The sequence below is a fragment of the Brachybacterium huguangmaarense genome, from assembly GCF_025725725.1.
Lineage (GTDB): Bacteria > Actinomycetota > Actinomycetes > Actinomycetales > Dermabacteraceae > Brachybacterium > Brachybacterium huguangmaarense.
Map to the genome: position 1 here is coordinate 1,486,004 of NZ_CP107020.1, position 110,047 is coordinate 1,596,050.

General features: G+C 71.0%; 108 protein-coding genes, 7 tRNA genes and 5 pseudogenes (1 of these 120 only partly in view). 67 read left to right on the top strand and 53 right to left on the bottom strand.

Annotation, left to right across the window (positions count from 1 at the left end):
• Positions 1 to 428 carry the 3' portion of a monovalent cation/H(+) antiporter subunit G gene (mnhG, locus tag BRM3_RS06515; protein WP_263595264.1) on the top strand. The gene continues 268 nt to the left of window position 1, outside the view, so only the last 428 of its 696 coding nucleotides appear in the window; its start codon lies off the left edge, out of view; it ends in the stop codon at positions 426 to 428.
• 39 nt (positions 429 to 467) lie between these two features.
• Here mnhG and BRM3_RS06520 read toward each other — a convergent pair whose 3' ends face one another.
• Both BRM3_RS06520 and BRM3_RS06525 read right to left on the bottom strand, forming a co-directional pair.
• Entirely contained in the window at positions 468 to 2,156 is a 1,689-nt protein-coding gene (locus BRM3_RS06520; protein WP_263595265.1) for a formate--tetrahydrofolate ligase, read from the bottom strand.
• Positions 2,157 to 2,293: 137 nt separating this feature from the next.
• On the bottom strand, positions 2,294 to 2,701 hold the full coding sequence (locus tag BRM3_RS06525; RefSeq protein ID WP_263595266.1) for a hypothetical protein: 408 nt from the start codon (positions 2,699 to 2,701) through the stop codon (positions 2,294 to 2,296).
• A 489-nt stretch (positions 2,702 to 3,190) separates the two neighbouring features.
• Between BRM3_RS06525 and BRM3_RS06530 the strand changes: the two genes are divergently transcribed.
• Together BRM3_RS06530 and BRM3_RS06535 are read left to right on the top strand one after the other, a co-directional pair.
• On the top strand, positions 3,191 to 3,484 hold the full coding sequence (locus tag BRM3_RS06530) for an Abi family protein (RefSeq protein WP_263595267.1): 294 nt from the start codon (positions 3,191 to 3,193) through the stop codon (positions 3,482 to 3,484).
• A 73-nt stretch (positions 3,485 to 3,557) separates the two neighbouring features.
• Positions 3,558 to 3,956 (top strand): hypothetical protein, encoded by a 399-nt coding sequence (locus BRM3_RS06535; protein WP_263595268.1) that lies wholly within the window; start codon positions 3,558 to 3,560, stop codon positions 3,954 to 3,956.
• 100 nt (positions 3,957 to 4,056) lie between these two features.
• Here BRM3_RS06535 and BRM3_RS06540 read toward each other — a convergent pair.
• Together BRM3_RS06540 and BRM3_RS06545 are read right to left on the bottom strand one after the other, a co-directional pair.
• Positions 4,057 to 4,129, bottom strand: a tRNA-Phe gene (locus tag BRM3_RS06540).
• 192 nt (positions 4,130 to 4,321) lie between these two features.
• Positions 4,322 to 4,395: transfer RNA gene (locus tag BRM3_RS06545), tRNA-Asp, on the bottom strand.
• Between the two features lie 128 nt (positions 4,396 to 4,523).
• Between BRM3_RS06545 and BRM3_RS06550 the strand changes: the two genes are divergently transcribed.
• Positions 4,524 to 4,910 (top strand): hypothetical protein, encoded by a 387-nt coding sequence (locus tag BRM3_RS06550; RefSeq protein ID WP_263595269.1) that lies wholly within the window; start codon positions 4,524 to 4,526, stop codon positions 4,908 to 4,910.
• Positions 4,911 to 4,964: 54 nt separating this feature from the next.
• Here BRM3_RS06550 and BRM3_RS06555 read toward each other — a convergent pair.
• Positions 4,965 to 5,040 (bottom strand) — tRNA-Glu (locus BRM3_RS06555).
• A gap of 194 nt (positions 5,041 to 5,234) precedes the next feature.
• Here BRM3_RS06555 and BRM3_RS06560 point away from each other — a divergent pair.
• The gene (locus BRM3_RS06560) at positions 5,235 to 5,588 is read left to right on the top strand and encodes a metallopeptidase family protein (RefSeq protein WP_263595270.1); all 354 of its coding nucleotides are present in this window, start codon (positions 5,235 to 5,237) and stop codon (positions 5,586 to 5,588) included.
• Between the two features lie 55 nt (positions 5,589 to 5,643).
• Here BRM3_RS06560 and BRM3_RS06565 read toward each other — a convergent pair whose 3' ends face one another.
• Together BRM3_RS06565 and BRM3_RS06570 are read right to left on the bottom strand one after the other, a co-directional pair.
• Positions 5,644 to 6,330 carry a response regulator transcription factor gene (locus BRM3_RS06565; protein WP_318152446.1) on the bottom strand — a complete coding sequence of 229 codons (687 nt, stop codon included), beginning with the start codon at positions 6,328 to 6,330 and terminating at the stop codon, positions 5,644 to 5,646.
• Positions 6,309 to 7,436 (bottom strand): sensor histidine kinase, encoded by a 1,128-nt coding sequence (locus BRM3_RS06570; protein ID WP_263595271.1) that lies wholly within the window; start codon positions 7,434 to 7,436, stop codon positions 6,309 to 6,311. The genes BRM3_RS06565 and BRM3_RS06570 overlap by 22 nt, the downstream gene beginning before the upstream one ends.
• Before the next feature lie 154 nt (positions 7,437 to 7,590).
• Between BRM3_RS06570 and BRM3_RS06575 the strand changes: the two genes are divergently transcribed.
• The 5 genes from BRM3_RS06575 (at position 7,591) to BRM3_RS06595 (ending at position 12,924) form a co-directional block, all read left to right on the top strand.
• A complete protein-coding gene (locus BRM3_RS06575; RefSeq protein ID WP_263595272.1) occupies positions 7,591 to 9,225 on the top strand; it encodes an alpha/beta hydrolase in 1,635 nt (544 codons plus the stop codon).
• 129 nt (positions 9,226 to 9,354) lie between these two features.
• Positions 9,355 to 9,427 (top strand) — tRNA-Thr (locus tag BRM3_RS06580).
• Between the two features lie 341 nt (positions 9,428 to 9,768).
• Entirely contained in the window at positions 9,769 to 10,659 is an 891-nt protein-coding gene (locus BRM3_RS06585; protein ID WP_263595273.1) for an aminoglycoside phosphotransferase/kinase family protein, read from the top strand.
• A 97-nt stretch (positions 10,660 to 10,756) separates the two neighbouring features.
• Entirely contained in the window at positions 10,757 to 11,239 is a 483-nt protein-coding gene (locus tag BRM3_RS06590; protein ID WP_318152447.1) for a Fur family transcriptional regulator, read from the top strand.
• 119 nt (positions 11,240 to 11,358) lie between these two features.
• Entirely contained in the window at positions 11,359 to 12,924 is a 1,566-nt protein-coding gene (locus tag BRM3_RS06595) for a catalase (RefSeq protein WP_263595274.1), read from the top strand.
• A 304-nt stretch (positions 12,925 to 13,228) separates the two neighbouring features.
• Here BRM3_RS06595 and BRM3_RS06600 read toward each other — a convergent pair whose 3' ends face one another.
• The 3 genes from BRM3_RS06600 to BRM3_RS06610 all read right to left on the bottom strand — a co-directional run bounded on the left by BRM3_RS06600 (position 13,229) and on the right by BRM3_RS06610 (position 15,520).
• Positions 13,229 to 14,350 (bottom strand): ROK family glucokinase, encoded by a 1,122-nt coding sequence (locus BRM3_RS06600; protein ID WP_318152448.1) that lies wholly within the window; start codon positions 14,348 to 14,350, stop codon positions 13,229 to 13,231.
• A 14-nt stretch (positions 14,351 to 14,364) separates the two neighbouring features.
• Positions 14,365 to 14,748: a universal stress protein gene (locus BRM3_RS06605; RefSeq protein ID WP_263595275.1), complete on the bottom strand. Its 384-nt coding sequence runs from the start codon at positions 14,746 to 14,748 to the stop codon at positions 14,365 to 14,367.
• A gap of 91 nt (positions 14,749 to 14,839) precedes the next feature.
• Positions 14,840 to 15,520, bottom strand: coding sequence for a lysophospholipid acyltransferase family protein (locus BRM3_RS06610; RefSeq protein WP_263595276.1), 681 nt, complete (start codon positions 15,518 to 15,520; stop codon positions 14,840 to 14,842).
• A 129-nt stretch (positions 15,521 to 15,649) separates the two neighbouring features.
• Here BRM3_RS06610 and BRM3_RS06615 point away from each other — a divergent pair, with 129 nt between their 5' ends.
• From BRM3_RS06615 to nrdE, 5 genes are all read left to right on the top strand, one after another.
• On the top strand, positions 15,650 to 17,743 hold the full coding sequence (locus tag BRM3_RS06615) for a thioesterase domain-containing protein (RefSeq protein ID WP_263595277.1): 2,094 nt from the start codon (positions 15,650 to 15,652) through the stop codon (positions 17,741 to 17,743).
• Between the two features lie 49 nt (positions 17,744 to 17,792).
• Positions 17,793 to 19,466, top strand: coding sequence for a Gfo/Idh/MocA family oxidoreductase (locus BRM3_RS06620; RefSeq protein ID WP_263595278.1), 1,674 nt, complete (start codon positions 17,793 to 17,795; stop codon positions 19,464 to 19,466).
• A gap of 905 nt (positions 19,467 to 20,371) precedes the next feature.
• On the top strand, positions 20,372 to 20,629 hold the full coding sequence (nrdH, locus tag BRM3_RS06625) for a glutaredoxin-like protein NrdH (RefSeq protein ID WP_263595279.1): 258 nt from the start codon (positions 20,372 to 20,374) through the stop codon (positions 20,627 to 20,629).
• Between the two features lie 104 nt (positions 20,630 to 20,733).
• A complete protein-coding gene (nrdI, locus tag BRM3_RS06630) occupies positions 20,734 to 21,132 on the top strand; it encodes a class Ib ribonucleoside-diphosphate reductase assembly flavoprotein NrdI (RefSeq protein ID WP_263595280.1) in 399 nt (132 codons plus the stop codon).
• Between the two features lie 5 nt (positions 21,133 to 21,137).
• On the top strand, positions 21,138 to 23,270 hold the full coding sequence (gene nrdE, locus BRM3_RS06635) for a class 1b ribonucleoside-diphosphate reductase subunit alpha (protein WP_263595281.1): 2,133 nt from the start codon (positions 21,138 to 21,140) through the stop codon (positions 23,268 to 23,270).
• 85 nt (positions 23,271 to 23,355) lie between these two features.
• Here the strand turns inward: nrdE and BRM3_RS06640 are convergent, their stop codons facing one another.
• Positions 23,356 to 24,270, bottom strand: coding sequence for an NAD(P)-dependent oxidoreductase (locus tag BRM3_RS06640; RefSeq protein ID WP_263595282.1), 915 nt, complete (start codon positions 24,268 to 24,270; stop codon positions 23,356 to 23,358).
• A 119-nt stretch (positions 24,271 to 24,389) separates the two neighbouring features.
• On the opposite strand from BRM3_RS06640, the gene BRM3_RS06645 reads away from it, so the two are divergent.
• From BRM3_RS06645 to BRM3_RS06665, 5 genes are all read left to right on the top strand, one after another.
• Positions 24,390 to 25,448 (top strand): D-2-hydroxyacid dehydrogenase, encoded by a 1,059-nt coding sequence (locus BRM3_RS06645; protein ID WP_263595283.1) that lies wholly within the window; start codon positions 24,390 to 24,392, stop codon positions 25,446 to 25,448.
• A gap of 55 nt (positions 25,449 to 25,503) precedes the next feature.
• Positions 25,504 to 26,313: an IclR family transcriptional regulator gene (locus tag BRM3_RS06650; RefSeq protein ID WP_263595284.1), complete on the top strand. Its 810-nt coding sequence runs from the start codon at positions 25,504 to 25,506 to the stop codon at positions 26,311 to 26,313.
• A 131-nt stretch (positions 26,314 to 26,444) separates the two neighbouring features.
• The gene (locus tag BRM3_RS06655; RefSeq protein ID WP_263595285.1) at positions 26,445 to 27,875 is read left to right on the top strand and encodes an MFS transporter; all 1,431 of its coding nucleotides are present in this window, start codon (positions 26,445 to 26,447) and stop codon (positions 27,873 to 27,875) included.
• Positions 27,876 to 27,878: 3 nt separating this feature from the next.
• A complete protein-coding gene (locus BRM3_RS06660) occupies positions 27,879 to 28,649 on the top strand; it encodes an SDR family NAD(P)-dependent oxidoreductase (RefSeq protein WP_263595286.1) in 771 nt (256 codons plus the stop codon).
• 52 nt (positions 28,650 to 28,701) lie between these two features.
• Positions 28,702 to 29,748, top strand: a complete 1,047-nt coding sequence (locus tag BRM3_RS06665; RefSeq protein ID WP_263595287.1) for a zinc-binding dehydrogenase — start codon at positions 28,702 to 28,704, stop codon at positions 29,746 to 29,748.
• A gap of 7 nt (positions 29,749 to 29,755) precedes the next feature.
• Here the strand turns inward: BRM3_RS06665 and BRM3_RS06670 are convergent, their stop codons facing one another.
• Both BRM3_RS06670 and BRM3_RS06675 read right to left on the bottom strand, forming a co-directional pair.
• On the bottom strand, positions 29,756 to 30,802 hold the full coding sequence (locus BRM3_RS06670) for a permease prefix domain 1-containing protein (protein WP_263595288.1): 1,047 nt from the start codon (positions 30,800 to 30,802) through the stop codon (positions 29,756 to 29,758).
• The gene (locus tag BRM3_RS06675; protein WP_263595289.1) at positions 30,799 to 31,134 is read right to left on the bottom strand and encodes a PadR family transcriptional regulator; all 336 of its coding nucleotides are present in this window, start codon (positions 31,132 to 31,134) and stop codon (positions 30,799 to 30,801) included. The genes BRM3_RS06670 and BRM3_RS06675 overlap by 4 nt, the downstream gene beginning before the upstream one ends.
• Before the next feature lie 271 nt (positions 31,135 to 31,405).
• Between BRM3_RS06675 and BRM3_RS06680 the strand changes: the two genes are divergently transcribed.
• The 8 genes from BRM3_RS06680 to BRM3_RS06715 all read left to right on the top strand — a co-directional run bounded on the left by BRM3_RS06680 (position 31,406) and on the right by BRM3_RS06715 (position 40,132).
• Positions 31,406 to 33,310 (top strand): ribonucleoside triphosphate reductase, encoded by a 1,905-nt coding sequence (locus BRM3_RS06680; RefSeq protein WP_263595290.1) that lies wholly within the window; start codon positions 31,406 to 31,408, stop codon positions 33,308 to 33,310.
• Positions 33,307 to 34,089 (top strand): anaerobic ribonucleoside-triphosphate reductase activating protein, encoded by a 783-nt coding sequence (locus tag BRM3_RS06685; protein WP_263595291.1) that lies wholly within the window; start codon positions 33,307 to 33,309, stop codon positions 34,087 to 34,089. The genes BRM3_RS06680 and BRM3_RS06685 overlap by 4 nt, the downstream gene beginning before the upstream one ends.
• 120 nt (positions 34,090 to 34,209) lie before the next feature.
• The gene (locus tag BRM3_RS06690) at positions 34,210 to 35,619 is read left to right on the top strand and encodes a GntP family permease (protein WP_263595292.1); all 1,410 of its coding nucleotides are present in this window, start codon (positions 34,210 to 34,212) and stop codon (positions 35,617 to 35,619) included.
• Positions 35,620 to 35,866: 247 nt separating this feature from the next.
• A complete protein-coding gene (nrdF, locus tag BRM3_RS06695) occupies positions 35,867 to 36,838 on the top strand; it encodes a class 1b ribonucleoside-diphosphate reductase subunit beta (RefSeq protein ID WP_263595293.1) in 972 nt (323 codons plus the stop codon).
• Positions 36,839 to 36,929: 91 nt separating this feature from the next.
• The gene (locus tag BRM3_RS06700) at positions 36,930 to 37,904 is read left to right on the top strand and encodes an aldo/keto reductase (protein WP_263595294.1); all 975 of its coding nucleotides are present in this window, start codon (positions 36,930 to 36,932) and stop codon (positions 37,902 to 37,904) included.
• 88 nt (positions 37,905 to 37,992) lie between these two features.
• A complete protein-coding gene (locus BRM3_RS06705) occupies positions 37,993 to 38,160 on the top strand; it encodes a hypothetical protein (protein WP_263595295.1) in 168 nt (55 codons plus the stop codon).
• Positions 38,161 to 38,369: 209 nt separating this feature from the next.
• A complete protein-coding gene (locus tag BRM3_RS06710; protein ID WP_263595296.1) occupies positions 38,370 to 38,660 on the top strand; it encodes a GlsB/YeaQ/YmgE family stress response membrane protein in 291 nt (96 codons plus the stop codon).
• 167 nt (positions 38,661 to 38,827) lie between these two features.
• Positions 38,828 to 40,132 (top strand): serine/threonine-protein kinase, encoded by a 1,305-nt coding sequence (locus tag BRM3_RS06715; protein ID WP_263595297.1) that lies wholly within the window; start codon positions 38,828 to 38,830, stop codon positions 40,130 to 40,132.
• A 13-nt stretch (positions 40,133 to 40,145) separates the two neighbouring features.
• Here BRM3_RS06715 and BRM3_RS06720 read toward each other — a convergent pair whose 3' ends face one another.
• Positions 40,146 to 40,793, bottom strand: coding sequence for an IMPACT family protein (locus BRM3_RS06720; RefSeq protein WP_263595298.1), 648 nt, complete (start codon positions 40,791 to 40,793; stop codon positions 40,146 to 40,148).
• On the opposite strand from BRM3_RS06720, the gene BRM3_RS06725 reads away from it, so the two are divergent.
• From BRM3_RS06725 to BRM3_RS15185, 4 genes and pseudogenes are all read left to right on the top strand, one after another.
• Positions 40,792 to 41,427, top strand: coding sequence for a hypothetical protein (locus tag BRM3_RS06725; RefSeq protein ID WP_263595299.1), 636 nt, complete (start codon positions 40,792 to 40,794; stop codon positions 41,425 to 41,427). The genes BRM3_RS06720 and BRM3_RS06725 overlap by 2 nt on opposite strands.
• 78 nt (positions 41,428 to 41,505) lie before the next feature.
• Positions 41,506 to 41,578 (top strand) — tRNA-Lys (locus BRM3_RS06730).
• Positions 41,579 to 41,821: 243 nt separating this feature from the next.
• A complete protein-coding gene (locus BRM3_RS06735; RefSeq protein WP_263595414.1) occupies positions 41,822 to 42,886 on the top strand; it encodes a DUF6308 family protein in 1,065 nt (354 codons plus the stop codon).
• A 433-nt stretch (positions 42,887 to 43,319) separates the two neighbouring features.
• Positions 43,320 to 44,649: pseudogene (locus BRM3_RS15185) on the top strand (ISL3 family transposase).
• 496 nt (positions 44,650 to 45,145) lie between these two features.
• On the opposite strand, the gene BRM3_RS06745 reads toward BRM3_RS15185, so the two are convergent.
• Positions 45,146 to 45,520: an arsenate reductase ArsC gene (locus tag BRM3_RS06745; RefSeq protein WP_263595300.1), complete on the bottom strand. Its 375-nt coding sequence runs from the start codon at positions 45,518 to 45,520 to the stop codon at positions 45,146 to 45,148.
• A 90-nt stretch (positions 45,521 to 45,610) separates the two neighbouring features.
• A complete protein-coding gene (locus BRM3_RS06750) occupies positions 45,611 to 45,976 on the bottom strand; it encodes an ArsR/SmtB family transcription factor (protein ID WP_137770053.1) in 366 nt (121 codons plus the stop codon).
• A gap of 81 nt (positions 45,977 to 46,057) precedes the next feature.
• Here BRM3_RS06750 and arsB point away from each other — a divergent pair, with 81 nt between their 5' ends.
• Genes arsB through BRM3_RS06765 form a run of 3 tightly spaced genes read left to right on the top strand, consistent with a single transcriptional unit; the run spans position 46,058 to position 48,947 of the window.
• Positions 46,058 to 47,149 carry an ACR3 family arsenite efflux transporter gene (gene arsB / locus BRM3_RS06755; protein WP_318152457.1) on the top strand — a complete coding sequence of 364 codons (1,092 nt, stop codon included), beginning with the start codon at positions 46,058 to 46,060 and terminating at the stop codon, positions 47,147 to 47,149.
• A 23-nt stretch (positions 47,150 to 47,172) separates the two neighbouring features.
• The gene (locus tag BRM3_RS06760) at positions 47,173 to 47,601 is read left to right on the top strand and encodes an arsenate-mycothiol transferase ArsC (protein WP_263595416.1); all 429 of its coding nucleotides are present in this window, start codon (positions 47,173 to 47,175) and stop codon (positions 47,599 to 47,601) included.
• A gap of 26 nt (positions 47,602 to 47,627) precedes the next feature.
• The gene (locus BRM3_RS06765; protein WP_263595301.1) at positions 47,628 to 48,947 is read left to right on the top strand and encodes an NAD(P)-binding domain-containing protein; all 1,320 of its coding nucleotides are present in this window, start codon (positions 47,628 to 47,630) and stop codon (positions 48,945 to 48,947) included.
• Positions 48,948 to 49,283: 336 nt separating this feature from the next.
• On the opposite strand, the gene BRM3_RS06770 is transcribed toward BRM3_RS06765, so the two are convergent.
• Positions 49,284 to 49,344, bottom strand: a tRNA-OTHER gene (locus BRM3_RS06770).
• Here BRM3_RS06770 and BRM3_RS06775 point away from each other — a divergent pair.
• Together BRM3_RS06775 and BRM3_RS06780 are read left to right on the top strand one after the other, a co-directional pair.
• A tRNA-OTHER gene (locus BRM3_RS06775) sits at positions 49,285 to 49,345 on the top strand. The genes BRM3_RS06770 and BRM3_RS06775 overlap by 60 nt on opposite strands.
• Before the next feature lie 240 nt (positions 49,346 to 49,585).
• Positions 49,586 to 49,900, top strand: a complete 315-nt coding sequence (locus tag BRM3_RS06780; protein ID WP_122943351.1) for a hypothetical protein — start codon at positions 49,586 to 49,588, stop codon at positions 49,898 to 49,900.
• A gap of 152 nt (positions 49,901 to 50,052) precedes the next feature.
• On the opposite strand, the gene BRM3_RS06785 is transcribed toward BRM3_RS06780, so the two are convergent.
• From BRM3_RS06785 to BRM3_RS06795, 3 genes are all read right to left on the bottom strand, one after another.
• The gene (locus BRM3_RS06785; RefSeq protein ID WP_122943349.1) at positions 50,053 to 51,954 is read right to left on the bottom strand and encodes a heavy metal translocating P-type ATPase; all 1,902 of its coding nucleotides are present in this window, start codon (positions 51,952 to 51,954) and stop codon (positions 50,053 to 50,055) included.
• A 501-nt stretch (positions 51,955 to 52,455) separates the two neighbouring features.
• Positions 52,456 to 53,958 carry a multicopper oxidase family protein gene (locus tag BRM3_RS06790; protein WP_263595302.1) on the bottom strand — a complete coding sequence of 501 codons (1,503 nt, stop codon included), beginning with the start codon at positions 53,956 to 53,958 and terminating at the stop codon, positions 52,456 to 52,458.
• 32 nt (positions 53,959 to 53,990) lie between these two features.
• Complete coding sequence (locus tag BRM3_RS06795) at positions 53,991 to 54,227, bottom strand: SHOCT domain-containing protein (RefSeq protein ID WP_152352135.1); 237 nt, start codon at positions 54,225 to 54,227, stop codon at positions 53,991 to 53,993.
• Positions 54,228 to 54,388: 161 nt separating this feature from the next.
• Between BRM3_RS06795 and BRM3_RS06800 the strand changes: the two genes are divergently transcribed.
• Both BRM3_RS06800 and BRM3_RS06805 read left to right on the top strand, forming a co-directional pair.
• Entirely contained in the window at positions 54,389 to 55,102 is a 714-nt protein-coding gene (locus BRM3_RS06800; RefSeq protein ID WP_228359030.1) for a response regulator transcription factor, read from the top strand.
• A gap of 67 nt (positions 55,103 to 55,169) precedes the next feature.
• Entirely contained in the window at positions 55,170 to 56,246 is a 1,077-nt protein-coding gene (locus BRM3_RS06805; protein ID WP_122942837.1) for a sensor histidine kinase, read from the top strand.
• Positions 56,247 to 56,273: 27 nt separating this feature from the next.
• Here the strand turns inward: BRM3_RS06805 and BRM3_RS06810 are convergent, their stop codons facing one another.
• From BRM3_RS06810 to BRM3_RS06825, 5 genes are all read right to left on the bottom strand, one after another.
• A complete protein-coding gene (locus tag BRM3_RS06810; protein WP_152352134.1) occupies positions 56,274 to 57,041 on the bottom strand; it encodes a cytochrome c biogenesis CcdA family protein in 768 nt (255 codons plus the stop codon).
• Positions 57,041 to 57,292, bottom strand: coding sequence for a TlpA family protein disulfide reductase (locus tag BRM3_RS15050; protein ID WP_318152451.1), 252 nt, complete (start codon positions 57,290 to 57,292; stop codon positions 57,041 to 57,043). The genes BRM3_RS06810 and BRM3_RS15050 overlap by 1 nt, the downstream gene beginning before the upstream one ends.
• Positions 57,283 to 57,540 (bottom strand): TlpA family protein disulfide reductase, encoded by a 258-nt coding sequence (locus BRM3_RS15055; RefSeq protein ID WP_318152452.1) that lies wholly within the window; start codon positions 57,538 to 57,540, stop codon positions 57,283 to 57,285. Before BRM3_RS15055 ends, BRM3_RS15050 begins: the two co-directional genes overlap by 10 nt.
• Before the next feature lie 155 nt (positions 57,541 to 57,695).
• Positions 57,696 to 58,244, bottom strand: a complete 549-nt coding sequence (locus BRM3_RS06820) for a CueP family metal-binding protein (protein WP_227488028.1) — start codon at positions 58,242 to 58,244, stop codon at positions 57,696 to 57,698.
• Between the two features lie 104 nt (positions 58,245 to 58,348).
• On the bottom strand, positions 58,349 to 58,933 hold the full coding sequence (locus BRM3_RS06825) for a YdhK family protein (RefSeq protein ID WP_122942833.1): 585 nt from the start codon (positions 58,931 to 58,933) through the stop codon (positions 58,349 to 58,351).
• Positions 58,934 to 59,153: 220 nt separating this feature from the next.
• Between BRM3_RS06825 and BRM3_RS06830 the strand changes: the two genes are divergently transcribed.
• Positions 59,154 to 59,561: a four-helix bundle copper-binding protein gene (locus tag BRM3_RS06830; protein ID WP_263595303.1), complete on the top strand. Its 408-nt coding sequence runs from the start codon at positions 59,154 to 59,156 to the stop codon at positions 59,559 to 59,561.
• A gap of 76 nt (positions 59,562 to 59,637) precedes the next feature.
• Here the strand turns inward: BRM3_RS06830 and BRM3_RS06835 are convergent, their stop codons facing one another.
• The 4 genes and pseudogenes from BRM3_RS06835 to BRM3_RS06850 all read right to left on the bottom strand — a co-directional run.
• Positions 59,638 to 60,087 (bottom strand): C40 family peptidase, encoded by a 450-nt coding sequence (locus BRM3_RS06835; RefSeq protein WP_263595304.1) that lies wholly within the window; start codon positions 60,085 to 60,087, stop codon positions 59,638 to 59,640.
• A pseudogene (locus BRM3_RS06840) lies at positions 59,969 to 60,898 on the bottom strand (ISL3 family transposase); the annotation flags it as partial. The gene BRM3_RS06835 and the pseudogene BRM3_RS06840, both read right to left, overlap by 119 nt.
• 35 nt (positions 60,899 to 60,933) lie before the next feature.
• Positions 60,934 to 62,277, bottom strand: coding sequence for an IS256 family transposase (locus BRM3_RS06845; RefSeq protein ID WP_263595305.1), 1,344 nt, complete (start codon positions 62,275 to 62,277; stop codon positions 60,934 to 60,936).
• A 57-nt stretch (positions 62,278 to 62,334) separates the two neighbouring features.
• Positions 62,335 to 62,718, bottom strand: a pseudogene (locus tag BRM3_RS06850) (transposase family protein); the annotation flags it as partial.
• Positions 62,719 to 64,179: 1,461 nt separating this feature from the next.
• Between BRM3_RS06850 and BRM3_RS06855 the strand changes: the two are divergent.
• Positions 64,180 to 65,556, top strand: coding sequence for a hypothetical protein (locus BRM3_RS06855; RefSeq protein ID WP_263595306.1), 1,377 nt, complete (start codon positions 64,180 to 64,182; stop codon positions 65,554 to 65,556).
• A gap of 256 nt (positions 65,557 to 65,812) precedes the next feature.
• On the top strand, positions 65,813 to 67,120 hold the full coding sequence (locus BRM3_RS06860) for an ISL3 family transposase (protein WP_263595307.1): 1,308 nt from the start codon (positions 65,813 to 65,815) through the stop codon (positions 67,118 to 67,120).
• 166 nt (positions 67,121 to 67,286) lie between these two features.
• On the opposite strand, the gene BRM3_RS06865 is transcribed toward BRM3_RS06860, so the two are convergent.
• Together BRM3_RS06865 and cmtR are read right to left on the bottom strand one after the other, a co-directional pair.
• Complete coding sequence (locus BRM3_RS06865) at positions 67,287 to 67,889, bottom strand: cadmium resistance transporter (protein WP_263595308.1); 603 nt, start codon at positions 67,887 to 67,889, stop codon at positions 67,287 to 67,289.
• Positions 67,886 to 68,245 (bottom strand): Cd(II)/Pb(II)-sensing metalloregulatory transcriptional regulator CmtR, encoded by a 360-nt coding sequence (cmtR, locus tag BRM3_RS06870; RefSeq protein WP_006590980.1) that lies wholly within the window; start codon positions 68,243 to 68,245, stop codon positions 67,886 to 67,888. Before cmtR ends, BRM3_RS06865 begins: the two co-directional genes overlap by 4 nt.
• A 192-nt stretch (positions 68,246 to 68,437) precedes the next feature.
• Between cmtR and BRM3_RS06875 the strand changes: the two genes are divergently transcribed.
• From BRM3_RS06875 to BRM3_RS06890, 4 genes are all read left to right on the top strand, one after another.
• A complete protein-coding gene (locus BRM3_RS06875) occupies positions 68,438 to 69,010 on the top strand; it encodes a recombinase family protein (RefSeq protein ID WP_263595309.1) in 573 nt (190 codons plus the stop codon).
• A gap of 434 nt (positions 69,011 to 69,444) precedes the next feature.
• Positions 69,445 to 69,954, top strand: a complete 510-nt coding sequence (locus BRM3_RS06880; RefSeq protein ID WP_263595310.1) for a 2TM domain-containing protein — start codon at positions 69,445 to 69,447, stop codon at positions 69,952 to 69,954.
• Positions 69,951 to 70,340: a PadR family transcriptional regulator gene (locus BRM3_RS06885; RefSeq protein ID WP_263595311.1), complete on the top strand. Its 390-nt coding sequence runs from the start codon at positions 69,951 to 69,953 to the stop codon at positions 70,338 to 70,340. Before BRM3_RS06880 ends, BRM3_RS06885 begins: the two co-directional genes overlap by 4 nt.
• 298 nt (positions 70,341 to 70,638) lie before the next feature.
• On the top strand, positions 70,639 to 71,946 hold the full coding sequence (locus tag BRM3_RS06890; protein ID WP_034375564.1) for an ISL3 family transposase: 1,308 nt from the start codon (positions 70,639 to 70,641) through the stop codon (positions 71,944 to 71,946).
• Between the two features lie 6 nt (positions 71,947 to 71,952).
• Here BRM3_RS06890 and BRM3_RS06895 read toward each other — a convergent pair.
• Positions 71,953 to 72,282 (bottom strand): annotated as a pseudogene (locus BRM3_RS06895) (transposase); the annotation flags it as partial.
• A 53-nt stretch (positions 72,283 to 72,335) separates the two neighbouring features.
• Here BRM3_RS06895 and BRM3_RS06900 point away from each other — a divergent pair.
• The 4 genes from BRM3_RS06900 to BRM3_RS06915 all read left to right on the top strand — a co-directional run bounded on the left by BRM3_RS06900 (position 72,336) and on the right by BRM3_RS06915 (position 74,637).
• Positions 72,336 to 72,614 (top strand): hypothetical protein, encoded by a 279-nt coding sequence (locus BRM3_RS06900; RefSeq protein ID WP_263595313.1) that lies wholly within the window; start codon positions 72,336 to 72,338, stop codon positions 72,612 to 72,614.
• A 151-nt stretch (positions 72,615 to 72,765) separates the two neighbouring features.
• On the top strand, positions 72,766 to 73,254 hold the full coding sequence (locus tag BRM3_RS06905) for a GNAT family N-acetyltransferase (protein WP_263595314.1): 489 nt from the start codon (positions 72,766 to 72,768) through the stop codon (positions 73,252 to 73,254).
• 202 nt (positions 73,255 to 73,456) lie between these two features.
• A complete protein-coding gene (locus BRM3_RS06910; RefSeq protein WP_263595315.1) occupies positions 73,457 to 73,858 on the top strand; it encodes a hypothetical protein in 402 nt (133 codons plus the stop codon).
• A gap of 350 nt (positions 73,859 to 74,208) precedes the next feature.
• A complete protein-coding gene (locus BRM3_RS06915) occupies positions 74,209 to 74,637 on the top strand; it encodes an organic hydroperoxide resistance protein (protein ID WP_263595316.1) in 429 nt (142 codons plus the stop codon).
• Between the two features lie 31 nt (positions 74,638 to 74,668).
• Here the strand turns inward: BRM3_RS06915 and BRM3_RS06920 are convergent, their stop codons facing one another.
• Positions 74,669 to 75,121 carry a MarR family winged helix-turn-helix transcriptional regulator gene (locus BRM3_RS06920; RefSeq protein ID WP_263595317.1) on the bottom strand — a complete coding sequence of 151 codons (453 nt, stop codon included), beginning with the start codon at positions 75,119 to 75,121 and terminating at the stop codon, positions 74,669 to 74,671.
• Positions 75,118 to 75,776 (bottom strand): annotated as a pseudogene (locus BRM3_RS06925) (NAD(P)-dependent oxidoreductase). Before BRM3_RS06925 ends, BRM3_RS06920 begins: the two are co-directional and overlap by 4 nt.
• A 371-nt stretch (positions 75,777 to 76,147) precedes the next feature.
• On the opposite strand from BRM3_RS06925, the gene BRM3_RS06930 reads away from it, so the two are divergent.
• From BRM3_RS06930 to BRM3_RS06965, 8 genes are all read left to right on the top strand, one after another.
• Positions 76,148 to 76,444, top strand: a complete 297-nt coding sequence (locus BRM3_RS06930) for a TetR-like C-terminal domain-containing protein (RefSeq protein WP_263595319.1) — start codon at positions 76,148 to 76,150, stop codon at positions 76,442 to 76,444.
• Positions 76,445 to 76,557: 113 nt separating this feature from the next.
• The gene (locus BRM3_RS06935) at positions 76,558 to 77,988 is read left to right on the top strand and encodes an ATP-binding cassette domain-containing protein (protein ID WP_263595320.1); all 1,431 of its coding nucleotides are present in this window, start codon (positions 76,558 to 76,560) and stop codon (positions 77,986 to 77,988) included.
• Between the two features lie 80 nt (positions 77,989 to 78,068).
• Positions 78,069 to 78,242 (top strand): P-loop NTPase family protein, encoded by a 174-nt coding sequence (locus BRM3_RS06940; protein ID WP_263595321.1) that lies wholly within the window; start codon positions 78,069 to 78,071, stop codon positions 78,240 to 78,242.
• 55 nt (positions 78,243 to 78,297) lie between these two features.
• On the top strand, positions 78,298 to 79,065 hold the full coding sequence (locus BRM3_RS06945) for a LamB/YcsF family protein (RefSeq protein WP_263595322.1): 768 nt from the start codon (positions 78,298 to 78,300) through the stop codon (positions 79,063 to 79,065).
• Positions 79,062 to 80,702 carry a 5-oxoprolinase subunit B/C family protein gene (locus BRM3_RS06950; protein WP_263595323.1) on the top strand — a complete coding sequence of 547 codons (1,641 nt, stop codon included), beginning with the start codon at positions 79,062 to 79,064 and terminating at the stop codon, positions 80,700 to 80,702. Before BRM3_RS06945 ends, BRM3_RS06950 begins: the two co-directional genes overlap by 4 nt.
• Before the next feature lie 73 nt (positions 80,703 to 80,775).
• Positions 80,776 to 81,798 (top strand): cation diffusion facilitator family transporter, encoded by a 1,023-nt coding sequence (locus BRM3_RS06955; protein ID WP_263595324.1) that lies wholly within the window; start codon positions 80,776 to 80,778, stop codon positions 81,796 to 81,798.
• A gap of 95 nt (positions 81,799 to 81,893) precedes the next feature.
• Positions 81,894 to 82,496: a universal stress protein gene (locus BRM3_RS06960; protein WP_263595325.1), complete on the top strand. Its 603-nt coding sequence runs from the start codon at positions 81,894 to 81,896 to the stop codon at positions 82,494 to 82,496.
• A gap of 19 nt (positions 82,497 to 82,515) precedes the next feature.
• Positions 82,516 to 83,937, top strand: coding sequence for a mycothione reductase (locus BRM3_RS06965; RefSeq protein ID WP_263595326.1), 1,422 nt, complete (start codon positions 82,516 to 82,518; stop codon positions 83,935 to 83,937).
• 15 nt (positions 83,938 to 83,952) lie between these two features.
• On the opposite strand, the gene BRM3_RS06970 is transcribed toward BRM3_RS06965, so the two are convergent.
• The gene (locus tag BRM3_RS06970; protein ID WP_263595327.1) at positions 83,953 to 85,749 is read right to left on the bottom strand and encodes an LCP family protein; all 1,797 of its coding nucleotides are present in this window, start codon (positions 85,747 to 85,749) and stop codon (positions 83,953 to 83,955) included.
• 139 nt (positions 85,750 to 85,888) lie between these two features.
• On the opposite strand from BRM3_RS06970, the gene BRM3_RS06975 reads away from it, so the two are divergent.
• Positions 85,889 to 87,349: a GuaB1 family IMP dehydrogenase-related protein gene (locus BRM3_RS06975; protein WP_263595328.1), complete on the top strand. Its 1,461-nt coding sequence runs from the start codon at positions 85,889 to 85,891 to the stop codon at positions 87,347 to 87,349.
• A 47-nt stretch (positions 87,350 to 87,396) separates the two neighbouring features.
• Positions 87,397 to 88,374 (top strand): UDP-glucose 4-epimerase GalE, encoded by a 978-nt coding sequence (gene galE / locus BRM3_RS06980; RefSeq protein WP_263595329.1) that lies wholly within the window; start codon positions 87,397 to 87,399, stop codon positions 88,372 to 88,374.
• A gap of 9 nt (positions 88,375 to 88,383) precedes the next feature.
• Here the strand turns inward: galE and ilvA are convergent, their stop codons facing one another.
• The 3 genes from ilvA to BRM3_RS06995 form a co-directional block, all read right to left on the bottom strand.
• Positions 88,384 to 89,790, bottom strand: coding sequence for a threonine ammonia-lyase IlvA (gene ilvA / locus BRM3_RS06985; protein WP_263595330.1), 1,407 nt, complete (start codon positions 89,788 to 89,790; stop codon positions 88,384 to 88,386).
• The gene (ispF, locus tag BRM3_RS06990; protein WP_263595331.1) at positions 89,787 to 90,296 is read right to left on the bottom strand and encodes a 2-C-methyl-D-erythritol 2,4-cyclodiphosphate synthase; all 510 of its coding nucleotides are present in this window, start codon (positions 90,294 to 90,296) and stop codon (positions 89,787 to 89,789) included. Before ispF ends, ilvA begins: the two co-directional genes overlap by 4 nt.
• A 67-nt stretch (positions 90,297 to 90,363) precedes the next feature.
• On the bottom strand, positions 90,364 to 90,657 hold the full coding sequence (locus BRM3_RS06995; RefSeq protein WP_263595332.1) for a PTS sugar transporter subunit IIB: 294 nt from the start codon (positions 90,655 to 90,657) through the stop codon (positions 90,364 to 90,366).
• A gap of 154 nt (positions 90,658 to 90,811) precedes the next feature.
• Between BRM3_RS06995 and BRM3_RS07000 the strand changes: the two genes are divergently transcribed.
• Both BRM3_RS07000 and BRM3_RS07005 read left to right on the top strand, forming a co-directional pair.
• Positions 90,812 to 91,573, top strand: a complete 762-nt coding sequence (locus BRM3_RS07000) for an IspD/TarI family cytidylyltransferase (RefSeq protein ID WP_263595333.1) — start codon at positions 90,812 to 90,814, stop codon at positions 91,571 to 91,573.
• A gap of 52 nt (positions 91,574 to 91,625) precedes the next feature.
• On the top strand, positions 91,626 to 91,934 hold the full coding sequence (locus BRM3_RS07005) for a hypothetical protein (RefSeq protein WP_263595334.1): 309 nt from the start codon (positions 91,626 to 91,628) through the stop codon (positions 91,932 to 91,934).
• A 3-nt stretch (positions 91,935 to 91,937) separates the two neighbouring features.
• Here BRM3_RS07005 and BRM3_RS07010 read toward each other — a convergent pair whose 3' ends face one another.
• On the bottom strand, positions 91,938 to 92,633 hold the full coding sequence (locus tag BRM3_RS07010) for a 2-C-methyl-D-erythritol 4-phosphate cytidylyltransferase (protein ID WP_263595335.1): 696 nt from the start codon (positions 92,631 to 92,633) through the stop codon (positions 91,938 to 91,940).
• A 25-nt stretch (positions 92,634 to 92,658) separates the two neighbouring features.
• A complete protein-coding gene (locus BRM3_RS07015; RefSeq protein WP_263595336.1) occupies positions 92,659 to 93,141 on the bottom strand; it encodes a CarD family transcriptional regulator in 483 nt (160 codons plus the stop codon).
• A 180-nt stretch (positions 93,142 to 93,321) separates the two neighbouring features.
• On the opposite strand from BRM3_RS07015, the gene BRM3_RS07020 reads away from it, so the two are divergent.
• Positions 93,322 to 93,885 carry a hypothetical protein gene (locus BRM3_RS07020; protein ID WP_263595337.1) on the top strand — a complete coding sequence of 188 codons (564 nt, stop codon included), beginning with the start codon at positions 93,322 to 93,324 and terminating at the stop codon, positions 93,883 to 93,885.
• 12 nt (positions 93,886 to 93,897) lie between these two features.
• On the opposite strand, the gene BRM3_RS07025 is transcribed toward BRM3_RS07020, so the two are convergent.
• On the bottom strand, positions 93,898 to 94,593 hold the full coding sequence (locus BRM3_RS07025) for a response regulator transcription factor (protein WP_263595338.1): 696 nt from the start codon (positions 94,591 to 94,593) through the stop codon (positions 93,898 to 93,900).
• A gap of 5 nt (positions 94,594 to 94,598) precedes the next feature.
• A complete protein-coding gene (locus tag BRM3_RS07030; RefSeq protein ID WP_263595339.1) occupies positions 94,599 to 95,795 on the bottom strand; it encodes a sensor histidine kinase in 1,197 nt (398 codons plus the stop codon).
• 154 nt (positions 95,796 to 95,949) lie between these two features.
• Between BRM3_RS07030 and phoU the strand changes: the two genes are divergently transcribed.
• Complete coding sequence (phoU, locus tag BRM3_RS07035) at positions 95,950 to 96,627, top strand: phosphate signaling complex protein PhoU (protein ID WP_263595340.1); 678 nt, start codon at positions 95,950 to 95,952, stop codon at positions 96,625 to 96,627.
• A 62-nt stretch (positions 96,628 to 96,689) separates the two neighbouring features.
• On the opposite strand, the gene BRM3_RS07040 is transcribed toward phoU, so the two are convergent.
• From BRM3_RS07040 to BRM3_RS07065, 6 genes are all read right to left on the bottom strand, one after another.
• Entirely contained in the window at positions 96,690 to 97,073 is a 384-nt protein-coding gene (locus BRM3_RS07040; protein WP_263595341.1) for a DUF4235 domain-containing protein, read from the bottom strand.
• Positions 97,074 to 97,143: 70 nt separating this feature from the next.
• Entirely contained in the window at positions 97,144 to 98,229 is a 1,086-nt protein-coding gene (locus BRM3_RS07045) for an LCP family protein (RefSeq protein WP_263595342.1), read from the bottom strand.
• A complete protein-coding gene (gene trmB / locus BRM3_RS07050; RefSeq protein ID WP_263595343.1) occupies positions 98,229 to 99,035 on the bottom strand; it encodes a tRNA (guanine(46)-N(7))-methyltransferase TrmB in 807 nt (268 codons plus the stop codon). The genes BRM3_RS07045 and trmB overlap by 1 nt, the downstream gene beginning before the upstream one ends.
• Positions 99,028 to 99,462 carry a QcrA and Rieske domain-containing protein gene (locus BRM3_RS07055; protein WP_263595344.1) on the bottom strand — a complete coding sequence of 145 codons (435 nt, stop codon included), beginning with the start codon at positions 99,460 to 99,462 and terminating at the stop codon, positions 99,028 to 99,030. Before BRM3_RS07055 ends, trmB begins: the two co-directional genes overlap by 8 nt.
• A 91-nt stretch (positions 99,463 to 99,553) precedes the next feature.
• Positions 99,554 to 100,996: a family 20 glycosylhydrolase gene (locus BRM3_RS07060; RefSeq protein ID WP_263595345.1), complete on the bottom strand. Its 1,443-nt coding sequence runs from the start codon at positions 100,994 to 100,996 to the stop codon at positions 99,554 to 99,556.
• 89 nt (positions 100,997 to 101,085) lie between these two features.
• Complete coding sequence (locus BRM3_RS07065; RefSeq protein ID WP_318152453.1) at positions 101,086 to 101,463, bottom strand: carbohydrate ABC transporter permease; 378 nt, start codon at positions 101,461 to 101,463, stop codon at positions 101,086 to 101,088.
• 59 nt (positions 101,464 to 101,522) lie between these two features.
• Here BRM3_RS07065 and BRM3_RS07070 point away from each other — a divergent pair, with 59 nt between their 5' ends.
• Positions 101,523 to 102,161, top strand: a complete 639-nt coding sequence (locus BRM3_RS07070) for a sensor histidine kinase (protein WP_263595346.1) — start codon at positions 101,523 to 101,525, stop codon at positions 102,159 to 102,161.
• 66 nt (positions 102,162 to 102,227) lie between these two features.
• On the opposite strand, the gene def is transcribed toward BRM3_RS07070, so the two are convergent.
• Genes def through BRM3_RS07095 form a run of 5 tightly spaced genes read right to left on the bottom strand, consistent with a single transcriptional unit; the run spans position 102,228 to position 107,780 of the window.
• Entirely contained in the window at positions 102,228 to 102,794 is a 567-nt protein-coding gene (gene def / locus BRM3_RS07075) for a peptide deformylase (RefSeq protein WP_263595347.1), read from the bottom strand.
• Complete coding sequence (locus tag BRM3_RS07080) at positions 102,791 to 103,933, bottom strand: YihY/virulence factor BrkB family protein (RefSeq protein ID WP_263595348.1); 1,143 nt, start codon at positions 103,931 to 103,933, stop codon at positions 102,791 to 102,793. Before BRM3_RS07080 ends, def begins: the two co-directional genes overlap by 4 nt.
• A gap of 31 nt (positions 103,934 to 103,964) precedes the next feature.
• Positions 103,965 to 104,576: a biotin transporter BioY gene (locus BRM3_RS07085; RefSeq protein ID WP_263595349.1), complete on the bottom strand. Its 612-nt coding sequence runs from the start codon at positions 104,574 to 104,576 to the stop codon at positions 103,965 to 103,967.
• A 46-nt stretch (positions 104,577 to 104,622) separates the two neighbouring features.
• Positions 104,623 to 107,148, bottom strand: coding sequence for a glycoside hydrolase family 65 protein (locus BRM3_RS07090; protein ID WP_263595350.1), 2,526 nt, complete (start codon positions 107,146 to 107,148; stop codon positions 104,623 to 104,625).
• Entirely contained in the window at positions 107,145 to 107,780 is a 636-nt protein-coding gene (locus BRM3_RS07095) for an HAD family hydrolase (RefSeq protein ID WP_263595417.1), read from the bottom strand. The genes BRM3_RS07090 and BRM3_RS07095 overlap by 4 nt, the downstream gene beginning before the upstream one ends.
• A 277-nt stretch (positions 107,781 to 108,057) precedes the next feature.
• Between BRM3_RS07095 and BRM3_RS07100 the strand changes: the two genes are divergently transcribed.
• Complete coding sequence (locus BRM3_RS07100) at positions 108,058 to 108,711, top strand: SRPBCC domain-containing protein (RefSeq protein WP_263595351.1); 654 nt, start codon at positions 108,058 to 108,060, stop codon at positions 108,709 to 108,711.
• 16 nt (positions 108,712 to 108,727) lie between these two features.
• Positions 108,728 to 110,044, top strand: a complete 1,317-nt coding sequence (locus tag BRM3_RS07105; protein ID WP_263595352.1) for an MFS transporter — start codon at positions 108,728 to 108,730, stop codon at positions 110,042 to 110,044.
• The last annotated feature ends 3 nt before the right edge of the window (positions 110,045 to 110,047 follow it).

Here is a 110,047-nt window from a genome sequence, read left to right on the forward strand (position 1 = left end):
TCCGCCGCGGCTTCGCGCGCGGCGGCCGCTACGTGACCGATGAGCTCACGCCGCGCCTGGCCCGCTCGCTCGACGAGGACGACGACGAGGACGGCTTCATCGACGAGGACGCCCTCGCGAAGGTCGACGAGAACTTCCACGGCGACACCGAGCGCTTCCCGACCAACGTCGTCGCCGCGCACGACCGCAGCGACCTCTCCCGGATCTCCAACTGGGACGAGGAGGAGTCCGAGCCGCTCTCCCGAGGCGACGAGATGGACATCGACGCCGACGACCTGCTCGACCCCGAGGACGCGCGGGCGGCCGAGGAGGAGGCCGAGCGGGCCGCGGCGGAGGACGACCTGTCCGAGGACCTCACGGGCCAGGAGGTGCCCAGCGGGGACGACGACGCGCACGAGCCCGACCCGGACGAGATGCCCCAGCGCTGAACCGGGCCGACCGCCCAGGGGACGGGCGGCCCGCGGGCCTCAGAAGAGCCCGACGGCGTTGCCCTCCGCGTCCACGCCCATGCGCAGGGCGGCCGGCTCCCGGGGCAGACCGGGCATCGTCATGATGTCGCCCGTGAGCGCGACGACGAAGCCCGCCCCGATCTTCGGCACGAGGTCCCGCACGTGCAGCACGTGCCCGCTCGGCGCCCCGAGCAGGGTCGGGTCGTCCGAGAACGAGTACTGGGTCTTGGCCACGCACACGGGCAGCCGGTCCCAGCCGTGGCGGGCGAGCATGCGCAGCTGAGCGGGCGCGCGCCCCTCGAGCTCGACGCGATCGGCGCCGTAGATCCGGGTCGCGATCGTGGTCAGCGACGCCTCGATCCCGTCGCACGGGTCGTAGAGATGACGGAAGGCGCCCCCGTCCTCGAAGGCGGCCGCGACCTGGTCGGCGAGATCGAGGGCGCCCTCGCCGCCGCGGGCCCACACCTCCGAGCGCGCCGCCCGGAAGCCCCGCTCGCCGGCCCACGCGAGCACCGCCTCGAGCTCCGCGTCGGTGTCGTTGGGGAAGCGGTTGAGGGCGATCACCGGCTCGAGCCCGAAGCCGCGGATGTTCTCGACGTGCCGGTGCAGGTTGGCCGTGCCCGCGAGCGCGGCCTCGACGTCCTCCCGGTCGAGCTCGGTCCGGGCGACGCCGCCGTGCATCTTCAGGGCGCGCACGGTCGCGACCACGACCACCGCGTCCGGGGTGAGGCGACCGAAGCGGGCCGTGATGTCGAGGAACTTCTCGGCGCCCAGGTCGGAGCCGAAGCCCGCCTCGGTGACCGTGACCTCCGAGAGCGACTGGGCCAGGGCGGTCGCGGTGAGCGAGTTGCAGCCGTGGGCGATGTTCGCGAACGGGCCCCCGTGCACGAGCGCCGGGGTGCCGCCGAGGGTCTGCACCAGGTTCGGGTTGATCGCGTCCTTGAGCAGCAGAGTGATCGCGCCCTCGACGCGCAGGTCGGCGACCGTCACCGCCTCGCGGTCGTACGTGAAGCCGACGACCATGGCCGCGATGCGCCGCTGCAGGTCGTGGATGTCGCGCGCCAGGCACAGGATCGCCATGATCTCGGAGGCGACGACGATGTCGAAGCCGTCCTCGCGCGGCACGCCCTGGAGCGGACCGCCGAGACCGATCACGACGTGGCGCAGGGCCCGATCGTTGACGTCGACGACTCGCTTGATCTGCAGGCGTCGCGGGTCGATGCCGAGCGCGTTGCCCTGCTGGATGTGGTTGTCGACGAGCGCGGCGAGCGTGTTGTTCGCGATCTGGATCGCGTGGAAGTCGCCTGTGAAGTGCAGGTTGATGTCCTCCATCGGGACCACCTGCGCGTAGCCGCCGCCCGTGGCCCCGCCCTTGATGCCCATGATCGGGCCGAGCGCCGGCTCGCGCAGCGCGACCATCGTGCGCCGCCCTCGCAGCGTGAACGCGTCGGCCAGGCCCACCGTGGTGGTGGACTTGCCCTCGCCCGCCGGGGTGGGGGACATCGCGGTCACGAGCACGAGGCGGTGCTCGCCGTCGCCGCTGCGCGTGGGCGTCGAGGCGGCCAGGGCGCGCAGATCGACCTTGGCCTTGGTGCGGCCGTAGGGGATGAGCGCCTCGGCGGGGATGCCCGCCCGCGCGGCGATGGTCTCGATGGGCTCGAGCGTCGCGGCCTGCGCGATCGCGAGGTCCGGGTTCTCCGATGACATCCTCGTCATGCTCCTGGGGTTCGCGGTGGGGGAGGGCGACCGCGGATCGCGCGGCACGCCGGGGTCCAGCCTAGGCGCGCCGGATGCGACGAGGGAGCGGATCGGCGCCGGTCGGCCGGCCGATCACGCCCGCCTGCTCATCCGAGGCCGAGCGTGCCCGGCGTGCACGGCTCGGCGTCCACGTGCGCGTGCAGGACGGCGATGCCGCTCTGGTCGTCGATGCGCAGCGTCGCGCCGTGCGCGTCCGTGGCCTCGACGTAGGCGCGCGCGCCCGAGCGCTCGGGGGGTCCGAACTCCCCGCAGCCGGCGTCGTCCGCGGCGGGCTGGGCGGCCTCGGTCACCCGGCCCCAGCCCTCCTCGCCGCGCACGCCGTCGAGCGGGCTCGCGGCATCCCAGGTGCCGGCCGAATAGGTGCAGCCGTCGTCCTCGGCGCGCACCGCGCGCGAGCTCTCCTGATGCTCCCACGGGCCGCCCAGGTCTCCGAGCGACGCCGCCACCGCCGCGCCGACCTCGTCGTAGTGGGCCACGGCCCGGTCCGCAGGCATCGGCTCCACGCCTCCGCACGCGACGAGCGCGAGGGGTGCGATCGCGAGCGCCAGCAGAGGGTGCGGGCGAGCGTGCCGGGGCGCACGCACCAGGAGCCTCCTCGGTCGTCGATGGGCAGTCCTCCCCATCGTAGGCGCGCTGGTTCCGGCATACCCTGGCCGGACGCACCCGCGGACGCGGCGGGGCCCGGACCGCGGAGGAGGTCGGGATCATGGCGTTCCTGGGAGCCGACGTCCAGGCGCTCCTCGCGTGCGCACGACGGATGGACCAGCACGGGTCCCGCCTCCGCGAGATCGCCGACGAGCTCGCGGCGCGCGTGGGCGCCGCCACCTGGATCGGCGCCGACGCCGAGAGCTTCCGCGAGCGCGTCGACGCGCAGGCCCGTACCGGTCTCGACGACGCCGCGGTGCGCCTGTCGGGCCGCGGTGCGCCTGTCGGGAGGGGCCCACGATCTGGCCCGCCACGCGCGAACAGGGTTCGCCTACCGAGTGAGGGCACTGGTCTACCTCCGCAACCGCTGCGCTCACCACAGCCGCCTGTGGCACCACTCGGTGATCGATGCGGGACCGACGCCGAACAATGTGCGGGCGAAGGCGAAGCGTCTCGCAGGCCAGTTCGAACCGCGCTCGGTTCTCGACGTCGTCGCCTCCCTCAGCGATGTCCTGGTGCGCGGCAACGCGACGCCACCGATCCTGCAAGCCTTCGCGGACCAGTACCGAGGGCACGAAGAATTCTGGAACGGCCTCGTCCGACCGGTCTCTCCCCGCGATCATCACGAATGACACGGTCCCGGCCGGGTGAGTCGCGCGGGTCGGAGCAAAGGTGAACCGCCGGGGGCGCTCGAACCTCAGCGGCATGTTCGCGCTGGCCGTGGGCGGCGGCGCGTCCCCTCGCAGTCCGGTTCGCGACGTCGAGTGCACCGCCACACCGAAGGGCAGGAAGGGGGCGTCGGCGTTCTCTCCGTCCGAGCTGCCGGATCTCATGAAGAAGCTCCGTGCCGCGCCCTCACTCATCGACCAGGACACGGTCGAGCTGTTCGAATTCATGCTCGCCTCGGCCAGAAAGGCCGGCGAGGCGTGTGCACTCGGCGTGCCCCCGGTGGGCTTCGATGCCGGCATGGCCGACGCCGAGGCGACCGATGTGCGGGTGAAAGGGCGTGGAGTCGTCCGCACGCCGATGCCTAGACCCATGCGCCCGGGCGGAACACTCCGCTGCCCGCCGCTACTCTCGAGATGCTCCGCTGACGGCACGTGAGGAGTGGACGACCACACCGCATGGAAGTGCCCGCCAGCGCGAGAACCCGATCTCGGGCATGAAAGAACCCCCGCGATGTAGAAGCTACGCGGGGGTTCAGTGGCTCCGACCGGCGTCGATCCGGTGACCTTTCGATTTTCAGTCGAACGCTCTACCAACTGAGCTACAGAGCCGAGGTCGCACGCGGGCGACCGGGGTTCAGCGTAGCAGGGCGATCGTGCACGTACCAATCGGGATCGGCCACTGAGAGCGAGGCCACGCCGAGGTTCGGGGCCGCGTCGCCCGGTCCGAACGGCGGGATCGGATCATCGCTCGGCGGCATGCGAGAGGCCCCGGAGCGTGTGCTCCGGGGCCTCTCGTGGCGGCGACCCTGACCGGGCTTGAACCGGCGACCTCCGCCGTGACAGGGCGGCACTCTAACCAACTGAGCTACAGGGCCTCATGCGTGTCATCTGCGCTCCCGCGCTTCCGACCTCGACAACTCTACCGGACGTTCGACGGCGTCAGGACCAGTTCGGCTGTGAGTCACCTCGCAGCGATCGGGTACCCGGGGGCATACTGGCCGGCGTGGTTGCCAGCGCCCCCATGAACCCGTCCGCACCCTCGGCTCCGCCGGCCGGGCCGACACGGTCCGCGTCCAACCCGGCGGGGATCGTCTCGCTCATCGGCGGGATCCTCGTCGTCCTGCTCTCGATCCTGTCCCAGGGCGTGAACCTGCTGGTTCCGCTCGTCTCCTACCGCTACGACATGAACCCGGCCCACCTGGTGCTGCTGACGGCGGTCCCCATCGTCCTCGTCGCCCTCGTGACGGTGGTCGTGGGCATCATCGGGATCGTCCAACGGGATCGCCCCCGCGGCGCTGCGATCGCGGGCACGGCCATCGGCGCCGCGCATCTGGCGGTCATCGTCGGCGGCTGGACCCTGAACCTGATCCTCAGCGCCATCCTGCGCTGATGCGCTCGACGCCTTCGATTCCGCCGGACATGGCGACCTCGGCGCGGATGCTGCTGGTACCCCCAACGGGATTCGAACCCGTGTCGCCGGCGTGAAAGGCCGGTGTCCTGGGCCACTAGACGATGGGGGCCCGATCGGCCGGTGACCACGGTCCGCGGAATCCGCGGCGTGCACCTCGTGCCGAGCGCACCGAGCATAGCGGCCGCGCGCCCCAGCGGGCCACCGAATCAGGGACGATGCGGCACAGGCGACACCCTGACGGCCTCGGGCCGCCCCCGCGTGCCGCCGCCCCGTTCATTCAGGGGCGCCTGTCACGATGGCCCCATGATCTCGATGAGCCCCGACGACTTCGGCGAGGCGGTCGACGACGCCCTGGACTCGCTGCCCGACGAGGTCGCCCGCGCGATCGCCGAGGCCAACGTCGTGATCCTGGTCGAGGAGGAGCCGCCGCCGGGGCCCGAGCTGCTGGGCCTGTACGTCGGGATCCCGCTCGATCGCCGCAGCGTGTTCGACGGCTACGCCGAACCTGACCGCATCCTCATCTTCCGCGGGCCGCTGCAGCGACACTCGGTCTCCCGCGGCCACCTCGTCGAGCAGATCCGGGTCACGGTGCTGCACGAGCTCGGTCACCTGTTCGGCATGAGCGAGGCCCGCCTGCACGAGCTCGGCTGGGGCTGAGACCCGGCCTGCTCGGCGGGCCGGTCCGAGTCGGCCGTCGGCGTCGGGACACCGCTCAGGCGGGCGGCTGGTCGATCGCGGTGAGCCCCGCCTCGTGGGCGATGATCGCGATCTGCACCCGGTTGGTGCAGTCGAGCTTGGAGAAGATCTTCGAGACGTGCGCCTTGACGGTCGCCTCCGACATGAACAGCCGCGCCCCGATCTGCGCGTTGGACAGGCCCGCGCCCACCGCCCCGAGCACCTCGGTCTCGCGCTCGGTGAGGGTGTCGAGGCCCGCGTGCGGCTCGGGAGCCGAGCCCGGGTTGGCCTGCGAGAAGTGCGAGAGCATGCGCCGGGTGACGGTGGGGGCGAGCATCGCGTCGCCGCGCGCCACGACGTGCACCGCCTGGATCAGCTCGGTGGGCGGCGTGTCCTTGAGCAGGAAGCCGCTCGCGCCGGCCTCGAGGGCCGTGAACACGTACTCGTCCATGTCGAACGTCGTGAGCATGATGATCGCCGGATGGTCAGCGAGCGCCGTCACGGCCTTCGTCGCCGCGATCCCGTCCATCGTCGGCATCCGCACGTCCATGAGCAGCACGTCGGGCCGATGGCGGTGCACGAGCTCGACGGCGCCGCTGCCGTCGCCGGCCTCGCCGACCACCTCGATCCCGGGGTCGGCCCCCAGGATCATCGAGAGCCCCGCCCGCACGAGCGCGTCGTCGTCGACCAGACCCACCCGGGTCAGACCTGTGCGGTCGGCCACGGGATCACCGCCTTCACTGCGAATCGTCCGTCCTCGGTGGGACCCGATGTGATCGACCCGCCCGCGTGCAGGACGCGGGTCTCGATCCCCGACAGTCCCATCCGGGCTCCCGGCAGATCCGTCTCGAATCCCTGAGGAAGCACGTTACTCACCTCGACCACCAGGTCGCCGCCCGGCTCGCCGATGAGGGCCACGCGAGCTCGCGTGTGCCGGGCGTGCTTGTGGATGTTGGTGAGCGACTCCTGCACGACCCGGTACATGGTGCGCGCGAGCGCGTCGGGCACCGGGTCGTCGACGAAGTCGAAGAGGTCCACGGCCACGCCCGCGTCCTTCGAGGACTCCACGAGGCGCCGCACGTCCTCCCACGTCGGCTGGGGCGCGAGCGGCGCGCCGTCATCGGCCCCGCGCAGCACCCCGAGCACCTGACGCAGCTCCGAGAGCGCCTCGGTCGCCGTGGTCCGGATCAGGCCGGCCGACTCGGCGACCTTGTCGCGGTCGAGGTTGGGGTTGACCTCGAGAGCCCCGGCCTGCAGAGCCACGAGCGAGATCTTGTGGGCCACGATGTCGTGCATCTCCCGGGCGATACGGGTGCGCTCCGCACGCCGCGCCTGCTCCTCGGCGATCGCCTGGCGGCGCTCGGCCTCGTCGGCCCGCTCCTGCAGGCCGATCAGCAGCAGGCGGCGCGCCCGGTCGTACATGCCCAGCACCATCGTCACGCCGACGACCAGGGCGCTCACGAGGGCCCACAGCAGCATCGGCGCGGGCCGGGTCTGGAAGATCGGCACCATCGCGGACATCGTCGCGAGCAGCCCCACCAGGAACGTCGGTGCCCGGCGCGGGGAGCGCACCGCGTAGCTGAACGTCGCGCCCAGCAGCACCACGAGCGACCACGCGAAGCCGTTGACCACCAGGAGGAGAGGCAGCAGCCAGCGCCACCAGCGGTGACGCCCCAGCAGCGCGAGGCCGGCGACCAGGGCCACGACGGCCCGCACGAGCCCGGCCGCGTCGGTCGCCACGATCAGCGCGGGCACCATCTCGGCGAGCACGAGGACGACCACCAGGGCGTCGCGCCATCTGGCGCTCCGGTTCCCCCGCGGCGCTTCCACGCGCTCACTGTAACGACTCCGGACCCGGCGTCCGCAGGACCCGGGGAACAGCGAAGGGGCCAGAGGGCCGCGCCGCTCCTGAGCACTCGCGTGACGCACCCCGCCCCTAGGATGGGCGCGTCCGACCCCGGGACATCCCCACGAAGGAGCTGCCATGGACACGCGACGCCCCGCCCGACTGGTGACGGCCCTGGCCGCGCTCACCCTGGCCCTGACGGGCTGCAGCATCCTCCCCTTCGGCGGGACCGCGACCTCCCCGAGCTCCGACTCCTCGGCCTCCGACGGCGGCTCGGGCTCGGGCGGCGATGCCGGCGACGGCAAGCTGCCCGAGATCGGCACCTCGGCGGCGGCCGACCTCGACGGCGACCCCGCGACCGACGAGAAGTACAGCTCGTACTACTCCCAGCAGATCGACTGGCAGCCGTGCGAGGACTACACCGGCGCCCGCTGCGGCTCGATCACCGTGCCCAAGGCCTGGAACGACCCGTCGAAGGGCGACATCACCCTGCAGATGATCGACGTGCCCGCGACGGGGCAGAAGAAGGGGTCGCTGCTGATGAACCCGGGCGGACCCGGCGGCGGCGGCGTCGAGTTCGTGGGCGACTCGGGCACCTCCATCGTGAGCGAGTCCGTGCGCGAGAACTACGACCTGATCGGCTTCGACCCGCGCGGCGTGGGCACCTCCGACCCGATCAGGTGCCTCGACGACGCCGACACCGACGAGTACCTCGCCGACACCTACGACATGCTCACGCCCGACGGCCTGTCCCGCGGCAAGGAGTGGATGCAGCGCATCGCCGACGCGTGCGAGCAGAACTCCGGGGACCTGCTGGGCTACATGGACACCGAGTCCGCCGCGCGCGACATGGACGTGATGCGCTCGGCCGTCGGCTCCGAGAAGCTCGACTACCTCGGCTTCAGCTACGGCACGTACCTGGGCGCCACCTACGCCGACCTCTACCCGAGCCGCACCGGCAAGTTCATCCTCGACGGCGCGATCGACCCGACCCTCACGGGTGACGAGATGGTCGCCGGCCAGGCCAAGGGCTTCGAGGACGCCGTGCACGCCTTCGCCCAGTGGTGCATCGACCAGGGCTCGGACACGTGTCCCCTCAAGGGGACCGTCGACGAGGGCGTCCAGCAGATCCGCGACTTCTTCGCCGCGACCGACGAGACGCCCGTCGCGACCAACGACTCCGCCCGCCCGCTGACCGGCGCCCTCGCCCGCTCGGGCGTGCTCGTGGGCATGTACAACGACCAGAACTGGAGCTACGTCGCCCAGGGCCTGCAGGGCGCGATGAACGGCAACGGCTCGCTGCTGCTGTACCTCGCCGACCTGTCGAGCGAGCGCGGCGACGACGGCCACTACACCGGCAACGGGACCTACTCGATCACCGCCGTGAACTGCCTGGACCACCCGGCCGTCGAGGACGAGACCTGGATGCAGGAGCAGGCGGAGTCGCTCGCCGAGACCTCCCCGACGTTCGGCGGCTCGATGGGCTTCACCGGCATGGCCTGCGGGCTGTGGCCCGAGGGCCCCGTGCGCAAGCCGGCCGAGATCCACGCCAAGGGCAGCGACCTGATCGTCGTCATCGGCACCACCGGCGACCCCGCCACCCCGTACCCGTGGGCGCAGGCGCTCGCCAAGCAGCTCGACAACTCCACGCTCATCACGTGGGAGGGCGAGGGCCACACCGCCTACGGCCGTTCCGGCGGCTGCGTCGAGGACGCCGTCGACCAGTACATCCTGGACGGCACCGCGCCCGAGAAGGATCTCGTCTGCTCGTGAGAGCGGGCGAGGTCCGGGGGGAGCGAGTTCATGGTGGAGCCAGGGGTGACGAGCCCCTCACGCCCCCGCTTTGCGCCGCAGCCTCGGGTTCTCGTAGAGTGATCCGGTCCGCGCCACGTGCGAGGGCGTGCCGCCTTAGCTCAGTCGGCAGAGCGATTCACTCGTAATGAATAGGTCTGGGGTTCGATTCCCCAAGGCGGCTCCGACTCCACGAAGCCCCGCCGGTCCGATGACCGGCGGGGCTTCGTGCATGCGGGAAGCACGGCGGGGACGATGGGGCCCGCGTGTGGGGAGCCTGCGCGCCGGTGGCCCGTGCGTTGGTGGTCTCCCTGTCGGTGGCCGGCCCCGTCGCGGATCGAGATCGCCTTTTCGGGCGGAATTCTCGCCGAATTCCACCCGAAAAGGCGATCTCGATGGCGCGGTGCCGGACCGACAGACAGGGAGCGCCGGAGAGCGCACGGACGCCGCCCGGATCGGCGGTCCCGAGCGGCGGGCATCCCCAGTCCGGTGGCGACGTCCGGGCGGCGCGTTAGCGTGAGGGCCGTGAACGCCACGCCGCCTTCGGGCTCGGGAGGACTCCTCGCCGAGCACTGCCTCGCCCTCCTGCGGGCACGTGAGGGAGCCGCGTACGTCCTGGAGCGGCGGCTCGCGGGAGGTCGACAGGGTGGTGCCTGGCTCGTCCGCGACGCGGAGAAGCGTCCCGCCGTCCTGAAGGCCACGGTGGACCCCGGCCTGCTCGCACGCCGACGAGAGACGTCCGCGCTCGTCCGCGCACTCGTCGCCCGCGGCTATCCGACGCCCGCCTGGATCCACGACGGCGTCTCCGAGGACGGGGTGGCCTATGTCGTCTCGGAGTACGTCGAGGGCAGCACCCCTGCCTGGGCCGAAGTCGACGTGCGGCAGCTCCTCGATGCGATCGAGCTGCAGAAGAGGGTCGCCGCTCCGTCCGCCCAGACCTGGAGCGACTATGCCCAGCACGTCGCCTCGGACCACTCGCCGACGATGCGCGGCCTCGAGGGGAGAGGGGCCGCCGTCGAGCGGCTGCTCGACAGGGCGAGTTGCGGGCTGCGGTCTCTCGGCGAGATCGACCTGCCGCGATCCGACGCCGTGCACGGGGATCTCGAACTCGGGAACACGATCAGCGTCGCTGACCGCGTCGTCGTCGTGGACATCGACGCGTGCGGACCCGGCACCCGTGCCCTCGACCATGCATGGCTCTACCGGGACGCGGCCCGGCACGGTGCCGCGGACTCCGTCTGCTCCCAGATCCGCGCGGCCGGGTCGGCTGTCGCCGGGGAGGCCGTCTTCCGCTTCTGCCTCGTCGTCGCGTGCCTCGAGCTCGTCGCCTTCGTGGCCGCACACGGCACGGCCGCATCCCTGTCCGTCGAGGCCGACCACGCCCGGCGATGCCTGGAGCGCGCGGCTCGGCGGTGAGCGTCCCGAGCGCGCCGGTCCCGCAGGGCGTGCGACCGCACGGTCGGACCCGGTCGTTTTCTTGACCCAGTCCAGAATGCGCCGTACGGTGGAGGGCATGATGACACCACGTCAGGACACGGCATCGGCGGAGACCACTCCGTTCGAGGCCGACCTGCGTGCCGCGGGTCTGCGGGTGACCGCCCCGCGACTGGCCACGCTCGCCGTCATCGCCGAGCGCCAGCACTCCGACGCCGACGCGATCGCGACCGCCGTGCGCGACCGGCTGGGCACCGTGTCCAAGCAGGCCGTGTACGACGTGCTCAACGCGCTCACCGCCGCGGGCCTGGTGCGGCGGATCTCCCTCGACGAACGGCGCGCCCGCTTCGAGGTGCACCGCCACGACAACCACCACCACCTGATCTGCCGCTCGTGCGGCCGGATCGAGGACGTGCCGTGCGTGGTCGGCGTGGCCCCGTGCCTGAGCCTGCCGGACGACCGCGGCTTCACCGTCGAGGAGGCCGACGTCGTCTACCGCGGCCTGTGCGCCGAGTGCAGCGCCGCGGCCGCCGCGCGAGCAGGAGACCCCGCGGCGTCCTGACAGCGCCTCGCGCGGATCGTTCCGCCGCTCGGGTGCCGGGCTCCCGGCCCGCCGCCCGCCCCATGACCGTCCACCCGTCCACCCACGAGTTCCGCTCATCGCCCCGAGGAGGAATCAGCATGACCCAGAAGCAGGACCACGAGTACCCGGGCTTCGACCCGGCCAAGCCCTCGACCACCGAGTCCGGCGCCCGCCGCGAGTCCGACGCCAACTCCCTGTCCGTCGGCCCCGACGGACCGCTGATGCTGCACGACGTCGCCCTCGTCGAGAAGCTCGCCCGCTTCGACCGCGAGCGCGTCCCGGAGCGCAGCCCCCACGCCAAGGGCTCGGGCGCGTTCGGCGAGTTCGAGGTCACCCACGACGTCAGCCAGTACACCAGGGCGAAGTTCCTGCAGCCCGGCGCCACCACGCCGATGCTCGCGCGCTTCTCCACGGTCGCCGGCGAGCTCGGCTCGCCCGACACCTGGCGCGACGTCCGCGGCTTCGCGCTGAAGTTCTACACCGAGGACGGGAACTTCGACATGGTCGGCAACAATACGCCGGTCTTCTTCGTCCGCGACCCCATGAAGTTCCCCGACTTCATCCACTCCCAGAAGCGCATGCCCGACTCCGGCCTGCGCAGCAACAACATGCAGTGGGACTTCTGGAGCCTCTCCCCGGAGAGTGCCCACCAGGTGGCCTACCTCATGGGCGACCGCGGCCTGCCCAAGTCCTGGCGCCACATGAACGGCTACTCCTCCCACACCTACCTGTGGGTCAACGAGGCGGGGGAGAGGTTCTGGGTCCAGTACCACTTCCACACCGACCAGGGCGTCGAGAACCTCACCAACGAGGAGGCCGGCAAGCTCGCGGGCGAGGACGCCGACTACCACCGCCGCGACCTGTTCGACGCGATCGAGCGGGGCGACTTCCCGTCCTGGACCCTGAGCGTGCAGATCATGCCGTACGAGGACGCCAAGACCTACCGGTTCAACCCCTTCGACCTCACCAAGACGTGGTCGCACAAGGACTACCCGCTGCACGAGGTCGGGCGCTTCACCCTCAACCAGAACCCGTCCAACCACTTCGCGCAGATCGAGCAGGCCGCCTTCAGCCCGTCCAACACGGTGCCGGGCACGGGCGTCTCGCCCGACAAGATGCTGCTGGGCCGCGTGTTCTCCTACCCGGACGCGCACCGCAACCGCATCGGCGTGAACTTCAACCAGCTGCCGGTCAACGCGCCGCTGACGCCCACCAACTCCTACGACAAGGAGGGGCAGATGCAGTTCCACCACACGGGCAACGCGCCCGTGTACGCCCCCAACTCGTACGGGCGCGCCTACCAGGACGCCCAGGGGCCGGTGGACAACGGCTGGGAGGCCGACGGCGCGCTCGTCCGCGCCGCGTACACCCTGCACGCCGAGGACGACGACTTCGGCCAGGCGCACACGCTCGTGCGCGACGTGTACTCCGACGAGGAGCGCGAGCGGCTCGTCGAGACCGTCGCCGGGACGCTGATCCCCGACGTCGAGGAGCCGGTCCTCTCGAACGTCTTCGCCTACTGGCGTCACATCGACCAGGAGGTCGGCGACCGCATCGAGGCCGCGTACCACGCCGCGAAGGGCGATCAGGTGCCCGGCGGCGACCCCAAGGACGGCCAGCCCGACGCCGTGCTCGGCGAGGCCCGCACGAACGCCGGCAGCTGACGAGCCGCCGACCGGTCGCCCGCGGCGGCCGGATCCGGACGTGACCGCGGCGGTGCCCCGGGAGCCTGTGCTCCCGGGGCACCGCCGTGTCCAGCCGGGCGCGGGCGACGGGCCGACGGGGGCGAGAGCCTGCTGGCAGACCGCCATCGCGCCCGCACGGTCCGCAGCGGGACACGAACCCGAGTCGACGCCCTGTCGGGCGGAGCATCCCGTCGCGCAAGGGACTCCAGCGGAGTCAGGCGCCTGCCGTCTCTGCCGGGTCGGGCGTCCTGCCCTGTCTCAGCGGGCGCGCAGCCCGCGACGCTCAGCGGGCGCGCAGCGCGCGACGGCGTTCGCGCGCGGCCTGCACCCGGCGGCGCGCGGGGGCGTCCGCGGAGCGCCGCGGCGCCGTGCGGGCGAGGTCCGCGGCGCCGATGAACCCCGCGTCGTTGCCGAGGGCGGCCACCTCGATGCGCGGCGAGGGCCGGTAGCCGCGCCCCGTCAGCGAATGCGCGAAGGTGCGGCGGGCGGGCTCCATGAGCAGCTCCCCGGCCGCGCTCACACCGCCGCCGACCACGAGCATGCCGGGGTCCAGGGCGGCCGCGAGGTTCGCGAGCCCCATCCCGAGCCACTCGCCGGTCTCCCGCAGGAGCCCCTCGGCGGCCGGGTCGCCCTCGTCCGCGCAGCGCGAGACGACACGGCCGCTGAGCTGGTCGGCCCGGCCGTCGACCGCGTCGAGCAGCCCGCCGGCCAGGGGAGTGCCGCTCGAGGCGAGCTCCCGCGCGCTGCGGGCGAGCGCCGAGCCGCCCGCGTACTGCTCCCAGCAGCCGCGGTCGCCGCACTCGCAGCGGCGCCCTTCGGGCACGAGGGTCATGTGCCCGAACTCGCCGGCCACGCCGTGCCGACCGCGCTCGAGCAGGCCGTGGGTGACGATGCCGCCGCCGATGCCGGTGCCGAGGGTCACGAGGACCACCGAGTCCTCGCCCTGGGCGGCGCCGAAGCGGTACTCCGCCCAGGCCGCCGCGTTCGCGTCGTTCTCGACCACGACCCGCATCCGCAGGCGCTCGACGAGACGGGCGCGCAGCGGCTCGCGGCGCCACGCGAGGTGCGGGGCGAACAGCACGGTCGAGCGGTTCTCGTCGATGAAGCCGGCGGCGCCGATGCCGACGGCCCGCACGTGGTGGCGTCCGCGCAGCTCGCCGACGATGTCGGCGATCGCGTCCTCCGTGGCCTCGGGGGAGTGGGTCGGGGTGGCGCGGTCGAGCCGCTCGACCACCTGGCCGTACACGTCGACCACGCCCGCCTTGACGCGCGTGCCGCCGATGTCGATGCCGATCGCGAGACCTCGCATGAAGGTCGGACGGCGGTCGGAGCGGGGGCGCAGGAGCTCCCCGCGCACGGGGACGGCGGCGGCACGAGGGCCGCGGGCAGGGTACTCGTAGGTCATCGGGACGCAGGACCTCAGACCACGAGCACGTCGCACGCGGCGTCGACGAGCAGCTTCTGGGCCGTGAAGCCGAGGAACTGCCGGGTGTGCTCGCGCTCGCGGCGGATGCCGATGACGAGGAGGTCGGCACGCTCGGTCTCGGCGATGTCGAGCAGGACACCGGCGATGCCGAGCTCGGCGCGCACCTGGCGCACGTCGACCCGCACGGGCGCGCTGCGCAGGCGCTCCTGGGCCATCTCGAGCTGCTCGGGGCTCGCGTGCCGCGGGTCGTCCTCGTCGCCGTCACGGACCACGTTGACCACGATCAGCGGCCCTCCGCGACGACGGGCCTCGTCGAGCGACGCGTCGAGCGCGGCGAAGCCGACGGGGGTGGGGATGAAGCCGACCACCACGGTCATGCGGGACCTCCTGACATAGGCGCCGCCATCGTACGCGCGCGCCCCGGGGAGCGCAGGACCGCCGGGACCAGCGTCACGGGCACCCGGCGGCTCAGTCGCGTGCCGAGGCCGGCGGGGTGTTGAGGGAGTCGGCCCGCTCCTGCCCGCTGAGCGCCGCGATCGCGTCCATGATCCGGCGGGTCATCTCGCGACGGCGCACGCCGTCGGACAGCGACGGGTCGATGTCGGAGAAGTCGACGGGCGCGCCGAAGGCGATCGACACCGGGACCCGCCGGGGAAGGCGCCTGCCGGGCGCGAAGATCTTCTCGGTCCCGCGCAGCCCGACCGGGATCACAGGGGCCCCGGACTGCTGGGCGAGCCACGCCGCACCGGTCCGTCCCTTGTACAGGCGCCCGTCGCGCGAGCGCGTGCCCTCGGGATAGATGCCGAAGCCGTCGCCGTCGCGCAGCACCTGGAGGGCCACGTCGAGGGAGCCCTTGGCGCTGCGCAGCGTGCCGCGCTCGACCGGGACCGTGCCGATGACCGTGAAGAACCGGCGCATGACCCAGCCGACCGGCCCCTTCTTCTGCCACAGGTCGGCGCGCGCGATGAACCGCACCTGACGGGGCGCGACGACGGGGATCGCGAAGGAGTCGACGAGGGCGAGGTGGTTGGAGGCCACGAGGAACGGGCCCGTCTCCGGCAGGTTCTCGAGCCCCGAGACGCGGGGCCTCCAGAGGGCCATGACCAGGGGGGCGACCGCGCGGCGGGCGGTCGTGTAGAACGTGGGCAACGCGGGGCTCCTTCGGGGTGAGCTCGGGCGAACGGGGCACGGACCCGGCGTTCCCGAGGGCCGTTCGTCGGCCCGCTCACGATAGCCTGCCGACTGCGAGAACCCGCAGACGACGGAGGTGATGGCCGGGTGGACGCGATCGACGCCCTGGGGATGCAGGCCTCCTGGATCTCCGCGACCGACGACGCCCGGCCGGGCGCCTGGCTGCTGCGCCGCGACGTGGACCTGGGCACCGCCCTGACCGATCGCGACAGCGGCGCCGACCTCGAGCTGCTCTCGGCCAGCATGGTCGCCGCCTCGACGGGGGACGTCGAGGTCTACGTCGACGGCCACCGCGTCGGCGCGGTCCGGTTCCTCGGCCCCGCGAGCGCCGGGACCGTCGTCGCCGACGTGACCGACCGCGTGCTCGGATCGGGGCGTCGGACCGAGAACCTCGCCCTCGGGCTGCGCCACGTCGAGGACCGCCCGGTCGGTGCGGGCAGGGCCCCGGGCTCGGTGCTCGCCGGGCTCGTGCTCACCGCCCGCCCCGTCGGCGCCCGGGCGGGATCCGAGCGCACGATCGTGGTCGGCACGGACACCTCGTGGCTCGCGACCCCCGCCGGCATCACGTTCGAGGCACGTGCGGACCCGGCCCGCCGCCTGCGCGAGGTCCACGAGGGCGCCGACGCGGAGACCGCGGCGGACGACGCCGACCCCCTGGGCTGGACCCGCTTCGGCGTCATGCACACCGACGCCCGCCGTCGGTGGCGGCCCGCCGTGGACCGTGGGCGGCATCCCTCGCTCGTCCACCCGCCGCTCGTGCAGGCCCCCGAGCTGGTCGAGGAGGAGGTCGTGCCCGTGCTGGGCCGCGTGCTCGCCCCGGGCGGCGTGCAGTGCCTGGACCTCGGCCAGACCGCGCGCTGCCGTCCCGTGCTCGCCCTGCCCGAGGGCGCCCGCCGCCCCATCACGGTGTGGAGCGGCCCGGTGCCCGGCACGCCGCCCCGCGGCGGCGACATCAGCCTCGAGACCTTCGGGCGCGCCGCCGTGCTCGACGCCCATGGGACGACCTCGGGCCGCTGGCTGCACGTGCACGGCGCCCCCGACCTCGAGATCGAGGGCATCGCCCTGCCCGTGCGCGCGGGCATCCTGCCCCGGCCGTTCGGGATCGACCTGTCCGACGAGCGCGTGGCCCAGTTCCTCGGCGACGGGATCGCCTCCCTGCGCGCGCGCAGCCAGGAGCGGTACCTCGGCGAGGACGGCGTGCCCGTGCTCGCCGAGATCGTGCGCACCGCGCGCTGCGCCCTCTGGCTCGGCGGGGACACGTGGCGCTCCGCCCGCGCCCTCGAGGCGTACCTGGGCACCGCCCACGAGACCGACGACGGCACGGTCGTGGACGTGATCGCCCCCGACGGGCCGCGCGCCGACCTCGACGAGCACACCTACGCCCTGCCCGGCTGGGTCGCCGACCACGCCGCCCTGGCGCCGGCCCCGCGGCGCGCGGGCGCCGTCATCGGCGGGATCGCCGCCCGGCTGCTGCGCCGCATCGAGCACGGCCCCTCGCCCGCCGCGCGCATGAGCACGCTCGCCGCGGCCCTCGACGCCCTCGACGCCTTCACGCGCCTCGCGCGGCGCGCCGGTGCGCCCGACCAGGAGCTGCGGCGCTACGTGCGGGCCGCCGAGGACCTGCGCCGCAGCGGCCGCGCCGCCCTGCGCGCCACCCGCCAGACCGGCGGCAGCGCGACCTATCTCGCGGCGCGGGGCGATGCCGCCTCGACCCCGACGGCGACCGCGCTCGCCGTCCTGAGCGGCCTCGTCGAGGCGAGCGAGCTCGCGGTCACGTGCGCGGCCCTGCGGCCCGTCCTCGACGACGTCCAGGCGCTCGACGCGACCGGCTCCGTGCGCGGCGCCCTCCTGCGGTCGGGCAGCGGGCGCCAGGTCCTCGACGCCCACCGCGACGGCGACGACGTGCCGCCGCTCGTGCTGTCCGAGCTCGTGTCCGCCGTCAGCGGCCTCACGATCGACGGCGACCGGCTGCACGTGCGCACCCCGGCGCTGCCCCTCGTCGGGCTCGATCTCGACGTGCCGCACGCCCGCGGCACCGTGCGCATCCGCTGGGACGGCGCCGCCGGCACGATCGACGCGCCGCCCGGCACCCACGTGCTCGTCCACCCGGACGGGGCCTCAAGCCCCGTGTGGTACAACAGCGGCAGCACGGCGGTTCAGCGCCCGGACCCGACCCGCTGAGGTCCCGCGAACCCGCCGCACCCCCACCGATCCTCGAGGAGCACCCCGTATGCCCAGCCCGCTGAACATCGCCGTCGTGGGCGTCGGCACCATGGCCCAGGCCGTGCACCTGCCCCTGATCCGGCGACGCTGGGACCGCTTCGCGCTCACGGGCATCGTGGAGATCTCGCCGCGCCGCCGCAAGGAGGCCTCCGAGGTGTGGGGCGTGCCCGAGGAGCGCCGCTACGAGTCCGTGGCCGATCTGGTCACCGCCATCCGCGCCAAGGAGATCGAGGTGGACGCGGTCGTCGTCGCGAGCGACGGCCTGCACGTCGACGACGTCCTGGCCGTGATCCGCCGAGGCGTCCCCGTGCTCGTCGAGCCGCCGCTCGGCTTCTCCGCCGAGGAGATCGCCCAGGTCGCCGACTTCGAGCGCATGACCGGGCGCCACCTCGTGATGATGGCCTACCCGCAGCAGTACGACGAGGCGATCGCGACGCTCGCCGAGCGCCTGCCGCGCCGCGACATCCGCCTGCTCGAGCACGAGGTGCGCATGCCCTCGGCCCAGCCCCTGTTCGGGCGCGCGCACGTGACCGTCTCGGCGTACGACCTGCCGAGCGACGCCCGCACCCAGCGCCGCGAGGCCCTCCAGGGCGCCGTCGAGACCGGCACCGGGACCGGTGCGACCCAGCGCGACCGCGACCTGTACGTCAAGGGTCTGCTCACGGGCGTGGCCCACCAGCTCGCCGCGCTCGAGCGCGCGTACGGGCCCCTCGAGACCATCGAGGCGGTCCGCCAGTGGCCCCACGGCGTGATCCCGGGCTCCGTCGAGCTCCTGGGCCGGTTCGAGGGCTCGGTGCCCGTCCGGATCGTGTGGCACTACCTGCCGTTCTTCCCCGAGTACCACGAGGAGCTCACGATCCTCTCCGCGCGCCGTCGCCTGCGGATCAGCCTTCCGGCGCCCTCGTACGCCGACGGGCGCTCGACGCTGTCCGTGCGCGAGCGCGACTCCGGCGCCGTGCAGGAGAAGACGGTCGAGGCCGCCGTCGGCGCGGCCGAGTCGATGTGGGAGGCGTTCCACGCCTTCGTGGTCTCCGGAGAGGCTCCCGCGGCGGGCTCGGCCGACGAGCTGCGCCGCGTGACGCAGCTGCGCGACGTGCTCGAGCAGATCGTCCAGGGCGACGGCCGCACGCTCGAGCCGGAGGCTGAGCCGGAGCCGGAGCCGGAGGCTGAGCCGGAGGCTGAGGTCAAGGTCGACGGGGCGACGGACGAGTCTGCTGGTGATGCCGATCTGACGGATGACGGCGGGCCCGCGATCGTGCTCGTGCCCGAGGACGGCTCCGCGACGCCCTCCGGGACGTCCGCCGCCGACGGCGAGACCGAGACGGTGAGCGCGTCCGGCGCCGGCACTGTGACCGAGGGCGAGGGCGATCCCGTCGCGGCATCGCCCGCTCCGGCCGCCGTCGACGAGACCGCTGCCGCCCCCGCGTCGCCCGATGCGCCGAATCCGGTCGCTGAGCCTGCGGCTGCCCTCGTGTCGCCCGACGCCCCGGAACCGGTCGCTGAGCCAGCTGCTGTCTCCACGCGGACGGACGCGCCGGATCCGGTCGCTGAGCGTGCGCCCGTGGAGTCGCCCGATCCCGCGGACGCGATCGCCGAGACCGATGCCTGGGAGGCCTCGGCCGTGCGCAGCGAGGATGCCGAGCCCGGCGCCGGGCGCGCGGAGCACGACCCCCGCTCCTGAGGCCAGCGTGCCGGGGCCGTCCCGGCATCTCGCGGCGCACCTGCCCCGGTGGGGACCGTGCGCTCGCCGTCACGGTCCGTCAGCGGACTCTGACGGAGGCTCGCGCCCGGTCGCCCGCGATCGCCGACGCCCGACGCAGATCTCCGCGGCCTCCGGCACCCCGCGACCGGCGACACTCCGCGATCCCCTGCGCCCCACGACCGGCGACACCCCCGTGGACCACAACACCCCGCGACCTCCGGTACCCCGCGGCCCACGACACCCCGCGACCGGCGGCACCCCCGCGATCTCCGACACAGACCTGTCTGAGAGAGCCGCAGCCCTTCGATTCTCGAGGGCTGCGGCTCTCTGAGACAGGTTTGTGCAGGCACCACCCCCGCCACCCCGACACCCATTCCGCCACCCCGCGACACGCCGAGCGACACCCTCGTCCCGCCCTCTCTCGAAGCCCGATCCGAGCCCTCTCGACCACCCGTCATCCACCGCGCCGTGCGTCGCCGAGGGCCCTGTCCACACGGTTGTCCACCCGTCCCTCGCGCAACCACGCGGATCTTCGCCCGCCGTCCTCAGCCGTCCACACCCCGCCCACAAGCGTTGTGGACAACACTCGTGTAATTCAGTACATCTAGTGGTGCGCCCGAGGGTCTGCCACTAGGTGTAGTGTTGATCAGGTCGAGGCGCACGGAACTCCTACGGGGTCGCTGTGGTGTCACTCTGGGTCGCTGCGGTGTCGTCGACGGTGTTCCTGATGGCGCACCGACGGAGCTCCGGACGGCCCGCCGGCCCCGATCCCACCTGGGAGAGGACCGGCTCGCCGCCCCTTCCGGCCCTCGTCCCCCTGACCAGCAAGAGCAGATCCGGCGCGCAGCCCGCCCCGGTTCCCCGCGTGAAAGGCAGTCCCCTCCATGGACATCACCGTGTACTCGAAGCCCCTGTGCGTCCAGTGCGACGCCACCAAGCGCGCCCTGAACAAGGCCGGTCTCGCGTACTCCGTCGTCGATGTCACCGAGGACGCCGCGGCCCTCGCCACGATCAAGGGCATGGGCTACCTGCAGGCCCCCGTCGTCATCACGGGCGACGACCACTGGTCGGGCTTCCGTCCCGACAAGATCAAGGCGCTCGCGGGTGCCGGTGCGGCCGTGCGCCGCAGCGCCGCCGTCTGAGACGCCCCGCCGCGGGCCTCCCGCCCCGTGCCCCGTCGTGGGCCGGAGCCGGGGGCCCGTCGTCCTCATGCGGAACCGACACGACGATCCAGGAGGAATCGGCAGTGGGCACGCTCGTCTACTTCTCCTCCGTGTCGGGCAACACGCAGCGGTTCATCGAGAAGGTGGGCGTCCCGGCCCACCGGATCCCGCTGCTGCCCAAGGAGGAGCCCCTCGTCATGGACGAGGACTTCGTCCTCGTGGTCCCCACCTACGGCGGCGGGAACGGCCGCGGGGCGGTCCCCAAGCAGGTCATCAGGTTCCTCAACGACGAACGCAACCGCGCACACATCCGCGGCGTGATCAGCGGGGGGAACACCAATTTCGGGGCGGCGTACTGCATCGCGGGGGAGATCATCTCCTCCAAGTGCCACGTCCCCCACATGTACAGGTTCGAACTGCTCGGCACGCCGCGAGACGTGCAGACGGTCAGAGAAGGATTGGAAGAGTTTTGGCGACACTGACGGAGATGCCCTCGCACGAGCACGCCAAGGCGATGGACTACCACGCCCTGAACGCGATGCTGAACCTGTACGGGTCGGACGGCAGGATCCAGTTCGACAAGGACCATCTCGCCGCCCGCGAGTACTTCCTCCAGCACGTCAACCCCAACACGGTCTTCTTCCACTCGCTCGCCGAGAAGCTCGAGTACCTGGTCGAGAACGGCTACTACGAGGCCGAGGTGCTCGAGCAGTACTCGCACGAGTTCGTGAAGTCGCTCTCGGAGCAGGCCTACGCCAAGAAGTTCCGCTTCCCCACCTTCCTGGGCGCCTTCAAGTACTACACGTCGTACACGCTCAAGACGTTCGACGGGAAGCGCTACCTCGAGCGCTTCGAGGACCGTGTCGTGATGGTGGCCCTGACCCTCGGCCGCGGCGACGAGCAGATGGCCCGCGCCCTCGTCGACGAGATCCTCGACGGCCGCTTCCAGCCGGCGACGCCGACGTTCCTCAACGCGGGCAAGGCCCAGCGCGGCGAGCTCGTCTCGTGCTTCCTGCTGCGCATCGAGGACAACATGGAGTCCATCGGGCGCTCCATCAACTCCGCGCTGCAGCTGTCCAAGCGAGGCGGCGGCGTCGCCCTGCTGCTGAGCAACCTGCGCGAGTACGGCGCCCCGATCAAGCAGATCGAGAACCAGTCCAGCGGCGTCATCCCCGTCATGAAGCTGCTCGAGGACTCCTTCAGCTACGCCAACCAGCTCGGCGCGCGCCAGGGTGCCGGCGCCGTGTACCTGCACGCGCACCACCCGGACATCCTGCGCTTCCTCGACACCAAGCGCGAGAACGCCGACGAGAAGATCCGCATCAAGACCCTCTCGCTCGGCGTCGTGATCCCGGACATCACCTTCGAGCTCGCGCGGAACAACGAGCCGATGTACCTGTTCTCCCCGTACGACGTGGAGCGCGTGTACGGCAAGCCGTTCGCCGACATCGACGTGACCGAGAAGTACCGCGAGATGGTCGACGACCCGCGGATCGCCAAGAAGAAGATCAAGGCGCGCGAGTTCTTCCAGGTGCTCGCCGAGATCCAGTTCGAGTCGGGCTACCCGTACATCATGTTCGAGGACACGGTGAACCGGGCCAACCCGATCCCCGGCAAGGTCACCCACTCCAACCTGTGCTCGGAGATCCTGCAGATCGCGACGCCGTCGGAGATGAACGTCGACCTCTCCTACGAGGAGATGGGCCGGGACATCTCGTGCAACCTGGGCTCGCTCAACATCGCGCTCGCGATGGACAGCCCGGACTTCTCGCGCACCATCGAGACGGCGATCCGCGCGCTGACCAGCGTCTCGGACACCTCCGACATCGAGTCGGTGCCCACGATCGCCAACGGCAACGCCAAGTCCCATGCGATCGGCCTGGGGCAGATGAACCTGCACGGCTACCTCGCCCGCGAGCGGATCTTCTATGGCTCGGACGAGGGCCTGGACTTCACGAACATGTACTTCTACGCGGTCGTGTACCAGTGCATCCGGGCGTCCATGCAGATCGCCAAGGAGCGCGGCGAGACGTTCGCGGACTTCGAGAACTCGGCCTACGGCACGGGCGAGTACTTCGACAAGTACGTCGACCAGGTGTGGGAGCCGCGCACGGAGCGCGTGCGCGAGCTGTTCGCGAACTCCTCGGTGCACCTTCCCACCCAGGAGGACTGGCGCGTGCTGCGCGACCAGGTCGCGCAGCACGGCATGTACAACGCCTACCTCCAGGCCGTGCCGCCGACGGGCTCGATCTCCTACATCAACAATTCGACGAGCTCGATCCACCCGATCGTCTCCAAGATCGAGATCCGCAAGGAGGGCAAGATCGGGCGCGTCTACTACCCGGCGCCCTTCATGGACAACGACAACCTGGAGTACTACCAGGACGCGTACGAGATCGGGTACGAGAAGATCATCGACACCTACGCCGAGGCCACCAAGCACGTGGACCAGGGCCTGTCGCTGACGCTGTTCTTCCCGGACACGGCCACTACGCGCGACGTCAACAAGGCGCAGATCTACGCGTGGCGCAAGGGCATCAAGACGCTCTACTACATCCGCCTGCGTCAGATGGCGATCGAGGGCACCGAGGTCGAGGGCTGCGTCAGCTGCATGCTGTGAGTCCTCGCTGAACCGCCGACGGGCGGGCACCCGGCCAGGGTGCCCGCCCGTCGGCGTACGGCAGGGGCGTGGTCGTGAACGCCGCTCAGCGTCCCTCGACGAACCGCTTGGCGACGGCGAGGTCGTCGTCGCCCAGGCCGGCGGCGACGAGCTCGTCGTACATCGCGTGCAGGCGGGGGAGCAGGGCCGCTGCGGTGTGTGTGGCGTCGGCGACCTCGCGTGCGAAGCCGAGGTCCTTGAGCATGTAGGCCGCGATGCCGCCCGGGGCGACGTCGTCGGTCTCGAGGCGCCCGCGCTTGTCGCTGAGCAGCGTCGAGCCGGCGTAGCCGCCCTCGATCGCGTCGAACAGGTCCGCGGGGGCGATCCCGGAGCGCTCGGCCAGCACCGTGGCGTCGGCGATCGCCATCATCGTGGCGCCGACGATCATCTGGTTGCACGCCTTGGTCACCTCGCCGGCGCCGAGCGGCCCGAGGTGGCGCACCCGTCCGCACGGGGCGAGCAGCGCGGCGGCGAGCGCGACGTCGTCGGCCTCGCCCCCGGCCATGATCGACAGCGTCCCGGCCCGTGCGCCCGTGTCGCCCCCGGAGACGGGGCAGTCGACCACGCGGACGCGTCCCGCACTCGCGGCGTCGAGGCGCTCGGCCAGGGCGCGCACGGCGACGGGGGACGAGGTCGAGCCGATCATGAGCAGCAGGCGCTCGGCGCCCGCGAGCAGTCCGTCGGGTCCCTCGGGCAGCGGCTCGAGCTGGGGCAGGTCCGGCAGCATGACGAGCACGGCGTCGCACGCCGCGGCGAGCTCGCGCGGGGTCTCGGCCCAGCGGGCGCCCGCGTCGACGATCTCCTGCTTGCGCGTGCGCGAATGGACCGTGAGCCCGCCCCGGGCGCGCAGCAGATGCTCGGCCATGGGCAGGCCCATCGAGCCGAGCCCGATCACGCCCACGCGCGCGGTCGTGGCGTCGGACGGGGGAGCGGCGGGCGAAGAAGCGTCGTCGGTTCTCATGGCGCGACCCTATCGCCGGGCAATGGGTCGAACAATGTTCAACAGAGTGAATGTCGCGTAGCATGGGTGCTCCCGTTGCCGATCGCCGCCGCGCCGCGGCCACGAGCGAAGGAGCTTCCATGGCCCATCCCGCCGTCCGCCCCCGCGTCGTCATCGCCGTCGACCTCCCCGAGCACCTCTGCCGCCGGATCGCCGAGGCCGAGCCGCGCGCCGAGGTCGTCCGGGACTCCGCCCTCGTGCACCCGCGCCGCTTCCCGGCCGACTGGCCCGGGGACCCCGCCCATGAGCGCTCGTCCGACGAGCAGCGTGCCTACGACGAACTCGTCGACTCCGCCGACGTCCTGTTCTCGCTGCCCGACGTCGACCCCGCGGCCCTGGCCCGCACGGTGCGCGCCAACCCGCGTCTGCGCTGGGTGATGACGATGGCCGCCGGCGGGGGCGCCCAGCTGCGCAGCGCCGGCCTGTCGCCCGAGGAGCTCGAGCGCGTGGTCGTCACCACGAGCGCGGGCGCGCACGGCTCGCCGCTCGCGGAATTCGCCCTCTTCGGCGTGCTCGCGGGCGCCAAGGACCTCCCGCGGCTCGAGCGCCAGAAGCGCGACCACGACTGGACCGAGCGCTGGCAGATGCGTCACCTCGACGCGATGACCGTGCTCGTCGTCGGCCTCGGCGGCATCGGTGCCGCGTGCGCGAGCCGCTTCCACGCCCTCGGGGCGCACGTGCTCGGCACCACGCGCTCGGGCCGGCCCGTCGAGGGCGTCGACGAGCTGGTCCCGATCGACGACCTCGCCGCGGCGGCGGCGCGCGCCGACGCCCTCGTGGTCACCCTGCCCGGCACCGACGCCACGACCGGCCTGATCGGCGCCGACGTGCTCGAGCGCGTGCGCCCCGGCACGATCCTCGTCAACGTCGGCCGCGGCAGCGTGGTCGACGAGGACGCCCTGCTCGCCGCCCTCGACGACGGCCGCATCGGCTTCGCCGCCCTCGACGTGTTCGCGACCGAGCCGCTGCCCGCCTCGAGCCCCCTGTGGGACCACCCCGCCGTGCTCATCAGCCCCCACACCGCGGCGCTCGACGACCGCGAGGAGACACGGATCGTCGACCAGTTCATCGAGAACCTGCACCGCTTCTGCGACGGGCTCGAGCTGCGCAACGTCGTCGACACCGTCGAGTTCTACTGACCGGGCGCGGCGTCGCCCCGTCCGTCCTCGGGCGACGATCCCCGATACTGGGCGCATGAGCACCGGCCCCACCCGACCTGGCGTCGAGACCCCATCGGCCAAGGATCCCGCCCCCGCCGTCACCCGCGCCCTGCGCATCCTGGGCCTGCTCGAGGAGGCTGCTGGACAGCCCCTGTCGCTCTCGGACCTCGCCCGCGCGCTCGGGGCGGCCAAGTCCTCGACGTCCAACATCTGCGCGGTGCTCGAGGACGGCGGCATGATCCGCCGCACCGAGGGCGGATACCGCCTGGGCGTGCGCACCGCGGAGCTCGGCGGCTCCTTCACCGCCGGCTTCAACCAGGTGCGCGAGTTCTTCACGGTCGTCGAGGCGATCCCGTCCCTGCGCCGCGAGGTCGTGCAGGTCGCGATGAGGGACGGCGCCGACGCCCTGTACCTCGCGCGTCACGAGGGGCGCCAGCACCGTCTGGGCACCCCGCTCGGCTCCCGCCTGCCGCTCGTGTACTCCGCGACGGGGGTCGCGATGCTCACCGTGCTCGCGCCGGAGGAGCTCGACGCGCTGCTCGCCGCGGAGCGCTTCGTCCCGAGCACCGAGCGCAGCGCGCGCGACGCCGCGAGCGTGCGGGCCAAGGTCGCCGAGGCGCATGCGCGCGGCTACGCGATCGACCGGGGCGAGTCCTTCCCGGGCATCGTCGGGGTGGCGGCGCCGCTCGCGCCGTGGCGCCCCTCGGACCCGCAGCTCGCGATCGGGGTGGCCCTCCCCGAGGACGAGGCGGACGAGGAGGCCGTCGCAGCGCTCGGCGAGGCCGTGCTCGAGGCCGTCCGCCGCCTCACCAACCCCTTCGAACGGGCCCTGCGCCGGAGCTGACGCCGCAGGTCGGAGGATCGTGCTCCGATGAGTCTGTTCAATGGGTTGCACTCTGTTCAGCGGACGGTACATACTCAGGAGCCGGACCAGTCCTGCGGGACGCCCCTCCGAGATGCATCAAGGGAGATGCCATGAGCGAGCAGAGCCACCCGACGCCCCCATCGCCCGTCGCCGCCGATCACGATCCTGACTACGCGGCCAACCTGCGCCGCGCGACGCTGTCCTCGAGCGTGGGCAGCGCGCTCGAGTACTTCGACTTCGCGATGTACGGGCTCATGACGGCCCTCGTCTTCAACAAGCTGTTCTTCGACCAGTCCAACCCCGGCATCGCGCTCATCGCGGCCTTCGGGATCTACGGGGTGGGCTTCGCGGCACGCCCCTTCGGCGGCCTCTTCTTCGGCACCATCGGCGACCGCATCGGGCGCCGCTGGGTGCTGATCGCGACCATCATCCTGATGGGCGGCTCCTCGACCCTGATCGGCGTGCTGCCCACCTACGAGAGCGTCGGCGCGCTGGCTCCCGTCCTGCTCGTGCTCCTGCGGCTCCTGCAGGGGTTCGGCGCGGGCGCCGAGCAGGCCGGGGCGACCGTGCTCATGGCCGAGTACGCGCCCGTCCGCCGTCGCGGCTTCTTCTCCGCGCTGCCCTTCATCGGCATCCAGGCCGGCACCCTGCTCGCCGCCTTCGCGTTCTTCCTGCTCAACCTCCTGCCCGAGGAGCAGTTCATGGCCTGGGGCTGGCGCCTGCCCTTCCTCAGCTCGATCCTGCTGATCCTGATCGCCCTGTGGATCCGGGCCCGGCTGCGCGAGACCCCGACCTTCGTGGTCCTCGAGAAGCACGAGCAGGTGGCCCACCATCCGATCCGCGAGATCTTCACGACGGGCCGCGCGGGCGTCGTCGTCGGCATCGGCCTGCGCATGGCTGAGAACGGCGGCTCCTACCTCTTCCAGTCGGTCGCCCTTGCCTTCGTGACCTCGACCGCGATCGGCCTCGACCGCGGCATCGTGACCTGGGGCGTGAGCCTCGGCAGCCTCATCGGCATCTTCTCCGTGCCGTTCACGGGCGCCCTGTCCGACCGCTTCGGCCGCGTGCCCGTCTACCGCGCGGGCGCGGTGTTCATGCTCGTGTTCAGCTTCCCCGCCTGGTACCTGCTGACGGTCGGCAGCCACGCCGTCGCGATCGCCGTCATCGCGATCGGCATCGGCGTGGCCGTCAACACCATGCTCGGCCCCCAGTGCGCGCTGCTGCCGGAGATGTTCGGCAACCGCCACCGGTACCTCGGGGTCGCGATGTCCCGCGAGATCTCCGCGGTGCTCGCCGGCGGGCTCGCCGGCGTCATCGGCGCCTCGCTCCTGGACTGGACCGACTACAACTGGGTGGTGATGGGCCTGTACATGGCCACCCTCGCCGCGATCACCACGAGCGCGACCTTCCTGGTCCCCGAGACGCGTGCTCGCGACCTGCTGCGGCGGGAGGATGCTGTTCGTCTGTCCACCACCGAGAAGGACACGGCGTACGCCGACGCCGAGCCCTCGCCGACCCTCGCCGCACAGAAAGAGGCCTGATCCATGACCGACCTGTTCGACCTCACCGGGCGCACCGCCCTCGTCACCGGCTCCAGCCGCGGCATCGGTCGTGCGCTCGTGACCGGGCTCGCCGAGGCCGGAGCCACCGTCGTCGTGCACGGTCGCGACGCGAGCCGCGCCGAGGCGGTCGCCCGTGAGCTCGGCGAGCGCACGGGCCGCACCGCCCACGCCGCGACCTTCGACGTCGCCGACGCGACCGCCGTCGACGCGGGCTTCACCGAGATCGAGGAGCGCCTCGGCGGCACGGTCGACATCCTCGTCAACAACGCCGGGATCCAGCGCCGCGCCCCCATCGCCGACTTCTCCGACGCCGACTGGCAGGACCTGCTCACGACCAACCTGACGGGGCCCTTCCACTGCGCCCGCCGTGCCGCGCGCGGCATGATCGCGCGCGGCAGCGGCAAGATCATCCAGATCGGCTCCGTCCAGTCCCAGCTCGCGCGCCCCTCGATCGCGCCGTACAGCGCCACCAAGGGCGGCATCGCGATGTTCACCAAGGGGCTCGCGGCCGACTTGTCCGGCCACGGGATCCAGGTCAACACCCTGGCCCCCGGCTACTTCGCGACCGAGCTCACGGCCGCCCTCGTCGAGGACGAGGAGTTCTCCGCGTGGGTCGCGGGCCGCACCCCCGCCGGCCGCTGGGGCGCCGTCGAGGACCTCGTCGGCCCGCTCGTCTTCCTCGCCGCCGACGCGAGCCGCTTCGTGACCGGCCAGACCCTGTTCGTCGACGGCGGCATGACCGCCGTCGTCTGAGCCCGCCGACCCCCGCGCCCTCGCACCCGACCCCCTGACGGAGGCACCCGACATGACAGAGCGTCCCGACCAGTCCAACCTCGCGGTCGTCGCCCACGCCCGCGACGACCTGCGCGTCGAGGCCGTGCCCGAGCCGGCACCCGCCGCCGACGAGGCCGTGATCGCGATCGCCTACGGCGGCATCTGCGGCTCGGACCTGCACTACTGGCTCCACGGCGCCGCCGGGCAGTCCATCCTCCGCGAGCCCATGGTCCTCGGCCACGAGGTGGTCGGCACCGTGCTGGCCGCCGCGGCCGACGGCACGGGGCCGGCAGCGGGCACGCCGGTGGCCGTGCACCCCGCGACCGTCGTCGACGACGGCGTCACCCCGTGGCCCCGCGACCGCGCGAACCTGTCGCCGAGGGGCACCTACCTCGGATCGGCCGCGCGCCTCCCGCACACCCAGGGCGCCTTCGCCCGCCGCGTGGCGCTGCCCGCGCGCATGCTCCGCCCGCTGCCTGCGGGCCTCGACCTGCGCACCGCCGCCGCCGTCGAGCCGGCCTCCGTGGCCTGGCACGGCGTGGAGCGGGCTGGGGACGTGCGCGGCGCGCGGGCCCTCGTGGTCGGAGGCGGCCCCATCGGCCTGTTCGCCGTCGCGGTGCTCGCCCACCACGGCGCCGCCGAGATCGCCGTGAGCGACCTCGCGGCCGAGCCGCTCGAGCGGGCGCGCCGGCTGGGCGCGCACACGGTGTTCGACGCGCGGGACGCCGAGGGCATCGCCGCCTATGCGGCCGATGTCGTGATCGAGGCCTCGGGCTCCGTGCCCGGTCTCGCGAGCGCGCTGAGCGGGGCGATCCGCGGCGGCCGGGTGGTCATGCTGGGGCTGCAGCGGGCCGGTGAGATTCCCGTCGAGATCGCGACCGCCATCACGCGCGAGCTCACGCTGAGCGGCTCCTTCCGCTTCGACACCGAGATCGACGACGTGATCGCGGCGCTCGCCGACGGCTCGCTCGCGGTCGAGCCCGTGCTCACCGACGACTACGACGTCGCGGACGCCCTCGAGGCGTTCGCGCGGGCCTCGGATGCCGCCGCGAGCTCCAAGGTGCTGCTGCGCTTCTGAGGCGCGGTCAGCGGCGCGCGGAGTCGGGGTTCTCGCGCGCCTTGACGAGCACGCTCGCGCCCGCCCAGAACGCCCCGTAGAGCACGCCCGCGATCGGCCAGATGATCCAGCTGACGTCCCACGCGTCGCCGATGAAGCTCCAGGCGAGGAAGATCGCGACCATGAGCGGCCAGTAGATCGCGAGGATCACCCCGAGGACGGGGTAGGAGCGCGTGATGGTCTCGTAGTCGTCGCCGTGATCGGCCGTGAGCAGGGATTCGGCGACGTGGTCGGCCCAGCCGGCGCGCAGCATCAGATGCACGCCGATCGAGACCATGATGAGCGTCAGGCACACCCCGAAGACGGCGTTGGGGCTGTCGTCGCTGCTGAGCACGCCGAGCACGATGGTCGGCACGGCGCACAGGATGAACAGGCCGATCGCGACGCCGCGCTGCACCGACGTGCGTGCGCTCTCGCGACGCTGGAGCTCTGTGACCCAGCGCTCGGCCTGGGCCGTCACGGTCACGCCTCCGTCGGTGAGGTCGTGGCCGTGCTCGAGGGCGTGCACGCGCGCCTCGCGCCGGGTGACGAGCACGACGCCGAGCGCGACGAGCACGAGCAGCGCCGTGAGCCCGACGGCCACCGCGACGTTCTGCGCGGTCGCTCCGCCGCGGGAGGTGATCCCCAGCAGGAGCAGGAGCGGCACGGGGCAGACGATGAACGTCGAGACCGCGAGCGCGTGGAGCGGCTGGGCCCGCCGGATCACCGCGGCGTACGCCTCGACGTCCTCGAGCCCGAGGCGCGGGCGCGGGTCGGGCTCGAGGGGCTCGGCGGAGGCGGCGCGGGCCTGGGCGGTCACCTCGCGCTCGATCCCCAGCACGGGCGCGACCTCGTCGAGGCTCCCGAACTCCGCGATCACGCGGCCGAGCGCCTGGGCCTCGGTGAGCCCTTCGGCCTGCAGGTCCGCGAGCTTGTCCTCCATCATCGCGTGCAGCTCCTCGCGGGCCGACCGCAGGCGCGGGGAGTCGGGGTAGGGGGCGAACAGGGTGTCGAGATAGGAGTCGATGACGGTCATGACGGCTCGCGTCCTTTCGCGAAGTGGTCGACGAGGTCCCGCGTGGCCCGCCACTCCTCGCGGAGCGCGGCCAGCTGCTCCGCCCCGGACGGCGTGACGCGGTAGTAGGTGCGCGGCCGGCCCGTGTCCGAGGTGGCGTCGTACGAGCTCAGCAGCCCCTGGGACTCGAGGCGCTTGAGCGCGGTGTAGAGGGTGGTCTGCTTGATGGGGTACTGCCCGGCCGAGCTGTCGGTGATCGTGCGCGAGAGCTCGTAGGCGTAGGAGTCGCGGGTCACGAGGATCGCCAGGACGATTAGGTCGATGTGCCCGCGGATGGCGTCGGCACCGATCATGTGCACCCCTCCCGGCCGTCGTGCTTTCGTTCACCGTAGTACGGCAGACGTAGTATGGCAAGCGTCTGTCGAGAGGGTGTCCGGATTCGGGCGGATCGTCCCGCGTGCGAGCATCGCGCCCGGGACATTGGTCCCGATCTCCGGCGCCGGCGACCACAACATGTGGGGGTATCGGCGTGTTGCGAGTGGCAGATGATGTGTTGTCGACCGTCGAGCCTAGGGTCGAAGACGGCCGCCCACGACGGGCGGGCCACGGACGTCAAGGAGAACCATGCCCAGCTCAGCGTCGACCCCGATCGTGCCGATCCCGGCCGCATCGGACCGCGATCCCGTCGCTCCCCACCCCACCCTCGTGGACCCCGTCGCCTCCGTGACGGAGTACCTCGCACGCGCCGACTGGCGCGTCAACGCGAACGCGAACCAGGGGTACTCGGTGGGCGGCCTCGTGCTCAACAGCGCCGGCAAGATGATCGCGAACTACTGGCTCGACGAGGTGTTCGACCCCGAGGCCGGGCGCGCCCATCGCGAGGGCGACCTGCACATCCACGACCTCGACATGCTCACCGGGTACTGCGCCGGCTGGTCCCTGCGCCGCCTGCTCGAGGAGGGCTTCGACGGCGTGCCCGGGGCGATCGCCGCCGGTCCCGCCCGGCACTTCTCCTCGGCCTGCGGGCAGATCGTCAACTTCCTGGGCACGCTCCAGAACGAGTGGGCGGGCGCCCAGGCCTTCAGCTCGTTCGACACCTACATGGCACCGTTCGTGCGCCGGGACCGCCTCGGCTACGAGCAGGTGCGCCAGCAGATGCAGGAGCTGATCTACAACCTCAACGTGCCGAGCCGATGGGGCAGCCAGTGCCCGTTCACCAACCTCACCTTCGACTGGACCTGCCCGGCCGACCTCGCCGAGCAGGTGCCGCTCGTCGGCGGCGAGCTGTGCGACGTCACGTACGGCGAGCTGCAGGAGGAGATGGACCTCATCAACCGGGCGTACATCGACGTCATGACCGAGGGGGACGCCGACGGGCGCGTGTTCACGTTCCCGATCCCCACCTACAACATCACGCACGACTTCGACTGGTGGTCCCCGAACGCCGAGCGCCTGTTCGCGATGACCGCCAAGTACGGCCTGCCCTACTTCCAGAACTTCCTGAACTCCGACCTCGACCCCGGCATGATCCGCTCGATGTGCTGCCGCCTGCAGCTCGACCTGCGCGAGCTGCTCAAGCGCGGCAACGGCCTGTTCGGCTCGGCCGAGCTCACCGGCTCCGTCGGCGTGGTCACGGTCAACATGGCGCGGCTCGGCCATCGCTTCGCCGGCGACGAGGACGCCCTGCTGGCCGAGCTGGACCGGCTGCTCGAGCTCGGCCGCGACACCCTCGAGCGACGCCGCACGCGCGTGCAGGAGCTCATCGACGGGGGCCTGTACCCCTACACGCGGCGCTACCTGGGCACCCTCGAGAACCACTTCTCGACCCTCGGCGTCAACGGCATGAACGAGATGGTCCGCAACCTCAGCGGCGACCGCCACAGCCTGCTGGACACGTGGGGCCAGGAGCTGTGCGCCCGGATCCTCGACCACGTGCGCGAGCGCATGGTCGAGTTTCAGGAGCAGACCGGCCACCTGTTCAACCTCGAGGCGACGCCCGCGGAGGGCGCCACCTACCGCTTCGCCAAGGAGGACCGGGCACGCTTCCCCGGCATCCTCCAGGCCGGCACCCCCTCGCATCCGTACTACACGAACTCCTCCCAGATCCCGGTCGGCGCGACCGAGGACCCCTTCGAGGCGCTCGAGCTGCAGGACCGGCTGCAGACGAAGTACACGGGCGGCACCGTGCTCCACCTGTACATGAACGAGCAGATGAGCTCGGCCGCGGCGGCGCGGGAGCTCGTGCGGCGCTCCCTCACGCGCTTCCGCCTGCCCTACCTGACGGTCACGCCCACGTTCTCGATCTGCCCCGCCCACGGCTACCTGGCGGGGGAGCACCCGGCGTGCCCGACGTGCGGCGAGGACTGCGAGGTGTGGACGCGGGTGATGGGCTACCACCGCCCCGTCTCGTCCTTCAACATCGGCAAGCAGGGCGAGTACGCCGAGCGGCGCTTCTTCACCGAGGGGGCGGCGGCGCTCGGCACGCCGCTCGCCTCGGCCCCGGCTCCCGTCAAGGGGGCGACGGTGTGACCACGAGCGCCGTGAGGTCCCCGGCCCCCGCGGTGCGGGCCGGGGACCTCGCGATCGCGGGTCTCGTGTCGCTGTCGACCGTGGACTGGCCCGGCCGCCTCGTCGCGACCGTGTTCTGCCAGGGATGCCCGTGGCGGTGCGCCTACTGCCACAACCAGGCGATCCTCGACCCACAGGCCCCGGGCGTCGTGCCCTGGGCGCAGGTCGCCGATCTGCTGGCACGGCGGCGCGGCCTGCTCGACGGGATCGTGTTCAGCGGGGGAGAGGCCACGTCGCAGCACGCCCTCGTGCCCGCGGCACGATCGGTGCGGGAGGCGGGCTTCGCCGTGGGTCTGCACACGGGCGGGGCGTTCCCCGCGCGGCTGCGTGCCCTGCTGGGCGTCGACCCCGCCGGACGCCGGGTCGACGAGGCCCTCGTCGACTGGGTGGGCTTCGACGTCAAGGCGTCCCCGCGGAGCTACGACGCGACCGTGGGGCGGCGCCACGCCTGGGCGAGCGCCGGCCGGTCCCTGCTCCTGGTGCTCGCCTCGGGCGTGGACCACGAGCTGCGCATGACCGTCACGCCGGACCTCGCCGATCAGGTGCCCGACGTGGTCCGCACCGTCGCCGACGCCGGCGGCCGCGCCCTCGTGCTCCAGCGTGCGCGCGCGGACGGGGCGCCGGCGCCTTTCGCCGCCCGGATCGCGGCACAGGCGGACTGGGAGGGCGCCTTCGCCCGGGCCGTCGACGTCGCACGCGAGACGGCGAGCAGGCGCGGCGTCGAGCTCGCGGTGCGGTGAGAGGCCGAGCCCGTCCGGGGGGCGTGCCGCTTCTCCCACGGACGGCTCCGACCTGGCACGATGTAGGTTTCCCGGGGCTCCGCATCGTCGAGGGGTCCCCTTTCCCGAAGGAACTCCCCTATGGAAGATCTCGTCCTGAACTGGGACCTGGGCACCGGTGGGCTGCTCATCCTCGCGGTCGCCGCCGTGGCCGTCCTCCTGATCCTCATCATGGCCTTCAAGGTCCACGCGTTCCTCGCGCTGACCGTCACGAGCATCGGCACCGCCCTCGTGGCGGGCATCCCGACCAGCCGCATCGTCGAGGCCCTCGGCTTCGGCTTCAACCCGACGCTCGGCAGCGTCATGCTGCTCGTCGCGCTCGGCGCGATGCTGGGGCGCATGATCGAGGCCTCGGGCGGCGCACACATCCTCGCCGACCGCATGATCGAGATCTTCGGGGAGCAGCGGGCCTGGCTGGCCCTCTCGGTCGCGAGCCTGCTCATGGGCTTCCCGATCTTCTTCGACGCGGGCCTGGTCGTCATGATGCCGATCATCTACGCCGTCGCGCGTCGCGTGGGCGGCTCGTTCCTGTCGATCGCCCTGCCGAGCGCGCTCGCCTTCAGCGTCATGCACATCTTCTCGCCGCCCCACCCGGGCCCGGTCGCGGCCGCGGCGACGATCGGTGCCGACGTCGGCGAGGTGCTCATCGTCGGCCTGGTGTTCGCGCTCATCGTCTTCGCGTGCGTCGCGCCGATCGCCGCGAAGGTCATGGGCCCGCGTCTCGACCTGCCCGTGCCCGAGATCCTCGGCGACGAGCGCGAGAAGACCGGCTTCGAGTCGCGCCCCAAGGTCTCCACGATCATCCTGCTCCTGCTGCTGCCGCTCGTGCTGATCCTGCTCAACACGGGGCTCAACGCGGTCTCGACCACGCGCCCGGACGCCGAGGCCTTCCTCGGCTCGCCGTCGGTCGCGACCCTGCGCATGCTCGGGGAGACCCCGATCGCCCTGCTGATCACGGTGTTCGTGTCGATGTTCGTGCTCGGCTGGGGTGCGGGCAAGCCCGGCACCCTGATCGAGAAGATCGAGGACTCGGCGCTCGGCCCGATCTGCTCGGTCGTGCTCGTCACCGGCGCCGGCGGCATGTTCGGCGGTGTCCTGCGGGCCACCGGCATCGGCGACGCGGTCGCGAGCTCGCTCAACAGCATCGGCCTGCCCGTGATCGTCGCGGCCTTCCTCATCGCCCAGATCGTGCGCCTGGCCCAGGGCTCGGCCACGGTCGCGCTGACCACCGCCGCCTCCCTCATGGCGGCGGTCATCGCCGCGGGCGACTTCACGTCGTTCCAGGTGGTCGCGATCGCGATGGCCATGTCTGCGGGCTCAGTCGGCTTCTCCCATGTCAACGACTCCGGGTTCTGGCTCGTCAGCCGGTTCTTCGGGATGACGATGAAGCAGACGCTCGCCACCTGGACCGTGATCCAGGGCCTCATGGCGATCATCGGCTTCGCCCTCTCGCTCATCCTGTACGGGATCGCGAGCGCGGCCGGCTTCTGACCGGCGGCGAGTCTCCGGGGCTGCCCCGGATCTCCGTTATCGGCCCTCGCGCCCCGGTCCCGCCTCGTGCGGGACCGGGGCGTCCCGCTGTGACGGGCGCCCCGTCGCGCACCCCGAACCGGCCCGAGCCGAGCGCCTAGACTGATGGCTCGCGTGCGCGACCCGGACGGCCCCTGCGAGGGCCCGCGGCTTCCCCCGGCCCGGCCCGCACGAGCACCCGAACACCCCAGTGAAACGTGAGGCAGCGGTGAACACCGACCACCTGAAGCACTCGGTCCAGGCCATCAACTGGAACCGCGTCATCGATCCCAAGGACGACGAGGTCTGGGACCGGCTGACCGGGAACTTCTGGCTCCCCGAGAAGGTGCCGGTGTCCAACGACATCCCCTCGTGGGGGCGCCTGACCGAGTTCGAGCAGACGCTGACCATGCGCGTGTTCACGGGCCTGACCCTCCTGGACACCGTGCAGGGCACGGTCGGCGCGGTCTCCCTGATCCCCGACGCGATCACCCCGCACGAGGAGGCCGTCTACACGAACATCGCGTTCATGGAGTCGGTGCACGCGAAGTCGTACTCCTCGATCTTCTCGACCCTTTGCTCGACCAAGCAGATCGACGAGGCCTTCCGCTGGTCCGAGCACAACGAGGCCCTGCAGAAGAAGGCCCGCATCGTCATGGACTACTACCAGGGCGACGACCCGGAGAAGCGCAAGGTGGCGTCCACCCTGCTCGAGTCCTTCCTGTTCTACTCGGGCTTCTACCTGCCCATGTACTGGTCCAGCCACGGCGAGCTGACCAACACCGCCGACGTGATCCGCCTGATCATCCGCGACGAGGCGGTGCACGGCTACTACATCGGCTACAAGTACCAAAAGGCCGTGGAGAAGGCGACGCCCGAGCGCCGCCAGGAGCTCAAGGACTACACGTTCGAGCTGCTCTACGAGCTCTACGACAACGAGGAGGAGTACACGGAGGACCTCTACGACCCGGTCGGCTGGACCGAGGACGTCAAGATGTTCCTGCGGTACAACGCCAACAAGGCGCTCATGAACCTCGGCTACGAGGGCATGTTCCCGGCCGACCAGACCGAGGTGAACCCCGCCATCCTCGCGTCGCTGTCCCCGAACGCCGACGAGAACCACGACTTCTTCTCGGGCTCCGGCTCGAGCTACGTGATGGGCAAGGCCGTCGAGACCGAGGACGACGACTGGGATTTCTGACGTCTGCGATCTGCGCGCTGCCCGACGGGGACGTCGGGCAGCCGTGGACGCTCCGTGACCGCAGTATGAGCACCATGGAAGGAACCACCTCGTGACGACGCAGACCGACCCCGCCGGCGACCGACTCCGGATCGGCGGCTCCGCCCTGTACGCCAGCCCCATCGTCCTGGGCGGGAACGTGTTCGGCTGGACCGCTGACCGGGACACGTCCTTCGAGGTCCTCGACGCCTTCGTCGCGGGCGGCGGGCAGCACCTCGACACGGCCGACGGCTACTCCCACTGGATCCCCGGTCACAGCGGCGGGGAGTCCGAGACGATCATCGGGGAGTGGCTCGCGTCCCGCCGGGGCGTCCGCGACCGGGTGGTCCTCGCGACGAAGGTCTCGACGCACCCGCAGTACCCCGGCCTGTCGGCAGACACCGTCCGCGCCGCGGCCGACGCCTCCCGGGGGCGTCTCCAGAGCGACGTCATCGATCTGTACTACGCCCACTTCGACGACCCGGACACCCCGCTCGAGGAGACCGTGGAGGTCTTCTCCGACCTCGTCGACGCGGGCACGATCCGTGCGATCGGGCTCTCGAACTACACCGCGGACCGGGTCGAGGAGTGGTTCCGGATCGCCCGCGCCGGCGGCTGGCACCTGCCCGTCGCCCTGCAGCCGCACTACAACCTCATGGAGCGCGACGTCGAGACCAACGGGCTGCTCGACGTCGCGGTGCGGGAGGGTCTGTCGGTCTTCCCGTACTACTCCCTAGCCAGCGGGTTCCTCGCCGGCAAGTACCGCACTTCCGCTGACGCCTCCGCGGAGGGCGCGAGCCCTCGGGCGGCAGGGGTCGGCGGATACGTCGAGCGCGGACAGGGCGTGCTGGCCGCCCTGGATCGAGTCGCCGCCGCCCACGACGTACCGGTCGCGACGGTGGCGCTCGCATGGCTGCGCCAGCAGCCTGCCGTCACCGCGCCGATCGCGAGCGCCCGCACCCCCGAGCAGCTTCCCGCGCTGCTGGCCTCGATGACCGTCGAGCTCGGCGACGACGAGCTGACCGATCTCGGCGCCGCCGCGGAGTAGCCTGAGCGCCGGCGGGCAGAGTCGGTCTGACCCGCCTGCGACGGCCCGTCGGGCTCGTCCCTCACCCATGGTCGGAGGCCTGATCGTCATGTTCTCGAAGAAGGGTGACGCCGCGGTGCTCGCCAAGATCGGCGAGGAGATCAACCCGGCCTACGAGGAGGGCGCGCACATGCACCCGGTGGTCTGGAACATCACCTCCCTCGGCCCGCAGACCGAGGCCACCATCGCCGACCTCGTGAGGGCCGCCGTCTCCTGACGTCGGCGGCCGTGGTGCGCCAGGGCGCGGGACCCGTCCGACGAGCCCGGGCCGAACCGTCTGGTCGGTCCCCGGATAACGCTCTGACCAGCAAAGACACTGCGGTCGGAGCCTCCCGGAAGGCGCCCGTGAGACGTGCCGTGGTACACCTGGATGGCGATGGATCGTTCTCGATCCCCTTCCCCCACCACATTCAGGAGTGATCACACATGGGCTTCATCGGAGCTCTCATCTCGTGGCTCATCATCGGCGCCATCATCGGCCTCATCGCCCGCGCCATCATGCCCGGCAAGCAGGCCATGGGCATCGGCATGACGATCGTGCTCGGCGTGGTCGGCGCCGTCGTCGGCGGCTTCATCGGCGGTCTCTTCGGATCCAAGGGCGTCAGCGGCGTCTTCTCCGATCCGTGGAGCATCTGGACGATCGTGCTGTCCGTCATCGGCGCTCTGATCGTCATGTTCATCTACGGTCTGGCCACGCGCGGCTCCAACCGCGCCTGAGGCCGCGAGCGGTCCAGCACCGCTCCGAGACCTCGTCCGACGCCGTCCTCCCCTCGGGGAGGGCGGCGTCGTGCTGTCTGCGAGGTGACGACCGGCGACTGTCCGCGCGGGACCGTCGTCGGGAAAAGCATGCCGGCCGGCACGGGGCGGCACCGTATCGTTGCGCCATGCTCGCCTACCTCCATGCTGCCCGCGACGATGTCCGCGCGGCGCTCGAGGGCGCAGAGGGCATGTCCCTCGGGCCGATGTCGGCGACCGGATGGACGGCGGCGTGGGTCCCGGAGGCCGAGGCCGTCCAGCTCTTCGATCGCGCCATCCTGGTCGACATCGACGCAGGGGACGAGCAGGTGAGCCTCGAGGTCCGGCACGAGGGCCGCAGGGAGATATGGGAGTGGGAGGTGGCCGAGGAGGAGCCCTCGGACGCTTCAGCCCCCGAGAGCCAGGCGTGGGCCCGCAGCGCCGCGTCGAGGGTGAGCCAGGTGCTCGGGGCCTCGGAGAGCGAGACGCCTCTGACGGCCGTGATCGCCCGGCAGCCCTCGGCCGATGAGCTCGTCGACGAGCTGTCGGCGATCGGCGGCCTGCCCGTCGCCACGACGACGCCCGTGCGCGCGCTCGTGGTCGCGCGCGTCGCGCCGAAGGGACTGCGGCTCGCGGGTGCTCTTGCCGCGGCCGGCCTGGGACCGGTGGCGCTCGCGGATCTCGGTGCCGGGTGGGCCGCCCTGCAGCTCGAGGACGCCCCGGAGCACAGCGACCTGCTCGCCGGCTTCGTCGGCGAGAGGCTGCTGGGGCGCGGTGCCCGTGGGTGGGGGAAGCGGGTGCTCGTGCTGTGGCGCGACGCCATAGGAGCGGCGGGGTTCCGCGTCTACCGTGGCTCGTCCATGGTCGACGACGGCGAGTGGGGCACGGGGTGGGAGCATCCCGACGCCGACCACTGGTCGGTCCGTGATGCCGCCGCCGACCGGCTGCGCGTCCTCGCCCCACGGGGCGCGGCGGATGTCGCGAGGCTGCGGTCCCTGCTCCGCTCGACCACGTGGGAGGGTGATCCCCTCGCAGAGCTCCTGGCGGCGCTCGGCATGCCCGAGAGCACGCTCGCGATGCTGGACGGCGAAGTGGGCGCACCGCCGGCGCAGCGACTTGAGCCTGCTGGGCGTCGCGAGATCCTGCGCGGCGTGCTGACGGGCGCGGGCTGGCCGCCCCTCGCGCCACGGTGGGCGCTGCTGGTGTACATGTGCGTCGCCGTGTTCGCGGCGATCGTGCTCGCTGTGCTCGCCGCCCTGTCGATCGCCGTCATCATCACCGACGGCGGGATCCTCGACGAGCCGTCCTCCGACTCCGAGCCGTGGATCGTCCTGGGGGTTTGCCTGGTCGGCATCGGGTTGAACGGCCTCGCCGCCATGGGCGCCGCGCGGCAGGCGCGCCACGCCGCGGCCGAGGACCTCCCGGCGGACAGCGACCACGACGGGCCACGCTGAGATCGTCCGCCGCTCAGAGCGGAAGGTCGAGAACGCGCTCGCCCCGGAGGGCGGGGGAGAGACGGCCGCCGGACCACGCGGCCACGTCGGCCCGCAGGGCGTCGACCAGGTCGGGGCCGACGAGCACGGTCAGGCGGACTCCGGTCGAGCCGTACTCCGCCGGCTCGACCTGTCCGCCGTGGGCCGCGACGAACAGCCGCACCGCGTTCTCGGCCGCACCGGCCTGGGCATGCGGGACCTCGAGCGTGACGACCGCGACCGCGGTGCGGCGGAGCAGGGTGGCCGAGGCGAGGGCTGTGCTCACCGCGCCCCCGTAGGCGCGGGCCAGGCCGCCGGTGCCGAGCTTGATGCCGCCGAAGTGGCGCGTGACCACGGCGATCACGTTCGTGACATGAGCGCCCTGGAGGACCTGCAGGATCGGCATGCCGGCCGTCCCGGAGGGCTCGCCGTCGTCGTTGCTGCGCGTGACGGGGGAGGGCTCGGCGTCGATGATCATCGCGCTGCAGTGGTGGCGGGCACCCGGTGAGGCGATGCGCGCCGCGTGGATCACGGCGTCGGCGTCCTCGACCGTCGCCGCAGGGGCGAGGCGGGCCAGGAAACGCGACTTCTTCTCGACGAGCTCGGCCTCGGCGGGGGCGGCGAGGGTGAGGACGTCGGGCATGGGCGCAGTCTACGAAGCGTTAAGGTGTGTCGTGCGTCTCACGGACGCCCGCCGTCGAATCCCAGGGGGAGACATCATGACCACACCGAACGCCGTCGCACGCCCCGGGGCCGGAATGCGCAAGTGGGGCAAGATCCTGGCCATCGTCGGCGCGATCATGCTGGTGGTCTGCGTGGTCGTCGGCGTGATCCTCGCCGTCACGGGCATCGGCCGGGCGGCCGGCACCGCGGACAAGGGCACCACCTTCACGGGCAGCACGTCCGTCACGCTCGAGGCCGGCCAGAAGGTGCAGCTGTACGCCCCCGATGATGCGGCGACTCCGATGTGCGAGGTGACGCCGGCCGACAAGGTGGGCGATGCGCCCGTGCAGAGCAGCGAGGTCACGAGCGGTGGCGTGACCTGGGAATCCTTCGACGGATTCAGCGCCACCGAGGCCAGCTCCTACCAGATCACCTGTGACGGCACGACCCAGGTGCTCGCCGCGCCGCCCGTCAGCATCGGCGGCATCTTCGCGGGCGTAGGAGGGATTCTGCTGGGCGTGCTCGGCGGAGGCCTGGGGCTGGTCATGCTGATCGTCGGGCTCGTGCTGTTCTTCATCGGCCGCGGCAAGGCGAAGCAGGCGGGGGTGGCCTGAGCGGCACCCGCATCGCCTGCTGCGGCGGCGTGCCGAGGCGCGCCCGGCCGGTAGACTGGGCCGGCCCGCGAGGGCACGGGGCCTCTAGCTCAGTCGGTAGAGCATCGGACTTTTAATCCGCGGGTCGTGGGTTCGATCCCCACGGGGCCCACCCTGGTCAGGCCGGAGAAGCTTCCTCTAGGGGAAGGTCTCGAAAACGGCGTTGACAGCAGCTTTGACAGCAACGCGGCTGTGCGGGTGGGGCTGACAGCAACGTGCGGTGTGCTCCTCGACGGATCGGGCAGTTCCTGCGGTGCGGAGACCAAGCTACTGAGATGCTTCAGAGGTGAACTCTCTAGCTCAGCGCCGGCACGTCGCTGCCGGTCTGCTCGATGACTACACCTCAGCCCGTGGCATGTATGCGTTTCGGACGTACGACGCTCGGCCAGCGAACGACAGAGGTCGGCTGCGTCCTGAGGACATCCTTGCTGCGAACCTGCTGAGTCTGCGTCTGAGTGCAAGCGACGTGATCCCACTCTTCGCCAAGGGTGAGGGCGCTCCCCAGGAGTTGCTCGAGTCGATGAACGCGGCGCTCAGCAGTCTTCGCGAGGCGCGGGCCTTCGAGGAGTATGAGAGCACTAACAAGCTCGATCTGGCGCTGACGTCTCTGAAGAGGGCGAACGAGGCGGCACGGAAGGTCGACGGGTGGACCAGCGTCACGGTGTCCAAGGTCCTCCATCGGCATGTTCCCCGCGTGGTGCCCATCATCGATTCCCGTGTACGGCGCTTCTACGGGGTCAACAAGCAGCAGGATGGCAAGCTCTACCATCAGCTCTGGGAGGACGTCCGCGTCAACGCGGGATGGCTCTCCGAACTCGCTGGTAAGTACAGAACTTCTGACGGGCGCAAACTATCAATTCTGCGCGTGGCAGATATCCTCATCTGGATGCGAAGCGTCGACCCTGACGCTCCTACTGTCGACGAGCTCACGCCGGAGACCTGGGATAGTGCAGGGCTGAAGGCGAGTGGCTGGGAGGGGTCCCTTCCCCTAGCGACGCTCGATGCATCCGCTGTCCCGCGTATGCCGGGAGTTTATGTAGTCCTGAGGGAGAGCGGTGTGGCGCCTGAATTGCTGGCGGAGAGGCCGCATGCGACTGCTCGGCAGGCGAGTAGTTACTCGGAGTCTGACCTGCGCTTACGATGGGTCTCGGGTGCCCAAGTGTTGTATATCGGGAAAGCGGGGACCAGTCTTCGAAATCGCTTGCGCCAGTACCGCAAGTTCGGGGAAGGAACCGGAATCAACCATGCGGGCGGAAGGTCGATCTGGCAGCTTTCAGATGCCGACAACTTGACCGTCGCGTGGCACACGCTCCCCGCGAACTATGACGGACTCAATGCTAGCGCCGCCGAGTTAGGATTGATCCGTGCCTTCCGGGAAGCTCACAGCGAGCTAAGGCCTTTCGCAAATTTGGTCCTGTAGCATCTCGCCGGCGTCGAGAGGCTCATGCGGACGTTCGGATCAATGTGCGCTGGTATTTATCGTGATAGGCCGGTCTGACAAGCGGTCAAGAGTGGCGGCTTTTTGGTAGCTCCTGTAGGCAATCGACGTGCCCGCCAGGTCGCCCTACTGTGTGGTCATAGAATGGCCGATAGCAGCAGTCCGATACTTGATCACTTCAACAAAGTGCCAGCGGTGCCTCATCTCCATTCGGCCCGAGTCACGGCGGCTTCCCCGTAAGGCGGGATGTCGTAACGAGCGATGGGCTCACGCGTTCTGGAGGTCCTCTGCCAGGTTTACCGGCTCTTAAGAGTTGAGTGTGGGCGCGCCGGTTGGGTCGGGTAGCTGGGGGTAAGCGTCGAGGTCCCCGATGATGAGCGGACTTCTACCCCCGCTGATCTCAAGGGCCTCGACGATGCCCAACCATAGTTGTGTATGCCCTGACGCGCTCGATCGCTGCGACCGATGCGATGTTCTCCTCGACTTCCCAAGCCGCCACCTGGTCGCGGTGACGCAGGCTCCAACGGGCCTGGTGCTCGAGGTGGAGTCCTGTGATCCGGTCACGGGCTGCCCTGGCTGCGGAGTCATTGCGACTGGTCACGGCCGTGTGATGGTCGAGATGATCGATGCGCCCTGGGCCGGCAGGCCGGTGCGGATCCGGTGGCGCAAGCGCCGCTGGATCTGCCTCGAGGACGTCTGCGCGGTGGTCTCGTTCATCGAGCAGGACTCCCAGGTCTGCGCTCCGCGGGGGCTGCTGAGCACGCGCGCGATCCGGTGGGCGATCGGCCAGCTCCGGGCCGAGGGAGCGACGATCCAGGGTCTGGCCCGGCAGCTCGGCACCACCTGGAACACGCTCTGGTCCCAGGTCCAGCCCGTCCTGGCCCAGGCCGCAGGCGATCCGTCCAGGTTCGAGGGCGTGCAGGTCCTGGGCGTCGACGAGCACATCTGGCACCACCGTGACCCGCGCAGGCGCGGCCCGAAGGAGCTCGCCGGCATGGTCGACCTGGCCCGTGGTCCCTACCCCACCGCGAGGCTGTTGGATCTCGTCCCCGGCCGATCCGGCAGCGCCTACCGAGACTGGCTGGACGAGCGGGGCGAGGAGTTCCGCAAGCGGGTCGAGATCGCAACGCTGGACCCGTTCCAGGGCTACAAGAACGCGATCGATGACCAGCTCGAGGACGCGACCTGCGTGCTGGACGCCTTCCACATCGTCAAGCTCGCCGGCGCTGCGGTCGATGACGTTCGCCACCGAGGCCGCAAGGGCGACCCTCGGCCACCGAGGCCGTAAGGGCGACCCTTTCTACGGGATCCGCCACCTCCTCCGCGCGGGGTGCGAACGCCTCACGTCTTGCCAACAGAACCGGCTGGCCAGCGCGTTCGCGCCCTACCCCGATCATGTCGCGGTCGAGGTCGCCTACCAGTGCGCCCAAGACGTCCGCGAAGTGTTCCACCAGCCCACCCTTCCCCGGGGCCGACGCCTCGCCGAGCAGCTGATCGAGAAGCTGCCGTCCTGCCTGATCCCGGAGATCGCCAGGCTCGGGAAGACTCTGCGCCGCTGGCGGACAGCGTTCCTGGCCTACTTCGACACCGACGGCGCGAGCAACGGCGGAACCGCCGAGGCCATCAACGGAATCATCGAGCTCGGGCGCCGCATCGCCCGCGGGTTCCGGAACTTCGAGCACTACCGCCTCCGCATGCTCCTGATCACCGGCGGCCTCGACGCCTCACCCCACACTCAACTCTGAAGAGCCCCATGTCGGTGTCTTTATGTATCCATGTTTCCGGCGACGCGTGTCAGAGGTCTGAGCGTGTGGAAGCTGCGTGCGGCGGAGTGCACCTAGCGTTGCCAGCTCCTTCATGGCGTCACGTTAGAGTCTCGCGCCTGAGGTTTAGGGCGATTGATGTAACGGTTGGGTTGCGCCGACCCTGACAGCAACGCTGACAGCAACGCGATGGCGTCCAGTGGTCTCTGCGTAGTGGCGCGGGTGTGCTGACCTGCTTGAACCTGCTGGACAACCTGTGCGTTGGCGGACTTTTAATCCGCGGATTAAAAGTCCGCCAGAGCATCGGCCGCAGAGCGTGTACAAGCAGGTCAGAGGGCTGGTACTGCTACCCGAAGCGCGACGGACACCATCGCGTTGCTGTCAGCGTTGCTGTCAAGAGGTGTTCGAGACGAGTCGGCATCTGTTCCTTGGGGATGGTGTCTCCAGAAGCCCTAGTCACACGTGCTCTCGGCTTTCCTCAACCTTGGACTGGAATGTCGAGTGGCTCGCGGGACAGCAAGCTGCCGATGAGCTCCTCGATGCGGGTGCGGATCTCATCGCGCACCGGGCGGACTTCCGCGACGCCCTTGCCAGCTGGGTCCTCGAGCTTCCAGTCCTCGTACCGCTTGCCGGGGTAGTAAGGGCAGGCGTCGCCGCATCCCATGGTGATGACCACGTCGGAGGCCTGGACGGATTCGGGAGTGAGGATCATCGGGGTCTGGTGGGAGATGTCGATGCCGACCTCCGCCATGGCCTCCACCGCTGCGGGGTTGATCGAGTCGGCGGGCGCTGACCCGGCGGAGTGGACCTCGATGCGGTCTCCGGCGAGCTCCCGCAGCCACCCGGCTGCCATCTGGGATCGACCGGCGTTGCGGACACAGACGAACAAGACGCTGGGGCGAACGGTCAGGGGAGTCTCCAGACAGGGGCGAGAGGGAGGGGTTCAGGCGATGTCGAGGAACGCACGGAGCTCGGCGAAGGCTGACGGGACGACGGAGTAGTGGGCCCAGCGGCCCTTCTGCTCGCGCGTGAGCAGGCCGGCGTCGACGAGCTTCTTCATGTGGTGGCTCACGGTGGGCTGACTGATGCCGAGCGGCTCGGTGAGATCGCATGCGCAGACCGACTCGCAGCCCTGGGCGGCGACGTGGGACAGGAGCCGGAGGCGCGTGGGGTCGGACAGCGCCTTCAGTAGAGAGGCGATCCGCTCGGCGTCGACAGTGTCGACAGGGCCTGCGGACAGCGTGCAGCACTCGCCAGAGCCGGTCCTCGCCGCGAATCCGGTGGCTGTGGCGTCGGTCGTCGTGGTCATGCCCTCACCTTACATTGACAGTTATCGATGTGGACCATAGCGTACTCACCGATAACCGTCGACGGAAGGTGCCGAGGCCTGATGAGTACGACCGCCAAGGATGTGGAGCAGCCGCGCGTGATGAAGGAGATGTCCTTTCTCGACCGCTGGCTCCCGGTATGGATTCTGGCCGCCATGGCCGTGGGGCTCCTGCTGGGGCGGTTCGTTCCCGGCCTGAACACCGCGCTGGAGGCGGTGAAGATCGGGTCCGTGTCCCTGCCCATCGCGTTCGGGCTGCTGGTGATGATGTACCCGGTCTTGGCGAAGGTCCGCTACGACGAGACCCGGCGAATCGGAGCTGACCGACGCCTGTTGGTGACTTCGTTGGTGCTGAACTGGATCGTCGGGCCGGCCCTCATGTTCGGCCTCGCGTGGATCTTCCTTGCCGACCTGCCGGAGTACCGGACCGGCCTGATCATCGTCGGTCTCGCGCGCTGCATCGCGATGGTGCTCATCTGGAACGACCTCGCCTGCGGTGACCGCGAAGCTGCCGCCGTGCTGGTCGCGATCAACTCCGTCTTCCAGGTGATCGCCTTCGGTGCCCTGGGCTGGTTCTACCTCCAGGCGCTGCCGTCGTGGCTGGGACTGCCGACCACGTCGGCCGAGTTCTCGATCGGCGCGATCGTCCTCAGCGTGCTGATCTTCCTCGGGATCCCTCTGGTCGCCGGGTTCCTGACCCGCATCCTCGGGGAGCGGGCGAAGGGCAGGACCTGGTACGAGGAGCGGTTCCTCCCGAAGATCGGCCCGTGGGCGCTGTACGGGCTACTGTTCACCATCGTGCTGCTGTTCGCCCTCCAGGGCGACGCGATCCTCTCCGCCCCGGGCGACGTGGCCCGCATCGCCCTGCCGCTGCTGGTCTACTTCGTGGTCATGTTCCTGGGGTCCTTCCTGCTCGGACGGGCGATCGGCCTGAATTACGCGAAGTCCACGACCGTCGCGTTCACCGCCTCGGGCAACAACTTCGAGCTCGCCATCGCCGTCGCCATCGGCACCTTCGGCGTCACTTCCGGCCAGGCCCTCGCCGGTGTCGTCGGCCCCCTGATCGAGGTCCCGGTCCTCGTTGCCCTCGTCTACGTCGCTCTCGCGATGGGCCGCCGGCTCTTCCCCGGCGACGTGACCGTTCCCACCCGATGAACCAGCAGAGAGTTCGAGTCACCATGGCCGCGAAACGCCCCGCAGTCCTGTTCGTGTGCGTGAAGAACGGCGGCAAGTCCCAGATGGCGGCCGCCCTTATGTGCCATCACGCCGGAGATGCCGTCGAGGTGCACTCCGCCGGCACCCGCCCCGGCGCCACCATCAATGCCCAGTCCGCTGAGGCGATCGCCGAGGTCGGCGCGGACATGTCCTCTGCCGTCCCGCAGCCGGTGACCCCCGAGCTGCTGCGCAGCGTCGATCACGTGATCGTCATCGGCGGCGAAGCCGTCATTGAACCCGTCGAGGGAATGACCGCGCCGGTCACCACCTGGCACACCGATGAGCCCTCCCAGCGGGGCATCGAGGGGATGGAGCGCATGCGCCTGGTGCGAGACGATATCGACACCCGCGTCCGCGCACTCATGAACGACCTCACCCCTACCGCGAACTGAGCGCACCCGCAGCAGGTAGACCCATCATGCTGACCACCGCAACGAGCTCGCATCCCGTCGTCGTCATCGGGGCTGGCCCCATCGGCCTGGCCGCTGCCGCCCACCTCTCCGATCGCGGCCTGCCGTTCCTCGTCCTCGAGGCGGGACCAGCAGCAGGAGCAGCGATCGCCGGGTGGGGGCACACCCGGCTCTTCTCCCCGTGGCAGTACAACCTCGATGCCGCCGCGCGGCGTCTCCTCGAGGCCGCCTGCTGGACCGCTCCCGACGCTGACGCCCTGCCGACCGGTCACGAGCTGCGCGAGCAGTACCTCGAGCCCCTCGCCCAGCTTCCGCAGCTCGCCGAGTCGATCCGCTACGACGCACGCGTCACTGCTGCCTTCCGAGCCGGCATGGACAGGACGCGTACCGCACACCGAGAGGAGACCCCCTTCCTCATCCGCATCGAGAACGCTGACGGACACAGCGAAGACGTCCTAGCCTCCGCCGTCATCGATGCCTCCGGCACCTGGTCCACCCCTAACCCGCTGGGCCAGGCCGGTCTCCTCGCCCCCGGTGAACGACAGGCCTTCTCTGCGGGCCACATCACGCCGCCGCTGCCCGATGTGCTGGGCCGTGATCGCGATCGCGTCGCCGGCAAGCGCGTCATGGTCACCGGCGCTGGCCACTCGGCGGCGAATACCCTGCTGGACCTCGCGGAACTGGATTCGACCACCGCGATCACCTGGGCCGTCCGCACCGCGGACCTCACCCGCGTTTACGGCGGCGGGGAGCAGGACGACCTCGCGGCCCGAGGAGCGCTCGGCTCTCGGTTGCGCCAGCTGGTCGACTCCGGCCGAATCGAAGTCCTCACCTCGTTCACCATCACCCGCTTCTCCGGCGAGGACGCACTGACCGTTCATGCTGCGACCCCGGACGGAGAGCGCGAGGTCACGGTGGACGTGCTGGTGCCTGCGACCGGGTTCCGTCCTGATCTGGGGATGCTCTCCGAGCTCAGGCTGAACCTGGACCCGGCGGTCGAGGCCCCCGCACAGCTGGGACCGCTCATCGACCCCGAGTTCCACTCCTGCGGCTCTGTCGGGCCTCACGGGGAAAGAGTCCTCGCCCACCCCGAGAAGAACTTCAACATCGTCGGCATGAAGAGCTACGGACGCACCCCCACCTTCCTCATGGTCACCGGCTATGAGCAGGTCCGCTCCATCGCAGCGTCTCTCGCCGGCGACCGCGACGCAGCAGACGCGGTCCACCTCGAACTGCCCGAGACCGGCGTGTGCACCACCGACCTCGGCGGCAGTTGCGATGCGCCCACGAAGGCCACCGACGTCTGCGGAGCGTCCGCACCCAGCTAGGAATCGTGCTGCACCGGACCACAACCCAGCGCGATTGCTTGCGGTCTGCAAAAACCCAACAGGTAACCAGATTCCGAGCGCGGGCTCAAACTTCGCCGTAGAGCAACTGACCGATGCCCCACAGAGAAAATTCGATCCCGAAGATTGCCGTGGGGTGGAATCAGCCCCGACCCCGGACTGCCGTTCCCGCGAGACTCTCATCGCGGATATCTCTCTCGTCCCGCGAACGCGGCCGGCAGGCGTGCTCCCCCGTCAAGCGAGCTGGAATCGCTACCACGTTGCTGTCAAACCACTCCGCAGGACACGATGGTGTCGCCGAAAATGAGCTCTGACCAGTGGGCCCGGAGGGGATCGAACCCTCGACCCGCGGGTCGAGGGTTCGATCCCCTCCGGGCCCACCCTGGTCAGGACTATGTTCGTGGTTGCGGGCCTCGCCCCAAAATGGGCAATGACAGCAACGCTGACAGCAACGCGGCTGTGTGTGCTGTGCGGGACGAGGGGTGACAGCAACCGATCCTTCGCCACTCCGCGAGCGCCGTCGGGACAGATTCAGAATGCCTCGGCCACAGTGCTCCACGTCCTGGTGGAGGGCGGGCGAGCATTCCGAACATCAGCTCCTAAGTCACGGAGGTATGTGCATGAGTGCCGCCGAACGGCCCAGAGTTGTCTGCCTCTGCGGTTCGCTGCGCTTCCAGAGCCTGTTCGAGTCGGAGCGGCGTCGTCTTACTGCGCTCGGGATGATCGTGCTCGCCCCCGAGGCGATCGATGAAGACCTGACACCAGCCCGACGTGAGGCTCTGGGGGAGCTGCATCTACGCCGTATCGACGTGTCGGACGAGGTGCGAGTGGTGAGCGAAAGCGGATACCTCGGATCGGCAACGCGGCGTGAAATTGCGTACGCGAGAAAGAGGTGCAAGAGCATCAGCTCAATGGATCCGATCCTCGACCTCTAAAGCCATCGGGGCATCCCCCTTTCGTCATCGCGCGAGTTGCGGGATTAATGGCCGGTTCCGATTCTCGGTGTCGTCTCGACGCTCATGGTGGGCCTTGATCGTGGAGTACTGCGTTGACGACGATCATGAGAGGTTCCGTTCTGTGAGCGGGATCAGCGTCGGTCGCGCAGGGCCGCGACAGTTGCTTCCGGGTGCAGGTCGAGGCGTCGCAGGAGCTGGGCGTTCATCGCGACGACGACGGTGGACAGGGACATGAGGATCGCGCCGACGGACATGGGCAGCACGAATCCGATAGGGGCGAGAATTCCGGCGGCGAGCGGCACGGAGATAAGGTTGTAGCCGGCTGCCCACCAGAGGTTCTGCTTCATCTTCCGGTAGGCGGCGCGGGAGAGCTCGATCACTGAGAGCACCGAGCGAGGATCGGAGCTGGCAAGCACCACACCGGCCGAGGCGATCGCGACGTCGGTGCCGGCCCCGATGGCGATGCCGACATCGGCCTGGGCGAGGGCGGGGGCGTCGTTGACGCCGTCGCCGATCATCGCGACCTTCTTGCCCTCCTTCTGGAGCTGGGCGACCTTCGAGGACTTGTCCTCGGGACGTACCCCGGCGAAGATACGGTCGATGCCGAGCTCACGGCCGACGCTGTTCGCGACCGCCTCGGCGTCGCCGGTGATCATGACGACCTCGACCCCCAGGCTGTGCAGGGCATCGATGGCTTCGCGAGATTCGGGGCGCACTTCGTCGTGGAGCTTGAGACCGCCGATCACCTCGCCGTCCCGGAGGACGTGGAGGATGATCGCGCCCTCCTGGCGCCAGGCCTCAGCGTCTTCGATCTCGCGTGCTCCGGTTTCCTCGAGCAGGCGGGGGCCGCCTACGCGGATCTCGTCTCCATCTACTTGGGCGCTCACTCCCAAGGCAGGGGTAGAGCTGATGTCGGAGCCCGTCGGGATCCGGACTCCCTCGGCCTGCGCCTTGGCGATGATGGCGCGGGCGAGCGGATGCTCGCTCTCGGCTTCGGCGGCAGCTGCCAGGGCCAGCACGTCGGTCTCCTCCGCGCCGCGGGTGATGATCTCAGCGAGGACGGGCTCGCCCTTGGTGAGAGTGCCGGTCTTGTCGAACAGGACGGCGTCGACGGTGCGCATCGCCTCCAGCGCCAGGCGGTCCTTCACTAGGACGCCGCCGCGGGCAGCCCGCTCTGTCGCGATCGAGACCACCAGCGGGATCGCGAGCCCCAGGGCGTGGGGGCAGGCGATGACCAGGACGGTCACCGTGCGGACCACTGCCTCATCGGGCATTCCGAGCAGTGACCAGGCGATTGCCGTGATCACGGCAGCGCCGAGAGCGAACCAGAACAGCCAGGCCGATGCCTTGTCTGCGATGCGCTGTGCCCTGGAGGTGGAGTTCTGCGCCTCGGTCACCAGGCGCTGGATGCCGGCGAGGGCGGTGTCGTCACCGGTGGCGGTGACCTCAATGCGCAGGCTGGAATCCGTGGCGACGGTCCCCGCCACGACGGAGTCTCCGGTGGAGCGCGTCACGGGACGGGACTCGCCGGTGACCATGGACTCGTCCACGTCGGCGCGGCCTTCGCGGATCGTGCCGTCGGCCGGGACGCTCGCCCCCGGGCGCACCAGGACCAGATCCCCGTGTTGCAGCTCAGTCGGTGAGACATTCACGATCTCGTCACCGTCGATGCGTTCTGCCATGTCGGGAAGCAGTGCGGCCAGGGAGTCGAGCGCGGAGGTCGTCTGGGCGAGGGATCGCATCTCGACCCAGTGCCCCAGCAGCATGATGACGATCAGCAGGGCGAGCTCCCACCAGAATTCCAGCTGGTGGTCGAGGAGGCCAAGGGTGGCTCCCCAGGAGGCGATGAACGCAACCGTGATCGCGAGCCCGATCAGGAGCATCATTCCGGGTTGACGGGAGCGGATCTCGGAGACTGCGCCGGTGAGGAACGGGCGGCCGCCCCAGATGTACATGACGGTGCCGAGGAGCGGGGCGATCCACATCGCGCCGGGAAGATCGGGAACGCTGTAGCCGAGCAGCATCGCGAACATCGGCGAGAATGCGACAACTGGGACCGCGATGATCAGGTTGATCCAGAACAACCGCCGGAACTGCCCGACGTGGTCTCCATGACCGGAATGGCCACCATGTCCTGAGTGACCCTCGTGGCCTGAGTGGTCCTCATGGTCGCCGTGAGATCCATCGTCGCTATTCGCGTCGGATGCGTCGCGCTCAGCAATGCCGGTGCCGGGAGATGTGTGGGAGGGATGAGGGTGCTGCATGTCGGGTTCTCCGTGGGCGTGACGGTGTGTGGGGTTGCCAGCGTTCATACGCCTGACCATATACCCCTGGGGGGTATGTGTCGAGGGGTTGGAGTCCGCTGTGAGCATCGGCGTGATCCAGGTGCGGAGGTGTGGCACTCGAGATATCACGTCGGCGCCAGAGTCCAAGCCGCTGACTCCGACCTGCTGGCCCGCTCACCCTTGAGCGAGGCCCAGGAGAGCGACACCAATGTCAGCCTTCTTCGGCGCCGGGGGCCGGAACGCACGGCGTCAGGATGCGTAATCGATCCCTGTCATCATGCCGGCTTCCTGGTGGTAAGCGTTGTGGCAGTGTGCCGCCCATCGACCCGGATTGTCCGCATCGAAGTCGAGGGCGACCGATTCCATGGGTGCCAGCAGCACGGTGTCCTTGCGGAGACCGGAGGGCAGGGCGAAGGTGTGGCCGTGGATGTGCAGGGGATGGGTCATCATCGTCTGGTTGGACGCGATGATCCGCACCCGCTGTCCTTCGCGGATGCCGAGCGGAGTGTTCTGCCCGTAGGGTCTTCCGTTGATTGCCCAGCGGTAGGGCTGCATCGAGCCTTGGAACGCAAGCTCCAGTTCGGTGTCGACGGCGCGGTCCTCGAGCCGCGCGGTCTCGGCCGGTTCCAGGGTGGACCCGATGAGAACCTCCCCGTCGAGCTCTCTGACCTGGACGTTCGGAGCGGGAACGGAACCGGAGCCGGTCCTCAGCACCGCGAGCCCCTGGCCGCCGCTGGTCTTCCCGACAGGACGGGCCACCAGAGGGAACATGCCGTCCTTCACGGTGACCACCACGTCGTACCGTTCACCCATGCCGAGATAGAGCGCCTTGGCGGTGACGGGTTCGACGGCGAATCCGTCCGAGTGGGTGACGGAGAGGTCGTGGTCGCCGAGCGCGAGGGCGAAGATGGTGTCGGCGGAGGCGTTGATCAGGCGGACGCGCAGGCGCTGGCCAGGCTTCGCCTCGAAGATCTCCGGCGCTTCGGGAACCTGGCCGTTGACGAGGAAGTGGGGGTAGGCCACGTCACCCGCGTCGCCCCAGGGCTCGCCCCCCATCGGCATGCCGCCGTGGTCCATGCTGCCGGGTCCGTCGTCGCCCATGGGCATGTCGCCGTGGTCCATGCCGCCGGCATCTGAGGGCCCGGCGCCGGTGAGCGCGGCCAGGACCTCGTCTGGGGTCTGCCCGGTGCCATCGATCCAGTCATCGAGGGTCACGATCCATTCCGCGTCGTAGTCACCGGGTTCATCGGGATCATCGATGATCAGTGGTGCGTAGAGCCCGCGGTCGAGCTGCAAGCCGACATGGGAGTGGAGGAAGTAGGTGCCGGGGTCGGGGGCGACGAACTCGTAGGTGAAAGAGGCTTCCGGCTCGACGGCGTCCTGCGTCATCCCCGGCACCCCGTCGGCTGCGTTGTGCAGTCGGATGCCGTGCCAGTGGATCGTGGAGGTCTCGGGAAGGCGGTTCTCGAGCGTGATGTGCAGCAGGTCGCCGGCCGTGGCTCGGATCAGCGGCCCGGGGAGGCTCTCGCCGTATGCCCAGGTCGAGACCGTTTTCCCTCCGAGGTCCACCGTCGTCGGTGCCGCGGTGAGGGTCTGGGTGACGACGTTCTGACCGGCTTTCGGCGTAAGGGCAGGAAGCGGTGCGAAGGTCCCCGCCTCAGTCGGGGTGGTGCGGTTACCGCATGCCGCGAGTGTCAGCGCTGCCGCGCCGAGGCCTCCGGTGAACACGGTGCGGCGGGAAAAGGTCTTCACAGGTGTAGTCCTTCTGGAGTGAGGGGGTGGTGTCATGGCCGAAATGCGTTCAAGACCAGTCGTTGCCGTTGCTCGAACTCGTCGGCCGTGATCTCTCCTCGAGCCAGGCGCAGGGAGAGTTCCCCGATCGCCTCGTTCTCGTCCCGAGCGCGTCGGGGGCGCCCGGGCAGCACGGTGCGTGCCAGCAGCAGTGCCGAGGCCCAGAGGAGAACGAGGAGACCGGCGACCATCGCCCACATCAGCCACGACATCGCATCGGTCGGCATCATCGAGGGTCTCCCTTGGTCGAGTACGTACGCGGCACGGTCCACATCAGATTCCCCCGGGGCGGGCGAAGTTCTCGTCGAGAGTTCCTCAAGATCTGGTCCAGATAGTCCGTCTGCGCCTCCGTAGACGCGCGGTGTCCAGGAACGGAGACCAGACTGGAGCCATGAGGAGCGAAGCGGATCGAGCAGCGGCGATGGTTCTCGTCGTCGAGGACGAGGTCGCGCTGTCGGACGTGGTCCAGGCGTATCTCGCGAAGGCCGGCTACGCGACTGCGAGCGCGCGGAGCGGTCCGGAGGCGGTGGAGGCAGCCCGCACTCTGTCACCGGACGTGATCGTCCTCGATCTCGGCCTGCCCGGGCTCGACGGTCTGGAGGTGATGCGCAGGATCCGCGCCTTCTCCGACTGCTACGTGCTGATCACGACGGCACGGTCAGAGGAGGTGGACCGCCTGGTGGGGCTGTCGGTGGGGGCGGATGACTACCTCACCAAGCCGTTCAGCGTGCGTGAGCTCGTCGCTCGGGTCCAGGCCGTATTGCGCAGGCCCCGCGCCGATTCCGGGACGGCGTCTTCGGACACAGTGCGCACTTTTGGAGAGCTCGAGATCGACACAGCTGCCCAGGAGGTGCGGCTCGCCAGCCGGCCACTTCCGCTGACCCCCACCGAGAGGGGACTCTTGATGACCCTGGCGCTCAGTCCTGGCCAGGCCTTCAGTCGCAGACAGCTGATGGAGGCCGTCTGGGGCGACAGCTGGATCGGAGACGACCATCTCGTCGATGTGCACATCGCCAACCTCCGACGAAAACTCGACGAGACGGCTGAATCTGCACGGTTCGTCACCACGGTGCGCGGTATCGGATACCGGATGGGGAAGGGATGAGCTCGTGACCGCACCGAATACATCTGTGCGAACGGTTCGCCCTAGCACCAGCTTGGCCTCGCGCCTGATGATCGGCCAGCTCATCGTGCTGCTCGCCGGCGCGCTCACCATCACGGTGCTGACGGTGATCATCGGGCCCGCCGTCTTCCACTACCACCTGCTCCAGACCGATCTCCCGGTGGGCAGCGACGAGCTCGTCCACATCGAACGCGCCTACCGTGACGCGCTCGCACTTGCCCTCGGGGTCGGACTGGTGGTCTCCCTCCTGGCCGCCGGCCTGGTCACCTGGAACCTGGCACGACGACTCCGCCAGACGCTTCACGGCCTCACCTCGGCTGTCGATGAACTGTCCCGCGGCCACTACTCCACGCGCGTGCCCTCCGTCGGAGCCGGGACCGAACTCGACTCCCTGGCCGCCACGCTCAACGACATGGCAGCGCGCCTGGACGCCGTCGAGGAGACCCGACGCCAACTGCTCTCCGACCTCGCCCATGAGCTGCGCACCCCCATCGCCACCCTCTCGGCACATCACGAGGCCATGGCCGATGGCGTCATCGAGCCGGAGGCAGCCATGCCCATCCTCGCCAGCCAGACCATGCGACTTTCGCGGCTGGCTGACGACATCAGTGAAGTGTCACGGGCCGAGGAGGGCCAGCTCCCGGTACAGCTGCACCCCCTCACCGTCGACGACCTGCTGGAGTCGATACTCCCGGCATGGGATGAACGGTTCGAGACAGCGGGCGTGGCACTACGACGAGAAACGGCCCTGCCCCACTCCGTGACGATCCACGCGGACCCGGACCGCCTCGCCCAAGTCCTCGGAAACCTGCTGAGCAACGCTCTACGGCACACTTCCCCCGGAGGCACCGTCACGGTCTCGGCAGCCACCCACGGCAGCACGGTGGAGATCACGGTAGCGGACGACGGCGAAGGCTTCACCAATGAGGACCGGTCACGCCTGTTCGAACGGTTCTTCCGCGCCGACAGCTCACGCACCCGTGACAACTCCGGCTCAGGCATCGGCCTGACGATCAGTCGAGCCCTGGTCGATGCGCACGGCGGGACCGTGGCCGCGGCCAGTGAGGGCCCTGGACGGGGCGCCACCTTCACCATACGGTTGCCGCGAGCGATCACTGATCGCTGAGCCGGCCGCGTACGGCGGGCTCAGCTCTCAGACGATCGTGGTGAAGGTGCCGATCCGCACCTGCAGCAATGCCATCCACTGCTCCCACACGCCGGTGACCAGCAGGAGTCCGATGGCGATGAGCACGGAGCCACCGACGATCTGGAGCGTCCGGCGATGCCGGGACAACGCTCGGGAGATGCCCAGGGCACGCCGAAACACGAGAGCGAAGAGGATGAACGGGATGCCGAGCCCGATCGCATAGCCGAAAGCCAGGAGAGCGCCGCGACTGGCGGAGGCCTCCCCGAGGCTGAGCGCCGCGACTGCGGCGAACGTCGGCCCGATGCACGGGGTCCACGAGAAGCCGAACGTGATCCCGAGCAACGGGGCACCGGCGAGTCCGGCATCGGGGCGCTTCCGGATCCGTTTCTCACCGGAGAGGCGGGGGAAGATTCCCACAAACACCAGGCCCATGAGGATCACCAGCACCCCGGAGATCCGATTGATCGCTGTTGTGTACTGAATCATCAATGACCCGAGTGCACCGACGAAGCCGCCGATGACCAGGAACACCGTAGTGAAGCCCGCGACGAACAGCACCGCTCCGGTGACCAGGCGCCATGGCCGTTCCCCAGGATCGCCGGTACGGCACGGCCCGGCGTTCTGTCCTGTGAGCCCGGTGATGTATCCGAGGTAGCCGGGGACCACAGGAAGCACGCACGGAGACAGAAACGCGACCAGACCAGCCACGATCGACAGCAGCAGGGCTGCGGCCAGGGGTCCGCTCAGCACGGTGGTGGCGAACAGTTCACCCATCAGGCGGCCTCCGCCAGCACGGTATCCAGGAGGCTCTCGAGGGTGCTCTGGTTGGCCGCGCCCGTGATCCGGGCGGCTACTCGTCCTTCAGCATCCAGGATCAAAGTCGTGGGGACGGCGTTGGGCGAGACGCTGCCGTCCATGGAAGAGATGACGACTCCGTCGGGATCGGGGATCGAGGGGTAGGTGATGCCGAAGGTCGTTTCGAACGCGGCGGCCGGCCCCGCTTGGTCGCGGGTGTTCACGCCCATGAATGCCACTCCCGGGCGTTGTATTCGCTATGCACGGCCTTCAGCGCGGGGGCTTCGAGCCGGCATGGTGGACACGAGGCGTACCAGATGTTGAGCACCAAGGGTGCGCCGCGCAGCGCCGTGGAGACGAAGTCGTCGCCGTCGTAGGTGGTTCCCTGGATCGCCAGAGGATCGGCGCGTCCCTCTGGGGGGATCTCGACGACGACGCCATCGCCGGAGACGTACCCGGCGTTCGCCTCACTCGCCACATCTGAGGAATTGCTGCACGCCGCAAGGACGGGGGCGAGGACGAGCAGGCTCCCGCCCAGTCGGAGCGTGGTCCGCCGACTCAGGCCTGGTGTGACGCTCCGCCCAGCTGGGCCGACCACCGAGTGCCAGAAGGCGGACCGGGTGTTTCGCCTGCTCACGTCAGTTGGAGACTGGTCAGACAGGTCAGATCATCCTCCGCCTGGGTCGAGATGGACGCGGTCCCTGTGTAGTCTTCGAGGGTGCACGTGAGCTCCGCGGTGATCCCGCGCGGCAGCCAAAGACCGAGGAACCCGTTGTCATGCGTGGTGCGAGGGCCCTCCGCAAGGACGTCGCCCGAGCCGCTGTCGACCACGCTCACAGTGAGCTCGCGGCTGCGCAGTTCCCCGCGGCAGGTGGTCAGGCTGTGGAAGGCGCACTCGTGGGTGGTCTCCACGAACGGGGCCACCGACAAGTAGAACTGGTCCTCGGGAAGGGGCAGCTCGGCCTCTCGCCCTGCATCGTCTTGGAGCTGAAGAGACGTCGCGGTGACGCTGGCGATCAGGTCCTGCGGTCGTTCAGCCACCGGGAGCGCTTCGAGCCTGTCGATGATCTCGTGCGCGTCCGCGTCGGCGAAGCCATGTTCCTGGAGCAACTCCTGATCACTCGTGACGGATGCGGGCTCGGACCCGCCGGTCCCGCAACCGGCGACCACGAGCGGGAACAAGCCAGCACCGATCAAGACCGATCGCCGGGGCAGCCGCACAGTGCGACGACGCGGCCCATCCCCGGAGGAGGCGAATGCACTTCGAGGGCTCGACGGGGTGGTCATCACGCAGGCTCGATCTCGCTCTCGACGACCCACTTGTGGTTCGTCATCATCATCCCGTCGGCCTCGTAGTCGACCATGTACACAGTCTCCTCGGTGGCACTGTCGATGGTGGCTTCAGCACCCTCCATACCCGCCATGTGATCAGCGGTGATGACCACCTCGGTGCCCTCTGCCAGCGGTGCCTTGCCCGGGTTCTCGAGCTCCTCGTGGACGACCCACTTGTGGTCAGTGACCGGCTCGCCGCCGTCGGTCGGGGTGAAGCTGACCGAGTAGGTCGTGGTGTCGAAGGCACCGGAGATCGTCGCTGTCGCTCCCTCCATGTCCTCCATGTGGTCCGCCGTGAGCGTCACCTCTGTGCCGACTGGGAACTCGGGATCCTCCGCAGGCACCATCCCCTCAGGCGCAGGGCCGCCATCCATCGGGTGCTCCATGCCCCCGTGGCCACCACCATCGGACGCCTCCGATGCTTCGGACCCACCGGACGTCTGACCGTCGTCAGACCCGTTGTCGGTGCATCCGGCAAACACAATCGCACCGGTGAAGACGACGGCCGCGAGACGGCCGAAAGAGCGACGAGAACGCATTATTACTCCTAGTCAGAGGACATTTTGCGCCAGCCTACGACCCTCAGATCAAGGTCTCTTCAAGGTCAGGTTTGGACTTCTTGAGCACAGCGCTGACCAGTCGGCCCGCACTGCCTGCGAACGAACGGTCTGCTCGCTTCCGTCATTGGTGACGCCCCGGCTACCGTCGTCAGAGCGGGCCGGTATCCGCGGTCTGTTCGGAACGAGAAGGAGCACGACCATGAACCATCACGTCGCCTCAATGCTTCAGACCTACCCGAAGGGCCTCGGCACCATCGACCAGCAGAAGCTCGCCGCATGCATCGAGGCCTGCTTCGAGTGCGCCCAGACCTGCACCGCCTGCGCGGACGCCTGCTTGGCCGAGGAAATGGTGGCGGAGTTGACCCAGTGCGTCCGACGGAACCAGGACTGCGCCGACGTCTGCGAGACGACCGGCCGGGTCCTCTCCCGTCAGACGGGTAAGAACGTCGCCCTCCGTGCACTGCTCGAGGCGTGTCAGGCGGCGTGCCAGTCCTGCGCCGAGGAGTGCGAGAAGCACGCCGAAATGCACGAACACTGCAAGATCTGCGCCCAGGCTTGCCGTCGCTGCGAGCAGACCTGCACCGAGCTGCTGGCCTCGATCAGCTGACGACGCTGCCTCTGCACGCAGAGGGAGCCCCGACCGGTGGTCGAGGCTCCCGCTGCGCTGGCGTTGTGGCGTGCGGTCAGCGGAAGGTGAGGAAGGTCGGCGAACCCCAGATGGTCCGCTCGGTGACGGCACCCGGGGTGCGTCCCGCGTCGATGATCGTGTCGCCGCCGGCGTAGATGCCGAGGTGGCCGGGCCACACGACCAAGTCACCCGGCTGGGCCTCGGACTTCGAGATCGTGGTGCCGGCCGCAACCTGCTGCGACGAAGTACGGGGCAGGTCGATACCGGCCTGCTTGTATGCGTACGAGCTCAGGCCCGAGCAGTCGAAGCTGACACCCGGCTTGGAGGAGCCCCACGAGTACGAGGCACCGATCTGGCTGCGCGCGGCGTCGACGATTGCCGGCTCTTCACAGATAACGGTGTAGTTCGGTTCTGAATCCTCCGGTGTCGAGTAGGGCGCGGATGACGTAGTGAGCGAGATTGCGGAAGCCAAGCGCGGTGCCACGGAGGTGCTCGAGTCGGCCATTGATCGCTTCGGTGGGGCCGTTGCTGGTGCCGGGGTGGTCGAAGTAGGCCAGCACGTCGAGGGCCCGTCGTTTCAGGGTTCGACCGAGGGTGATCAGCTCGGTGAGCTGCGTGGGCACTCCGTGGGTGAGGTCGTCGATCACGGCTTGTAGAGCCTTCTTCCCACTCGCGCGGTCGGCGTGGCGGTAGGCGGCGACGATGCGCTGGTAGATGCCCCAGGTCGCTTCGACCTCGACGTGCTCGTCGCTGGCGAACACGGCTTTCAAGCGGGTGATCTGCTTGTCGGTGAGCAGGTCAGCGCCGGTATGCAACACGCGCCGGATCCCGTAGAGCGGATCCCCAGATCGGCCCCGATGGGCGAGCGTGGCTTGTTGGACGCGCTGGCGGCACTGATCGATCTTCTCGCCGGCCAGGGCGACGACGTGGAAGGGGTCCATCACCGCGGTCGCCTCGGGCAGGTCTTCGGCGGTCGCGGTCTTGAAGCCGGAGAACCCGTCCATCGCGACGACCTCGACCCCGTCCCGGAACTGGGCGGTCTGGCCCTCGAGCCAGGTCTTGAACACTCTCTTCGAACGCCCCGGGACCATGTCCAGGAGCCTGGAGGAGCCGCTGCCGTCGCGGATCGGAGTCAGGTCGATGATGACGGTGACGTACTTGCTGCCCCGACGGGTGTGGGACCACACGTGCTCGTCCACTCCGACGACGCGCACCCCGTCGAGGCGGGTGGGATCGTTGATCAGCAGCTGCTGGCCGGTGGCCAGGATCGCATCGTTGGCGGTGTTCCAGGCGACTGCGAGCCCGGCGGCGATCCGGGGGGCCTGTCAAGTTGTCTGTGTAAGCGGGGTGGTCATAGGTAGGGGTTGATCCGGTCGGGGTAAGCGGCGGCGAGCTGGGCGAGGGCCTGCTTCCAGTTGGTGACGACCTGGCCCTCGACGAGTCGGCCCTGAGCCTTCCGCTCGCTGGCGGGCTTTCCGCGGTCTCTCGCGCGCTCGGCAGCACGCTTGTCTTCGATGTTGCAGATCGCGAGCCAGAGCAGTTTCACCGCCGCCTCGGTCGAGGGGAAGTGGCCGCGGTTCTTGGTCACCTTCCGCAGCTGGAAGTTCAGCGATTCGATGCTGTTGGTCGTGTAGATGACCTTGCGCAACATCGGCGGGAACTGCAGGAACGGAATGAACCGCTCCCACGAGTTCGCCCAGGTCGTAGCAGCGGAGGGGTACTTCTTCCCGAGCTCGGAGGCCTCGAACTCTGCCAGTGCCTTCCGGGCGATCTCCTCGTTGGGGGCGGTGTAGATCGGCTTGAGCGCCTTGGCGACCTTCTTGCGGTCGGAGTAGGCCACGAACCGCATCGCGGCCCGGATCAGGTGGACGACGCAGGTTTGGACCATCGAGTCCGGCCAGGTCGCCTCGATCGCCTCTGGCAGGCCCTTGAGGCCGTCGCAGCAGACGATCAGCACGTCCCGCACGCCCCGGTTGGCCAGGTCCGCGCAGACGTGGGCCCAAAACGCCGAGCCCTCGGTGTCCTGGACCCAGATCCCCAGCACGTGCTTGATCCCCTCGAGGTCCACGCCGACGGCGATATAGGCGGCACGGTTGATGACCTGGCTGTTCTCTCGGATCTTGATCCGGATCGCGTCGAGGTAGATCACCGGATAGAACTCCTCCAGCGGCCGTGACTGCCAGGCCAGGACCTCTTCGCTGACGGCGTCGGTGATGTTGGAGATCGTCTCGTGCGACAGATCCGTGCCGAGCGTGGAGGCCAGATGGTGCTGGATGTCGCGGATCGTCATCCCGCCGGCATAGAGGCTGATGATCATGTCATCAAGGCCTCCCAGCCGCCGCTGACCCTTGGGGACCAGGCGCGGCGTGAACGACCCACCCCGATCCCGGGGGACGTCGAGCTGGATCGGTCCAACTTCGGATTCGACCTTCTTCGACGTGGTCCCGTTGCGGGAGTTGGAGTGCTTCGACGCCTCGCTCGAGCCCTTCTCATAGCCCAGATGGCTGGTCAGCTCGGCCTGCAGTCCGCGTTCGAGTGCTGCTTTGACCAGCGCGGGTACGAACCCTCCATCGCCGGTCAGTTCGACCTTCCCGGCATCGATCTGCTCGAAGAGGGCATCAAGCTGCCCAGAGGCCTTCAGCTGCTCGACCAGGTCCTGGCCCGATGGCTCGGCCTGCTTCTTCTCGTCCGTCATGGTCATGATTCTTACCGTTCCTCTCGGTACGGCTTACACAGACCATCTGACACGCCCGATCCGGGCGACGGACAAGCGATCGATGACCACGCCCTTGAGCGCCCACAGCGCGGCGTGCCGGGAGAGGACAGCGCGGGGCTCGGCCGCGGTCGAGGTGTCCTGACGCCACACGCGGCGGCAGTCCGGGCATCGGTAACGACGCACTCTGACCTGCAGCGTCGTGGGACGCCAACCCACCGGGACGTGGGCGAGACGCCGGACCACCGTGCCCCGGGAGACGCCTTGCTGGCCGCAACCGTGGCACCAGTTGTCCGGTTCAAGCACGCGACACTCCAACACCGATCGATGCGGCTCGATCAGCTGCCCCGTCACGGTCAGGCCCAGCCGGTCAACCTGGCTGAACGTATCGAGATCGGGCGCGGCGAAGGTAGCGTTGAGCACGTCGAGGTCTTCCAGATGGCGAGCGTAGGAACTTCCATCATCGGGAGACCTCGACGTCTATCCCGGCACCGCCGCGCCGCCAGCTCCTACACCCTCATCTGTGAAGAGCCAGTCTTCCACGACGGCATCCGCAGCGCGTGCGACGGCGGCAAGTCGGCCTTGGCGTAACGCGTCCACAGGCGACTCGTCGTCGAGCCACGGGTTGGCCCCCGTGAACCATGTGCGTGCGACTGCCTCGCCCTCGGCCTCAGAGACCGTGCACCAGGCGGAGTAGGCAGCGCGAAGACGTCGTTCGCTTGCTGGACCCGGGGCTGCTGATCCCGCTACCCACGCACGAGCATGCTGAGAACCTCTGGATCCGGCTAGGGCCGAAACCAGCGTGGGTCCAAGACGCGCGTTGAGCCTCCTGGTGCACTCGCGGAGCTCGATGCTCAGGCCGGAGGGCTCAAGAGTCGAACTCGGCTCCCCGCCATGTCTGGTGAACGTTTGACCTGCCTCAGAGGACCCCACTGATGTGCTCCTTCCAGAGGACCTTGGTCAAGGAGGCTACCTCGAAGGCTTCCGGGCGCGCCGTCGGGCAGAAGCGAAGGCGCTTCATCTGGGCGGAGCGCCCCTCGCCGGCCGCCGCCAGGGGGTAGATATCGGACTTGCTGCCGTGAAGGTTCCCGACACACGAGCCCCGTCAGCTCCGTCCCACTACCATCAACCGCATAGCTGCACCATCGCAGTGGTGTCAGAAGCTGACCTCGGGAGTTCCTGCCGGACGTCAGGGCCCGAGGTCAGCGCCCGCAATTCCACTGGAGGTCTCGACGTCGAGTACTGGCGCGTGAGAACTTTCCCTACTCCTTCAAGGGGCGGCTCCGCCGCCCGCCGTGAGTGGCACATGATCGCTTCCGGTCCTCGCTTCGCTGCGGGCCTCAGCGCTCACCGTGCCACTCACTCCGCAAGCCGCACCTGAAATTCGCTTGGTAAAACTGTAACTATTGACCCAAGGAAAGTCGATTGGCCCAGCACAAACGCAATCTCCAGTTATCATTCGACTATGTAATCTGCGAGCGCTGCGATGAACAGCGGCTTCTCGCCCGCCCGTGCATCAACTGCGGGAGAGGGCCGGAGCCTGATGAATGTCAGCAGGATCTCTCGCGGAGAATCGATCTTGTGGACGACTTTTGAGCGACCCGGAGCTCCCCGACTTCGCCATCCGGTGCCGATCTGAGCCAGCTCGAACGACAAGTGGACGAAACAACTCGAACAGTTGAGCGCGCGTTAGCTAAAGCGTCCCGAGAAGGCGAGGCGCCGGGAGCTCTTCTGGCCGCTTTCTATCAGCTCGACAGCCTTGTGCTTTCGTGGCAATCGCCGCAGCCTCGACCAAATAGAAATCTAGGAAAGCTCATCGGTCGCGCACTCGGGCAGTTGCGGGCTGGGTACGAGAAGTTCCTTGATGCGATGTGTGCCCCAGACATGAACGAGGCACAAAGGTTCGAAGCTGAAGGCAACGCAGAGATTCGGTTGGGCGAACGCCATCTTGCGCAAATCGAGGAGTTGATCTGGGCGGACGAGGTTTCCAAAGACTCAGACCCCCTCCAGGTGGCTAACAGTGCCGGCCGGGCTATTCGCGACAGGCTAGGCAACCCGGCCACAATCGAGGAGCTGGAGCTGGAGCTTGAGCTCAGGCGTATCGAGGGTGCGAGTTCGGTAAGTGGAGGATCAGGCATTGAGTATCAAATGATGCGCATTATGGCGCTCACGCAATTTGACTTTGATCGCTTCACCGGTATTCGGGACCGAGTTGCGGATGTGCTCGGGAAGTCCAGTGCCTTCTTGGAGCTGGGAAAGGGTGAGGCGTGGCGGCGTCAACATGCAAGGGCGCAGGCAAACCTTTCGGGCTCACTTGGTGCGGCAAATCTTGTCGTGAACTCTGAAGACTCGGGGGAGCTGGACATTGTCAACAGTGCGGTTCAATGTGTTGCAACTCTTCGAGATGGCGTATTACGACACGCAGTTGCAACTGTCGTGGCTCTCGACCCGGGCGAGTATGATTCGTTCGTAAGTAAGAGTGGCGGACATTCTCTCAAGGCTGCCGATAGGCGTTTTCCAGAGATCCCGATATCTGAGGGGCTCGAGTCGAGTTTTCGTAACGCCGGGGGGCATGGGGGAGTGGACGACCTGAACGGCGACGAGGTGACTATTCAGGGGAAAACATTCTCTTCTGAGCAGTTCACCGATGTGTATCTGGCTTACCTTGAAACTGTTCTTTCTGTTTGGGGCGGCTTGAATCTCGCGCTCGACCGGTTTGGGGGTGAGTTCAGGATGCTGGACTACATTTCACCCAGGGATGTGAAAACAGCGATCACTGCCGGGGTGGGAATCTTGGGCGTGGAGTGCGCCTCGATTGAGATGCGCGGAGATTGGCTCAGTTTGAAGGTCAAAAGTTCTGAACACGATTGGCTGCGAGTCGCGGCGTTCATTAGTGGAATTGAACTAGTGGAGGCGGAGTCGTTGCTAGTTGAGTTTCTGGACGGCGGAGACGTTCGTCATTTCACGGCTAGTCTGAGTGTGTTTAGGGAGGCGGACTATGGCGCGGCGGCCATGAGTGATGAAGAGAATGCACTTCTGGTTGCTGGAGTGCTTGCGGGGTGCGCACTGGACGGGGTCTCGCTATGGCATAGGCAAGATTGGTCTGCCGTCTTGTCGAAATTGACCTCGCGAGATGGTGTTGAGGATTATAAGGCTTGGATTGCTCGACTTAAGGCCTTCAGGCGTCTAGCGATCGAAGTTGGTGATGATAATGCTGCGGCGTCATGCCTGTCTGCAATTCGGAGTTTTCGGATGGCGTGAGTGTGGTTCGGGCGTAATTGCCATTGATGCGCCCCCAAATCCCTGACAGCAACGATGACAGCAACGCGATGGTGTCCGTCGGCCTCGAATCTGCTGTACGAGCTCGCTGACCTGGTAGAACCTGGTCGGCCACCCGGCGATGTCGGCTCTTCACGAACGAGGGTGTAGTCGGTTGAGCGCGTCGGTGGCCGGGTAGGGGTCGAGGTCTCCCGGATGATGGAAGTTCTTCACGCTCGCCATCCCGAAAGACCTCGACGTGCTCCACCCTACTTTCGCGACCCCTGACCTGACCACGTTCTGCCGCCTCGACGAGCTCGGCCTCGTCGCCGTCGGCCAGCTGATCGAGCCGGATCGGGCCACGATCGAATGCCGCGTCGTCGAGGACGACCCGTGGTGTCGGAAGTGCGGTGTCGAGGGCGTGCCGCGGGACACGGTCACGCGTCGACTGGCGCACGAGCCGTTCGGGCACCGGCCGACGACCCTGCTGGTGCGGGTGCGCCGGTACCGGTGCGGACACTGCCGGCGCACGTGGCGGCAGGACATGACGCGGGCAGCGGCGCCGCGTGCGAAGATCTCCCGCGGCGGCCTGGAGTGGGCGCTGCGGGGCATCGTCATCGACCACCTCACCGTCACCCGCGTCGCCGCAGGTCTCGGGGTGTCCTGGAGTGCCGCGAACGCCGCCGTCCTCGCGGAAGGCAAGCGGCGCCTGATCGACGACCCCGCCCGGTTCGACGGGGTCACCACGATCGGTGTCGACGAGCACGTCTGGCGACACACGAGGCTGGGCGACAAGTACGTCACCGTGATCATCGACCTCACGCCCGCGAGGAACAAGACCGGGCCGGCGAGGCTGCTGGACATGGTCGAGGGCCGCTCCAAGGCGGTGTTCAAGCAGTGGCTCGCCGCCCGCCCTGCGGACTGGGCGAAGCGGATCGAGGTGGTCGCGATGGACGGCTTCGCCGGGTTCAAGACCGCTGCCGCCGAGGAACTCCCCGACGCCGTCCCCGTCATGGACCCGTTCCACGTGGTCCGCCTCGCCGGCGACGCGCTGGATGTCTGCCGGCGTCGGGTCCAGCAAGACACCACCGGTCACCGCGGGCTCAAGGGCGACCCGCTCTACAAAGCCCGCCGCACCCTGCACACCGGGGCGAGCCTGCTCACCGACCGGCAGCGGGCACGCCTGGACGCAGTGTTCGCGAGCGAGGAGCACGTCGAGGTCGAGGCGACCTGGGGCATCTACCAGCGCATCGTCGCGGCCTACCGGGAGCCCGACAAGAAGAAAGCGAAGGCGATGATGCAGGAGGTGATCGCTGCGATCAGCAGCGGCGTTCCCGCGGCGCTCGTCGAGGTCCGCAAGCTCGGCCGGACCATGAAGCAGCGGGCGGGCGACATCCTCGCGTTCTTCGACCGCCCCGGCACCAGCAACGGCCCGACCGAGGCCATCAACGGGCGACTCGAACACCTCCGCGGCTCCGCCCTCGGCTTCCGCAACCTCACCCACTACATCGCTCGGTCGCTGCTCGAAGCCGGAGGGTTCAGACCCGCGCTACACCCTCATTCGTGAAGAGCCAGATTGACCCTGTGGCTTCGTTCGGTTGGTGGCGGGGTTTTTGCAGCGCTCCGTGGCGGTCTTGTTGCCGCGACCACGCAGGACTGGCTGCAGGTAGGTGTCGCGGTCTGAACCGAGAGGGGTGCGCCCGGTCGGCGCCGTTTGGATCGCTGCCGCTACGTCAGAGTCCGAAGGCTCCGCCGCTGACGAGAATCACGATGCCGAGGCCGATGAGAACGATGGGGAAGAGGATGTGCTCCCAGCGTTCGAGCACTTCGGCGATCGGGGGGCGGGTGGCGACGAACTTTGCCAGGGCCACCAGGACCGCGACGAGCGCGAGGAAGACGATGCAGTAGGCGACTACTGCGAGAGGTTCCACGCTGAGGAAGACAGGGGTGTAGACGCCGATGTTGTCGCCGCCGTTGGCAAGGGTGACGCCTGCGACTGTCCACACGCCGACCTTCTTGCCGGCAACCTTGGCCTCGTCGTCATCGTCGTCATCGTCTCCGCGCCAGGCCTGCCATGCGGCCCAGAGGCCGAGGCCCAGAGGGATGAGACCGAAGTACGGGATGGCTGCCGAGGGCAGGAATGCTCCGGCACCGATGGTCACCAGGACCGCGGCACCGAGGATGCCGGCGAATCCGAGGTACTGGCCGGCCAGAATGCGGGCGGTAGTGCCGCGCTGGCCTGCCCCTCGCGCGAAGAAGAGGGCGAGCACGATGATGTCGTCGATGTTGGTCGCTGCGAACAGGCCCATCGCCTGCAAGACCGAGGTGAGGATCATGCGCCCTCCCCAGCTGCGTCGCATCCGGGAAGCGAGCAGGCGGGATCGATGCACGGGGCGTCTTCGTCCACTGCCAGGGTGGCATCGACCAGTGCCGTCAGCGCCTGCGCCAGGTGCGAATCGGCGATCTCATATCGTGTCCGACGACCCTCGGGCTCGGAGACGACGATCCCGCAATCGCGCAGGCATGCCAGGTGGTTGGACACGTTCGGGCGTGTCAGGTCCAGATCTCGGGCCAGTTCCGCCGGGTAAGCGGGATGGTCGAGCAGGGTCAAGATGATCCGGGATCGAGTGGGGTCGGCCAGTGCACGACCCAGGCGGTTCATCACGTCGAGACGCGAAGCAATAGTCAGCATGGACTGAACTATACAACGCGCACTGAACACTCGGTCACAGGCGTCAGCCCAGATCGCATGCCCGTAAGGGGATCCTTCACCGTACGTCGTGCGAGCTTCCTCCTCGACGACTTCTTATGAGGGATCGTCATGTACGCAAGACCCGTACGGTGACATGGGCGGTGAGGGGAGGGCAACTGCAACAATGGGGACATGCATGTCGGCTACGCGCGCGTCTCGACTCTCGCGCAAGACCTCTCCGCCCAACGGGAAGCACTCGAGCGCCTCGGAGTCGAGAACAAGAACGTCTACTTCGACCACGGTCTAACGGGAACGACCCGCGCCCGGCCCGGGCTGCGCGAGGCACTGGCCGCGACCCGGGATGGGGACACCCTGGTGGTGACCAAGCTCGACCGGCTGGCCCGCTCGCTCCCGGACGCGAGGGACATCGCCGACGAGCTCACCATCAAGGGAGTGGCGCTCAGTCTCGGAGGCAGCGTCTACGACCCCAACGACGCCGTCGGCCGGTTGCTGTTCAACGTGCTCGGCATGGTGGCCGAGTTTGAGGCGGACCTCATCCGCCTGCGCACCCGCGAGGGCATGGCCATCGCCAGATCCAAGGGCAAACTCAAAGGCAAGAAGCCCAAGCTCTCGCCCTCTCAGCGCAAGCACCTGCTGACGTTGCACGCCGCCGGTGAGCACACCCAAGCCGAGCTGGCCGAGCTGTTCAACGTCTCCCGCACCACCATCTACCGCGAGCTGCGCCGCACCACGGCCGACACCTGACCGCGCCTGCACCGCCACTGAGCGATCACAGAAACCCGCCACCAAGCCATCACATCCACAAGATTGACCCGTAGGGACCCCTGTGTCACTTTGAGGTATACCCCAAGGAGACAGTGCCTGGAGGTGCAGCCATACTTGGACTCGGGGCGCAGTCGCCCCAGACTCGCCGAGCGCCCGACACGGTCGCGCAGCTGGGGGCTGAACTTCCTGGGCGCGCTCCGATCCCCTTACTGGAACTCGAAACCGGACCCAAGGTGTTTCCTGGCATCGCGTCGTCGGATGCCGGCCCTATCGGAAGTCGGCCACACCCGGGCACCCTTCCCCTGGCACTGAACCTCAGGTACAGTCCCGTGACGACAGGGCAGTGAACCTCAGGGCCACTACCGCCGACGAGAACCCGTAACATCATCCCCGCCACCTCCCAGGAGGACGCAATGACCACCCCGTCCCGTGCCGCAGAGCCCTCCGACGTTGGGCGCCCGTCGAGCCACACCCCGTCGGCCACCCCGCAGGGCCCCGCCGCTGCCGCCCACCGCACCCTGCTGCCCTATGCGCTCACACTGGTGGCGGCGAGCGCGATCCTCCAGGTCGTGATCGCAGCGACCGGCAATCGGATCAGCCTGCTGTCGATGATCCTGTTGGCTCTGATCGCCCTCGGCTACGCGGCGTACCTGCTCACCATCGGCAGGCGACTCTCTCGCGTGCGCTACGGGCTGTTCGCCGCTCACGCGATCAGCTACGCCGCGATCAACGTGGGCTTCCTGCTCCACGCCTACCTGCTCATCGCCCTGCGGTCGCCCGCGATCGCCGGCGACGGCGGCCTCGCGATCGACGAGACGTGGTTCGGCTCGACTTTCGGCATGGCGGGTTTCTGGGGGCTCGGTCTGCTCATCCACGGGATCGGTGCCGTGCTCTCCCGCGGGTTCGAGCAGGCACGCGCATGAGTCGCGTCCCTCCCACGTCCGCGGGACATCCGCCCGATGCCGAGGAGCCACCGCTCTCCCCCGAGGACGCCGAGTGGGCCGACGAGCTCGCCGCGTCCTGGGTCGAGGTCTACAAGAAGGCGGCGACCACGCTCGCGCTGCTGCGCCTGGTGCGCGATCACGGTCCGGTCTCCGCGCAGGACGTCGCCCCCCTGTTCGCCCAGGTGACCGGATGGACCCTGAGCGAGCGCGGGCTCTATCGAACGCTGCGGCGCCTGGCCCAGGCCGGCTCCCTCGAGATCTCGCAGGTCGAGGTCCCTCGCACGGGGGCCAGGCGCCAGGACTTCTCGCTCACGGGCGTCGGCCGCGCCTACCTGGAGAGGATCGAGGACCAGCTGCTGCGATGACCGGGCGACACCTGCACCGTTTCTGGCACGCGACTTTTCGACGTCCTCCCGCTTCTCGCCGGGCTCGCACTCCGGGCAGATATTCCATCCGTCCAACGCCCCGAGCGCTGCTACGGTCGGCGGCATGCCCGAGCAAAGCGACGCAGAGGTCGTTAGACAGAACAGCAGGTATTGGGAGCTTTTGGCGGCTCTTCACGAACGAGGGTGTAGTCGGTTGAGCGCGTCGGTGGCCGGGTAGGGGTCGAGGTCTCCCGGATGATGGAAGTTCTTCACGCTCGCCATCCCGAAAGACCTCGACGTGCTCCACCCTACTTTCGCGACCCCTGACCTGACCACGTTCTGCCGCCTCGACGAGCTCGGCCTCGTCGCCGTCGGCCAGCTGATCGAGCCGGATCGGGCCACGATCGAATGCCGCGTCGTCGAGGACGACCCGTGGTGTCGGAAGTGCGGTGTCGAGGGCGTGCCGCGGGACACGGTCACGCGTCGACTGGCGCACGAGCCGTTCGGGCACCGGCCGACGACCCTGCTGGTGCGGGTGCGCCGGTACCGGTGCGGACACTGCCGGCGCACGTGGCGGCAGGACATGACGCGGGCAGCGGCGCCGCGTGCGAAGATCTCCCGCGGCGGCCTGGAGTGGGCGCTGCGGGGCATCGTCATCGACCACCTCACCGTCACCCGCGTCGCCGCAGGTCTCGGGGTGTCCTGGAGTGCCGCGAACGCCGCCGTCCTCGCGGAAGGCAAGCGGCGCCTGATCGACGACCCCGCCCGGTTCGACGGGGTCACCACGATCGGTGTCGACGAGCACGTCTGGCGACACACGAGGCTGGGCGACAAGTACGTCACCGTGATCATCGACCTCACGCCCGCGAGGAACAAGACCGGGCCGGCGAGGCTGCTGGACATGGTCGAGGGCCGCTCCAAGGCGGTGTTCAAGCAGTGGCTCGCCGCCCGCCCTGCGGACTGGGCGAAGCGGATCGAGGTGGTCGCGATGGACGGCTTCGCCGGGTTCAAGACCGCTGCCGCCGAGGAACTCCCCGACGCCGTCCCCGTCATGGACCCGTTCCACGTGGTCCGCCTCGCCGGCGACGCGCTGGATGTCTGCCGGCGTCGGGTCCAGCAAGACACCACCGGTCACCGCGGGCTCAAGGGCGACCCGCTCTACAAAGCCCGCCGCACCCTGCACACCGGGGCGAGCCTGCTCACCGACCGGCAGCGGGCACGCCTGGACGCAGTGTTCGCGAGCGAGGAGCACGTCGAGGTCGAGGCGACCTGGGGCATCTACCAGCGCATCGTCGCGGCCTACCGGGAGCCCGACAAGAAGAAAGCGAAGGCGATGATGCAGGAGGTGATCGCTGCGATCAGCAGCGGCGTTCCCGCGGCGCTCGTCGAGGTCCGCAAGCTCGGCCGGACCATGAAGCAGCGGGCGGGCGACATCCTCGCGTTCTTCGACCGCCCCGGCACCAGCAACGGCCCGACCGAGGCCATCAACGGGCGACTCGAACACCTCCGCGGCTCCGCCCTCGGCTTCCGCAACCTCACCCACTACATCGCTCGGTCGCTGCTCGAAGCCGGAGGGTTCAGACCCGCGCTACACCCTCGTTCGTGAAGAGCCTTCAACGGTCGGGTCTGTCGCCTCCAGACGCAACCGGCCCGCTATCTCGTTCGGCGTCCACGACGCGGCCAGATCCGCCTCCACCCTCGCCTGCAGCACCGGATCCCCCGCGACCTTCCGCTGCTGCGGGCGAGCCCGCCGACGCTGCGCTCTGACGTCTGCGGTCACGGCCTGGTAGCCGCGGGTCTTCGTCGAGTTCCGGTGAAGCTCCCGCAAGATCACCGACGGGCAACGCCCCAGGTGACGGGCGATCCTCCGCACCGACCAGCCCGCTTTCGAGGCCGTCGAGATCTCCGACCTGTCACTGAACGACAACCCCACCCGCGCCATCCGCACACTCCACCGATCAGACCCCCGCCGACCGGGAGTGTTGCTTCGACGCTATGACACCACCGGCGCGTATCGTCTACATCGGCAAAGCTGCTGGTGGTGTGAGCGGTCGGCGTGGTCTGCGCAAGCGCCTCGACGAGTTCCGTCGTTTCGGTGCCGGTGAGCCGATCGGTCACTGGGGCGGCCGCCTCATCTGGCAACTGAGAGAAAGTGATTCCCTGCTCGTCTGCTGGAAGCTGACGGCAGGCGACCCGGGATCGATCGAAACCTCGATGATCGCTGACTTCGCCGCTGTGTATGGGCGCCGGCCCTTCGCGAATCTGCGCAACTAAGGTCACCTGCCCGAACATGTGCTCGCCTGGAAGGCCGGGCATTCGGAGGCGCCGATTGGACGGCTCTGCAGACGAGGGACCGTCCCACAGCGCCTCAAGCGTGAGGGCTGACGGCTGCTACCGTGCCTCTTCTGCGACGAAAGGGCGAAGCATGGACGTTCGCGATGTCGATGACACGGACCTCGACCTGCTGATCCGATCGTGGCCGTTGCCGGGATCGGTCCACGAGTCCCACCACGCTCAGACGGCTCACGGCAGAGCCACCCACCTGGCCGCATGGGAGGGGGCCGAGCCGCTGGGCTCGGGGGTGATCCAGTGGTCGGGATGCGTGGACGAGAACGCCCGGCGAACGTTCCCCCAGGCGGTGGAGTTCAATCATCTCCACGTGCGCGAGGGGGCACGCGGGCGCGGCGTCGGCACGGAGCTGATCGGAGTCGCAGAGAACCTGGCCCGACGGCGCGGCGTGCCGATGATCGCGGTCGGCGTCGCCGAGGACAACCGAGATGCCCGACGTCTCTACCTCAAGCTCGGCTACCGGGCGACGGGCGTGGTGGACGTGAGCGAGTACGACTGGGTCGGAGACGACGGAGAGCCCGTGCACGCGCTCGAGGCGAACGAGATTCTGGTCAAGGAGCTGTGAGGCATTCACGGCCTGTACGAGGCAGGGTGTGGCTCGGAGCGGCTCGGCGAAGGGGGGGGGGAGCACTGTGGTGGAGCACGGACTGCGTCCTCGGGAGGGCCGGCGCATGTGGAGGTCCGCTGTGCGCGCCGCGAAAGGGCGGCGCATGGGGAGGGGTCCCGACAACGCGGGACGGCCGCAGACGAACCCGCAAGCGGAGTACATGACCGTGTACGCGGCCGCGGTGGCGACGGCGGCGCGCGAGAGGGGGCTGGTCTGCGACCTGCAGATGACGGAGCGAGGGGCGGATCTGACGCTCCGCAGAAAGGAGGGCGCGGCGAGGGCGGCGACCTTCACCTTTCGCGAAGGCCATGTCGAGTTCGCGGTCGGTGAGTATTCGTGGTTCGACATCGACGAGTCCGAGATGGCCGACGGCCTCGAACCTGATGACGTGACCCGCTGTACGACCCTCGCCGACAAGTGCCTCCGGGAGGACTGGTCGCCCGTCACGCTGCGACGTCTCTTCCACCGGTCGGTGGTCGGACGGCAGGTCGACCTGGGGGAGGGCACGTATCTGCAGCTCGCACCCGACTGTTCCTGCGTGGTGACGAGGTCTGCATACTGAAAGAACGCTGCGCACCACCGCCGGGGACGATCCGGTACGCCTGCCCGGCCGATCCCCTCGGCGCATGAGCAGCTCGACGACCCCACGACGCCGGTGCGCGGACGCCACGGAGCCCCAGCTCTTCGGCGGAGTCCAGAAGCGACGTCCGACGTGATCGCCGAGATCATGGCGAGAGCCCGCAGCTGATCGGTCGGCCCGCGGTCGACCGCCGCGCTGACTCGGGTCGCCCCCGCTCACCCCCATGGACTCCGACAGCCGAAGTGGCAATACTCGAGAGGAGGCGCCTCAGGCGGGCCCCGCCCGCGCGCGGCGCGCACGACAAGACGCACACGACGATGAGGAGACATGCCATGAACACCCCCGACAGCATCGCCTACACGGCCAAGGCCGAGATCACCGGCGGCCGCGACGGCCACGGCACCTCGGACGACAAGGTGCTCGACGTCGACCTGCGCACTCCCAAGGAGATGGGCGGCCCCGGTGGCGGCACCAACCCCGAGCAGCTCTTCGCGGTCGGCTACGGCGCCTGCTTCCAGGGCGCGCTGGGCCTGGCCGGCAAGGAGCTGAAGATCGACACCTCGACGTCGGTCGTGAACTCCGAGGTCGGGATCGGCAAGGAGGGCGAGAGCTTCGGACTGAGCGTCAAGCTCACGGTGACCCTGCCCGGCGTGGACCAGGAGACGGCGCAGAAGCTCGTCGACCGTACGCACGAGCTCTGCCCGTACTCCAAGGCCACGCGCGGCAACATCCCCGTCGAGGTCGTCGCCGTCGGCTCCTGACCGCGTCTCTGGCCCAGGCCGGCTGACGTTCCTACGTCACCGACCTCCCGTCATCGCCGGCCGCGTCGTGCACGTGGTCGGCGATGAGCGCGAGCGCTCGCGCGACCACGGCCAGCTCGGCCGCGGTGAGCTTCGCAGCCAGACGGTCCCCGACCGCGTCGAGCGGGGCATAGAGCGCCCGCAGCTCGTCGAAGCGGTCGGTCGAGTCCAGGATCGCCGACCGCCCGTCGGCCGGATCGGGGCGACGGCTGATCCACCCGTCACCCTCCAAGCGGTGCAGCACCGACGTGAGGGTGGCGCGCCGTTGCCCGGTGCGCTCGGCCAGCCACGTCGGGGAGCACGGTCCTTCGCGGTCGATCACGTCGAGCACGTCCAAGTCGCGCGGGGTGAGCCCTGCCGCGGCGGCCACCGCGTCGTTTGCGATCTCGAGCTCGATGCGAAGCCGCCGGATCTCTTCGCGCACCTGCGCGGACCCGGCGGTCACCGTCGCGCCCGGCGATCGGTCGTCGGCGCGACGGCGGCGTGGACGTCGTCCTGGCTCTCGAGCTGCGCGACCATGGCCGCTGCGAGGTCGGGGCGCGTGGTCCAACCCTGAGAGGGGTGGTCGCGGTCGAGCCGATAGGCGGACACGGCCTCGGCGTCGATGAGCCTGCCGGGCCGCATGATCGTCCACGCGATGTCCGGCGCGTCCCGCAGCTCCTCCTCCATCGCGCGCATGTCCCGGTACAGCGTCCTGCCGACCACGTGCCGCAGCAGCGGGAAGAGCAGGAGGTCGGCGGCCAGGTTGCCGCGCGGCGGCGCGTACGTCAGGCCGGAGCTCACGACGACGAGGCGTCGGCCGCGCGCCCGCTCGCGCATCGCGGCGACGATCGCGGAGGTGCCGCGCGAGTAGACGTCGATCGGGCGGCGGCCGTAGGGCGCGCCGAGCGCGGACAGCACGGCGCCGGCCCCTCGACGGCCTCGGCCACGCCGGTCCGGCGGACGACGTCGGCGCGCACGGTGGTCAGCCGCTCCTGGGGCGGCAGCGGGAGCGGGTCGGCCCGTCGGCTGACCGCGGTCACGCGGTGCCCGGCGGCCAGGGCGAGGCGGCAGACCCACAGGCCCGTGGGCCCCGCCGCTCCGAAGACGGTCACATCCATGGCGGAACCTCCGGCCCCTCGACATCTAGTACGAAAATGGTACTACTTCTGGGTGGGCACCGGTCCAGCCCTTGCTACAGTCCAGCTGTGAGCGGGGGGACGTCGAGCTATCACCACGGGGACCTCCCGGCCACCCTCGTCCACACCGCCGTCGAGATGCTCGACGCCGACGGCGGCGCCGACCTCTCGATCCGCGCGGTCGCCCGCCAGGCGGGGGTCTCGAGCGCCGCGCCCTATCGCCAATTCCCGATCGGCCGGCCCTGCTCTCGGCGGTCGCCGCCGTCGGGTTCCGCGACCTCCTGGACACCCTGGTCGCCGCGTGCCCGAGGCCCGCGAGCGCCGAGGAGCTCGCCGAGCTCGGCGTCGCCTACGTGCGCTTCGCCCTCGAGCGGCCCGGCCTCTTCCGGGTCATGTTCGGCGAACGCGGCCAGCGCGGTGATCCCGGACGACGCGACGCGACGCGGAGCATCCACGCGTATCTCGACGCCGGCGTGCACCGGGCCTTCGGGATCGACGAGCCGGCCGCCACGACCACGGGCCTGTGGGCCCTCGTCCACGGGCTCGCCTGCCTGTATCTCGACGACAAGTTCGAGCCGGCCTCGCCCGACGGGATCTCCGAGCGCGTGCGGACCACGCTCGCGGCGACGCTCGCACTCCGCACGCCCTGACCGACTGCCCTGACGCCGCCCGCCCTCGAGCGCCGATCCCCAGGCGTCCGCCCGGATGTCGTGCGGCCCCTCAGCCGCCGAGGTCGGCGATGAGCCGCTCGGACGGAGACCGCATGAACCAGATCCGCTGGCTCCTGGGCTTCGCGGCGCCGTCCACGGGCGTGCTCGCGATCTCGGTGCTCGCCCGCCTGTGCGGCCACGCCGCGCTCGCGACCGCCCTCGCGCTGCCCGCCTGGACGGTGGGGCAGATGCTCACGGGGCGGGGCACGCCCGGAACGGCGCGCCTCGCGCTGGTCGCCCTCGCAGGCCTCGTCCTGGTCGTGCTGCTCGGGGCCGCGCTGCGCTACGTCGAGCAGCTCACGGGCCACCTCGCGGCCTTCACCCTGCTCGGCGAGCTGCGCATCTGGGTCATGGAGGGGCTGATCCCGCAGGCCCCCGCGGTGACCGACACCCGCGGCGCGGCCCGAGTGCTCGACGTCGCCGTGCACGACGTCGACCGGATCGAGGTGTTCTTCGCCCACACCATCGCGCCCGCCGTGAGCGCCGTGCTGATCCCCGCGGCGGCCGTCGCGGTCGCGGGCGGCCTCGCCGGGGCGCCCGCCGCCCTCGCGCTCGCCGTCGTGCTCGCCGCCGGCTGGATCGTGCCCGTCCTCGGCCGACGCCGCGACCGGGACGCGGCGCGCGAGGCGGGGCGCCTCCGCTCCGACCTCGCCCAGCACGTGGCCGACTCCCTGCGCCTGACCGAGGTGATCCGCGGAGCCGGGACGCTCTCCGCCCGGCTCGCGGGACTGGGAGCCCTCGACGCCGCACTGGGCCGGGTGCTCACCGCCCAGTCCCACCGCGCCGGGGCGCGGGCCGGGGCCACGGTCCTCCGGGTCTGGGGCGGGACGCTGCTCGTGCTGCTCGTCGGCCTCGCGACCTCGGCCCCCGCGATGCCGGCGGCCCTGCCCGGCGTGCTCGCCGCGGCAGCCCTCGTGCCCGGCACCGCCTCGGGGCTCGACACGCTCGAGCGGCTCGCCCGGTCCCTGCCCGCGGGCCTCGCGGCCGCGCGCCGGGTGCGCGAGCTCGCCCAGGCCGCTCCCGAGGTCGTCGAGCCGGACGCTCCGCGTGCCCTACCGGGTGCCCCGGACCGCCCGGGCACGGCGGCCGCGGCCCTCGAGCACGTCGTGTTCGGGTACCCGGGGCGCAGCGCCCCCGTGCTCGACGACGTCGACCTGCTGCTCGACCCCGGCGCCACGCTCGGGGTCACCGGCCCCACCGGATCGGGGAAGTCCACGATCGCCCGGCTGCTCCAGCGCCACCGCGATCCGGGCGCCGGGCGCGTGCTCGTGCGCGGCGTCGACGCGCGCGAGCTCGGATCGGGCCAGGTCCGGCGCCTCGTGGCCGTCGCCGACCAGGAGCCGTTCCTGCAGGACGCGAGCGTCACCGAGAACCTGCGCCTGGCCGCGCCGTTCGCCCCCGACGCCCAGCTGCGCGAGGCCCTCGCGCGCGCCTGCTGCGAACTGCCGCTCGACCGCGTAGTCGGGCCGCGCGGACGGCCCTGAGCGGGGGCGAGCGTCAGCGGCTCGCCCTCGCGCGCACCCTGCTGCGCGCCGCGCAGGCGCCGGGAGGGCTCAGCGGCGCCGTGCTCGTGCTCGACGAGGCCACGAGCCACCAGGACCCCCACACCCAGGAGCGCGTCGTGCGCTCGGTGCGGGGCCTGGGCGCCTCGACGGTCGTGATCGCCCATCGTCTCGAGACGCTGCGGGACGCCGATGCCGTCGTACGCGTCGAGGACGGGCGGATCCTCCCGCGTTGAACACCGCCCGGGCCTGGGCCATGCTGGAGCGACACCCTGCACCCGGAGGACCGCCATGCCAGCACCTGCGCACATCGACCTGAACAGCGACGTGGGGGAGGCGTTCGGGAGCTGGACGATGGGGGACGACGCCGCGATGTTCCGCTCCGTCTCCTCGGCCAGCATCGCGTGCGGCTTCCATGCCGGGGACCCCTCGACGATGGCCGAGACCTGCCGCGAGGCGGTCGCCGCCGGCGTCACCATCGGCGCCCACGTCGCCTACCGCGACCTCGCGGGCTTCGGCCGGCGCTTCCTCGACTGCTCGCCCCGCGAGCTCGCCGACGACGTCCTGTACCAGATGGGCGCCCTCGAGGCCGTGGCCCGCGCCGCCGGCGGCGCCGTCCGCTACGTCAAGCCCCACGGCGCGCTGTACACGACGATCGTGCACCACGAGGAGCACGCCCGCGCCGTGGTCGACGCGGTCCGCGCCTTCGGCGGCGACCTGCCGCTCCTGCTCCTCCCGGGATCCGTCGCGCTCGAGCGCGCCCGGGCCGCGGGGCTCAGGGCCGTCGCCGAGGCCTTCGCCGACCGCGCCTACCGGAGCGACGGCACCCTCGTCCCCCGCCGGGAGCCCGGCGCGGTGCTGCACGACGAGCACGCGGTGGCCGAGCGCATGGTGCGCCTCGCGTCGCGGGGCACGCTGCTCGCGCGGGACGGCACCGAGATCCGCATCGACGCCGCCTCGATCTGCGTGCACGGCGACTCCCCGGGCGCGGTCGCGATGGCCGCCGCCGTGCGCGCGGCGCTCACCGCGGCCGGCGTCGAGATCCGCGCGTTCGCGTGAGCGCCGTGCGTGCCCGCGAGCTCCGCCGGGTCGGGACGCGCGCCCTCCTGGTCGCGGGCCGCGACCTGCCGGACGTGCTCGCCCTGCACGCCCGCCTGCGCGCCGCGCCGCTGGCCGGGCAGACCGAGGTGCTCGCGGCCGCCGAGACCATGCTCGTCTCCTTCGTCCGGCGCGCCGACGCGCTCGCCGCCGCATCGGTCCTCCCCACGCTCGCGACCGGCGGCGGGCGGCAGGAGACGCCGAGGACCGTCGACATCGACGTCGTCTACGACGGCGAGGACCTGGACGACCTCGCCCATGCGCTCGGCATGGAGCCGGAGACGCTCGTCGCCGCCCACACCGCGGCCCCGTGGCGCGGCGCCTTCGGCGGCTTCGCACCGGGCTTCACCTACTGCGCGAGCGAGACGGAGCGCCTCTGGGACCTCGACGTGCCGCGACGCGACAGCCCTCGCACCGCGGTCCCCGCGGGTTCCGTGGCCGTCGCCGGGCGCTTCTCGGCCGTCTACCCTCGCAGCTCACCGGGCGGCTGGCAGCTGCTGGGCCGGACCCCGGCCGCGATGTGGGACCTCTCCCGTCCCTTTCCGGCGCTCGTGCGCCCCGGCGATCGCGTCCGCTACCGCGCCGTGCGCGCCTCCGCCCGTCTGCGTCGGCCACCCGCCGCACCGCCCGCCGACCGCACGCCGGTGCCGGCGACGGCTCCTGCCCTGGAGGTCGAGGACCCGGGGCTGCTGACCCTCGTCGAGGACCTCGGACGGCCCGGAGCCGCCGACCTCGGTGTCCCGCCCTCGGGAGCCGTGGACCTCCCGAGCGCCCGCGCCGCCAACCGCCTCGTCGGCAACCCCGCCACGGCGGCCGTGCTCGAGACCCTGCTCGGCGGCCTCGTGCTGCGCGCCCGCGGCCCGCTCGTCCTCGCGCTCACCGGCGCCGACGCACCCGGCACGATCACCGGGGCCGACGGAACCGCCCGATCGGCCCCGCCGCGGCGCGCCGTCGGACTCGACGACGGCGAGACCCTGCGCCTCGGCGCGCCCCACGCGGGGCTGCGCACGTACGTCGCGGTGCGCGGCGGGGTCGAGGTCGCCGCCGAGCTCGGCAGCCGCGCGTCCGACACCCTCTCGGGCCTCGGCCCCGCCCCGCTGCTCGCGGGCACCCGGGTGGGGATCGGGCCGACCGCGCATCTCGCGGCGGTCGCCGGCGCCCCCGCTCCCGCGCGCACGCTGCCCGTCGCGGGCGGCACGACCCCGCTGCGCCTCGTGCTCGGGCCGCGCGAGGACTGGATCCGCGAGGACTGGGACGGCGACGCGCTCGCCGTGCTCGCGGGCCTGGACTGGCGGGTCTCGACGCAGGCCGACCGGGTGGGCGTGCGCCTGCGCCCCGGGCCGGGCGGGCGGCCGCTCCCGCGCCGGCCCGGCGAGCTCGCGAGCGAGGGCGTCGTCACCGGAGCCGTGCAGGTCCCGCCCTCCGGCGAGCCCGTGCTGTTCCTGGCCGACCACCCGGTGACCGGCGGCTACCCGGTGGTCGGCGTCGTCGTCGACGACGACCTCCCGCTCGCCGCGCAGCTGCCGCCGGGAGCCCTCGTGCGACTGGTCCCCGTCGACCCCGACACGCTCGCCCCGCTCGCCGCGCCTGGGGCGTGAGCGCGACAATGAGCACCGGCCCGCCCCGCCGTGCGGTCCGCGCCTCCCCGTCCCCGTCCCGACAGGTCACCTCATGAGCAGCCCCGCCGAACACGCCCACCTCTCCGAGGAGGGCGGATCAGGATCCCTGGTCACCGTCGTCATCGCGTTCGCGGCCAACCTCCTGGTCGCGATCGCCAAGACGGTGGTCGGGATCATCACCGGCTCCGCGTCGATGATCGCCGAGGCGTTCCACTCGTGGGCCGACACCGGCAACGAGATCTTCCTGCTGATCGGGGAGCGCCGCGCGGGCAAGGAGCCCGATGCGAGCCATCCGCTCGGCTACGGGCGCGCCGGGTACGTGTGGGCGATGTTCGCGGCGATCGGCCTGTTCGCGGTCGGCTCCGCCGTCTCGGTGTGGCACGGGATCCAGTCCCTCGGCGCCCCCGAGGAGGAGGGCGTCTCCTACACGTGGGCCTACCTCGTGCTGGCGCTCTCGTTCGTGCTCGAGGGCTTCTCGTTCCTGCAGTCCGTGCGCCAGGCCCGGCGTGGAGCCGCCCTCAGCCGGGTGAGCGCCCTGCGCTACCTGGGGCTGACCCCCAACCCGATGCTGCGCGCCGTGTTCGCCGAGGACTTCGCGGCGCTCATCGGCATCGGCATCGCCGCCGCGGCGCTCCTGGCCCACCAGCTCACGGGCAACCCCCTGTGGGACGCCCTCGGCTCGATCCTCGTCGGCGTGCTGCTCGGCATCGTCGCGATCTTCCTCATCGCCCGCAACTCCTCGTTCCTGACGGGGGAGGACGCCTCGCCGCTCGGCATGCGCACGATCCTCGGTGCCCTGCTCTCCCATCGCGACGTCGAACGCGTGAGCTTCCTGCACACCGAGTGGGTGGGCCCCGACCGCATCTTCGTGGTCGCGGGGGTGGACCTGGTCGGCGACCTCCCCGAGGGCGAGCTCGCCGCGCACCTGCAGGCCATCGAGGACGACCTCGAGCGCAACCCGATCGTCACACGGGCCGTGCTCACCCTTCCGCGGCCCGACGACCCGACGCGCCTCGAGCTGCAGCCGCTGCCCGACTGGTACGAGGCCGACGAGGAGCCGAGCGACCGCGCCTGACCGGCGACGGGATCGGTCACCAGGACCTCCCTCTCCCCGTTCGGGCCCGCGCGGGTGTCTCATAGAGGCAGAAGCACGGAAAGGACACGAGAACCATGGATGAGACGGTGCGACGGACGCAGAAGAAGCAGATCCTGGTGGGGGTGGCGGGCCCCCGCACCCGGCATGTGGTCGCGACCGCGGCCTGGTACGCCGAGCACTTCGACGCCGAGCTGACGTGCGCGGCCATCGACGCCGACCCCTTCACGATGGGGGAGACCCCCTCGGGCTACCTCGTGACGATGGCCGATCTGACGCCCGAGCAGGAGGAGGAACGGTCCTTCGTCCCCGACCTGGTCGCCATGATCGACTCCGTGACCCGTCCGCGTGGCATCGTCTGGCACGAGCGCCTGGCCACCGGCCGTCCCGCACCCGAGCTGTCCGACATGGCCGAGGAGCTCGACGCCCTCATGATCGTGCTCGGCACGCGCGAGGGCATGCGCGGCGCGCTGCGCGAGGCCCTCAACGGCTCGGTCGCCGCCCAGCTCGCCCACCGCCAGCACCGGCCCGTCGTGGTGGTCCCGCTCGACCCGATCACCGAGGGCGACGCGAGATTCTTCGAGCGCCTCGAGGCCGACCGCGAGGCGCAGGCCGGACAGCGCGCGCAGCAGGCCGCCTCCGCATCCGCCGAGGGCGAGACGGCCGCCCCGTCGGCGTGAGTCCGCGTACCCTGCGGGCGTGACCCACTACGACATCGCCCTCATCGGCTCCGGCTCCGGCAACTCCTTCCCCGGCCCCGAGCTCGCCGACCGCAGCATCGTCTACATCGACCGCGGCGTCGGCCCCGACCACGTCTTCGGCGGCACCTGCCTGAACCTCGGGTGCATCCCCACCAAGATGTTCGTGCACACCGCGGACGTCGCGGCGACCCCGCGCGAGGCCGGGCGCTTCGGGGTCGCCGAGACCCTCGACGGCGTCGACTGGCCCGCGATCCGCGACCGCATCTTCGGGCGCATCGACCCGATCTCCCGCGGCGGCCTCGACTACCGAGCCCACCACCCGGACAACGACAACCTCACCCTGCTGCGCGGCACGGCCCGCTTCACGGGCCCCCGCGCCCTCGTCGTGGACCTCGCCGACGGCGGCCGCGAGCAGATCACCGCCGACACGGTCGTGCTGGGCGCCGGCTCACGGCCCGAGCTCCCGCCCGTCGACGGCCTCGCCGAGGCCGCACCGCTCACCTCGGACACGGTCATGCGCATCGACCGCCTGCCCGCCTCGATCGCCATCCTGGGCTCGGGCGTGATCGCCGCCGAGTTCGCGCACATCCTCTCGGGGCTCGGCGTCGAGGTCACGATCATCGCGCGCTCCGGGGTGCTGCTGCGCCACGAGGACGCCGACATCGCGGAGACGTTCACCGCCGCGATCTCCGAGCGCTGCCACGTGGTCACCGGCTTCGCCGCGACCTCGGCCCGCCGCACCGCCGACGGGGTCGAGCTCGTCGGGACCGTGGACGGCGCCGAGCGCACCATCGCGGCCGAGGAGCTGCTCGTGGCCACCGGGCGCCGCCCCAACTCCGACCTGCTCGACGTCGCGGCCGGCGGGATCGCGACCGCCGACGACGGCTGCGTGCGGGTGGACCCGTACCAGCGGGTGCTCGACACCTCGGGGCGCGTCCTCGAGGGCGTGTGGGCCTTCGGCGACCTCTCCTCGCCGCTCCAGCTCAAGCACGTCGCCAACCACGAGCTGCGGATCCTGCGTCACAACGTCCTGCACCCCGAGGACCTGCGGCGCAGCGACACCATGCCCGCCCCCCGCGGCATCTTCACGCATCCGCAGATCGCCGCGGTCGGCATGACCGAGGAGGAGGCGCGCGCGAGCGGCCGCCAGATCCGCGTCGCCCGCCAGGAGTACGCGGGCATCGCCTACGGCTGGGCGCTCGAGGACACGACCGGCTTCGCCAAGGTGATCGCGGACGCGGACACCGGGGAGATCCTGGGCGCCCACCTCCTGGGCGCCGAGGCGACCGTCCTGATCCAGATCCTGATCCAGGCCATGAGCCTGGGGCAGACCGCCGCCGACATCGCGCGCACCCAGTACTGGATCCACCCGGCGCTGCCCGAGCTGATCGAGAACGCCCTGCTCCAGCTCACCGACTGAGCCGGCCCGGGGCCCTCACTCGCCGCCGGGCATGCAGGACTGCAGCGGGTCCGCGGTCGCGTCGGCCGTGGGATCGTCCGCCTCGGCCGGGGGAGCCTCGGTCGTGGGCTCCTCCTCGGCGGGAGCGGTGCTCTCCTCCGGGGCGCTCGTCTCGGGCGCCGGCGCGGCGGTCGTGTCCTCGCCCTTGACCGACACCGCGGTCGTGGAGGTCATCGAGTCGGCGATTGAGTCCTGCACCCACTGATGGATGTAGTCCCAGTTCGGGTGGCCGTACTTGCCCCAGTTGTCCTCGCCCGGGGCGTCGATGTCGCGCGTGAGCGGGTAGGACTGGAAGCCGGCGTCCTTGACCCGCAGGGCGAGGGTCACGAACGCGTCGATCCGGCCCGGCGGGATGTCGGTCTGGATGTTGTTCTCGGTCGCGGTCACGAGCTTGGGGAACGCGAGCGCGAGCGTCGTCGGGTCGGCCTCCTCGCTCACGACACGCACCATGCGCTGCTGGCGGCACATGCGGTTGTAGTCGTCGGAGCCCTCCCGGGAGCGTGCGTACCACAGGGCGTGGTAGCCGTCGAGGTGCTGGTAGCCGGGCTCGATCCATCCCGTGATGGGGTACTTCCCGCCCGTGGCCTGGTTGATGCCGCCGCCGATCGGGATGCGCCGCTCGACGTTCATGTCGACCCCGCCGATGGCGTTGACGAGGTCCTCGAAGCCCTGCAGGTCGACCATCGCGTAGTAGTCCATCGACAGCCCCGTGGTCTGCTCGACGGCGTGCGTGGTCGCGGTCAGTCCCGGGTTGTCGTCGCCGGGGTACAGGTCCTTGTTGTCGTCGGCCCAGGTCCACACGGCGTTGATGAGGTTCTCGTCCTTGCCGAAGGCGTCGAAGCCCTCGGGAAACTGCTTGGCCTCGACGGACCCCTTCGGGAAGCGCACGTACTGCAGGTTGCGGGGGAGCGAAAAGAGGGCCGTGCGGCCGGTCTTGGTGTCGATCGACGCGACCATGATCGTGTCGGGGCGGGTGCCCGTGCGATCGGCGCCGGCGTCCTGGCCCAGCAGCATCACGTTGATGCGCTCCGTGGAGGCCCACGGGTCGGCGCCGCCGCCGATCCTGCCGTCGTCGGTGCCGCCGAACACGCTCGTGTTGCCGAGCAGGCCCTGGGCGGCGTAGACGCGCTGGGCGCCCATCGCGAACGGCGTCGCGACGCCCGCCATGAGCACGAGCGCGAGCACGAGCGAGACGACGCGCCGGGGACCGTGCAGACGCTCCTTGGTGTTGTGGGCGACGTTGGACAGCAGGATCTGCAGCATCCAGACCAGGCCGACCACGATCACCGCGACCAGGATGCCGATCACGACACCGCGGCTCGAGACCAGGTGGAGCAGGGTCGGGAGCGGATCGCCGAGCGTGACCCAGGCCACGAGGCCGCCCACGCCGAGCACGAGGACGGCCAGCAGGGCCCAGCCGAGCACGCGCATGCGCGTCGAGATCAGCCCGGTGCCCGGCAGGATCGTCGTCAGCACGGTCCATCCCGCGGCGCGAGGGAGCGAGCCGGGCGTGGCCTCGGCGCGGCGGCGGCCCCGGGGGCCCGCGGCCGCCGCCGCCTCGTCGGCCCCGTCGCCGTCCTCGGCCTCGACGGCGGGCGCGGTCGAGGCGTCCGCCCAGGCGTCGTCGACATCGGTCGTCTCGGCGGCGTCGCCGAACGCGTGGGCGCGCGCGGAGCGGGCGGAGTCCTCGGAAGCGCGCCGGGACCGCGGAGCTGCGGCGTGCCGTCCCCGCGGGACGCGGGGGCGTCTCCGGGCAGAGTTGTGCTCGGTCATGGCCGCCATCCTACGGAGCGTCCGCCCGCCCACCCCGTCAATGCGGTGAAGATGACGTGAGGGTCGTGCCGCGCCGGGCCCGGCGCGGCACGACCGGACAGGGCAGGGCAGGGCGCCCGCGGCCTCGTACCCTGGACCCATGCGCCTTCTGCACAGCCCCGCGACCGACCTCACCTACGACGACTGCTTCTTCGTGCCGTCGCGCTCCGCGGTGACCTCCCGCTTCGACGTCGACCTCGCCACGGACGACGGCACGGGCGCCACGATCCCCGTGATCGCGGCGAACATGACGGCCGTCTCGGGCAAGCGCATGGCCGAGACGATGGCACGGCGCGGCGGCCTCGCCGTGCTCCCGCAGGACCTCTCCCTCGAGCGCCTCGTCGAGATCGTGCGCCTGGTCAAGCGGCGCGACGTGCTCGTCGACCACCCGCTCACGCTCGCTCCCGCCGGCACGGTCGGCCAGGCGCGGGCGCTGCTGCCCAAGCGCGCCCACGGCCTCGTCGTCGTGATCGACGCCGACCGGCGCCCGCTCGGCGTCGTCTCCGAGCAGGAGCTCGCGGGCCGCGACGCGTTCACGGCGGTCGAGGAGGTCATGGTCACCGACCCCCTCACGCTCAGCCCCGAGGAGGCCGCGGGCGACCCCGCGCAGGTCCACGCCCGCATCGGCGCGACCCACCATGAGGCGGCCCTCGTGCTCGAGGCCGACGGCTCCCTGCGCGGCGTGCTGACCGCGCGCGGCGTGCTGCGCTCGACCATCTACACGCCGGCCGTCGACGGGCAGGGCCGTCTGCTGATCGCGGTCGCCGTCGGCATCAACGTCGACGCGCCCGCCCGTGCCCGGGCCCTCGTGGACGCGGGGGCCGACGTGATCGTGCTCGACACCGCCCACGGGCACCAGGACCGCATGATCGAGGCGGTGCGGGCCGTGCGCGCCGAGATCGGGGAGCGCTCGTCCACGTCGGTCCGGCTGGCCGCCGGCAACGTCGTGACCGCCGAGGCCACGCGCGACCTGGTCGAGGCCGGCGCCGACATCGTCAAGGTCGGCGTGGGCCCGGGCGCCATGTGCACGACGCGCATGATGACCGGCGTGGGCCGTCCCCAGTTCTCGGCGGTCCTGGAGTGCGCCGAGGCGGCGCGCGGCCTCGGCGCCCGGATCTGGGCCGACGGCGGCGTGCGCCATCCGCGCGACGTCGCGCTCGCGCTCGCGGCGGGGGCCTCGAGCGTCATGATCGGCTCGTGGCTCGCGGGCACCTTCGAGTCCCCCGGGGACCTCCACGTCGACGAGAACGGGCGGCGCTACAAGGAGAACTTCGGGATGGCCTCCAAACGGGCCGTCTCCTCGCGCACGGCGGCCGACGACTCGTTCTCGCGGGCTCGCAAGGCGCTGTTCGAGGAGGGCATCTCGACCTCGCGCATGTACCTCGCCGACGGGGCCGGGAGCGTCGAGGACCTGCTCGACTCGATCACGGCGGGGGTCCGCTCCTCGTGCACCTATGCGGGCGCGCGCGATCTCGACGAGCTCCGCGAGCGGGCCGTGATCGGCCTGCAGAGCGCCGCGGGCTACGCCGAGGGACGGCCGGTCGCGACCTCCTGGAGCTGACGCGGATCGGCCCGTCGGGCGCGGGGCCCGTCCGATACCCTGGGCCCATGACGACTCTCGTGGTAGGCGGCGCCGGGTACATCGGATCGCACGTGGTGCGACTGCTCATCGAGCGGGGCGAGGAGGTCGTCGTGGTCGACGACCTCTCGACCGGCTTCGCGGAGCGCACGCGGGGCGCCGACCTCGTGACCCTCGACGTCACCCGCCCCGACGCCTCCGAGAAGATCGCCTTCCACCTGCGGGCCTCGGGCGCGGACTCCGTGATCCACTTCGCCGCCCACAAGCAGGTCGGCGAGAGCGTGCAGCGCCCCGAGATGTACTGGCACGACAACATCGGTGGCCTGGCCAACGTGCTCTCCGCGTGCGAGAACGCGGGCGTGCGGGACGTCGTGTTCTCCTCCTCGGCCGCGGTCTACGGGGTCCCGGACGTCGACCTCGTGACCGAGGAGCTCGCCCCGAGCCCCATCAACCCCTACGGCGAGACGAAGTTCGTGGGGGAGTGGATGCTCGCCGACGCCGAGCGCGCCCACGACATGCGCACCGTCGCCCTGCGCTACTTCAACGTCGCGGGCGCCGGCTGGCCCGAGCTCGCCGACACCCAGGTCATGAACCTCGTGCCGATCGTGCTCGAGGCGCTCGCCCGGGGCGCGGCGCCGATCGTGTTCGGCGACGACTACGACACCCCGGACGGCACCTGCATCCGCGACTACGTGCACGTCGTGGACCTGGCCGAGGCGCACATCGCGGCGCTGGACTACCTGCGCGGCGACGAGCGGCCCCACCGCGTGTTCAACGTCGGCACCGGTACCGGGTCGAGCGTGCTCGAGGTGCTCGACGCGATCTCCCGCGCGACCGGCGAGCAGATCACGCCCGAGATCGGGCCGCGCCGCGCGGGCGACCCCGCCCGCCTGGTCTGCTCGAACGAGCGGATCCGCGAGACGCTGGGCTGGAAGAGCACCAAGACGCTCGACGACATCGTCGCCTCGGCCGTGGCCGCGCGCCGCGGCACCCCCGCCGGGAGCTGAGGCCCCGCCTCACGTGAGGTAGCGGTACATCGGACCCGCCGGGTCCACCCGCTCGATCTCCATGTTGGAGGCGGCCATGCGCGCCAGCAGGGGGGCGAGGTTCTCGGTGGCCCCGAGCTCGAGGCCCACGAGCGCCGGCCCCGTCTCCCGATTGTTGCGCTTGATGTAGTCGAACAGCACGATGTCGTCGTCCTCGCCGAGCACCTGGTCCAGGAAGCGCCTGAGCGCCCCCGGCTCCTGGGGGAAGGTCACGAGGAAGTAGTGCTTGAGGCCCTCGTGCACGAGGGAGCGCTCGACCACCTCGTTGTAGCGGGACACGTCGTTGTTGCCGCCCGAGATGACGACCAGGATGCCCTCGCCCGCGTCGGCGGCGGCGTGCGCCACCGCCCCCGTCGCGACCGCCGCGGGGGCCAGCGCCCCCGCGGGCTCGGCGATGATCCCGTCGGTCTGGTAGAGCGCGAGCATCTCGGTGCACACCGCGCCCTCGTCGACGGCGATCAGCTCCGGCCGCTCGCGCAGCACGACGCGCAGCGGGTCGGCGCCCACGCGGCGCACGGCCGCGCCGTCGACGAAGCGCTCCATCTCGTGCAGGGCGACGGGGCGCCCCGCGCGCACCGCGGCCGCCATCGAGACCGCTCCCGCCGGCTCGACGCCCACCACGTGGAGGTCCGGGTCGCGCTCGGCGAGCCATGCGAGGCTGCCGCCCAGCAGGCCGCCGCCGCCCACGGGCAGCACGACCGTCGAGACCTCGCGGCCGTTGTCCTCGCGGATCTGCTCGAGGGCCTCCGCGACGACCGTGCCCTGGCCGGCCATCACGACGGGGGAGTCGAAGGGCGGCACGAGGGTCGCGCCCGAGCGCTCGACGTCGGCGGCGGCCGCCTCGGCGGCGTCGTCGAAGGTGTCCCCGGTCATCACGAGCTCGACGCGCTCGCCGCCGAGCGCCACGATCCGTTCGCGCTTCTGCCGCGGCGTGGTCGAGGGGATGTAGATGCGGGCGTCGACCCCGAGGGCCCGGCACGCGTGGGCGACGCCCTGGGCGTGGTTGCCCGCGCTCGCCGCGACCACGCCGACCCGGCGTCGCTCCTCGTCGAGGGAGTCGATGAACAGGTAGGCCCCGCGCAGCTTGTACGAGCGCACCGCCTGGAGGTCCTCGCGCTTGAGCCACACGGGCGTGCCCGCGATCTCCGAGAGCCGCTCGGACAGCTCGACGGGGGTGCGGCGTACGACGCCGCCGAGCCGGGTGCGGGCCTCGTCGACGTCACGGGCCGTGAGCGGGGCGGCGGGCGTCGGGCCGGCCGGCGGCACCACGGCCTCCGGGACGGGGGCCGCTGCGGCGGACTCGTCCTCGGGTCGCGCGGCCGTCGCGTCCCCGGTCACGCTCGCGGTGACCCGGACCTCGTGCTCGTGGACGCTCATGCCCGCTCTCCCGTCGTGCGGACCGCCACGACGGCGGTCGCGATCGCGGCGATGCCCTCGTCGCGCCCCGTCAGCCCCAGCCCGTCGGTCGTGGTGCCGGCGAGCGCGACGGGAGCGCCGAGCGTCTCGGACAGCAGCGCGGTGGCCTCGGCGCGGCGCGAGGCGAGGCGCGGCCGGTTGCCGATCACCTGGATCGCGACGTTGCCGATGTCGAAGCCCGACTCGCGCACGATGCGGGCGGTCTCGGCGAGCAGGGCGCAGCCCGAGGCCCCCTCCCACTCGGGGCGCGAGGTGCCGAAGTGGGTGCCGAGGTCCCCGAGGGCCGCCGCCGACAGCAGCGCGTCGCATGCGGCATGGCATGCGACATCGGCGTCCGAGTGGCCGCTCAGCCCGCGCTCGCCGGGCCACGAGAGCCCGGCGATCCACAGCAGACGGCCCGAGCCCTCGGGCGCGAAGGCGTGGATGTCGGTGCCGACGCCCACGCGGGGCAGGCCGATCGAGGTCATGGGGTCTCCTGACGGGACGGAGGGTGAGATGACGGCGGCACGGGCCCGCGGGCCGGCGCCGGCGGCGTCAGGCCGGGCCGTCGAGCTGGGCGAGCAACCGGTCGATGTCGGAGAACGTGACATCGGGCGTGGTCTGCAGCAGCAGCGGCATGCCGGAGACGACGGGAATGCCGAGGGCCGGCGGGATCTCCACGGTCGAGACGACGATGTCGGCCCGGAAGTCCGGCGACAGCAGGTCCATCACGGTCGCGCTGACCACGCGGGCCGGACGGTCGACCGCGTCGAGGTGCTCGCGCACCCGTGAGGCGATGAGAGCGGAGGTCGCCACCCCCGCGCCGCACACGACGGCGATGGTGCGCATGCTGTGCCTCCTTCGTGGATGGATGCCGGGCCCCCGGGTGTCACGCCGGCGGCGACGCCTCGTCGGGACCGGGCCCGGCTCCCGATTGTTCCACGTGGCGCCGGTCGCATCCAGGGACGTCCGCGCGCGGGGCCCGCGCGGCTAGTATTCCGGCGTGAACTCCCCGCATCGGCACCGCTCGCGCCGGCCCCGCGCCGCCCTGGCCGCCGGCGTCGTGCTCGCGGGCGGGACCGGCAGCCGAGTGGGCGCCGAGATCAACAAGGCGTTCCTGCAGCTCGGCGGCCGTGCCCTGGCCGGATGGGGCCTCGCGACCATGGGGGCGGTCGAGGGCATCGGCCCCCTCGTGTTCGTGGTGCGGCCCGAGGACCGCGCCCACGCCGAGGCAGTCGTCGACCGCGGCCTGCGCCAGCGGGTCGAGGTGATCGGCGGGGGCCGCACGCGCCAGGAGTCCGAGCTGATGGCCCTGCGCCACCTCGCCGACCGGATCGACGCCGGGGCCGTGCACACCGTGCTCATCCACGACGCCGCCCGCCCCCTCGTCTCGCGCGGGCTCGTGGCCGCGGTGCTCCACGCGGCCATGGAGAGCGGGGGAGCGGTGCCCGCCCTCCCCGCGCACGACATCGCCGCGGCGGGCCCCGACGCGACCCTCGCCCTGCCGCCCGAGCGTGCGCACGCCCTGCTGCGGGTCCAGACCCCCCAGGGGTTCCGGGCCGACAAGATCCTCGACGCCTACGAGGCCGCGGCGCGCGACGGCTTCGTCGGGACCGACACGGCGTCGTGCGCCCAGGAGTACACGGACATCGAGACCACCTGGGTGCGCGGCGAGGAGACCAACTTCAAGATCACCTACGCCCAGGACCTGCTGCTGGCCCAGGACGTCGTCGCGGCCCAGCGGCTGGTCCCGCGGTGGGGCTGAGCGACCACGTAGGCTGGAGGGCACGGATCGTGCGCGAGGGACAGGAGCGGTGATGGCGGTCGAGGAGAGCTTCCTGCGCTGCACCGTGTGCGATCGCGAGGCCGAGCACGAGGTGGTCTACGCCGGGCGCTTCGTCACCCAGATCGTATGCACCCACTGCGGCGCCGTGACCCGGCTCGACGTGAGCGACAGCTACCTGCCGGATCTGCGCGACCGCATCTCGACCAAGCCCCGGCGGGTCGCCTCCGTCTTCCGCGACCATCCGGTCTCCTCGGCCACGAGCCTGCCCGGCCGTCTGCTGTCCAAGCCCCGCCGGATGGCCGACGAGGTCGTCGCGGTGTGGCGCAACCGCCGCCGCTGAGCCTCAGGGCTGAGGCCGGGCGCGCACGGTGTCGCGCGCGAGCCCGAGGGCGATCTGCGCCTGCCACAGGCTGAGCCGGTCGCTCACCGGCTCACCCCGATGGCTCCCCGGCACCCGGCGCACGCGCGCCCCGAGGGCGAGCGCCCGCAGGATCTCGTCGTCGGGGCCGGCGTCGGTCACGAGCACCTCGGCGAGCAGCGACCGTCGCAGCAGTCGCGGGGACTGCAGCGAGGTCAGGCCGTCCCGGTCGACGTTGTGCAGGCCGCCGCTCGGGGCGTCCGCCTTGACCGAGTCGGTGACCGCGACCCCCGGCGCGACCGCGTCCACGTCGTCGGTCAGGCCCTCGAGCACCGCCTCGATCGTCTCGGGCGGCGTGAGGGCGCAGCTCGCGTCGTGCACGAGGAGGGCGCCGGCCTCGGCCGTGCCCGCATGCTCGAGCGCGCTCGCGAGGGCGGCCAGACGTCCGCCGGGGGCGGCCGGGACCGCCTCGCCCCGCTCGCCGAGCAGGCGGGCGACCGCGGCGAGATGGGACGGCGGGGTCAGCACGAGCGCGGGCGCCGGGCAGGCCTCGCCGAGGTTCAGCAGCAGGCGGTCCAGCAGCGTGACCCCTCCGAGCGGCAGCAGGGCCGGCACGGGGGCGTCCACGAGGTCGCCCTGCTCGAGGGCGAGCACGAGCGGCCGCACGGAGGTCACGGGCATGTCGGGGGTGGCGGCGGGCGCCGGCTCAGGAGGCCAGGACCTCGTCGAGGATCGACTCGGCGTTGGTCTCGTCGGTCTTCTCGGCGAGCGCGAGCTCGGAGACGAGGATCTGCCGCGCCTTGGCGAGCATGCGCTTCTCGCCCGCCGAGAGCCCCCGGTCCTGATCGCGGCGCCACAGGTCGCGCACGACCTCGGCCACCTTCTTGACATCGCCCGAGGCGAGCTTCTCGACGTTCGCCTTGTACCGGCGGGACCAGTTGGTCGGCTCCTCCGTGTAGGGCTGGCGGAGGACCTCGAAGACCTCGTCGAGCCCCTCCTTGTCCACGACGTCCCGCACGCCGACGAGGTCGACGTTGTCGGCGGGCACCTCGATCGTGAGGTCGCCCTGGGCGACCTTGAGCTTGAGGTAGGTGCGCTCCTGCCCCTTGATGGTGCGGGTCTTCACCTCTTCGATGAGGGCGGCTCCATGGTGGGGGTAGACGACGGTTTCGCCGACGGCAAAGTTCATGTGACAGGTCCCTTTCGTCGGATCCAGTCTACCACCGCCCTGGTGTGCTACTATCCGCCGCCCATCCTGTCCGGACGCCTCCCCGGGAGGTGAGCAGGGGTGCGTTAGGCTGGCCCGGTGCGCGCGAGCGCACCGTCCCCACCCCGCGCGGCAGCCCCGCGCTCCCTGCCAGGAGAGACCGTGAAGATCGTGCGCCGCCCCCGCCGTTTCGCCCTGTCCGTCGCCGCCGTCGCCCTCGCGCTGACCGCGTCCGGCTGCGCGTACTTCAACGACACGCAGACGCACGACTTCTACCAGGCGGCCGACGGCACCAACGCGAACGAGACCGGGCTGGGCGTGCGCAACGCCGTGCTCGTGGTCGACGACGCCGGCAACGGCACCCTCTACGCGACCGCGGTCAACAACACCGACCAGGACGGCACCGTCGAGCTGTCGGGCGCGTACGAGGGCGCCACGGTCTTCTCGACGAGCGTCGAGGTCCCGGCCGGCGGAACCGTCGCCCTCGGCGGCGAGGGCGACCAGTCCGTCACCGCGACCGCCGTCGAGGCGCCGGCCGGCTCCATCATGCAGCTGACCGTGACCGCGTCCGGCCAGGAGACGACCACCGTCTCGCTGCCGGTCCTGGACGAGTCCCTGGCCTACTACCGCACCGCCGAGCAGGGCGGGGAGTCCACGACGCCCGCCGTCGCGCCGACCGAGTCCGCGACCGCCGCGGCCGACGAGACCTCCTCCTCGCAGGGCTGAGGCCCGGCGCGCTCAGCGCTCGCCGGCCTCGAACTTGTAGCCGAGCCCGCGCACCGTCACGAGGTGCACCGGGTTCTTGGGATCGCTCTCGATCTTGGCGCGCAGGCGCTTGACGTGCACGTCGAGGGTCTTGGTGTCGCCCACGTAGTTGGCGCCCCACACCCGGTCGATCAGCTGCGAGCGCGTGAGGACCCGGTCGACGTTGCGCAGGAGCAGCTCGAGCAGCTCGAACTCCTTGAGCGGGAGGGGCACCTCCTCGCCGCGGACCGTGACCACGTGGCGGTCCACGTCCATCGTGATGCCGCCGCCCGTGAGGGTCGCCTCCTCGTCCTCGCCCTCGGCGTCCTGCCCGCGACGGCGCAGGACCGCCTTGATCCGGGCCAGCAGCTCGCGCGAGGAGTAGGGCTTGGTCACGTAGTCGTCGGCGCCGAGCTCGAGGCCGAGCACCTTGTCGAACTCGTCGTCCTTGGCCGTCAGCATGATGACCGGCACGCTCGAGGTGCGGCGGATCTCCCGGCACACCTCGGTGCCGCTCATGCCCGGCAGCATGAGGTCGAGCAGCACGAGGTCCGCGCCCTGGGCAAAGAAGAGGGCCAGGCCGTCCGTGCCGGTGTCGGCCACCGCCACCTCGTAGCCCTCCTTGCGCAGGCTGTAGGACAGCGGGTCGGAGAAGGACTCCTCGTCCTCGACGATCAGGATGCGGGTCATGTCCTTCAGTCCTCCAGGTCGAATGCGATGTGGCGGGGCGCCGCGGAGGCCGGGATGGTCTCGGTGCGCCCCATCTCGGGGATGCGCAGGGTGAACGTCGAGCCCTCGCCGAGCCGCGAGGAGGCCGTGACCTCGCCGCCGTGGTCCGAGGCGATGTGCTTGACGATGGCCAGGCCCAGGCCGGTGCCGCCGCGGGCGCGCGAGCGGGCCCGGTCCACGCGGTAGAACCGTTCGAAGATGCGTCCGAGGTCCTCGGACGAGATGCCCATGCCCTCGTCGGCCACGACCATCTCGACCATGCCCCCTGCGCGGCGCACGGAGACGCTGATGCGGGTGTCGGGCTCGGAGTACATGATCGCATTGGCGATGAGGTTGGACAGGGCCGTCGTGAGCCGGGCGGCCGAGCCGTAGACCTGCAGACCCGTGGTCCCGCCCACCGTGACCTCGATGTGCGAGCCCAGCGCGACGTTGCGATGGGCGGCGACGGCCTCGCGCACGACCGCGTCGACGTCGACGGCGCTCGCGTCCGGGAGGAAGGAGGTGCCCTGCACGCGGGAGAGCTCGATGATCTCCTGGACCAGGTTGGCCAGGCGGCGGGACTCGGTCTGCATGCGCTCGGCGAAGCGTCGCACCGCGTCGGGGTCGTCGGCGGCGTCCTCCATGGTCTCGGCCAGCAGGGTGATGGCGCCGACGGGGGTCTTGAGCTCGTGGGACACGTTGGCCACGAAGTCGCGGCGGGTCTCCTCGACGCGCTCGGCGCCGGTCAGGTCGTCGGCCAGGAGCAGCACGCCGTGGCTGCCGAGCGCTCCCATGCGGACGTCCATCACGGCGTCGCCGTCGCCGCGGTGGCTGCGGGGGAGCGTCATCCGCTCGTCGCGGAAGCCGCCGTTGCGGCCGACGTCGGCGGCGAGCTCCATGAGCTTCGTGCTCGCCAGGCGGGGGTAGTCGCTCCCGGTCGCGCGCACGAGCCCATAGGAGTAGGCCAGCGGGCTCGCGCGCAGGACGTCGCCGGCGGAGTCGAGCACGACGTAGGCGGAGGTGAGGATCGACAGGACCTCGGCGGCCGCGGCCGGCACGAGCGGCGCGGGACGCTCCTCGACGCTGCCCTTGCGGCGTGCGCTGCGCTGGAGCGCGACGGCGGCGGCCACGCCGATCACGAGACCGATGAGGCCGGCCAGCAGCAGGAGGACAGCGGTGGGCACCGTCACAGCCTAGGGCGCGACGGGGCCGCCCGACCACCGCGGGGCCCGGCGCGACGCACTCGACCTCAGGAGTTCACCCCGCCTCTCCCGCTCGTTCACGCGGCCGTGGGAGGCTCCCTGGCGGACGCCACCCCACCGACGCGAGAGAGCACCCATGCGCGAGGCATTCCACAGCGACCTGCAGACCATCGGAGCGCACCTGACCCGGATGTGCACGCTCGTCGAGTCGGCCGTGGCCGACGCGTCGGCCGCGCTGCTCGAGGTCGACCTCTCCCTCGCCGAGCGCGTGATCGCGGCCGACGTGCACATCGACGAGCTGCAGGTCGACATCGACGAGAGGGCCGTGGACCTGCTCGCGCGGCAGTCGCCCGTCGCGACCGACCTGCGCGTGCTCGTCTCGGCCCTGCGCATGAGCGCGACGCTCGAGCGGATGGGCGACCTCGGCGAGCACATCGCCCTGATCGCCCGGCGCCGCCACCCCGAGCCGGCGCTGCCCGAGGCCGATCGCGAGGACTTCCGCAGGATGGCCGAGCTGACGGTCGCGGGCATCCGGGACGCGCAGCGGGTCATCGAGGAGCGGGACCTCGCCCTCGCCGCCGAGGTCGAGAAGCGCGACGCCGAGATCGACGACCTCATGCAGCGCATCTACGCGCGGCTCGACCGCGACGGCTCCGCGTACACCACGGCGCAGGTCACGGACCTGACGCTGCTCGGACGCTTCTACGAGCGGCTCGGCGACCACGCCGTGTCCCTCGTGCGCCGGATCGGCTTCCTCGTCACCGGGACCACCGTGGACCCCCGGTCGAGCGCGACCGACGTCGACGACATCTGACCCGCGGACGCGCGAGGGCCCGTGCCGCCGGCGGCGGCACGGGCCCTCGCGGTCTGTCGCGGTCAGCCGCGGTTGGGATCCGGACGGCGCTCGACGAGGTGCTGGGCGCCGCGCTCGGCCCCCCGCTCGGCGAGCATGCGCAGCCCCTGGATCGCGACGCCGGACAGGACGGCCCACAGCACCATCTTCCACACCGGGATCTCGTCCATCGGATCGGTGATCTGCGCGATCTCGGCGCGCGAGGCGCCGTCCTTCTTGGCCTGCTTCCGCTCGGCCTTGACGTCCTTGGCGCTCTGCTTGGAGACCTTGTCGGTGGGAGCGTCCTCGCCGAACAGGGCGCTCCAGCCGCGCTGGAGAGCCTGGTTGGCGACGAACGCCGCGGCGAGCCCGGCGCCGGTCACGGCTAGGCGCACGAGCGGGTTGGACGAGTGGGACGAAGCGGCCATGCGGTCCTCCTGAAGGGGTCGGTCGGTCCGGGCGGGTCCGGTCGCGGGATCGGGCCGAGGCCCGGCGCGGTCAGCTGCCGCCCGCGTGAGCAGAGTAGTACGCGTGCATGTCGTCGTCCCTGATCGCGGCCCGGAACGCGTCCATCGCGGCCTCGTCGGTCCCGACCACGCTCGCGCCTCCGCTCGTCGTGGTGGGATCGCCGTGCGGCACCTCGAGGTAGAAGATGTCGGAGTTGCGGACGTCGCGCAGCTCGGCGGCGAGGCCCACGATGGCCGACGGCGTGAGCGCCGAGTCGATCGTCATGTACGGGGCGATCGTGTCGACCAGGCCCTTGATCTTGATCGGGTCCGAGAGGGTGTCGGCGGAGATGACCTTGTCGGCGAGAGCCGCGACGAGCGCCCGCTGGTGACGGTTGCGCCCGAAGTCGCCGTCGGGGAGGTTCTTGCGCTCGCGCACGAACGCGAGCGCCTCTGCGCCGTCCATGTGCTGGACGCCCTGGGTGAAGCTGTAGCTGCCGCTCCTGGTCTCGAAGGACTGGTCCACGCGCACGTCGACCCCGCCGAGGGAGTCGACGAGCCCCTCCACGCCGTCGAAGTCGATGAGCGCGACGTGGTCGATCCTGACCCCGACGTAGTTCTCGACCGTGGTGACGGTGAGCGGGACGCCGCCGTACGCGAGGGCCGAGTTGATGCGCCCCTTGCCGTGGCCGGGGATGTCGATGTAGAGGTCGCGGGGGAAGGAGGTGACGTAGACGGACTTCTTGTCGGCGCTCACGTGCACGAGCATCACCACGTCCGAGCGCTGCCCCTTGACCTCCTGGCCCTCGGCGGAGTCGGGGTCGCGGCGGTCCGAGCCGAGCAGCAGGTAGTTCTGGCCCGCGCCCTCGGTCTGCGAGCTCGAGGGCAGCCCCACCTGCACGGACTTGGTGTAGAAGGAGCGCTGCAGCGAGAACAGGTAGCCGCCCGCCACGAGCGCGGCGACGAGCACGAGCACGCCCACGCTGCCGAGGACGATGAGGATGCGGCGACGGCCGCGACGACGGTCCCGGCGGGCGTCTTCCGGGTTCTCCTCGAAGTCGTCGAGCATGTCGTCGCTCGCGGCGCCGGACGCGCCGTCCGCGGCATCGTCGAGGGCGTCACGCTCGGATCGGCGCATCAGTGCTCCTCGGGGTCGGTCCGTTCGGTGCGACGGTACGCGAGGTCCCACACGAGGCGTCCCGCGTCGTGCGCCTTGCGCTCGAAGCTCGTGAGCACGCGCCCGTCGAAGCGGGGCGCCCAGCCCGTGACGGGCAGGTCCTCGGGCAGGGGGTCCGACGCGGTCCCGGCGGGGCGCGGGCCGTCGGCGCTCAGAGTAGCCCACCGCGCGTCGGCGTCGAGCACGCGACGCATGTGCCCCGCGTACTCGGCCCAGTCGGTCGCCGCGCGCAGCGCCCCGCCGGGGGCGACGAGGGACGCGAGCACGTCGAGCAGGGGAGGTGAGAGGAGACGGCGCTTGTGGTGCTTGAACTTGTGCCAGGGATCGGGGAAGAAGACCCACACCTCGTCGATCGCGCCGGGCGGCATGAGGATCGGCAGGGAGTGCAGGGCGTCCAGCGGCAGCAGGCGCACGTTGTCGGGCGAGCCCGCGCGCTCGAGCCGGTCGAGGGTCTGCGCGATCCCGGGCACGTAGACCTCGAAGGCGAGGTGGTCGCGCTCGGGGTGGGAGGCCGCGGCGGCGGCGATGTTCTCGCCCTGGCCGCTGCCGATCTCGACCACGAGCGGCGCGCGACGGCCGAAGACGGCGACAGGATCGAGCCGGGCGTCGTCGGCGGGCAGCGTGTCGCGCTCGCCGGGGGCGACGTCCAGGACCCACCGGTCGTGCGAGCGGTCCCACGCGTCCTGGCGGCTGCGGCTCAGGCGCGAGCCGCGGCGCACGAAGGAGACGACGTCCCGACGCGGCCGGGGCTGCTCGTCCTCAGACACGGCGCACCGTGTCCCCGTCGACCTCGACCTGCACGGCGGGCAGGGGGGTGGAGGCCGGTCCCTCGAGCACGTCGCCCGTCGCGGCGTCGAAGCGCGAGCCGTGGCACGGGCAGTCGAGCTCGTCGCCCTTCTTGGCGACCGCGCAGCCCTGGTGCGTGCAGTAGCCCGAGAAGGCCGTGACGTCGGTGCCGGTGCCGCGGACGACGGCGACGAAGGGCCGCTCGCCGCCGAAGTTCACGAGCGTGGTCGCGTTCTCCGGCAGCGCGGACAGCGGCACGGCGTCGTCGGTGGCCCGCACGGGATCGGCGTCGCCGAACCCCTCGTCCGACGGGCCGCAGGCCGCGAGTCCGCCGGCTGCGCCGGCCCCGAGGCAGAGGGCGCCGAGCGCGCGGCGGCGGGACAGGCGGGGCGGGGGCGCGGCGTTCACCTCTCCAGGCTAGCCGCGCTCACGCCCCGCGATCGCTCCCAGGCGACCGCGCGGTCACGTGACGTGCGCCGCCGCGCGGAGCACGGGCCCGTCAGCGGGCGCGGCCGATCGCGGCGTCGAGCGCGGCGAACTCGTCGTGCGAGAGACGGCTGCCGCCGTTCCTCGCGCGCTCGGCCAGGGCGCGCAGCGGACGCCGGATCCCCTCGGCGATCTGCTCGGGGGTCTGCGCGTCCGGACGGTCGGCCCAGACGGCGAAGGAGGCGCCGAGCAGCTGCTCCGGGTACGGGGAGGGGATCTCCTGGCGGGTGCCGTCCGGGAGGGACGGAAACAGCCCCGGATGCCAGTCGGCCTCCCAGATCCGCTCGCTCGTGGGATAGCGGTAGCCCGCGTTCTCGCCCAGCACGTAGTAGAACAGGCCGTCGTGCAGGTTCACGACGTCGTGGCCGGCCTCGAGAGCGGCGGTGAGCGGCCGCATCGACCGGTTCCAGTTGGTCCACCATGCGAGCTGCACGTCGGCGTCGAGCGGGACGGCCGCGCCGCGCAGCATCCCGTCGTTCCACACGCGGGGCGTGAACCCCGCGTCCCGCACGCGGGCGGCGACGGTGTCGACGAAGGCGGTGAGCAGGTCGAAGCCGGTCGCGCCGGCGCCGTGCGCGGCGACGGCGCCCTCGGCGAGGGCGGGGTAGTCGTCCATCCGGTCGAAGTCGACGAACTCGTCGCCGCCCAGGTTCCACACCGTGCTCGCGGAGAACAGCTCCGTGAACTCGTCGACGAGGGCGAGGGCGAAGCGCACGGCCTCGGGGTTCGTGATGTCGAGCGCGTGCTCGGTGGGCAGCTCGGGGGTCGCGGCCGGCGGGAGGCGGAGGTCCGGGTGCGCGGCGAGCGCGTGGCGCAGATGGCCGGGCATGTCGAGCGACGGGACCACGCGGATGTGCAGGTCGCGCGCGAGGGCGAGCAGCTCCCGCGCCTCGGCGGTCGTCACCCGCTCGGCCGACACGATCTCGGGGAAGGTCGCGCACTCGAGACGGAAGCCCTCGTTCTCCGAGAAGTGCCACTGGAAGGTGTCGATCCCGACGTCGGCGAGGTCGTGCAGGAGCTCGGCGATCCAGGCGGCGTCGACGTGCTTGCGGGCCGCGTCGAGGTGCAGGCCGCGCTCGCCGACCGCGGGCCGCGAGCGCACGACGGCCCGCGGCACGGCGTTGTGGGCCCGCAGGTTGTGGAGGAGCTGCCGGGTCGCGCGGAACAGGCCGGCGGCAGTGGCGGCCGTGACCTCGACGTCGTCCTCGACGCGGAGCTCGAAGCCCTCGCCGGCACCCTCGCCCAGACGCAGGGTCACGCACGTGGCCGCGTCGGGCGCGACCGGGATGCCCAGGGCGTCGAGCTCGGCGGCGAGACGCTCGGCCTCCCGCTGCGCGCCGGGGTCCGTGCGCGCCCGGCCCGCCGTCTCGACGCGGACGGCGCGGGGGCGCCAGAGGCCGCCCGTGATCTCGAGGGAGGTGGGCTGGGGGAGGGCGGCCCACGCAGGGGTGCTCATGATGTCTCCGATCGGGGGGGGAGGTGGGGAGGATGCGGATCGGCCCCCTCCGCGGATCGCGCGGAGGGGGCCGACGGGGGAGCGAGGGGTCAGCCCTTGACGCTGCCCTCCTCGACCCCGCGGAAGAAGTGCTTCTGCAGGGCCGCGAACAGGATGATGATCGGGATCAGCGCGATCATCGTGCCCGCCGCGATCACTCGCGGATTGGCCGAGAAGTTCGAGCTCAGGTACTGCATGCCCACCGTGAGCGTGTACTTGTCGGGGTCCGAGAGCACGACGAGGGGCCACAGGAAGTCGTCCCATGCGCCGATGAAGGCGAACAGCGCCACGACCGAGACCATGCCCCGCACGTTCGGCCACACGATGGGGCGCAGCCGCTGGAAGGTCGTCGCGCCGTCGATCGTGGCCGCCTCGAGCGTCTCCGGCGGGATCATCCGGCAGGCGGCCGCCATGAGCAGCACGTTCACGGCGCCGATCGCGCCGGCTCCGGGCCGGCCGGCGCCGCCGGGACGCGACGGACGCCGCGGTGCGTGCGGAGCGCGAGGCGCACCGCCGCTTCCTCGCCCGGCTCGACCACGAGCTCAAGAACCCGGTCACGGCCATCCGCTCGGCGCTCGCCGTCGGGTCCGAGCTGCCCGCCGAGAACGCCCGCATCGCCTCCGCCCAGGCCGCGCGGCTCGCGACGCTCGTGGGAGAGCTGCGCGCCCTCACCGCGCTCGAGACCCGGCCGGTCGAACAGGCGCGCGTGGACCTCGCCGCCGTGGTCGCCGAGGAGGTCGCCGCGGTGCGCGACGAGCTCGCCGCCCGCGGCCTCGCGCGCGAGATCAGCACCGTGCTGCCGACCGTGCCGTGGCCGCTGCCCGCCGTGCTCGGGGACGCCGACCTGCTCGCGGTCGCGGTGCGCAACGTCGTGCTCAACGCCGTGAAGTACTCCGATCAGGGGGCGCGCATCGAGGTGCGGGGCACCGACTCCGACGGCCTCGTCACCCTCGAGATCGCGGACACCGGCTGGGGCATCCGCGTCGAGGATCAGCCCTTCGTCTGGGACGAGCTGTGGCGCGCCCAGGACGCCCGCCGCGTCGAGGGCAGCGGCCTCGGCCTCTCCCTCGTGCGGGTCGTGATCGAGCGCCACGGCGGCCGGGTGGCCCTGCGCTCGCAGCCGTGACGCGGCACGAGCGTGCGCCTCCAGCTGCCGCCGGCGCCCCCGGCATGAGGCGGTGACGCCCCGGCGTCACACCTCGTCGGCGGCTTGACGGGTCGGGTCCCACGAGACGAGGGAGCGGTCGCGCCATCCCCGGCGCCGCACCGCGTCGAGCGCCTCGCGGCGGGCCGCGGGGGAGAGGCGGTCGAGGTAGAGGCGGCCGTCGAGATGGTCCACCTCGTGCTGGAGGCAGCGTGCGAGCACGCCGCCCGTGTCCTCGACCTCGACGGGACGCCCGTCCACGTCGGTGCCGGTCACGCGCGCCCCGCGATGGCGGGCGGTCGGGAAGCCCTCCCCGGGCACCGACAGGCAGCCCTCGAGGGTCTCGTCGTCGAGCTCGAGCGGCCCGAAGCGCTCGAGCACGGGGTTGATGACGTGCCCGGTGCGCAGCACCCCGTCGGCGTCGGTGCACGAGTACACGAAGATGCGCCAGCGCGCCCCCACCTGCGGGGCCGCGAGCCCCGCCCCGTCGGCGGCCTCGCACGTCTCGACCATGTCGGCGACGAGCGCGTGCAGCTCGGGGGTGATCTCCCGGACCTTGCGCGCGCGCTGGTCCAGGGCGCGGTGGCCGATGATCGTGATGGGCCGGATGGTCATGAGTCCTCTTCGGGGGCGGGATCGGGGCGGGCGGCGGCACGGATCGCGCGCGAGTACCGCGCCGAGGGGTTGACGGCGAGGGGGCTGGACGCGTCCACGACCCACACGGAGCGGGGGCGCCGCAGGGGCTCGCCCGTCCGGACCGCCTCGACGACCTCGCGCGCGAGCTCCTCGTAGTCCTCCGCGGTGGTTTGCAGGTACTCGAGCGAGTGGCTCGCGTGCGGCTCCAGTACGATACGGTCCCACGCCGCGAGCCCGAGGGCCAGCTGACGGGCGCGCAGGAACTCGGCGTCGAGGGCGGCGCCCGCGACGATCACGATGTTGGCCAGCCACAGCAGCAGGAGGATCGCGACCAGGCCGTTGAGCGCCGTGATCACCTCGGAGAAGCGGGTCGCGAGAGAGGCGAGGCGACCGACCACGAGCGCCGAGCCGAACAGGACGAGCACGCTCAGCACCGAGCCGAGGGTCATCGGCCGGTAGCGCGGCAGCTTGACGTTGGGGAACAGGTAGTAGGCGAGCGAGACCCCCAGGATCAGCAGCACGAGCAGCACGGGCCACTTGACGAGGTTCCATGCCGCGAACGCGCCGCTCGGGATCCCGGCGTACGCGCCGAGCCGCTGGGACCACTCGCCCCCGATCGTGACCACGAGGGTCGCGAACACGACCATCGAGACGATGACGAGGGTCTCGCCGAACACGATCGTGCGGAACCACAGGAAGGGGCGGCCCTCACGCGTGTCGTACACGCGGTGCAGGGCGCGGTGGAAGGCCGCCACCCCGTTGGACGCCGAGATGAGGGCGCCGATCGTACCGAGCAGGAAGGCCGTCAGGCCGCCGCCGGTGCGGGCCATGGACAGGATGACCCGCTCGTACGGCTCGGGGTCGACCGACGGGAAGATCTCGTGGACGAGGTCCCCGAGCGTGTCGACGGTCTGCTGCTGGATGCCCATCAGGCTCACGAGGGAGACCATCGCGATGGCCGCCGGGAACACCGACAGCAGGGTGTAGAAGGTCATGGTCCCCGCCACGTCCCACACCTGGATGTCGAGCAGGCGCATGCGCACGCGGCGCAGCACCTCGAGCACGCTCATCCGGGGACGGGCGAGCGTCACCTCGCGGCGGGGAGCGCGGCGGGCCATGACGGCGACGGGGGAGCGGGGAGGAGCGGACTCAGACGCGGCGGACGGCGTCGACCGCGCGCCACGCCGCCGGCAGCAGGAGGGCCGCCGCGACGGCCTTGATGACGTCCCCGATCAGGAACGGGACGACGCCGAGCACGATCGCGGTCGGCAGGTCCGCGCCGGTGGCGACCATGAGCCACGGCACGCCGGCGACGTAGACGAGAGAGGTCGCGACCGACGCCGCGAGGCCGGTGCGCAGCACGGAGCGGTCGGCGCCGCGCCGGGCGGCCCATCCCAGGGCGACGCCCGCGAGCAGGTAGCCGACCACGTAGCCGAAGCTCGCCGTCGCGATGCCGCTCGTGGCGCCCTCGGCCAGGACCGGGGCGCCGACGGCCGCGAGCACCATGTACAGCCCGATCGAGGCGAGCCCGCGCGCGGGGCCGAGGGCCGCGCCCACGAGCAGGGCCCCGAAGGTGCCCAGCGTGAGGGGCACCGGCGTGAAGCCGAGCGGGATCGACACCTGGCTGACCAGGCTGAGCACGATCGTGCCGGCGAGCACGAGGGCGATCTCGCGCACGGCCGCGCCGCCCCGGGTGCGGACGACGGGCAGCGGGAGGACGTCGGCGAGGACGGGACGGGAGGACGGGGTCAGTGCGGTCACGGGGTTCTCCTGGGGTCGAGGTGGGGGCGGGTGGCGGGCTGCGCGGTCAGGGGACCTCGCTCGCCGCCGTGCGGAACTCCCACGGGGCGTCGGGGTCGGGGATCTCGGAGGTGATGATCGAGCCGTCCGGACGATTCTCCCCGATCCCGGGCATGTCCCTCAGACGGGCGTCGTCGAGGTGGGGCCCCTGGTCGGCGAGCGGCACGGTCGTGCCCGCCGCGGTCACCCGCGCGGTCTCGCCGCGCACAGCGACCTCGAGCTCCTCGCCCTCGACGAGGGTGAAGGAGATCGCCTCGGGGCGCACGAGCACCCGGAAGCGCGAGCCGCGGACGGTGAGCGGGAAGGAGATCTCGTCGAACTCCTCGGGCAGGCGCGGATCGAACGTGATGTCGCCGTTCTCGTGGCGCATGCCGCCGAAGCCCTGCACGAGGCATGCCCACACCCCGCCCGCGGAGGCGATGTGCACGCCGTCGGCCGTGTTGCCGTGCAGGTCCGCGAGGTCCACGTACAGGCCCTCGTGGAAGTAGTCGAGGGCCGCGTCCTGGTGGCCCACCTCGGCCGCGACGATCGACTGCACGACGGCCGAGAGCGTCGAGTCGCCGGTCGTGATGGGGTCGTAGTACTCGAAGTCGGCGAGCTTGGCCTGCTCGGAGAATTCCGCGCCGCGCAGGAACAGGGCGAGCACCACGTCGGCCTGCTTGATCACCTGGAAGCGGTAGATCACGAGCGGGTGGTAGTGCAGGAGGAGGGGGAAGGAGTCGGGCGGCGTGTTCGCGAGGTCCCACACCTCGCGGTCGAGGAAGCGGTCGTCCTGCGGGTTGATGCCCAGGGTCGGGTCGAAGGGGATGAACATGCCCTCGGCGCACGCCTCCCACTCCTCGACCTCCCCGTCGTGCAGCTCGAGGTCGGCGACCAGCACCCGGTGGGCGTCGGGGTCCGTCAGCTCGAGATCGCGCACCGCGTCGGCGGCGCGCTGGAGGTTGAAGCGCGCCATGACGTTCGTGAACAGGTTGTTGTTGACGACCGTCGTGTACTCGTCGGGCCCCGTGACCCCGTGGATGTGGAACTCCGAGGTGCCGTTGGTGCGCCAGAAGCCGAGGTCGGCCCACATCCGGGCGGTCTCGACGAGCACGCGCACCCCGTCGCGGCGACAGAACTCCAGATCGCCCGTGACCTCGACGTACGTGGAGATCGCGTAGGCGATGTCGGCGTCTATGTGGTACTGCGCGGTGCCCGCCGCGTAGTAGGCCGACGCCTCCTCGCCGTTGATCGTGCGCCACGGGTAGAGGGCGCCGCGCTGGGTGAGGTCATGGGCGCGCTCGCGCGCCTTGGGCAGCAGGTTCACGCGGAACCGCAGGGCGTTGCGCGCCCACTGGGGGGTCGTGAACGTCAGGAACGGGACCACGTAGACGTCGGTGTCCCAGAAGTAGTGGCCCTCGTAGCCCGAGCCCGTGAGCCCCTTGGCCGGGATCCCGGCCTGGTCGGCGCGCGCGGAGGCCTGGGCGAGCTGGAACAGGCACCAGCGGATCGCCTGCTGGCGGCCGGGATCGCCCGGCACCTGCACGTCGGTGCGGTCCCAGTAATCGGCGAGGTAGGCCCTCTGCTCGCGCTCGAGCTCGTCGAAGGTCGTGTCGCGGACCCGGTCGAGCGTGCGCCGGCAGCGGTCGAACAGCTCCCGGTTGGGCAGGGTGCGCGAGGAGTGGTAGGCCACGGCCTTGCGGATCGTCATGGTCGAGCCCGCGGTCATGCGGGTGCGCAGGATCGCCCGCCCCTGGTCGGGCCGCGTGTCCATGATCTTCTCGACGTCGAGCGAGGTCTCGATTTCGTGGTCGGCCCCGACCGCGAGCGTGATGCCCGAGCGCGCGGCCCGGTAGCCCAGCAGCATGCGGCGGTCGCTGTGCCAGTCGCCGCGCGGCTCGAGCACGCGGTGATCGAAGGCGGTCGTGCGGCGCGGGTCCTCCTTGTGCCCGGGATGCGGGTCGGACGGGGCGGGCGCCGGCTGCGCCCCGAACTCGTCGTGGAGGTCCTGGCGGTTGATGACCTGGGACGACACGACGACCGGGGCCGAGCCCTCGAGCATCGTGATCTCCATCGTCATGAGCGCGAGGTGACGCTGGGTGAAGGACACCATGCGGGAGGTGCGCACGCGCAGTCGGGCGCCCGTGGGGGTGTGCCACACGAGGTCGCGCCGCAGCACGCCCTCGCGGAAGTCGATCCAGCGCTCGTAGGACTCGATGTCGGCGGTGGCCAGCAGGAGCGGCTCGTCGTCGACGTAGAGCTTCATGACGGTCGAGTCCGGGACGTTGACCATCGTCTGGCCGGTGGTCGCGAAGCCGTAGGCGGACTCGGCGTGGTTGATCTTCCAGGTCTCGTGGAAGCCGTTGATGTAGGTGCCGTGCTCGGCGGCCTGCCGGCCCTCCTCGGGCGTGCCGCGCATGCCGAGGTAGCCGTTGGCGACCGAGAAGATCGTCTCGAGCAGGGCCAGGTCCGCGCCGGGCCGGGACTCGACCAGGCGCCACTCGTCGGCGGGCAGGTGCACCCGGTCTATCGGGTCGGCGCTCGGCGCGATCATGCGAGCTCCTCGAGGTCCTCGACGACGACGGTCGCGCCCGCCGCGGCGAGCGCGTCGCGGCCCGCGCCGCGGTCCACGCCGACCACGGCGCCGAAGGGGCCGGCCGCCCCGGCGGCGACCCCGGAGACGGCGTCCTCGTAGACGACCGCGTCGCCGGGGTCGACGCCGAGCTCGCGGGCGGCGTGCAGGTACGTGTCGGGCGCGGGCTTGCCGGGCAGCGCGAGCCCGGCCGCGACCGTGCCGTCGACGACCACGGGGAAGCGGTCGCGCAGGCCGGCGCCGCGCAGCACCTCCTCGGCGTTGCGCGAGCTCGAGACGACGGCCAGGAGCGCGTCGGGGGCGAGCGCGTCGAGGTAGGCGACGGTGCCGGGATAGGGCGCGACGCCCTCCTCGCGGATCATCGTGAGCACGAGCTCGTTCTTGCGGTTGCCGAGGCCGCACACGGTCTCGGCGTCGGCGGGGTCGTCCGGGGAGCCCTCGGGCAGCTCGATCCCGCGTGAGGCGAGCACGCTGCGCACCCCGTCGTAGCGGGGGCGGCCGTCGACGTGCGCGAAGTAGTCGGCGTCGGTGTAGGGCGCGGAGACGCCGCGCCGCTCGAGCTCCTCGGAGAACATCCGGGCCCACGCGCGCATGTGGATCGTCGCGGTGGGCGTGATCACGCCGTCGAGGTCGAACAGGTGAGCGGCGAACGAGGACGGCCGGGAGCCGTGGGGGCGGGATGTCGTCGGTGTCACGCAGGACATGCTAGGGGAGACCGACCGCGTGGCCGGTGCCCGTGGCGAGGCGCGGACGGCGCGCAGTAGGGTGGAGGGGTCCGCCCGGAGCGGCCCCGCCCGGTCCCTGCGCCCCGAGGGCCGGCCGCCGCCGACAGGAACGGACGCCCCCGGGGAGAGCATCGAGGAGATCCGCATGCCCGCCAGCAGCACGCCTGCCGCGGTCGACGCCGTGCAGCGCATCGTCGACCTCGAGGACCTCGGACCCTCCGTCCGGGTCACGACGTCGTTGCGCACGACCCTGGGCGATGCACCCTCGGCCCTGTGGCCCATGCTCACCCGGCCCGCCCTTCTCGAGACCTGGTACGGCCCGGTCACGGTCGCCGACGGAGCCTTCGAGGCCGTCGGCGGAGCCCATGGCGGCGTGCTCGAGGCCGAGGCGCCCCACCGCCTGCGCCTGTCGTGGGAGTACGGCACCAACGTCGACGACCTCGCGATCGCGCTCGACCCCGAGGACGACGGCACGACCGAGCTGCGTCTCGTCCACGTCGCCGACGTCCCCCACGAGGTGTTCGACCGCTTCGGACCGGGCGCGACCGCCCTCGGCTGGGACATCGCCCTGCTGGGGCTCGCGGCGCGCACGGGCGCCTGGCGCGAGCTGTGCCTCGACGTGCCCGCGCCGTCCGCCGTGTGGCTCGCGAGCGAGGACGGCGCCCGCTACGTGCGGGCCTGGTCCATCCGCTGGGCCGCCGCCTCCGTGGCCGCCGGGACCGACGAGACCGTCGCCCGTCGCGGCGAGGTCGAGACCGCCCGCGCCTACGGCGGGCTCCGGGACGTCGCCGCCGTCTGAGGTCGGCGGACGCCGCGTGCTGCGCGCGCTGGTCCCGTCGATCTACGCCCCCACCGTCCTCGAGGCCGCCGGCGAGGCCGCGCTCCTCCCCGTCATCCCGCTGCTGGCCCGTCACCTCGGCTTCTCCGTGCCCGCCGCGGCCGCCCTCGCCATGATCGCCGGCATCGGCGCGGTGCTCGGCCCGATCCCCACCGGACGGGTCATGATGCGCGTGGGCGCCCGGCGCGCCATCATCGCCAGCGGCATCGCTCTCGCCGTCTCCAACGTCGTCGCCCTGATCGTGGTGGGGGACGGTCTGCAGGGCCACGCGGGCCCTGGCCATCGCCTCGCGCTCGTGCTCGCGCTCGTCGTGATGGCGGCGACAGGTCAGGTCTGGCAGCTCGGACGGCAGTCCTTCCTCGGCACCGAGCTGCCGCCCGAGCTGCGGGCGCGCGGCATGACCACCTTCGGCGGCATGCTCCGCATCGGTCAGGTGATCGGCCCGCTACTGGGCGCCGTGGTCGTCTCCCTGGGCCATGACGCGTGGGTGTTCGGCCTGTTCGCGGTCATGACCACGACCGCCACGGTCATGGTCGCGGTGTTCATGGTGCCGGGCGAGGCCTCCGGCGCAGCCCCGCCCGAGCCGGCCGCCGCCGAGCGCGCGCTCGACGAGGAGGTCGAGAAGGTCGCCGAGGCCACCGCCCCCGTCCCCGCCCCCGACTCGACGGCGCAGGCAGGGTCGCGCGATACACGCGGCGTGCTCGCCCGGATGGTGCGCGTGGGCCTCGGGGTGACGCCGCTCGTGATGGGACGCATCAACCGGCCCCTCATCGTCCCCCTGCTCGGCGACGCGCTCGCGCTCGACGCGTCGACGATCTCGGTCATCTTCGGCGTCGCCGCCGCCATCGAGATCTTCATGTTCATCCCGGCCGGCTCGATCATGGACCGTCGCGGCCGGGCGGCGGTCGCGGTGCCGTGCTCGCTCATCATGGGCCTCGGCTACGTGCTGCTGTCGGTGCTCGCCCCCACGATCGGCACCCGCTCGGCGGGATGGGCGCTCGTCGCGCTGCTCGTGCCGTGCCTGCTCATCGCCGTCGGCAACGGGCTCGGCTCGGGGATCGTGATGACCCTCGGCATCGACGTGTCGCCCGAGCGCGGACGCACCCGCTACCTGTCGTGGTGGAACACCGTGATCGGGGTGGGGCGGCTGACCGCGCCGCTGCTCGTCGCCGGGATCGCCCTCGTCGCCCCCGTCGCGGCGGCCGGCGTCGTCTCCGGGGTGCTGTGCCTCGCGGGATCCGGCTGGCTCGCCCGGGTGCTGCCCGAGGTCGTGCCCGGGCGCGACCGGGCGTAGGGT

Excerpts from the sequence above, each read along its gene's own strand:
- BRM3_RS06710 (WP_263595296.1), top strand. The coding sequence starts at position 38,370 with ATGGGCTTCATCGGAGCTCTCATCTCGTGGCTCATCATCGGCGCCATC.
- BRM3_RS07015 (WP_263595336.1), bottom strand. The coding sequence starts at position 93,141 with ATGAACTTTGCCGTCGGCGAAACCGTCGTCTACCCCCACCATGGAGCC.
- BRM3_RS06645 (WP_263595283.1), top strand. The coding sequence starts at position 24,390 with ATGGCCCATCCCGCCGTCCGCCCCCGCGTCGTCATCGCCGTCGACCTC.
- BRM3_RS06590 (WP_318152447.1), top strand. The coding sequence starts at position 10,757 with ATGATGACACCACGTCAGGACACGGCATCGGCGGAGACCACTCCGTTC.
- BRM3_RS07095 (WP_263595417.1), bottom strand. The coding sequence starts at position 107,780 with ATGCGCGCGTGGGCCCGGATGTTCTCCGAGGAGCTCGAGCGGCGCGGC.
- BRM3_RS07040 (WP_263595341.1), bottom strand. The coding sequence starts at position 97,073 with ATGGCCGCTTCGTCCCACTCGTCCAACCCGCTCGTGCGCCTAGCCGTG.
- BRM3_RS06910 (WP_263595315.1), top strand. The coding sequence starts at position 73,457 with ATGACCGTGTACGCGGCCGCGGTGGCGACGGCGGCGCGCGAGAGGGGG.
- BRM3_RS06825 (WP_122942833.1), bottom strand. The coding sequence starts at position 58,933 with ATGCGTTCTCGTCGCTCTTTCGGCCGTCTCGCGGCCGTCGTCTTCACC.
- BRM3_RS06620 (WP_263595278.1), top strand. The coding sequence starts at position 17,793 with ATGCCCAGCCCGCTGAACATCGCCGTCGTGGGCGTCGGCACCATGGCC.
- BRM3_RS06650 (WP_263595284.1), top strand. The coding sequence starts at position 25,504 with ATGAGCACCGGCCCCACCCGACCTGGCGTCGAGACCCCATCGGCCAAG.
- BRM3_RS06905 (WP_263595314.1), top strand. The coding sequence starts at position 72,766 with ATGGACGTTCGCGATGTCGATGACACGGACCTCGACCTGCTGATCCGA.
- phoU (WP_263595340.1), top strand. The coding sequence starts at position 95,950 with ATGCGCGAGGCATTCCACAGCGACCTGCAGACCATCGGAGCGCACCTG.
- BRM3_RS06760 (WP_263595416.1), top strand. The coding sequence starts at position 47,173 with ATGGCCGCGAAACGCCCCGCAGTCCTGTTCGTGTGCGTGAAGAACGGC.
- BRM3_RS06595 (WP_263595274.1), top strand. The coding sequence starts at position 11,359 with ATGACCCAGAAGCAGGACCACGAGTACCCGGGCTTCGACCCGGCCAAG.
- BRM3_RS06880 (WP_263595310.1), top strand. The coding sequence starts at position 69,445 with ATGACCACCCCGTCCCGTGCCGCAGAGCCCTCCGACGTTGGGCGCCCG.
- BRM3_RS06690 (WP_263595292.1), top strand. The coding sequence starts at position 34,210 with ATGGAAGATCTCGTCCTGAACTGGGACCTGGGCACCGGTGGGCTGCTC.
- BRM3_RS06935 (WP_263595320.1), top strand. The coding sequence starts at position 76,558 with ATGAACCAGATCCGCTGGCTCCTGGGCTTCGCGGCGCCGTCCACGGGC.
- nrdH (WP_263595279.1), top strand. The coding sequence starts at position 20,372 with ATGGACATCACCGTGTACTCGAAGCCCCTGTGCGTCCAGTGCGACGCC.
- def (WP_263595347.1), bottom strand. The coding sequence starts at position 102,794 with ATGACCATCCGGCCCATCACGATCATCGGCCACCGCGCCCTGGACCAG.
- BRM3_RS06845 (WP_263595305.1), bottom strand. The coding sequence starts at position 62,277 with ATGACGGACGAGAAGAAGCAGGCCGAGCCATCGGGCCAGGACCTGGTC.
- BRM3_RS06745 (WP_263595300.1), bottom strand. The coding sequence starts at position 45,520 with ATGGCAGCCGGGTGGCTGCGGGAGCTCGCCGGAGACCGCATCGAGGTC.
- BRM3_RS06995 (WP_263595332.1), bottom strand. The coding sequence starts at position 90,657 with ATGCGCACCATCGCCGTCGTGTGCGGCGCGGGGGTGGCGACCTCCGCT.
- BRM3_RS06945 (WP_263595322.1), top strand. The coding sequence starts at position 78,298 with ATGCCAGCACCTGCGCACATCGACCTGAACAGCGACGTGGGGGAGGCG.
- ilvA (WP_263595330.1), bottom strand. The coding sequence starts at position 89,790 with ATGAGCGTCCACGAGCACGAGGTCCGGGTCACCGCGAGCGTGACCGGG.
- BRM3_RS06720 (WP_263595298.1), bottom strand. The coding sequence starts at position 40,793 with ATGCCCGACGTCCTCACCCTCGCCGCCCCCGCCGAGGCCGAGCTCGTC.
- arsB (WP_318152457.1), top strand. The coding sequence starts at position 46,058 with ATGAGTACGACCGCCAAGGATGTGGAGCAGCCGCGCGTGATGAAGGAG.
- BRM3_RS06865 (WP_263595308.1), bottom strand. The coding sequence starts at position 67,889 with ATGATCCTCACCTCGGTCTTGCAGGCGATGGGCCTGTTCGCAGCGACC.
- BRM3_RS06525 (WP_263595266.1), bottom strand. The coding sequence starts at position 2,701 with ATGCCTGCGGACCGGGCCGTGGCCCACTACGACGAGGTCGGCGCGGCG.
- BRM3_RS06780 (WP_122943351.1), top strand. The coding sequence starts at position 49,586 with ATGAGTGCCGCCGAACGGCCCAGAGTTGTCTGCCTCTGCGGTTCGCTG.
- BRM3_RS07005 (WP_263595334.1), top strand. The coding sequence starts at position 91,626 with ATGGCGGTCGAGGAGAGCTTCCTGCGCTGCACCGTGTGCGATCGCGAG.
- BRM3_RS06640 (WP_263595282.1), bottom strand. The coding sequence starts at position 24,270 with ATGAGAACCGACGACGCTTCTTCGCCCGCCGCTCCCCCGTCCGACGCC.
- BRM3_RS06675 (WP_263595289.1), bottom strand. The coding sequence starts at position 31,134 with ATGATCGGTGCCGACGCCATCCGCGGGCACATCGACCTAATCGTCCTG.
- BRM3_RS06955 (WP_263595324.1), top strand. The coding sequence starts at position 80,776 with ATGAGCAGCCCCGCCGAACACGCCCACCTCTCCGAGGAGGGCGGATCA.
- BRM3_RS06600 (WP_318152448.1), bottom strand. The coding sequence starts at position 14,350 with ATGACCTACGAGTACCCTGCCCGCGGCCCTCGTGCCGCCGCCGTCCCC.
- BRM3_RS06665 (WP_263595287.1), top strand. The coding sequence starts at position 28,702 with ATGACAGAGCGTCCCGACCAGTCCAACCTCGCGGTCGTCGCCCACGCC.
- BRM3_RS06575 (WP_263595272.1), top strand. The coding sequence starts at position 7,591 with ATGGACACGCGACGCCCCGCCCGACTGGTGACGGCCCTGGCCGCGCTC.
- BRM3_RS06605 (WP_263595275.1), bottom strand. The coding sequence starts at position 14,748 with ATGACCGTGGTGGTCGGCTTCATCCCCACCCCCGTCGGCTTCGCCGCG.
- BRM3_RS06735 (WP_263595414.1), top strand. The coding sequence starts at position 41,822 with ATGTATGCGTTTCGGACGTACGACGCTCGGCCAGCGAACGACAGAGGT.
- BRM3_RS07045 (WP_263595342.1), bottom strand. The coding sequence starts at position 98,229 with ATGCGCCGATCCGAGCGTGACGCCCTCGACGATGCCGCGGACGGCGCG.
- ispF (WP_263595331.1), bottom strand. The coding sequence starts at position 90,296 with ATGACCTCGATCGGCCTGCCCCGCGTGGGCGTCGGCACCGACATCCAC.
- BRM3_RS06715 (WP_263595297.1), top strand. The coding sequence starts at position 38,828 with ATGCTCGCCTACCTCCATGCTGCCCGCGACGATGTCCGCGCGGCGCTC.
- BRM3_RS06535 (WP_263595268.1), top strand. The coding sequence starts at position 3,558 with ATGTTCGCGCTGGCCGTGGGCGGCGGCGCGTCCCCTCGCAGTCCGGTT.
- BRM3_RS06810 (WP_152352134.1), bottom strand. The coding sequence starts at position 57,041 with ATGGGTGAACTGTTCGCCACCACCGTGCTGAGCGGACCCCTGGCCGCA.
- BRM3_RS06855 (WP_263595306.1), top strand. The coding sequence starts at position 64,180 with ATGAACGAGGCACAAAGGTTCGAAGCTGAAGGCAACGCAGAGATTCGG.
- BRM3_RS06765 (WP_263595301.1), top strand. The coding sequence starts at position 47,628 with ATGCTGACCACCGCAACGAGCTCGCATCCCGTCGTCGTCATCGGGGCT.
- BRM3_RS06975 (WP_263595328.1), top strand. The coding sequence starts at position 85,889 with ATGCGCCTTCTGCACAGCCCCGCGACCGACCTCACCTACGACGACTGC.
- BRM3_RS07080 (WP_263595348.1), bottom strand. The coding sequence starts at position 103,933 with ATGGCCCGCCGCGCTCCCCGCCGCGAGGTGACGCTCGCCCGTCCCCGG.
- BRM3_RS06830 (WP_263595303.1), top strand. The coding sequence starts at position 59,154 with ATGAACCATCACGTCGCCTCAATGCTTCAGACCTACCCGAAGGGCCTC.
- BRM3_RS06660 (WP_263595286.1), top strand. The coding sequence starts at position 27,879 with ATGACCGACCTGTTCGACCTCACCGGGCGCACCGCCCTCGTCACCGGC.
- BRM3_RS06560 (WP_263595270.1), top strand. The coding sequence starts at position 5,235 with ATGATCTCGATGAGCCCCGACGACTTCGGCGAGGCGGTCGACGACGCC.
- galE (WP_263595329.1), top strand. The coding sequence starts at position 87,397 with ATGACGACTCTCGTGGTAGGCGGCGCCGGGTACATCGGATCGCACGTG.
- BRM3_RS06750 (WP_137770053.1), bottom strand. The coding sequence starts at position 45,976 with ATGACCACGACGACCGACGCCACAGCCACCGGATTCGCGGCGAGGACC.
- BRM3_RS06915 (WP_263595316.1), top strand. The coding sequence starts at position 74,209 with ATGAACACCCCCGACAGCATCGCCTACACGGCCAAGGCCGAGATCACC.
- BRM3_RS07060 (WP_263595345.1), bottom strand. The coding sequence starts at position 100,996 with ATGAGCACCCCTGCGTGGGCCGCCCTCCCCCAGCCCACCTCCCTCGAG.
- nrdE (WP_263595281.1), top strand. The coding sequence starts at position 21,138 with ATGCCCTCGCACGAGCACGCCAAGGCGATGGACTACCACGCCCTGAAC.
- BRM3_RS06805 (WP_122942837.1), top strand. The coding sequence starts at position 55,170 with ATGATCGGCCAGCTCATCGTGCTGCTCGCCGGCGCGCTCACCATCACG.
- BRM3_RS06785 (WP_122943349.1), bottom strand. The coding sequence starts at position 51,954 with ATGTTCGCGATGCTGCTCGGCTACAGCGTTCCCGATCTTCCCGGCGCG.
- BRM3_RS06680 (WP_263595290.1), top strand. The coding sequence starts at position 31,406 with ATGCCCAGCTCAGCGTCGACCCCGATCGTGCCGATCCCGGCCGCATCG.
- BRM3_RS06725 (WP_263595299.1), top strand. The coding sequence starts at position 40,792 with ATGGGCGCAGTCTACGAAGCGTTAAGGTGTGTCGTGCGTCTCACGGAC.
- BRM3_RS06800 (WP_228359030.1), top strand. The coding sequence starts at position 54,389 with ATGAGGAGCGAAGCGGATCGAGCAGCGGCGATGGTTCTCGTCGTCGAG.
- BRM3_RS06900 (WP_263595313.1), top strand. The coding sequence starts at position 72,336 with ATGACACCACCGGCGCGTATCGTCTACATCGGCAAAGCTGCTGGTGGT.
- BRM3_RS06670 (WP_263595288.1), bottom strand. The coding sequence starts at position 30,802 with ATGACCGTCATCGACTCCTATCTCGACACCCTGTTCGCCCCCTACCCC.
- BRM3_RS06835 (WP_263595304.1), bottom strand. The coding sequence starts at position 60,087 with ATGGCCGACTCGAGCACCTCCGTGGCACCGCGCTTGGCTTCCGCAATC.
- BRM3_RS07010 (WP_263595335.1), bottom strand. The coding sequence starts at position 92,633 with ATGCCCGTGACCTCCGTGCGGCCGCTCGTGCTCGCCCTCGAGCAGGGC.
- BRM3_RS06970 (WP_263595327.1), bottom strand. The coding sequence starts at position 85,749 with ATGACCGAGCACAACTCTGCCCGGAGACGCCCCCGCGTCCCGCGGGGA.
- BRM3_RS06655 (WP_263595285.1), top strand. The coding sequence starts at position 26,445 with ATGAGCGAGCAGAGCCACCCGACGCCCCCATCGCCCGTCGCCGCCGAT.
- BRM3_RS06885 (WP_263595311.1), top strand. The coding sequence starts at position 69,951 with ATGAGTCGCGTCCCTCCCACGTCCGCGGGACATCCGCCCGATGCCGAG.
- BRM3_RS06875 (WP_263595309.1), top strand. The coding sequence starts at position 68,438 with ATGCATGTCGGCTACGCGCGCGTCTCGACTCTCGCGCAAGACCTCTCC.
- BRM3_RS06960 (WP_263595325.1), top strand. The coding sequence starts at position 81,894 with ATGGATGAGACGGTGCGACGGACGCAGAAGAAGCAGATCCTGGTGGGG.
- BRM3_RS06705 (WP_263595295.1), top strand. The coding sequence starts at position 37,993 with ATGTTCTCGAAGAAGGGTGACGCCGCGGTGCTCGCCAAGATCGGCGAG.
- BRM3_RS06520 (WP_263595265.1), bottom strand. The coding sequence starts at position 2,156 with ATGTCATCGGAGAACCCGGACCTCGCGATCGCGCAGGCCGCGACGCTC.
- cmtR (WP_006590980.1), bottom strand. The coding sequence starts at position 68,245 with ATGCTGACTATTGCTTCGCGTCTCGACGTGATGAACCGCCTGGGTCGT.
- BRM3_RS15050 (WP_318152451.1), bottom strand. The coding sequence starts at position 57,292 with ATGGGCGTGAACACCCGCGACCAAGCGGGGCCGGCCGCCGCGTTCGAA.
- BRM3_RS07100 (WP_263595351.1), top strand. The coding sequence starts at position 108,058 with ATGCCCGCCAGCAGCACGCCTGCCGCGGTCGACGCCGTGCAGCGCATC.
- BRM3_RS07025 (WP_263595338.1), bottom strand. The coding sequence starts at position 94,593 with ATGACCCGCATCCTGATCGTCGAGGACGAGGAGTCCTTCTCCGACCCG.
- BRM3_RS07090 (WP_263595350.1), bottom strand. The coding sequence starts at position 107,148 with ATGATCGCGCCGAGCGCCGACCCGATAGACCGGGTGCACCTGCCCGCC.
- BRM3_RS06795 (WP_152352135.1), bottom strand. The coding sequence starts at position 54,227 with ATGATGCCGACCGATGCGATGTCGTGGCTGATGTGGGCGATGGTCGCC.